Genomic DNA, 115343 nt, shown 5'->3' with positions numbered 1-115343 from the left:
CGCGACCACGATGGCGAAGTCGGCGTCGTTGCCGTTGGTGATGAAGGTCTTCTCGCCGTCGAGGATCCAGTCGTCGCCGTCGCGCCGGGCGGCCAGCCGGATGTTCGCCGCGTCCGACCCGGCGCCCGGCTCGGTGATGGCGAAGCAGGAGATCCGCTCGCCCTCGATGGTGGGCAGCAGGAACTCGCGCTTCTGCTCCTCGGTGGCGTGGAAGAGGATGTTGTCGGCCTCGCCGCCGAACCGGAACGGCACGAAGGTGCGCCCCAGCTCCGTCCAGATCAGCGACTGCATGACCGCGGGCAGGTCCATCCCGCCGTACTCCTCGGGGGTGGCCAGCCCCCAGAAGCCGAACTTCTTCGCCTTCTGCTGGAGCTCGCGCAACTCGTCGCGGGTCACGCCGGGCTGGTGCGCGCGCTCGCGGCGCAGCACCTCCTGTTCCAGCGGCATCACCTCGCGGGTGATGAACGACCGGACGGTGTCGCGGACCGCCCGCTCCTCGTCGGTCAGTGAGAAGTCCATGCTGATCCCTTCCGCCGTCGTGGCTGCGTCCCGCTTAAACTAGCGGTGTAAGTTTTCTGTCGTCCAGACCCCCGAGGAGTCGACGTGCCCCGACCCCCGCAGCCGGTGCTCACCCGGGACCGGATCGTCGCCGCGGCCCTGGCCCTGATCGACGCCGACGGGCTGGCCGCCTTCTCCACCCGGCGGCTCGCCGCCGCGCTCGGCGTGCGGGGTCCCTCGCTCTACAACCACTTCGCCAACCGGGAGGCCATCCTCGACGCGGTCGCCGAAAGCGTCACCGTCGCCGTGGACATCGGCTTCTTCGGCCGCCACGACTGGCGCGAGGCGCTGCGCCGCTGGGCCTGGTCGTACCGGGCGGCGCTGACCGCGCACCCGAACGTCGTGCCCTACCTGGCCCAGGGTCCGGGGCGGCGCCCGGCCGCCCTGGCCATGGCCGACGCCGTCTACGGGGCACTGGTCAAGGCCGGCTGGCCGCCCGCCCGGGCCACCCACGTCGGCGCGGCGATGCGGTACTTCGTCGCCGGGTCGGCGCTCGGCTCGTTCGCCCGCGGCTTCGTCGAGGACCCGGAGCTGTACGCCGCGCACTACCCGCACCTGGGCCAGGCGCACCGGCTCGCCGAGCACCAGCGCAGCGTCGACGAGGGCGCCTTCGCCCTCGGCCTGGACGCGCTGCTGCACGGCCTCGCCGCCGAACACCGGCGCGTACTCGCGGTGGAACCACCCGGGGCGAACGGGTAGCGTCAAAACTCCCAGCGCTAGTTTCCTCACCCCCGAAGGACGACATGGATCTCGCCGCCGCGCCCCCCGCGCTCCTGGTCCGCCGTCACCTCTACCTCGGCGGCGCCTGGGCCGACCCGTCCGGGAACGAGCCGATCGACGTGGAGAACCCGGCCACCGGGGAGACCGTCGGGCAGGTGCCGGCCGGCACCCCGGCCGACGTCGACCGGGCCGTCGCCGCCGCCCGGGCCGCCTTTCCCAGCTGGGCGGCCACCTCGCCCGCCGAGCGCGCCGCCCACCTCGACCGACTGCTCGCCGCGCTGACCGCCCGGGCCGAGGACATCGCCCGGACCGTCGCGCTCGAACTCGGCACCCCGCTCAAGCTGGCCGCCCGGGTGCAGACCGGCCTGCCGCTGACCGTGCTGCGCGACTGCGTCGAGCTGGCCGCCCGGCCGCCCGCCGAGGAGACGATCGGCAACTCGCTCGTCGTCCGTGAACCGGTCGGCGTGGTCGGCGCGATCACCCCGTGGAACTACCCGCTGCACCAGGTCGTCGCCAAGCTGGCGCCCGCCCTGGCCGCCGGCTGCACCGTGGTGCTCAAGCCCAGCGAGCTGACCCCGCTGACGGCGTACCTGCTCTTCGACGCGGTCGCCGAGGCCGGGCTGCCCGCCGGTGTGGTCAACCTGGTGCCCGGCACCGGGCCGGTGGTCGGCGAGGCCCTGGCCGCCCACCCCGACGTGGACATGGTCTCGTTCACCGGGTCCACCGCCACCGGCCGCCGGATCGCCCACCTCGCCGCCGACCGGATCGCCCGGGTGGCCCTGGAACTGGGCGGCAAGTCGGCCAACCTGATCCTCGCCGACGCCGACCTGCCCACCGCCGTCAAGGTCGGGGTGGGCAACGCGCTGCTCAACTCGGGGCAGACCTGCACCGCGTGGACCCGGATGCTGGTCCACCGCGACCGGTACGACGAGGCACTCGACCTGGTCGCCCGGGCCGCCGCGGCGTACCGGCCGGGGGATCCGTTCGACCCGGACACCCGGCTCGGCCCGCTGGTCTCCGCCGCCCAGGCCGAGCGGGTGCGCGGCCACGTCGACCGCGCCCTCGCCGACGGGGCGCGCCTCGTCTGCGGTGGCCCGGACGCCCCGCTGCCGCCCCGGGGGCACTTCGTCGCCCCGACCGTGCTGGCCGACGTGCACCCCGACAGCGCGCTGGCCCAGGAGGAGGTCTTCGGCCCGGTGCTCGCCGTCATTCCGTTCGGCGACGACGACGAGGCCGTCGCCGTCGCCAACAACTCCCGCTACGGACTGGCCGGCGCGGTGTGGTCCGCCGACGCCGACCGCGCGCTGGCGGTGGCCCGGCGGCTGCGTACCGGCCAGGTGGACGTCAACGGCGGCGGGTTCAACCCGCGGGCGCCGTTCGGCGGCTACAAGCAGTCCGGCCTGGGCCGGGAGCTGGGCCCGTACGGCATCGACGAGTTCCGCGAGATCAAGGCGATCCAGCGGTGAGGGCTCTGGTCGCCCGCGCGCCCGGCGCGCCGCTGCGCGTCGAGGAGATCCGCCTGCCCGCGCCCGGCCCCGGCGAGCTGCGGGTCCGCGTCCGCGCCGCCGGCATCTGCCACTCCGACCTGTCCATGGTCAACGGCACCCTCGCGCCCGCGTACCCGCTGGTGCTGGGGCACGAGGCGGCCGGCGTGGTGGTCGAGGCCGGCGCCGGCGCCGCCGTGCCGGTCGGCACGCAGGTGGTGCTCAACTGGGCGCCCGCCTGCCGGCGGTGCTGGTACTGCCGGCACGGCGAGCCGTGGCTCTGCGCCGCCAACACCGCCCCGGCGGTGCCGCGCGGCGAGACCGCCGACGGCGAGGCGTTGCACGTCACGCTCGGGCTCGGCGCGTTCGCCGAGGAGGTGGTGGTGCCCGAGGCCGCCGTGGTGGCGGTCCCCGACGACCTGCCGCCGGAGCGGGCCGCCCTGCTCGGCTGCGCCGTGCTCACCGGCACCGGCGCGGTCCGCAACACCGCCCGGGTCGCCGGCGGTGAGTCGGTCGCGGTGATCGGCCTCGGCGGGGTCGGCCTGTCGGTGCTCACCGCCGCCCGGGCCGCCGGCGCCGGCCCGATCGTCGCGGTCGACGTGGCCGAGGCGAAGCGGGGCCTGGCCCTCGCCGCCGGGGCGACGCACTTCCTCGTGCCCGACGACCGGCTGTCGAAGGAGATCCGGGCGCTCACCGAGGGGCGCGGCGTCGACCACGCCTTCGAGTGCGTGGGACGGGCCGCCACCATCCGGACCGCCTGGCGGCTCACCCGGCGCGGGGGAGCGGTCACCGTGGTGGGCATGGGCGGCAAGGACGACCTGGTGAGCCTCTCGGCGCTGGACATCTTCCACTCCGCCCGGACGCTGCGCTCCTCGGTGTACGGCTCGTCCGATCCCGACCGGGAGGTGCCGGGCCTGGCCCGCGAGGTCGGCGACGGCACGCTCGACCTGACTCCGCTGATCAGCGGGCTGGTCACCCTCGACGAGGCGCCGGAGGCGTTCGACCGGCTCGCCCGGGGCGAGGGCGCCCGCTGGGTGGTCACCTTCCCCGACTGACGCGCCCGGCCGCCGTCGGTCGGGGCGCGCTCACCCCGGCCGGCGCGCGGCGTCCTCGATCAGGGTTGCGTAGCTGTCCAGCAGCCGGCGCAGGCCGAACTCGAAGATGCCGTCCAGGGTGAGGTCGACGTCGCCCTCGGCGCTCAGCGCGGCCAGGGTCGGGTAGCGCCCGGGCGCCAGCCGGTCGAAGACCGGCTCCTGCGACTCGATCCACTCCTCGTCGGTCAGGCCGGTGTCCTGCTCCGCCTGCGCCTGCATCTCCAGGTTGGTGGCGACGCCCCGCACCTGGGCGATCAGCGTGAGCGCGGCGTACCAACGGGTCTCCCGGTCCAGGCCGACGCCGCCCGTGGCGCGCAGCGCCCACTCGGTGTGCGCCATGCCGCGCGGCAGCAGCTGCGGCCGGCTCATCGAGATGACGTGGGGCAGCCAGCGGTGTCGCCGGTAGACCCGCCACTGCTCCCGGGCCAGCAGTTCCAGCTGGGCCCGCCAGCCGGCCGGCCGGGCGGTGGGCAGGGCGTCGGCCAGGGCGCTGTCGGCCATCAACCGGACCAGCTCGTCCCGACCCCGCACGTGGCGGTGCAGCGCCATCGTCGCCACGCCGAGGTCGGCGGCGAGCCGGCGCAGGGAGACCGCCGCGAGGCCGTCGGAGTCGGCGAGCGCCATCGCCGTGCGGACCAGGTGGTCGCGGCTCAGCTCCGGGTCCGACCGGCCGGCCCGGGGCGGGGCGTCCGGGCGCGCGGCGACCACCGTGCCGGCGCCGGGACGGGCCAGCACCAGCCCCTCCTCGCGGAGCAGGGCCAGCACCTTGGTCGCGGTGGCGATGGCGACGCCGTGCTCGCGGGTGATCTGCCGGGCCGACGGCACCGGATCGCCGGGTCGCAGCTCGCCGAGCTCGATCCGGAGCCGGATCTGCGCGGCGATCCGCCGGTACGGCGGTTGCGGGCGGGATGCCGTGGGGGCCAGGACGTCACCTCCGGCGTACTAGTACGAAAGGCCCTGGACGGCCTCGCGGAGGGCAGCGTACTAGTACGACGCGAGCGTGGGCGGCGCCGCGCGACCTACCGTCACCGGCGCGGAGGCACGGAACTCCGCCCGCCCCCTGGCGGTGGCCGGGCCGGCGGTGAAAGCGGGACAACGCGAGGAGCGCAGCGGTGACCGACAGGAAAGTGCTCATCTCCGGGGCCGGCATCGCCGGTCCCGCCCTGGCCTTCTGGCTGCGCCGGCACGGCTTCCACCCCACGGTGGTCGAGCGGGCCCGGGGGCCACGCCCCGGTGGCCAGGCGGTCGACGTCCGCGGCGCCGCCCGCGGGGTCATCGAGCGGATGGGGTTGACGGCGCGGGTACGCGCGGAGTGCGTCGACGAGCGCGGCATGGCGTACGTGGCGGCCGACGGCACGGTGCGGGCGCGGATGTCGGTGCACGCCTTCGGCGGGGAGGGCATCGTCGCCGACCTCGAGATCCAGCGCGGCGACCTGGCCCGGCTGCTGTACGAGGAGACCCGGTCCGACGTGGAGTACCTCTTCGACGACTCGATCGCGACGCTGACCGAGGTGCCCGGCGGAGTGCGGGTCGACTTCGAGCGGGCCGCCCCGCGCACCTTCGACCTGGTGGTCGGCGCCGACGGCGTGCACTCCCGGACCCGGGAGGCGGCCTTCGGACCGGAGTCGGCGTACCTCCGGCCGATGAGGGCGTACCTGGCCTACTTCACCACCCCGTACCCGGACGACGAGGGCTGGTTCCTGCTGCACAATGCCCCCGGCGGCCGGGTGGTCGGCACCCGGCCGGACCGCCGTGGCCGGATCGCCGCCCTGTTCAGCTTCGTCTCGCCGCCGCTGGACGTCGACCGGCGCGACGCCGCCGCGCAGCGGCGGATCCTCGCCGAGCGGTTCGCCGACGTCGGCTGGCGCACCCCGGAGCTGCTGGCCGCCATGGCCGACGCGCCGGACTTCTACTTCGACCTGTACGGGCAGGTGCGGATGGACCGGTGGAGCGCCGGCCGGGTGGCCCTGCTCGGCGACGCGGCGTGGTGCCCGTCCCCGCTGACCGGCCAGGGCACCAGCCTCTCCCTGGTCGGGGCGTACGTGCTGGCCGGGGAGCTGGCCGCCGCCGGCGGCGACCACCGGACCGCCTTCGCCCGCTACGAGCAGGTGCTGCGCCCGCACGTGCTGCGCTGCCAGCAGTTGCCCGCCGGCGCGTTGTCCGGGTTCCTGCCGGCCAGCCGGGCGGCGATCTGGATGCGTGACCGGTCGATGCGGGCGATGACCAGCCGGCCGCTGCGCCGGCTGGCCACCCGGGCGTTCTTCGACAAGGCCGACGGCCTGACCCTGCCGGAGTACGTCCCGGCCCGGTGACCCCGCGGTGGCGTGGCCGGCCCCGCCCCGCGCCCCGCGTGGCCGGCCCCGCCCCGCGCCCCGCGTGGCCGGCCCCGCCCCGCGCCCCGCGCGGGTGGGTGGCCGGTCCCGCCAGCCACGCCCCCGCCGGTCAGGTGGCCGGGCCACATGGGAGCGATCTCGCGGGGTGCCTGTTCACCGCTGTCGATCTCCTCCGGCCCGCTTCCGGCCGAGCCTCATGTCGCTCGACCCCGCGCCGACCGGCCGGAAAGTGTGGTGGATCGACATGGCTGCACTCCGGCCGTTCCCCGTAGGTTTCCTCCACGCGACGGCCCTGTGACCCCGGTCACCGACCCGGCCGTCGCCAGTGACCTGCGGAGGATGAGGCGATGGCCGGGCAAGCGCTCCTGTCGGCGCGCGGGCTGACCCGTGACTTCCGGGGCTTCCGCGCGGTCGACCACGTCGACCTCGACATCGCCCCGGAGAGCGTGCACGCGCTCGTCGGCCCCAACGGTGCCGGCAAGACCACCCTGTTCAACCTGCTCACCGGCTTCCTGCCGCCGACCGAGGGCCGGATCGAGCTGGACGGCCGGGACGTCACCGGCCTGCCGCCGGAGCAGGTGGCCCGGCTCGGGGTGGCCCGCTCGTTTCAGATCACCAGTCTCTTCCCGCAGCTGTCCGCCCGCGAGCACGTCGAGCTGGCATTGCAGAGCCCCAGCGGGCTCGGCTGGCGCTTCTGGCGGTCGGCCAAGCTGATGGGCCGCTACCGGGAGCGGGCCGACGAACTGCTGGACATGGTCGGGCTCGGCGCGCTGGCCGAGGCCCCGGCCGAGGCGCTGGCGTACGGGCGCAAGCGCGCCCTGGAGCTGGCCATCGCCCTCGCCCTGGACCCGAAGGTGCTGCTGCTCGACGAGCCGACCGCCGGGATGGGGCTGGAGGACGTCGACCGCACGGTCGAGCTGATCGCCCGGGTCCGGGCCGGCCGGACCGTGGTGATGGTCGAGCACAACATGAGCGTCGTCGGCCGCCTCGCCGACACCGTCACCGTGCTGCAGGCCGGCACGGTGCTGGTCGAGGGCCCGTACGAGCAGGTCCGCGCCGACGAGCGGGTCATCACCGCCTACCTGGGAGCCGCTGATGCTGCGCATTGACACCCTCTCCGCCTTCTACGGCGAGGCGCAGGTGCTGCGGGAGGTGAGCCTGGAGGTCGCCGCCGGCGAGGTGGTCACCCTGGTCGGGCGCAACGGCGCCGGCAAGTCCACCCTGCTGCGCTGCGTGATGGGGCTGCACCCCGGCCAGCGCGGCACCGTGGAGCTGGACGGGCGGGACATCAGCCGGCTGCCGGCGTACAAGCGGGCGCGGCTCGGCCTCGGCTGGGTGCCCGACGACCGGGGCGCGTACGCCACCCTCAGCGTCACCGAGAACCTGACGCTGCCGCCGCGGGTCGGCCCCGACCCGTGGCCGCTGGAGCGGGTGTACGAGGCGTTCCCCGCCCTGTACTCCCGGCGCGACTCGGCGGCGACCATGCTCTCCGGCGGCGAGCAGCAGATGCTCGCCCTGGCCCGGGTGCTGCGGATGGGCGCCCGGCTGCTGCTCTGCGACGAGCCCACCGAGGGCCTGTCGCCGCTGCTCGTGCAGCAGGTCGGCGACCTGCTGCGGGAGGCCAAGCAGCACGGGGTGACCGTGCTGCTGGTCGAGCAGAACCTGCACTTCGCCACCGGCGTCGCCGACCGGCACTACCTGCTGGCCGAGGGACGCGTCGTGGAGGCGATGGCGAACTCCGAGGTGCGCTCGCGGGAGCGCGAGCTGCTGGCGTACCTCGGTATCTGAATCATTTTGACGGCTGACCCGCGCGGTGTCCGCGCGGTATGAAAGGGATGAACATGCGTAGGAGCGTGGGTGTGGCCGCCGCGTCGGCGGCGGTGGTGCTGGCGGCCGGTTGCGGCGGCGGTGGCCCGGCATCGGGCGGCGACCAGAAGCTGACCGGCGACAAGATCGTGCTGGGCGTCCTCAACGACCAGTCCGGGGCCTACTCGGAGCTGTCCGGGAAGAACTCCGTCAAGGCCGTGGAGATGGCCATCGCCGACTTCAAGGCCAAGCACGGGGACAAGGCGGTGACCACGGACATCACCGTCGAGACCGCCGACCACCAGAACAAGCCGGACATCGCCAACAGCAAGGCCGCCGAGATGTACGACCGCAAGGGTGTCGACATCATCCTCGACGTGCCGACCTCGTCGGCCGCCCTCAAGGTCGCCGACGTGGCCAAGGAGAAGAAGAAGCTCTACTTCAACATCGGCGCGGCGACCACCGACCTGACCGGCAAGAGCTGCAACAAGTACACGTTCCACTACGCGTACGACACGTACATGCTGGCCCACGGCACCGGCACGACCACCACCGAGCAGGTCGGCAAGAACTGGTACATCCTCTACCCGAACTACGCCTTCGGCCAGGACATGGAGAAGAACTTCTCCGCGGCGATCGAGAAGGCCGGCGGCAAGGTGGTCGGCAAGGACGGCGCGCCGTTCCCGAACACCAGCGGCGACTACTCGTCGTTCCTGCTCAAGGCGTCCAGGATGAACCCGAAGCCGGAGGTGCTGGGCACCATGCAGGCCGGTGCCGAGCTGGTCAACGTGGTCAAGCAGTACAACGAGTTCAAGCTCCGGGACAAGGGCATCGGGCTCGCCGTGGGCCTGATGTTCATCACCGACATCCACTCGCTCACCCCGGCCGCCCTCGCCGGCACCACCTACACCGACGCCTGGTACTGGAACTTCGACCAGCAGAACCGCGAGTTCGCCGACCGGTTCCAGAAGGAGACCGGCACCCGGCCGTCCTTCGCCCACGCGGCCAACTACTCCGCCGCGATGCAGTACCTGGAGGCGGTGCAGGCCGCCGGCACCGATGACGCGGACACCGTGGTCAAGGGGCTGGAGGGCAAGGAGGTCAACGACGTCTTCCTGCGCAACGGCAAGATCCGCGCCGAGGACCACCGGGTCATCCACGACGCGTACCTGGCCCAGGTGAAGCCGCAGGCCGAGGTGAGCGAGCCCTGGGACTACGTGAAGGTCCTCAAGACCATCCCGGCCGCGGAGGCGTTCCGGGCCCCGTCCCCGGACTGCAAGCTGTGACCGGGTTCCTTCAGAACACGTTCAACGGGTTGGTGGGCGGGGCGTTCTACGCCCTGCTCGCCCTCGGGCTCGCGGTCATCTTCGGCATGCTGCGGGTGGTGAACTTCGCCCACGGCGCGTTCTACATGCTCGGCGCGTTCGGGGCGTACGTGCTGCTCACCGAGGCGGGCGTGCCGTTCTGGGCGGCGCTGGTGATCATGCCGGTGGGCCTGGCCGTACTGGGCATGGTCCTGGAACGGGCGGTCATCCACCGGCTGACCCGGCTCGACCCGCTCTACAACTTCCTGCTCACCTTCGGCCTGACGCTGATCCTGCAGGACCTCGTGAAGACCCGCTACGGCGTGCAGTCCAGCCCGTACGCCACCCCGGCCGAGCTCAGCGGCTCGGTCGACTTCGGACTCTTCGACTTCCCGACGTACCGGGTCTTCATCCTCGGCTTCGCGGTGCTGCTCTGCGTCGCGGTGTGGTGGGTGCTCACCCGTACCCGGATCGGCATGGTGGTCCGGGCGTCGACCGAGCGGCCGGAGCTGACCCGGGCGTTCGGCATCGACGTCGGGCGGTGGGTGACCCCGGTCTTCGGCTTCGGCATCGGCCTGGCCGGGCTCGCCGGCGTGCTCGCCGCCCCGATGCGGGCGGTGAACCCGCTGATGGGCGCCGATCTGATCATCGTGGTCTTCGCGGTGGTGGTGATCGGCGGTCTCGGCTCGATCTTCGGCTCGGTCGCCGCCGGTTTCGGCATCGGCCTGGTGCAGGCGTGGGGCGAGGCGTACCTGTCCGAGTTCCCCATCGTGTCCCAGACGATCGTCTTCGTCGTGATGGCCGCCGTGCTGCTCTGGCGGCCGGCCGGGCTGTTCGGCCGTGAGGAGGCACCGGCATGACCAGCACCGTCGACACCCCGGCCGAGGCGAGCCGACCGGCCCCGCCGTCCGGGCTGCTCGCCGTCGCCCGCGCGCCCGGCTGGGTCCGGTACGCGCTGCTCGCCGCCGGGCTGGCCGCCGCGCTCTGGCTGCCCAACGGGCTCTACCCGGCGGTGGCGGTGGACATCCTCTGTTGGGCGCTGTTCGCCGTGTCGGTGGACCTGCTGCTCGGCTTCACCGGGCTGATGTCCTTCGGGCACGCGGCGTTCTGGGGCACCTCGGCGTACCTCACCGGCCTGGTCGCCATCCACGCCGGCCTGCCGTTCCCGGTCGCCGTGCTGGCCGGGGCGCTCGGTGCGGCGGTGCTCGCGCTGCCCATCGGCTACCTCGCGGTGAAGCGGACCGGCATCTACTTCGCCATGGTCACGCTGGCCTTCGCGCAGATGGTCTACTACGTGGCCAACGAGTGGCGCTCGGTCACCAAGGGCGAGAACGGCCTGCAGGGCGTGCCCCGGTCGCTGTTCGGCCTCGACCTGACCGACGACTTCTACTTCTACTACGCGATCCTGCCGATCGTGCTGCTCGGCCTGGCCGCCGCCTGGCGGATCACCCACTCGCCGTTCGGCCGGGTGCTGGTCGGCATCCGCGACAACCCGGCCCGGGCGCGGGCGCTCGGCTACCCGGTGCACCGCTACAAGCTGACCGCGTTCGTGCTCTCCGGCTTCATCGCCGGTCTCGGCGGCGGGCTCTTCGCCGTCGGGCACCGGTTCGTCTCCCTCGACGTGCTGCACTGGACCACCTCCGGCAAGGCGGTCATCGTCGTCGTGCTCGGCGGCATCGGCACACTGTGGGGCGGGGTGCTCGGCGCGGCCCTGGTGGTCCGGTTGGAGGACTGGCTGTCGTTCTCCGGATTCGAGGCGATCGGCCTGGTGACCGGCGGCATCTTCGTCCTGGTCGTGCTGCTGTTCCGCCGTGGGTTGTGGGGCACCGTCGCCGCCCTGGCGCTGCGCTGGATGGCCGCCCGCCGCAGATGAAGTCCCGCGACGGCGCATCCGAACCGCGCCGTCCCAGCGAACCCCCTGGTAGTGATCGCACACCCGGGGGTACGTCTGGTGCTGACCGAACCGATGCCGGCCGACGTCGTCGAGGCCGCCCGCAAGCGGCTCGCGTGGCCGCCGAGGACCTCGACGCCAACGGGATCGCCGCGCTGGTGCGGGACCTCGCCGCCGACGCCGGCGTGGCGCCGGTCTGGGAGCGGGTCTGCCGACCGCTGCTCGGCGGACTGCGCGGGCACAGCGGCACCGAGATCGCGATCGAACACGCGCTCTCCGAGGGCGTCCGGATCGGCCTGGACGGGTACCGCCGGGACCGGGGTCGCGCCCTGCCGCCGGACGGGGTGCTGCTCGCCGGGGCCGGACAGGAGGCGCACTGCCTCGGGCTGCACGCGCTCGCCGCCGCGCTGCGGGAGCGGGGCCGCGGGTGCCTGCTGCTGGGGCCCGCGCTGCCGTGGGCCGCGCTGGCCGCCGCCGTGGTGCGAGCCCGCCCGCACACCGTCCTGGTCTGGTCGCAGACCCCGCTCACCGGCCGCGCGTACCGCCTGGTCCGCTTCGGGCGCGACTTTCCCCGGGTACGCCTCTTCGGCGCGGGGCCGGGCTGGATCGAGCCGTTCCCGTCGCCGTCGGTACGCCTCACCACCTTCGCCGCCGCCGCCTGCGGGGCGGGCGGGTCGCCCTGGACATGCCGCTGGCCGGCACCCCGGGTTCGGGGTGCCGGCCGGCGTGAATGTTCAGGTGGGTCAGTTCCAGTGCTTGGCGACCAGGTCGGCGGCCTGCCGCTCCCACTGCGCGTAGGCGTCGGGGTAGGCCGAGACCTGCACGGTCTGGGCGGCCTCGGTCAGCGGCATGTCCTGCCAGCCGTCGACCTGCTTGAGGCCCTTGAGGAACGCCTTGGTGGCGTACTCGGCGTCGGTGATCTGCTTCGGGCTGCCCCAACCGCTGGACGGGCGCTGCTGGAACAGGCCCAGCGAGTCGTGGTCGTTGCGGTCACCGAGGTGGCCCAGGTTCTCCAGCTTCGACTCCTGCAGGGCGGTGGCGATGGAGATGACCGCGGCCCGCTCGTCCATGCCCGACTTTTTCGTCGCCGCGATGATCGCCTTGACGTTCTTCGTCTGCTCGGCGTCCAGGGTGATGCGGGACTGCTTGCCCTGCACGCCGTGCGGGATCAGCTTGCCCTTGTCGACCTTGTCGGCCTGCACCACGGCGACGGCCTTGGCGTCCATGGCCGGGGCGGCGTGGGCCTCGGTGGCCGGGCCGGCGAAGACGCCACCGGCGAAGGCCAGACCAGCGATACCGAGCACGCTCTTCCGCAGAATGGTGGTGTTCATCAGGATGGCTCCATTCGGGGGTTGGCGTCGTGTCCGAGGGGGGTCGGACACGCGCAAGCACCACGACGGCGCTCAAAAGATCAAAGGGGAAAGTCTTCGCCCCGGCAGGCTTCGCGAGCGGGGGGCTCACGGCGCCGGGTCCATGTGTAACGACCGGCGGCCCACCATCATTCCGGGGGCCCGCATCCCGGGCCGGCCACGCGTTCGGGCCTGGCCAGCGGGGTGCTGCTGCGATCGTCCAGGTGATGTAACGACCCCGGCCCGGCCACCATTCCACCGCCAGGGTGCCGCAGGTCACGGGACGACCCGCAACCGTCCGGCCAGACCCGGACATCGGACGGCACGCAGCTCGCCCGGAAATCGGACAGTCGACCCCTGCGCGCCTGGCCGGCCAGCCAGGGTCGGGCGGGGCCGTACTGGATCCGGCAATCCGGGCAGGGGCCCCGCAAGGCGCGGGCCGCCTGTCGTCCCTCCCGGCCTTCGCCGGGCTCCGCGATGAGGGCCGCTGTCATCGGCTGCTCGGTTTGCGGGAGCGTGACGCCGGACACATACGAAACGATCCGGTTCCGTATCGAAACCCGGGGCCGTACGCTCAGGCTCGTTACGAGTCTGACTCGTATCGTAATTCACGGTACGAGCACGCCGGGGGGAGAACCGGACACATGGAACCGCACGAGAACACCGGACATCCGAGGCGGTGGGGGATCCTCGCGGTGCTGGTGATCAGCCTGCTCGTCGTCGTCCTCGACAACACCATCCTCAACGTCGCACTGCGCACCCTCGCCGACCCGGTGCACGGCCTCGGCGCCAGCCAGGGCGAGCTGGAGTGGTCGATCAACTCCTACACGCTCGTCTTCGCCGGGCTGCTGTTCACCTTCGGCGTGCTCGGTGACCGTTTCGGTCGCCGCCGCTTCCTGCTGATCGGGCTGGTGCTGTTCGGCCTGGCCTCGCTGCTGTCCGCGTACGCGCAGGATCCCGGCCAGCTGATCGCGGCCCGCGCCCTGATGGGCGTCGGCGGCGCGGCGATCATGCCGGTGACCCTGTCGATCATCTCCAACGTCTTCGACCCCCGCGAGCGGGGCCGGGCGATCGGCGTCTGGGCCGGCGCGGTCGGCCTCGCCGTGGCGATCGGCCCGATCCTGGGCGGCGCCCTGCTGGAGCACTACTGGTGGGGCTCGGTCTTCCTGATCAACGTGCCGGTGGTGGTGGCCGGCGTGGTCCTGGTGGCGCTGCTGGTGCCGGAGTCCCGCGACCCCCGACCGGGCCGGGTGGACCTGCTCGGCGTGCTGCTGTCGGTGGTGGGTCTGGTCGCGCTGACGTACGGCATCATCGACGGCGGCGAGCACGGCTTCGACCGGCCGGTGGTCTGGGCGGCCATCCTCGGCGGCCTGGCGGTGCTGGCCTGGTTCGTCTCCCACGAGCGGCGCAGTGAGCACCCGTCGCTGGACGTCCGGCTGTTCCGGGTGCCGCGCTTCGCCGCGCCGGTGGCGATCGTCGGCCTGATCTTCTTCGCCGCGATGGGCGTCATGTTCTTCAGCTCGTTCTACCTCCAACTGGTCCGTGGCTACAGCCCGCTGGAGACCGGCCTGCTCTTCCTGCCCTTCGCCGGCGCGCAGCTGATCTTCGCGCCGCGCAGCGCCGCCATGGTCCGCCGGTACGGCGGCAAGGCGGTCGCGGTGGTCGGGCTGGTGCTGACCGTGCTGGCGCTCGGCGCGTTCGCCTTCGTCGACGCGAGCACGCCGATCTGGGTGGTGCTGGTGTTCTTCTTCCTCCAGGGCGCCGGGATGGCCAACATCATGCCGCCGGCCACCGAGTCGATCATGTCGGCGCTGCCCCGGGAGAAGGCGGGCGTGGGCTCGGCGGTCAGCAACACGGTGCGGCAGGTCGCCGGCGCGCTGGGCGTGGCCGTGCTCGGCTCGGTGCTCTCCGCGGTCTACCGGGAGGACATCGCCTCGGCGGTCGACGGGCTGCCCGCCCCGGCCCGCGAGGCGGCCAACGAGTCCATCTCCGGCGCGTACGCGGCGGCGGGACAGCTCGGGCCGGCGGCGCCGAAGCTGATCGCGGCGGCCAACGACTCGTTCGTCTCGGCCATGCACTGGGCGGCGGCGCTGTCCGCGGTGGTGGCCGCCCTCGGCATCCTCATCGTGCTGCGGTGGATGCCGGGCCGGGTTGCGGAAGCGCCCGCCGCCGCGCCGGTGGTGGGCGAACCGGAGTTGGCCGGAACGGCATAGGTTCGGCGATAATGTCGGACATGACTTCCACCGCAGATGCTCCGCGGTCGCCCGGGCGACCGCGGAGCGTCCGCGCGGACGAGGCCATCATCGAGGCCACCCTCGATCTGCTCGCCGAGGGCAGCACCATCGAGGCGCTGTCGATCGAGGCGATCGCCAGCCGCGCCGGCGTCGGCAAGGCCACCATCTACCGGCGTTGGCCGGGCAAGGACGCGCTGCTGCTCGACGCGCTGCGCCGGCTCAAGGGGATCCTGCCGCAGCCGGCCGGGCACTCCGTCCGCGACGACCTGGTGCTGCTGGTCGGCGCGGTCGGGCACAACATCGACCCGCGCGCCGCGAAGATCATGCCCTGTCTGGTGCCCGAGGTGAACCGCAGCCCGGACAACTTCCAGCTCTACCAGAACATCATCGAGCCGCGCCGGCAGATGATGCGCGAGGTGCTGCGGCGCGGGATCCGCACCGGCGAGCTCCGCGCCGACCTCGACGTCGAGGTGACGATGGCCCTGCTCACCGGGCCGATGCTGATTCAGCGGATGCTGCGCTGGCATCCCGAGCTGGACGACCTGATCCTGCCCGAGAAGGTCGTCGACGCGGTGCTGGAGGGCGTCCGGGCCCGCTGACCGCTCAGCCGCCGGCGAGCAGCGGGACCAGCCCGCCCAGCGCCTCGGCCCGGTGCGCCCCCCGGCCCCGCCAGGCCCCGCAACGGCTCAGCCCGCCGGCGTGCGCAGCCGGTGCAGGCGCAGCGCCAACTGCACCTCCAGCGCCCGCTCCGGCTTCTGCCAGTCCGCACCCAGCAGCTGCCCGACCCGCTCCAGGCGCTGGGTCACCGTGTTGACGTGCACGTGCAGCTGCTCGGCCGCGCGGGCCAGGCTGCCGCCCACCCCGAAGTACGCCTCCAGCGTCCGCACCAGCGCGGTGCCGCGCCGCGCGTCGTAGTCCAGCACCGGCCCCACCGTGGCGGTCAGGAACCGGGCGACGTCCCGCTCGCCCTGGTCGCCGACCGTGCCGAGGAGCAGCCCGACGAAGCCCAGTTCGGCGGTGCTCGCCCCCTCGCCGGCCCGGCCCAGCGCGCCCAGCGCGGTGAGACAGCGGTCCGCCTCGGTGAACGTGGCGGCCAGCGCCGTCGGCCCGCCCGCCGGGCCGCTCGCCCCGGCGGTCACCGGGCGGCCGGTCACCCGGGACAGGTCGCGGGCCACCGCCCGGGCGCTGCCACCGGCGTCCCGGCCGGGCAGCATCAGCACCACCCGCCCGTCGCGGGCCGCGGCCAGGCCACCGCGGGTCGAGGCGTACGTGGTGGCCCAGGAGAGCACCCGCAGCCGGGCCGAGCCGGTCGCGCCGATCGCGTCGTCGCCGACCGCCACCAGCACGTGCGGGGCGTCCAGGTCGATCCCGAGCCGGCGGGCCCGGCTGCGCAGCGCGTCGGTGTCCCGCAGCGGCCGGGCGATCAGGTCGTCGAGCAGCTCGCCCCGCACCCGTCCCTCGGCCTCGGCGACCGTACGCCGGAACAGCAGCAGCAGCGCGGTCACCAGCGCGGCCCGCTCCAGGATGCGCTGGTCGGCGTCGACCAGGTCGTCGTCCGGGCGCAGCACCAGCGCACCCAGGTTCTCCGCGCCGGCGACCACGGCGGCGTACCAGAGCGGGCCCCGGCGCACGCTGCGCCCCTCGGTACGCGACGCGGCCACCGCCTCGACCATGTCCGCCCGGTCCGGCTCCTCGATCTCGCCGACCCGGGCCAGCAGCCGTCCCTCGGCGTCGAGCGCCAGCAGCGCGCCGCCGAGCACCTCGGTGACCGCCGCCGCGACGTCCTCCACCCCGCCGCCGCGGAGCACCAGCGCGGTCATCCGGTCGTGGGCGGCGGCGGCCCGCTCCACCGAGCTGCTGTGCGCCCGGATGGTGGTGTTGGCCGCGGACAGCTCCTCCAGCGCCGAGCGGGTCTCGGCGAGCAGCCGCGCGGTGTCGATCGCCACCGCGGCGTGCGCGGCCAGCGACACCAGCAGGGCCACCTCCTCGCGGACGAACGGGCGGGCCGAGCGGTTCGCGGCGTAGAGCACGCCGATCGAGGTCGAGCCGAGCCGCAGCGGCACCCCGAGGATGGCCACCAGACCCTCCTCGCCCACCCCGGCGTCGATCTCGCCGGTGTGGTGGAAGCGGTCGTCCTCGGGATAGTTCGCGGTCACGTAGGGGGCGCCGGACTGGGCCACCAGGCCGCCGAGGCCGGCGCCCATCGGGAGCCGTAGCCGCTGGAACCGGGCCGAGACCGAGCCGTCGGTGACCCGCATGTAGGTGTCGCCGCGCTCGTCGTCGTTGAGGGTCATGTAGGCGACGTCGGCCCCGAGCAGGTGCCGGGCCCGGTGCACGATGGCCCGCAGCACGTCGTCCAGGTCGCGCAGGCCGGCCAGGTCGCTGACGGTGTCGTAGAGGCCGGAGAGTTCGGTCTCCCGGCGGCGGCGGCGTTCCAGCAGCGCGCGGACGCGCAGCGCCACCGTCTTGGCCTGTTCGAGTTCGGCCAGCCGGTCGGCGGGTAGCCCGGCGGCCCGGGCGGCGACCAGCGGGCCCTCGAACTCGACCGCAGCCGCCTCCCGGGCGAGCAGCTCCAGGAACTCGACCGGCGACGACATGACGCTCATTGTGCGCGGTGCCACTAGTTCGCCGTCCAGCCCCCGTCGAGGGCGATGGAGGCGCCGGTGATGAAGGCCGCCGGCGGCGAGCAGAGGTACGCCATCAGCTCCGCCACCTCCTCGGGCTCGATCAGCCGCTTGATCGCGGCCCGGGCCAGCATGATCTTCTCGATCACCTCGTCCTCGCCGATGCCGTGGCTGGCCGCCTGGTCGGCGATCTGGCTCTCCACCAGCGCGGTGCGGACGTACGCCGGGTTGATGCAGTTGGCGGTGACCCCGTGCGCGGCGCCCTCCAGGGCGACGACCTTGGACAGCCCCTCCAGGCCGTGCTTGGCCGACACGTACGCCGCCTTGTACGGCGAGGCGCGCAGCCCGTGCACCGAGGAGATGTTGACGATCCGGCCCCAGCCCCGGGCGTACATGTGTGGCAGCGCGCGCCGGATGATCTGGAACGGCGCCTCCACCATCACCCGGTGGATGTACTCGAAGCGCTCCGTGGGGAACTCCTGGATTGGCGCGACGTGCTGGAGACCCGCGTTGTTGACCACGATGTCGACGTCGGCGTCGAGCCGGTCCACCGCCGCCAGGTCGGACAGGTCCACCCCCTCGGCGCGGCCACCGGCCTCGGCGGCCACCGCCTTGGCCGCCTCCACGTTGCGGTCCACCACCAGCACCTTCGCGCCGGCCGCCGCCAGGCGCAGGGCACAGGCCCGGCCGATGCCGCTGCCACCACCGGTCACCAGGGCACTACGACCGGAGAGGTCGACGTGTACGACGTGGGGGACCGCCACGGGTTCTGCCGTCATGGCGCAAGAAGTTACGAGCTGTGTGGCCGGCGGCACATGGGGCGGCGACACATACTCCACCGTCGGTCTGTGTGGGCGCGCCGGCACCGGCCCGGGAACGGCGACCCCGGCCCCGTCGCGTACCGCAACTGTCGGCGGTGGGTGGCACTCTCGGCTCCGGATGACAGCACCGCGCCGGCCACCGCTCGGGCGGCTCGGCGGGCGGGAGGTGGAGATGGCGAGGCAGGTGCGGCCGGGCGGCCCCGGCGAGGTCCCGACCGGCGGGCCGGTCTTCCGGGCGACGCTGGTCCGCTGGCCGGGCGCGGGCGGGTGGGTCTTCGCGCCGGTGCCCGAAGCCCACGCGCCGGGTGCCGCCGGTCCGTTCGGCCGGGTGCCGGTGACCGCCACCGTGGACGGCCGCACCTGGTCGACCAGTGTCTGGCGGGACCGGGCGGCGGGCTGGCTGCTGGCGGTGCCGGCGCGGATCCGCGCCGGCAAGGACGACGGGGACGTCGTCACCGTCGCCCTCGAGGTCGACCACGCCCGCATGTAGCGGCGTGGTCCGGGCCACCGCGACGCGCCGGTACGGCCGGCGTGTCCCCCGGGATGCCGGGCCGCGCCGACCAGTAGGGTGTCGAACACACGTACTGCTGGCGGCTGGGGGAGGAGGCGGCGTGCGCGTGCTCGGCGTCGACCCGGGGCTGACCCGGTGTGGAGTCGGCGTGGTCGAGGGCGTGCCGGGGCGGCCCTGCACCCTGATCGCCTACTACGTCGTCTACACCGACCCGGCCGACGACCTGGCGCTGCGCCTGCTGCACCTGGACCGGTCACTGACCGAGCTGGTCGCCGAGCACCGGCCGGACGCCGTCGCCGTCGAACGCGTCTTCAGCCAGCACAACGTCCGCACCGTGATGGGCACCGCCCAGGCCAGCGGGATCGCCGTGCTCGCCGGGGCGCGCGCCGGACTGCCGGTGCAGACGTACACCCCGAGCGAGGTGAAGGCGGCCGTGACCGGTTCCGGTCAGGCCGACAAGCGGCAGATGACCACGATGGTGACCCGGCTGCTACGGCTGCCCGAGCCGCCGAAGCCGGCCGACGCGGCCGACGCCCTGGCCCTGGCCATCTGTCACGTGTGGCGCGGCGGCACCCGGTCCAAGCTCGCCGCCGCCGCCGATCGGGCACGACGAGGAGGAACGCGATGATCGCCAGCGTGCGCGGCACGGTGACCGCGACCGGTCCGGACCACGCGGTGGTGGAGGTGGGCGGGATCGGCCTGGCGGTGCAGTGCGCCCCGGGCACCCTCGCCGACCTGCGGGTCGGCCAGCCGGCCCGGCTCGCTACCAGCCTGGTCGTCCGGGAGGACTCGCTCACCCTCTACGGCTTTCCCGACGACGACGCCAAGCAGCTGTTCGAGCTGCTCCAGACGGCCAGCGGGGTGGGTCCCCGGCTGGCCCAGGCGGTGCTCGCCGTGCACACCCCGGACGCGATCCGCAAGGCCATCGCCAATGCCGACACCGCCGCGCTGACCCGGGTTCCGGGCATCGGCAAGAAGGGCGCCGAACGCCTGGTCCTGGAGCTGCGCGACCGGATCGGCCCGGTGCCGATCGGTGCCGACGGCGCGGCCGGGGTGACCGGCGGGGCCTGGCCCGAGCAGGTCCGCCAGGCGCTGGTCGGGCTGGGCTGGACGGCGGGGCAGGCCGACCAGGCGGTGGCGGCGGTCGCGGAGACCGTCGACGGCGAGACCCCGCCGGTGCCGGTCCTGCTGAAGCAGGCGATCCGACTGCTGGGCCGCACCCGATGAGCGCGCCCACCGCACCGGCCCGGCGGGCGGAGGTGGCCCGGTGACCGGCGACGGCCTGGTCTCGGCGTACGTCAACGACGCCGAACTGGACGCGGAGGCCAGCGTCCGGCCGAAGCGGCTCGCGGAGTTCATCGCCCAGCACCGGGTCCGCGACCAGCTCGACCTGCTGCTGCAGGGCGCGATGCGGCGCGGCTCCCCGCCGGACCACATCCTGTTGTCAGGGCCGCCTGGCCTTGGGAAAACGACGCTCGCCAATATCGTCGCCGCCGAGCTGGGCGCCGGCATCCGGGTGACCAGCGGCCCGGCCATCGAGCGCTCCGGCGACCTGGCGGCCATCCTGACCAGCCTCGCCGAGGGCGACGTGCTCTTCATCGACGAGATCCACCGGATCGCCAAGCCGGCGGAGGAGCTGCTCTACAGCGCGATGGAGGACTTCCGGGTCGACGTGGTGGTGGGCAAGGGGCCCGGCGCCACCGCGATCCCGCTGGACGTCGAGCCGTTCACCCTGGTCGGCGCGACCACCCGCTCGGGTCTGCTGACCGGGCCGATGCGGGACCGGTTCGGCTTCGTCGCGCACCTGGACTTCTACGCCCCGGCCGACCTGGAGGCGCTGCTGCACCGTTCGGCGCGGATCCTCGGCGTGCCGATCACCGACGACGGGGCGACCGAGATCGCCGGACGATCCCGGGGCACCCCCCGGATCGCCAACCGGCTGCTGCGCCGGGTGCGGGACTTCGCCGAGGTCCGGGCCGAGGGCGTGGTCAACCTGGAGACCGCCCGGGCCGCGCTGACCGTGTACGACGTGGACGCCCTCGGCCTGGACCGGCTGGACCGCGCGGTGCTGACCGCCCTGGTGGACTCGTTCCGGGGCGGCCCGGTCGGGCTCTCCACCCTCGCGGTGGCGGTGGGGGAGCAGCCGGACACCGTCGAGGAGGTCTGCGAGCCGTTCCTGGTCCGGGCCGGTCTGCTCGCCCGCACGCCCCGCGGGCGGGTGGCCACCGAGGCCGCCTGGCACCATCTAGGCCGTACGCCGCCAAATGGTACATTTGGTGCCGAGGCCCCGTCCGTGCCCGATCTGTTCTCCGCCGCACCGGATCAGCCGTGATGTGAACGTGATCTGTACCGCATTCGGCGTTCTCAGGTGCAGGGATTAGACTCGCCGCGGTCTGTACAGGACGTGAGAATCCGCCTCCGCTCCGGCACCCCTCGTGCCGGTCCGGAGGCCAATGGGAAGGTCACACACCGTGGTTTACGCAGCAGCGGGCGGCGGAGGAGTCGGCGGTCTCACGCCGATCCTCATGATCGCCCTGCTCTTCGGCGTCATGTACTTCATGATGATCCGCCCGCAGCAGAAGCGGCGGCGCGAAGCCGAGGCCATGCAGTCCGCGCTGGCCCCGGGTGACGAGGTCGTCACCATCGGCGGGCTCTACGGCACGGTCACCGGCGTTTCCGACGACACCGTGCTGCTCGAGGTCGCCCCCGGCGTCCAGACCCGCTACGCCCGGCCGGCCATCGCCCGGGTGGTCAACCAGGCCGAGCGCACCGAGTCGACCGAGCCGGTCACCGAGGAAGCGGCGGACGCCGTCAAGGAGTGAAACGCCCCGCCCGCCCTCCTGACGGAGCGGCGGGCGGATCGCGACAACTGAACAGGCGGGTCGACGCCCGACGCCGGCACGCGCCCCCGACCGACGCCCCCGCGTCGGTGGCGGTACGCCGTGCCGACCGCCGGATGCCGACCCCGCAGAGCACGTCGGCCCGGACCCCCGGCCCGACATTCGCCGCCCCCACCGGCGGCGCGACCGTTACAGGGAGACAGGACAGCCGTGGCACCACCTCAGGGACAGATGCGCCCCGGGCGGCAGCTCGCCGTACTCGGGCTCATCTTCGTCGTCCTCTATCTTTTGGTGTTCTTCTCGGGCGGCGCCAGCGGCGGCTGGAAGGACCGGCTGGAGCCCCGGCTCGGCCTGGACCTGATCGGCGGCACCCGGCTGACGCTCGAGGCCACCAACAGCATCGACGGCAAGCCGCCGACCTCGGAGAACCTCGAAGAGGCGCGGCAGATCATCGAGAGCCGGGTCAACGCCTACGGCGTGGCCGAGGCCGAGGTGGTCACCGAGGGCGACCGGAACATCGTCATCTCCCTGCCCGGCCAGAACCGCGAGCTGACCGATGTCGGCAGCGCGGCGGAGCTGCGCTTCCGCAAGGTGCTCAAGGCCGCGGACGGCAGCGGCGCGGCCACCGCCCCGACGGCGGCCCCGACCCCCGCCCCCTCCGGCAGCGCCTCGCCCGCCCCCTCGGGCAGCGCGTCGCCGAAGCCGTCGGGCAGTGCGTCGCCGAAGGTCACCTCCTCGCCGAGCGCCGGTGGCCAGGGCGGCGGCGCCCCCGCGCCGAGCGCCAGCGCCACCCCCTCGGCCCCGGCCTCGCCGAGCGCCCCGGCCTCGCCGAGCGCCCCGGCCGCCTCGCCGAGCGCCAGCGCCGCCCCGGTGCCGCAGAGCATCCAGGAGCAGCGCAACGCCGTCGAGAAGAAGGTGGGACCGGCGGCCTGGGCCGCCGCGAGCGCCCTGCAGGCCCCGGCCGACCTCACCGCGGACCCGTCGTTGGCGGAGAAGCTCAAGCCGTTCGGCGCGCTCTCCCCGCAGGAGATCGCGGTGCTGACGCCGCAGATGCAGTTCAACGTCCCGACCATCACCTGCGCCCAGCTGGACAAGCGGCCGGCCGCGTCGATCACGGACGAGAAGCAGCAGGCGGTCGCCTGTGAGGACGGTGCGGCCAAGTATCTGCTCGACGTGGCGAAGGTGGTCGGCACCGACGTCGACGACGCCAACGCCGTGCTCGACCAGGCCAGCGCCTGGGTGGTCAGCCTGAACTTCACCGGCGACGGCCAGGACAAGTGGACCGAGCTGACCCGCGAGGCGTTCAACAACACCGGTGGCGCCTGCGACCAGACCGCGCTCGGCCAGGACGGCAAGTGCCGGGTGGCGGTCGTGCTCGACAACGAGATCGTCTCCTCGCCCGAGATCCAGGGCGTGCTCACCGGTGACTCGCAGATCACCGGCAACTTCACCAGCACCGACGCCAACAAGCTGGCCAGCCAGCTGCGGTACGGCGCGCTGCCGGTGACCTTCGAGCCGCAGGAGCAGCAGAACGTCACCGCCACCCTGGGCGACAGCCACCTGCGTGCGGGGCTGCTCGCCGCCGGCATCGGCATGCTGCTGGTCATCATCTACTCGTTCTTCTACTACCGGCTGCTCGGTTCGGTGATCTTCCTGAGCCTGGTGCTGTCGGCGCTGCTGGTCTTCGGCGCGCTGGTGGTGCTCGGCCGGCAGATCGGCTTCACCCTCACCCTCGCCGGCATCGCCGGCATGATCGTCTCGCTCGGTGTGGCGGCGGACTCCTTCGTCATCTACTTCGAGCGGCTCAAGGACGAGATCCGGGAGGGGCGCAGCCCGCGCAGCGCGGTGCCGCGCGCCTGGATCCGGGCCCGCCGGACGATCATCTCGGCGAACGCGATCACGCTGATGTCCGCCGTGGTGCTCTACGTCGTCTCGGTCGGCACGGTGAAGGGCTTCGCCTTCGCCCTTGGCCTGGCGACGGTGCTGGACCTGGTCGTGGTCTTCCTCTTCCGGCACCCGATCATGACGATGTTCGCCCGTACCCGGGCGTTCCTGTCCCCGCGGGTCAGCGGCCTCGGCCGGGCCCTGCCGGCCCGGTCGGCCGAGCAGGACTCGCCCCGCACCCCGCGCGTCAAGGAGGCCTGAGATGGCTAAGAGTGGTCTCGCGAGCCGGCTCTACCGCGGTGAGGCCGGGCTCGACATCGTCGGCCGGCGCAAGCTGTGGTTCGCCGTGGCCGGTACGTTGGTGCTGATCGCGGTGCTCAGCTTCGCGGTGCGCGGGTTCAGCCTCGGCATCGAGTTCGCCGGCGGCAACTCGTTCCAGGTGCCGGCCAGCGTCGGCACCCTGGAGCAGGCCGAGGAGAAGGTCGACGCCGTGCTCGCGGCCAAGGGCGGCGACGCCGAGGTGGTGACCGCGCAGAAGGTCGGCAGCACCAGCGGCGAGTACTACGAGCTGCGTACCTCGCAGCTCAGCCCGGAGCAGGCCACCCAGGTCAAGGCCGAGATGGCCCGGGAGTTCGGGATCAACGCCGACCAGATCAGCGGCAACCGGGTCAGCGAGGCGTGGGGCGAGCAGGTCACCTCACGCGCCCTGCTCGGTCTGATCATCTTCGTCGCGGTGGTGGCGATCTACCTGATTCTGCGCTTCGAGTGGCGGATGGCGGTCGCCGCGATCGTCTCGCTGTTCATGAACCTCTTCCTCACCGCGGGCATCTACTCGCTGGTCGGCTTCGAGGTCACCCCGTCGACCATCATCGGCTTCCTCACGATCCTGGGCTTCGCGCTCTACGACGTGGTGGTGGTCTTCGACAAGGTGCAGGAGAACACCCGCGGCATCACCGCCAACAACAACCAGACGTACGGCGAGGCGGCCAACCTGGCGCTCAACCAGAGCCTGATGCGGTCGCTGAACACCTCGGTGGTCGCCCTGCTCCCCGTCGGTGGCCTGCTCTTCATCGGTGCCGGCCTGCTCGGCGCGGGCCAGCTCAAGGACCTCGGCCTGGTGCTCTTCGTCGGTATGGCGGTGGCGTTCCTGACCTCGATCCTGCTGGCCACTCCGCTGCTGGTGCTGCTGAAGAACTACGACCCGCGGATCCAGGCGCACAACAAGCGGGTGCTGGCCCGGCGGGGTGCGATCGCCCGGGGCGAGCTGGCCCCGAAGGGCGCGCCCCGCGCGGCCGAGGGCGGCGACGAGTCGATCGACTCCGACGCGGCGGCCCTGGCCGGCGTGGCGCCGAAGGTGGGCGCCCGTCCCGTCGGCAAGCGCCCGACCGGCGCCCGGGGCGGCCGTCCCAGCGGGGGCGGCGGCAACCGGCCGGGTGGCGCCAAGCGGCGCTGACCCGGGCGGGGACACCCGGTAGGAATCGACCCGACGGCGTCCTTCATGCTGTGCGAGCGGCATGGAGGACGCCGTCGTCGTTGGAGGGAGCACCGTGACGGAGACCCACAGCACCGGGGCACGGGGGGACAGCGGCCCGCAGGTCGCCCGGCTGGTGGCCAGCCGGGTGCTGGACGTGCCGGACTTCCCCAAGCCCGGCGTCATGTTCAAGGACCTGATGCCGCTCTTCGCCGACGGTGCGGTGTTCCGCGAGGTGATCGACGGGATCGTCGAGTACCACGGGCGTGACTCGTTCGACATCGTGGTCGGCATCGAGGCCCGCGGCTTCGTGATCGCCGCCGCCATCGCGTACGCCACCGGGGTGGGCGTGGTGCCGGTACGCAAGGCCGGCAAGCTGCCCCGCGCCGCGTACTCCGCCTCGTACGCGCTGGAGTACGGCGAGGCGACGCTGGAGGTGCACCAGGACGCCTTCACCGCCGGGCACCGGGTGCTGGTGGTCGATGACGTGCTCGCCACCGGCGGCACCGCCGAGGCCACCCTCGACCTGGTCGAGCGGGCCGGCGGCACGGTGGCCGGTTTCACCGTTCTGCTGGAGCTGGGCTTTTTGGAGGGCCGCAAGAAGCTCGCCGGACGCCCGGTCCATGCCCTGCTGACCGTTTGACGCCCCTGCCGCCGGACGGACCCGGTGCGGACCGTCCGGCGGAGCGGCAGCGCACCCACCGTGCGGGTAGCATTGCCCTTTGCTGACCGGGCGGTTCCCCGTCCGGCGGCGAAGGACCAGACCGGCCGGAGCCACGGCCGGTGTTTTCCGGCGAGCGGTGAGGAGGCCGGTGTCCCACGATGTCGTCCCCCCGGTGGAGGGCACGGTGCACCCGACAGGCGACGCTGACGGCTCGGTGACCGACCGGAAGAGCAACCCGCCGGCCCGTGTGACGGGTGCCGTCGACGGCGCCGTTGCCGAGGCCGTCGACGCCGGCGCGCCCCTGGCGCCGCTGCCGACCGACGGCGAGCCCTCGCCGAGCGGAGGTTTCGCCCTCTCCAACGCGCCGACCGGCCGTCGGGTGCGGGCCCGGTTGGCCCGGTTCAACGCGCCGTGGCAGAGTTCGCAGGTCAGCGAGGTGCTGGAGCCGCTGATCTCCACCCACCGGGACGCCCACCCCAAGGCCGACGCGCGGCTGCTGCAGCGCGCCTTCGACACCGCCGCCCGCTGGCACTCCGGTCAGTACCGCAAGTCCGGCGACCCGTACATCACCCACCCGCTGGCCGTGGCCACCATCCTGGGCAACCTGGGCATGGACACCACCACCCTGGTCGCCGCGCTGCTGCACGACACCATCGAGGACACCGAGTACACCCTCGACCAGATGCGCGCGGACTTCGGCCCGGAGGTCACCCTCCTGGTCGACGGGGTGACCAAGCTCGACAAGGTCAAGCTCGGCGACGCGGCCAAGGCGGAGACCATCCGCAAGATGGTCGTGGCGATGGCCAAGGACCCGCGGGTCCTGGTGATCAAGCTGGCCGACCGGCTGCACAACATGCGCACCCTGACCTTCCTGCCCCGCCCCAAGCAGGAGCAGAAGGCCAAGGAGACGCTGGAGATCCTCGCCCCGCTGGCGCACCGCCTCGGTATGAACACGATCAAGTGGGAGCTGGAGGATCTCGCCTTCGGCACCCTCTTCCCGAAGCGGTTCGAGGAGATCAACCGCCTGATCGGGGAGCACCAGCCGCAGCGTGAGGCGCTGCTGCGCCAGGTGACCCAGAAGGTGCAGACCGACCTCAAGTCCGCCAAGATCAAGGCGGAGACCACCGGCCGGCCGAAGCACCTCTACTCGATCTACCAGAAGATGATCGTGCGGGGTCGCGACTTCAACGACATCTACGACCTGGTGGGTGTGCGGATCCTGGTCGACACGGTGCGGGACTGCTACGCGGCGCTGGGGGTCATCCACGCCAACTGGCAGCCGGTGCCGGGCCGGTTCAAGGACTACATCGCCATGCCCAAGTTCAACATGTACCAGTCGCTGCACACGACGGTCATCGGGCCCACCGGCAAGCCGGTGGAGATGCAGATCCGCACCTACGCGATGCACCGCACCGCCGAGTTCGGCATCGCCGCGCACTGGAAGTACAAGGAGCACAAGGGCACCCAGATCGTCGGCCCGCCGGCGCACATCGACGAGATGACCTGGCTGCGCCAGCTGCTGGACTGGCAGCGCGAGGCGGCGGACCCGAGCGAGTTCCTCGACGCACTGCGCTTCGACCTGTCCAGCCAGGAGGTGTACGTCTTCACCCCGAAGGGTGACGTCATCCCGCTGCCGACCGGCTCGACGCCGGTGGACTTCGCGTACGCGGTGCACACCGAGGTCGGGCACAAGTGCATCGGCGCGCGGGTCAACGGCAAGCTGGTGCCGCTGGAGTCGACGCTGTCCAACGGCGACGTGATCGAGATCTTCACGTCGAAGTCCGACACGGCCGGCCCGACGCAGGACTGGCTGGGCTTCGTCAAGAGCCCCCGGGCCCGCACCAAGATCCGCCAGTACTTCAACAAGGAGCGGCGCGAGGAGGCGATCGAGGCCGGCAAGGACGCGATCGTCAAGGCGATGCGCAAGCAGGGCATGCCGTTGCAGCGGATGCTCACCTCGGACGCGCTGATGGCGATCGCCCGGGACCTGCACCTGGCCGACGTCGCCTCGCTCTACGCGGCGGTCGGCGACAGCCAGGTCTCGGCCCAGTCGGTGGTGCAGAAGCTGATGGCCACCTACGGGGGCGAGGAGGGCGCGGCGGAGGACATCGCCGAGACCGCCGTCGCCACCCGGCCGCCGCGCAGCCGGCAGAGCAGCGCGGATCCGGGCGTCGTGGTCCGGGGCGTCAGCGACGTCTGGATCAAGCTGGCCCGCTGCTGCACCCCGGTGCCGCCGGACGCGGTCTTCGGCTTCGTCACCCGCTCGGGCGGGGTGAGCGTGCACCGCGACGACTGCGCCAACGCCGAGGACCTGCGGGCGCAGAGCGAGCGGGTGGTCGAGGTCAGCTGGAAGCTCACCTCCGCCTCGACGTTCCTGGTCGCCATCCAGGTCGAGGCGCTGGACCGGCACAAGCTGCTCGCCGACGTCACCCGGGTGCTCTCCGACGAGCGGGTCAACATCCTCTCCGCCACCGTCACCACCACCCGCGACCGGGTGGCGGTGAGCCGGTTCAGCTTCGAGATGGCCGACCCGAAGCACCTGGGCCACCTGCTGGCCGCGGTGCGCAAGGTCGACGGGGTCTTCGACGCGTACCGGGTCACCTCGGGGGCCTGAGGCAGCAACGAGAAGCGCCCGCCGGCTGGCCGGCGGGCGCTTCGTCGTACGGGTGGGTCAGCCCTGGATGTCGCTCATCGCCAGCTTGGTGATGACGACCTCCTTCTTGGGGTGGCCGCCGCCGGCCTGCTGGGCGAAGGCCTTGTCGTCGCCGGCCGCCGCGACCTGCTTGACCAGGTCCATGCCGCCGGTGACGGTGCCCAGCACGGTGTAGTTCGGGTCGAGCTGCGAGTCGCCGTAGACGATGAAGAACTGGCTGCCGGTGCTGCCCGGCTGGCCCGAGTTGGCCATCGCGATGACGCCGTCGGGGTACGCGGGGCGCTTGTCGGTCGGCAGGTTCTCCTCGGCCAGGTTGTACGCCGGGCCGCCGGTGCCGTCGGTCTCCCGCCAGCCCTTGCCGGTCGCGCTCGGGTCGCCGCACTGGAGCACCTTGATGCCCTCGGTGACCAGGCGGTGGCACTTGCTGTTGTCGAAGAAGCCCTTGCTGGCCAGGTGGGTGAAGCTGCCCGCGGTGCAGGGCACCGCCGCGCGGTCGATCTTGGCGGTGATCGGGCCCAGGTTGGTCTCGATCGTCATCGTCTGGGTGCCGGTGTTCTTCTGCTGGGCCGGCGGCACTCCGACGTCCTTGATCTGCGGGGTCCGACCCTCCTTCGGCGCCTCGGTGTACGCGCACTGCGCGAAGCCCGGGGCGCCCGCGGTGTCCTGCTTCGTGTCGTCGTCACCGCCGAGGGCCGTCGCCAGCCAGACGCTGCCGGCGACCACGAGCAGCAGGACCGCAGCGGCCCCGACGATCGCCTGCGTCTGCCGGCGCTTGCGGGCCCTGGCCGCGCGCTCGGCCATCTCCCGCTCGAGCCGGGCCCGCGCCGCCGCGCGCTGCCGCTCTCTCGTGGACGTCACGGTCACTCCTCCTGGACTATGTGGCGCGGTCGCCGCCGCGTACGGGTGGTATGGTCCGGCTCAGCCGGCGCTGGGGCTGGCCGACGGGGCGCCGGAAGCCGGGCTCGTCGGGGCCGGGGCCGCGGCCGTGCTCGGCTCGCCGACGGTGAGCTTCTGGAGCAGCACGTCGGTCTTCGGCTTGACCTTGGCCCCGGTCCCATTGTCCACGGTCGGCAGGGCACCGATCTTCTCGATCACGTCGAGCCCGCCGGTGACCCGGCCGATGACGGGGTAGGTCGGCTTGGCCGGGTTGAAGTCCTTGAAGAAGACGAGGAACTGGCTGCCGTTGTTGCCCGGCGGGTTCCCGATCATGGCGATCGTGCCCTTCGGGTACGCCGGCGGCTCGCCGGGGGCCGGGCTGGCCGAGGGGCTCGCCTCGGGCACGGTGGGGACGTTCTCGTCGTAGAACGAGTACGTCGGGCCGCCCAGGCCGGTGCCGCTGGGGTCGCCGCAGCGCAGCGCCCCCTCGGTGGTGATCTCGTGGCACGTGGTGTTGTCGTAGAACGACCGGCTCGCCAGGTGGGCGATGCTCGCCGCGGCGCACGGCGCGCCGGCGAGGTCGAGCTCGGCCGTGATCGGCCCGCCCTGGTTGGTGTTGATCGTCATCGGCCGGGTGCCCGAGGTGGGCAGGCCGCTGGTGGCCGGGGTGCCGACGTCCTTGAGGTTGGTGTTCGCGGCGGCGTCCTGCGGCGTCCAGAGGCAGACGTCCTGGGCGGCCTGCTGCTTCGGGTCGCGGTCGAAGGCGCCGAGCGCCCAGGCGGATCCGACCACGATCAGCGCCAGGACGACCGCGACGCCCACGCCGGCCTGGAGCTGCCGGCGCCGCCGGGTCGCGGCGGCCCGCCGGGCCAGCTGCCGGTCGAGCTTCTCCCGTGCCAGCTTGCGCTGCCGGTCCCTGCTGGAAGCCACTCGTGCTCCCCTTCCTCTGCCCTGGTTGTCACCGGCGGTCGGGCCGCTCGCATCCCCGTGAAGCAGGTGCGCCACGCCACACGCCCGCCAGAGTGTACGGGTAGCCGCTGGGAAAGTGGTGTACGAGGTCGGGGCTGGGTTTATCGGAGTGCGTCACTGTGCCGGACGGGGTGTGCGGGACGGGTGGGTCACGGAAATCCGTTCCCCGCGACGGCTAGGCTGCGGAGGGAACGACGTACCGACGGAAGGGGAGCGGACGTGCTCGTGGCCGGCTTTCCCGCGGACGCCTTCGGCACCAACTGCTACGTGGTGGCGACCGCTCCGGGGGAGCAGTGCGTGGTGGTCGACCCCGGCATCGGGGTGCTCGACCGGCTCGACGCCGTGCTCGCCGAACACCGCCTGCACCCGGCCGCCGTGCTGCTCACCCACGGCCACCTCGACCACACCTTCTCGGTGGCGCCGGTCTGCGGCGCGCGTGGCATCCCCGCATACGTCCACCCGGACGACCGGGAACTGCTCGCCGACCCGGCCAAGGGGCTTTCCGCGGACCTCGCCCAACTCTTCGGCGGCCGGCTGCCGTACACCGAGCCGGACGACGTGGCCGAGCTGACCGACGGCGCGACGCTGGCCCTGGCCGGGTTGGAGATCACCGTCGACCACGCCCCCGGCCATACCGGCGGGTCGGTGCTGTTCCGGTTGCCCGGCGCCGGCTCGCCCTGGGAGGCCGAGCAGATCTGCCTCTCCGGTGACGTGCTCTTCGCCGGCTCGATCGGCCGCACCGACCTGCCGGGCGGCAGCATGCCCCGGATGCTGACCAGCCTGCGGGAGAAGGTCCTTCCGCTGGCGGACGACACGGTCGTCCTGCCCGGCCACGGCCCCGCGACCACCATCGGCCGCGAGCGCGCGACCAACCCGTACCTCGCCGAGGTGGCGGGGGACGGCGCCGCGCGCCCGGCCGCGCCCACCCGCGGCCTGTAGCCGCGCCCACGACCTCTCCGCGCCACGGCGCGCGGGACGCAAGGAGTACGCCATGAGCAAGCCCACGCCCATCTCCGGTTTCCCGGAGTGGACGCCCGGCCAGCGGATGATCGAGCAGTTCGTGCTCGACCGGATCCGGGCCACCTTCGAGCTGTACGGCTTCGCGCCGCTGGAGACCCGTTCGGTCGAGCCGCTGGACCAGCTGCTGCGCAAGGGGGAGACCTCGAAGGAGGTCTACGTGCTGCGCCGGTTGCAGGCCGACACCGATGGTCCGGCCGGCGACGACGCGCTCGGCCTGCACTTCGACCTGACCGTGCCGTTCGCCCGGTACGTGCTGGAGAACGCCGGCAAGCTGCAGTTCCCGTTCCGCCGCTACCAGATCCAGAAGGTGTGGCGGGGCGAGCGCCCGCAGGAGGGGCGCTACCGCGAGTTCCTCCAGGCCGACATCGACATCGTCGACCGGGACACCCTGGCCCCGCACTACGAGGCGGAGATGCCGCTGGTGATCGGCGACGCGCTGCGCTCGCTGCCGATCCCGCCGGTGCGCATCCAGGTCAACAACCGCAAGATCTGCGAGGGCTTCTACCGGGGTGTCGGGCTGACCGACCCGGAGGCGGCGCTGCGCGCGGTCGACAAGCTCGACAAGATCGGTCCGGCCCGGGTCGCCGAGCTGCTGGCCGAGACGGCCGGGGCGAGCGAGGCGCAGGCCAAGGCGTGCCTGGCGCTGGCCGAGATCTCCGCGCCGGACGCCTCGTTCGCCGACGCGGTGCGCGCCCTCGGGGTGAGCGACCCGCTGCTCGACGAGGGGATCGAGGAACTGGTCGCCGTGGTGGAGACCGCCGCCGCGCACTCGCCGGGGCTCTGCGTGGCCGACCTGCGCATCGCCCGCGGGCTGGACTACTACACCGGCACCGTCTACGAGACGCAGATGATCGGCTACGAGCGGTTCGGCTCGATCTGCTCCGGCGGTCGCTACGACAACCTGGCCAGCTCGGGGAACGTCAGCTTCCCGGGGGTGGGCATCTCGATCGGGGTGACCCGGTTGCTCGGGCTGCTCTTCGGCGCCGACGCGCTCTCGGTCTCCCGGACCGTGCCGACCTGCGTGCTGGTCGCGGTCACCAGCGAGGACGCGCGTCCGGCCAGCAACCGGGTCGCCGAGGCGCTGCGCTCCCGCGGGGTGCCGACCGAGGTGTCGCCGAGCGCGGCGAAGTTCGGCAAGCAGATCCGGTACGCCGAGCGGCGCGGCATCCCGTACGTCTGGTTCCCGGGCGCGGAGGGGGCGGCGGACGAGGTGAAGGACATCCGGTCCGGCGAGCAGATCGCCGCCGCGGCGGGGGAGTGGACCCCACCCCGGGAGGACCTCAAACCGCTGGTCAGGTGAGGTACTACTCGCGCGTAGGCTCGCGGGGCCCTACGGTAGCGTAAGTTACGCCACCGTAGGGAGATCCGCATGAGCACCGCCCCGCTGAGTCAGACCGCCCTGCTCCTCGAACTCGAAGCCGTGGTGGAGAAGAACCTCGACCGCCACCTGTCGATCGCCAAGGAGTGGTTCCCGCACGAGTACGTCCCGTGGAGCGAGGGACGTACGTTCGACGGGCCGCTCGGCGGCGAGCCGTGGTCGGAGTCGGACTCGACGATTCCCGACGTGGCCCGCACCGCACTGATCGTCAACCTGCTGACCGAGGACAACCTGCCCTCGTACCACCACGAGATCGCCAGCCTCTTCGGCCGGGACGGGGCGTGGGGCACCTGGGTGCACCGGTGGACCGCCGAGGAGGGTCGGCACGGCACCGCGATCCGGGACTACCTGACGGTGACCCGGGCGGTGGACCCGGTCGCCCTGGAACGGGCCCGGATGACCCACATGTCGGCCGGCTACGAGAACGTGCACGGCGACGAGGTGCTGCACTCGCTGGCGTACGTGTCGTTCCAGGAGCTGGCCACCCGCATCTCGCACCGCAACACCGGCCGGGTCACCGGCGACCCGGCCTGCGAGGCGTTGCTGGCCCGGGTGGCCGCCGACGAGAACCTGCACATGGTCTTCTACCGCAACCTGCTCGGTGCGGCCTTCGAGCTGGCCCCGAGCCAGGCGATGCGGGCGGTCGCCGACGTGGTGGCCGACTTCCAGATGCCCGGCGTCGGCATCGAGGGCTTCGCCCGCAAGTCGGTGGCGATCGCCCTGGCCGGCATCTACGACCTGCGCCAGCACCGCGACGACGTGGTGCAGCCGGTGCTGCGCCAGTGGGACGTCTTCAACGTCACCGGCCTGGACGCCGACGGCGAGGCCGCCCGCGACCAGATCGCCGGCCACCTCGACGACCTGGAGCGGGCCGCGTCCCGCTTCGAGGAGAAGCGCGCCGCCCGCGAGGCCCGCCTCGCCACCCGCGCCTGACACCCCCCCGCCCCCCGCCCCCCGACCTCACCCGCCTTGCCGTGGCCGCTCTTTCAGAGAAAGCGTGGCCATGGCGGGCGGAATGGCCACGCTTTCTCTGAAAGTGCGGCTCGGCGTGGGCGGCTCGGTGTGGGCGGCTCGGCGTGGGCGGCTCGGTGTGGGCCGCTCCGGTGGGCGGGGCTGGGTGGGCGGGGGCGTCGGGGTGGGTGGGTCAGGCGGGGGTGTCCAGGGGGAAGAGCAGGCAGCTCGAGGTGGCGTGGGCGATGAGGCGGCCCTGGGCGTCGGTCAGGCGCGCCTCGGCCAGGGCGGTGCGCCGGCCGCGTTGCAGGACGGTGCCCTCGCACCGCAGCATGCCGCTGGCGACGGTCACCGGGCGCAGGAACTTCACGTTCAGGTCCAGCGAGGTGTAGCCGACGCCGGCGGGCAGCGTGGTGTGCACGGCGCACGCGGCGGCGGTGTCCAGCAGGGTGGAGATCACCCCGCCGTGCACGGTGCCGAGCGGGTTGTAGTGGAACTCCTGCGGGACCAGCTCGACCGCGACCCGGCCCTCGTCGGCCTCCATCCGGGCCATGTCGATCAGGTGCATGATCGGCGGCGCGGCGAGCTCGCCGGCGATCATCGCGCGGAGCAGCTCCAGGCCGCTGCGGCGGCCCACGTGCGCGGCGCCGGCCACCGGGTCCGACCAGGAGAAGGTACGGCTGCGCGCCGGGTCCTGCGTCTGAGTCATGGACTCAGCCTGGCAGCACGTTGCTGAGTCTGTCAATCAGACCTAGCCTGGTGGGCATGAGACCCGCGGCACTGGACTGGTCGGTGGAGAACTGCACCATCGCCCGGGCGATGGCGATCCTCGGTGAACGGTGGACCCTGGTGGTGCTCCGCGAGGTCTTCAACGGCGTCCGCCGCTTCGACGACATGCGGGTCCGTACCGGCATCCCCCGACAGGTGCTGACCACCCGGCTGGCCACCCTGGTCGAGCAGGGCGTGCTGCGCCGCGAGCCGTACCGGGAGCCGGGCAGCCGGCTGCGCCACGAGTACCGGCTGACCGAGAAGGGCCTCGACCTGTGGCCGGTGCTGGTGGCGGTGCTCGGCTGGGGGGACCGTTACCTGGCCGACCCCGAGGGCGCCCCGCTCAGCGTCGGGCACCGCGACTGCGGGGCGGAGCTCCGGGTCGAACTGCGCTGCGCCGAGGGGCACGAGGTGGCCGACCCGCGCGACGTGCTGCCCCGGCCGGGTCCGGGCGCCCGCCGCCGCGTCGACTGACCCGCCGCCGGGTGGCGTTCCGTCGAGTCCGCGTCGGATCCGCGGCGGGCGCGCCCCGGCGCGCGGACGGCCGCGCCGCCCGCGCGTCGGGACACCGGTGCTACCAGCCGAAGCCGTTGGCGTACGAGACGCTGGCCAGCACCGCCTGGCCGCTGGTGTTGGGGTGGAAGTAGTCCCAGGTGGAGACCTGGCTCAGCGCGAACGGGTAGTTGAACACCGCGTTGTCGTCGAAGTCGCAGTTCGAGCCGTACGCGGCGCAGGCCTGGGCGAGCTGGGTGTTGAAGTCGACCACCCGCTGCCGGACCCGGGCCCGGCGGTCGACGTCGGCCTGTGCGGTGGAGGTCGGGTTGGCCAGCATCGACTGGCAGATGCCGAAGGTCGACCAGGCGGTACGGGCGCTGCCACTGCCCTTGCCGACGTACCAGAGCCGGTAGATGTCCGGCACGCTGACCAGGAGGACCCTGGCGTTGGGCAGGCCGGCCCTGAGCCGGGCGAGCGCGCTGTCGATGTTCGCCCGGTAGGTGGCCACCGGGGTCATCGTCGACTCCGAGCTGGTGCAGGCGTCGTTGGCGCCGATCAGCATCGTGACGTACCCGACGCCCTGGCCGACCGCGGTGCCGGCCTGGCCGTACATGTCGGCGGACTTGGCGCCGCTGCGGGCGTCGTTGAGGTTGCGGCCCTGGATGGTCGGGTTGACCGCGCGGATGCGCAGGTAGTGGCTGTTCACCGTGGAGTAGTCGCCGGTGCTGAACGACCGTGAGGTGCAGTCCACGTACCAGCCGCAGGCGTTGAAGCCGCGGGTGATGGAGTCGCCGAGGCTGGCCATCGAGTTCGGCGGCGGGCCGGGGTCGGCGACGGCGGGGGTCGCGGCGAGCAGGACGAGGGCGGTGGCGCCGGCGAGAGCCGCCAGCGCGCGTCGGACGAGGGTCATGGTGGCCTCCGGATCACACGGGTGCCGGCGTGCTGCGGTGGCCAGATCGTATAGACCACTTTCTGTGTCCACAATGTTGCTTCAGGGTTACATGGGGCGGCGGGGTGAATTCGGGCAAAGTCATGTCTTGCTTAGGATCTTAAATATGTGAATACTTCAGTCACTCGGCCGGTTTCCCCAGGTCGGCCGGGTTGTCCCCGGGCGCGTTGACGTGACGCGACCCGTCACCCCCTTCCGGAGGTTGTTACATGCGACCCACGAGGTCATCGCTCCGCCGCATCGCCGCCGTCGCCATGGCCGGCACCCTGGCCACCGGCGCGCTGCTCGGCGCCCCCGCCCAGGCCGCCCCCGCCTCGCCCGCCTCCCCCGACGCCGCGGCCAGCCTGGCCGACCGCCTCGGCGACCGTGCCGCCGGCGCGTACGCCGACGCCAGCGGCGCCATGGTTGTCGCCGTCACCGACGCCGCCGCCGCCCGCCAGGTCCGCGCGGCCGGCGCCACCCCGAAGCTCGTCACCCGGGGCGCCGCCACGCTGAAGGCCGCCACCGCCGAGCTGGAGCGGTCCGCGAAGATCCCCGGCACCGCCTGGTGGACCGACCCCGCCACCAACCAGGTGGTGGTCTCCGTCGACAGCACCGTCACCGGCGCCAAGCTGGATCAGGTCAAGGCCGCCGCCGCCCGCACCGGTGGCGCGGTCCGGATCGAGGCCGAGGCCGGCGTGCTCAGCACCCGCATCAACGGTGGCCAGGCGATCTACGCCGGCGGCGGCGGTCGCTGCTCGCTCGGCTTCAACGTGCGCAACAGCGCCGGCACGTACTACTTCCTGACCGCCGGTCACTGCACCAACATCTCGTCGAGCTGGTACACCAACTCCAGCCAGACCACCTACATCGGTCCGCGTGCGGGCACCAGCTTCCCGGGCAACGACTACGGCATCGTCCGGTACAGCAACACCAGCCTGTCGCACCCCGGCAGCGTCTACCTCTACAACGGAACCTCGCAGGACATCACCGGCGCGGGTGACGCGTACGTCGGCCAGTCGGTGCGCCGCAGCGGCAGCACCACCGGGGTGCGCGGCGGCTCTGTGCAGGCGCTCAACGCCACGGTGAACTACGCCGAGGGGTCGGTCTATGGTCTGATCCGGACCAGCGTCTGCGCCGAGCCCGGCGACAGCGGCGGCTCCCTCTTCGCCGGCAGCACCGCCCTGGGCCTCACCTCCGGCGGCAGCGGCAACTGCACCACCGGCGGCACCACCTACTTCCAGCCGGTCAAGGAGGCGCTGAGCGTCTACGGCGTCAGCGTCTACTGATCCACCGCTCGCCGTGCGGGCCGCCGGGCGACCGGCGGCCCGCTCCGCGCGTACCGGCCACCGGCTGCGTCGACCGGCGGACTGACCGCCCCCGACCGGGGTACGTTCCGCCCGGTGAACGCCGCCGCGACACCCGCCGAGGCGCCCGCGTCCGCCTGGGTGCCGCTGCCGACCAGGCCGTGGAGGAGCGGGCCCGGGGGCTCACCGAGGGGCCGGTGCGGGTGCACCACCTGCTGCTCGCCGACTCCGACTGAGGGCCAGCACCACCAGCAGCGGGCAGAGCGCCTCCGCGCCGGCGGCCACCCGCTCGGCCAGCCCGATCCGGGCGCCGCCGCTGCTCAACTCCACCACGAACCAGCCGACCAGAGCCAGCAGCAGCGCCCCGGCGGCCGTACCCCGACGGGCCGACAGGCCGGCGGCGCCGGCGGGTACCCGGCGCCGGTGAGCGGACAGGGCCGGCCAGAGCGCGAGCGCGCCGAACGCGACCGCGGCGCTGAGGCCGTGCGCGGTGGAGGATCCCCGCTGCACCGGCAGCGGGAAGGCCGACACGGCGAGGGTGGCGACCCCGCCGAGCGCGAGCAGCAGCCGGCCGGCGGGACGGAGCGGGCGCAGCCCCGCCGCGGTCAGGCAGTGACACAGCCCCAGGCCGAGCAGGCCGACGGTCATGATCCAGCGGTCCGCGGCGTCGAGGGCCGCCAGCGCGCTGATCGTGCCGCCGACCTGGTCGAAGCCGCCCGGTTGGCGGCTCGCCGCGAGGGTCCAGCCGCCGATCAGGAAGACCGGGGCGGCGGCGGACGAGAGCAGGGCCCAACGGGGTACGGCGCGCACCCGCCACACCGTACGCGGGCGGACCGCGACCGGGGCGTGCCGCCGGCGGTGGCAACCGCGCCCGGTGGCATCGGGTGACCGGGCCGCCTGACAGAATGCGGAGGGCAGAGGTGTACCGCAGATGAGGAGACGCAAGTCGTGATCCGTACCCATGACGCCGGCAGCCTGCGCGCGACGGACGCCGGCACCACGGTGACGCTCGCCGGGTGGGTGGCCCGCCGGCGCGACCACGGCGGTGTCATCTTCGTCGACCTGCGCGACGGCTCCGGCGTCGTCCAGGTGGTCTTCCGCGAGGAGGACGCGCACGCGCTGCGCAACGAGTTCTGCGTCCGGGTCACCGGCGAGGTGACCCGCCGGCCCGAGGGCAACGAGAACCCGGAGCTGCCCACCGGCGAGATCGAGGTGACCGCCACCGAGCTGGAGGTGCTCTCCGAGGCGGCCCCGCTGCCGCTGCCGGTCGACGACCAGGTCGAGGCCGGCGACGACATCCGGCTCAAGTACCGCTACCTGGACCTGCGGCGCAGCGGCCCGGCCAACGCGATGCGGCTGCGCTCGCGCGCCAACCAGCTCGCCCGGGGGGTGCTGCACGAGCGGGACTTCCTGGAGATCGAGACCCCCACGCTGACCCGGTCCACCCCCGAGGGCGCCCGCGACTTCCTGGTGCCGGTCCGGCTCCAGCCCGGCAGCTGGTACGCGCTGCCGCAGTCGCCGCAGCTGTTCAAGCAGCTGCTGATGGTCGGCGGCATGGAGCGGTACTACCAGATCGCCCGCTGCTACCGCGACGAGGACTTCCGCGCCGACCGGCAGCCGGAGTTCACCCAGCTCGACATCGAGATGTCCTTCGTCACCGAGGACGACGTGATCGACCTCGGCGAGGCGATCGTGTCGGCGCTCTGGAAGGACCTGGCCGGGCACGAGATCTCCCGGCCGATCCCGCGGATCACCTGGCACGACGCGATGGCCCGGTACGGCTCCGACAAGCCGGACCTGCGCTACGGCGTCGAGCTGACCGAGCTGACCGACTACCTGCGCGGCACCGAGTTCCGGGTCTTCGCCGGCGCGATCGACGCCGGCGGGTACGTCGGCGCGGTGGTCATGCCGGGCGGTGCCGCGCAGAGCCGCAAGGAGCTGGACGGCTGGCAGGACTGGGCCAAGGCGCGCGGCGCGCGGGGCCTGGCGTACGTGGTGCTCGACGCCGAGACCGGCGAGGCGCGCGGCCCGGTGGCGAAGAACCTCTCCGCCGAGCACCTGGGCGGGCTCGCCGACGCCGTCGGCGCCAAGCCGGGCGACGCGGTCTTCTTCGCCGCCAGCACCAACACCCGCGAGGCGCAGGAGCTGCTCGGCGCGGCCCGGATCGAGATCGCCAAGCGGGCCGGCCTGATCGACGAGAGCGCCTGGGCGTTCTGCTGGGTGGTCGACGCGCCGATGTTCGAGCGCACCGACGAGGGCGGCTGGACGGCCGTGCACCACCCGTTCACCTCCCCGAACGCCGAGTGGGTGGATCGCTTCGAGGAGGCGCCGGACCGGGCGCTGGCCTACGCGTACGACATCGTCTGCAACGGCAACGAGATCGGTGGCGGCTCGATCCGTATCCACCGGGGCGACGTGCAGAAGCGGGTCTTCGACCTGCTCGGCATCACCCCGGAGGAGGGGCAGGACAAGTTCGGCTTCCTGCTGGAGGCCTTCAAGTACGGCGCCCCGCCGCACGGCGGCATCGCGTTCGGCTGGGACCGGGTCTGCATGCTGCTCGCCGGCGCGGACTCCATCCGCGAGGTCATCGCCTTCCCGAAGACCCGGGGCGGCTTCGACCCGCTGACCGGCGCGCCGACGCCGATCACCGCCCAGCAGCGCACCGAGGCCGGCATCGACGCCAAGCCCAAGGCGCCGACGGGCGTGCACGCCGGCACCGCCGGCCCGGCCGCCCCGGTGGCCGACCCGGTCTGACCCGACCCCCGTCACCGAGAGGTCTGCGCCATGATGGCGTGGACCTCTCGGTCGTTTCGTCGCCTGGGGCGGGCGACGGTCGGCGGGGCCGGGGAGACGGGGGACGCGATGACGCTGCTCGTGGTGGGAGCCGGTGGCTTCCTGGGCGGGGAGATCTGCCGGCGCGCGGTCGCGGCGGGCCGGCCGGTGGTGGGCACCTGGCACGCCAACCCGGTCGAGCTGCCCGGCCTGGCGACCCGGCAGCTCGACGTGACCGACCGGGAGGCGGTGCGCCGGCTGGTCGCGGCGGTCCGGCCGACCGCCGTGGTGGGCACCCCGTACCGCTACGACGACTGGGCGGTCACCGCCGACGGCGCGGCGCACGTCGCGTACGCGGCGGCCGAGGCGGGGGTGCGGCTGGTGCACCTGTCCAGCGACGCGCTGCACGCCGGGCGCCCGACGCCCTATCTGGACGACGAACCGCCCACCCCGATCTACCCGTACGGGGCGGCGAAGGCGGCGGCGGAGACCGCCGTGCGGGCGATCGACCCGAGCGCCGTGCTGGTGCGGACCTCGCTGATCGTGGGGGAGGGGAGCAAGCAGATCCAGCTCTGCCGGGACGCGATCGCCGGCCGGGCCACCCTCTTCACCGACGAGCTGCGCTGCCCGGTCGACGTCACCGACCTGGCCGACGCCGTCCTCGAACTGGTCGACGGCGACTACGCCGGCCCGCTCAACGTCGCCGGTCCGGAGGCGGTCAGCCGGACCGGGCTCGGGCTGCTGGTGGCCGACCGGTTCGGGCTGGACCCGGCCGGCATGAAGACCACCACGGGTACGGCCGCCGGGGTGGTCCGCCCCACCGACGTACGGCTGGACTCCTCGCGCGCCGCCGCGCTGCTGCGGACCCGGCTGCGCGGCGTCACCGAACTCCTCGCGGCCTGACCCCGACCCGCTCCCGCCACGCTGACGCACACTTTCTCTGCACAGCTATTGTGCAGAGAAAGTGTGCACAGATATTGTGCAGTCATGGGGAACGACGAGAACGCCGCCGCACCACGTGAGGTCCGGCTCAACCACCGGCAGGTCCGGGTGCTGGCGCACCCGCTGCGGATGCGACTGCTCGGCGCGCTGCGCACGACCGGGCCGGCCACCGCCACGACGCTGGCCGAGCTGCTCGACACCAACACCGGCGCGACCAGCTACCACCTGCGCCAGCTCGCCGAGGTCGGGCTGGTCGCCGAGGACCCCGACCGGGGCAGCGGGCGGCAGCGCTGGTGGCAGGCCGCGCACGACGTCACCAGCTGGGAGCCAACCGACTTCGACGACGACCCGGACGCCCGGGCGGCGATCCAGTGGATCCACGGCGACCAGGTACGCCTGCTGGTCGAGCGGGCCGAGCAGTGGCTGGCCGTCGAGCGCGAGTGGTCGCCGGCCTGGCGGGACGCCTTCGGCATGGGCGACATCTTCATGGTCATCCCGCCGGACCGGATGGAGGCGCTGAAGGCCGAGGTGTGGCAGGTCATGCAGCGGTACCACGACGAGGCGGACCCGGCCGCGCCCGGCGCCGAGCCGGTGCACCTCTTCCTCGCCGGCTACCCGATGCTGGAGGGCCGGCGATGAGCGCGCTGTCCGTACGCCAGGTCCGGTTCCGCTACCTCACCCTCTACGGCCTGCGCTGGCTGCCCACCGGTCTGACGATCCCGGTGATGATCCTGCTGATGCAGGAACGCGGCCTGTCGCTGTCCGAGATCGGCCTGGTCTCCATCGCGCAGGGGCTGGTGGTGCTCGCGCTGGAGCTGCCCACCGGCGGCCTGGCCGACGCCCTCGGCCGTAAGCCCGTGCTGGTCGCCGCCTGGACGCTGAGCCTGGTCTCGCTCGGGCTCTTCGCGGTAGCCGACTCCTTCGCGCTGTTCTTCCTGGTCTGGGCGTTGCAGGGCGTTTACCGGGCGCTCGACAGCGGCCCCCTGGAGTCCTGGTACGTCGACGCCACCCTCGCCGCCGACCCCAAGGCCGAGTACGAGGCCGGCCTCGGCTTCGCCGGCACCGTCTCCGGCGTGACCATCGCGGCCGGGGCGCTGCTCAGCGGTGGCCTGATCGCCCTCGGCCCGGTCGGGCCGGTCAGCGCCCTCACCGTGCCGGTCCTGGTCGCCATCGCCCTGCAGGCGGTGGCCCTGGCGGCCCTGCTGCTCCTGCTGGTCGAGACCGGCCCGGCCAAGGGCGCCGGCGCGCTGCGCGCCTCCGTCGTCGAGGCGCCCCGGATGGTGGGCCAGGCCTTCGGCCTGCTGCGCCGCTCCCGGGTGCTGCTCGCCCTGGTCGCCGTCGAGCTGTTCTGGGGCTTCGGCATGGTGACGTTCGAGTCGCTGCTGCCGGTCCGCCTCGCCGAGGTGGTCGGCAATCCCGAGCGGGCGGCGGCGCTGCTCGGGCCGGCCAGCTCGGCGGCGTGGCTCACCGCGGCGGCGGGCGCGGCGCTGACCCCGCTGCTGCTGCGCTGGCTGGGCGCCGCGCCCGCCGCCGCGCTGCTGCGGATCGTCCAGGGCGTGACGGTGGTCGGCATGGGGCTGTTCGCCGGCCCGGTCGGCGTGCTGGTCGCCTACCTGGCCTGCTACACCGTGCACGGCGCCTCGAACCCGCTGCACACCGGTCTGCTGCACCGGCAGGTCGACGGGCCGTACCGGACCCAGCGTGATCTCGCTGAACTCGATGGTCGGGCAGCCCGGCTTCGCGATCGGCGCGGTGCTGCTCACCGCCCTCGCCGACACCCACAGCGTCACCACGGCCATGCTGGTGGGCGGCGTGGTGCTGGCCGTGGCCGCCCCGCTCTACCTGCCGGCCTGGCGCGCCGGGCGCGCGGCCGGCGCGGCGACGGACCCCGACCCGGCCGGGCCGGACGTCGTCGGGCCGACGGCCGCATCGAGCGCGGCCGGGTCCACCGCCGAGCCCGGTGTGGTCGGGCCGACCGGCGACTTCGGCCCGGTGGCCGACGGTCAGGCGGCGGTCCCGGCGGCCGGACCCGGGGGCGGGGAGGCGGCGCCCGTCCGCTGACCGATCGTCGCGCCATCTGCGGTCGCGGCGGACCTCCATCCGAGCCTGATACCTCAGAGGCATCTTGATACCTCTGAGGTATCAGGCCGACCGGGCCGACCGCCTCCGGCGCCGACCGGGCCGACCGCCTCCGGCGCCGACCGGGCCGACCGCCTCCGGCGCCGACCGGGCCGACCGCCTCCGGCGCCGACCGGGCCGGCCGTCTCCACTGCCGACCGGAGCGGCGGGCCGCCGGCGTCCCGGTTCAGGCCAGGTGCACCGAACTGCGGGCGAGGGTGCCGGTGAAGCCGAGCCGCCGGTAGAGCCGGATCGCCCCCACGTTGTCGGTGTAGACGCCGAGCGCCACGTGGTCGTAGCGGGCGGCCAGCGCCCGGGCCATCCCGGCGGTCAGGGCCGCGCCGAGGCCCCGGCCCCGCCGGTCCGGCGCCACGGTCAGCCCGGCCAGGAAGCCGACGTCGCCCCGGCTGCGGTCCGCGCCGCAGGCGACGAGCCGGTCGCCGTCACGGATGCCGTACCAGTCGACGATGCGCGGGTCGCCGGGGCGCGAGGTGGTGCTGGGGAAGGACGACTCGATCAGCGCGCCCAGCGCCGGATGGTCGGCCTCGCCAGGCGTACCACCCGGTCCTCATCCGGTTGGCGTGGTGGGGCGGTGGTGGTCCAGAGAAAGTCCCACTCGTCGTGCCGGGCCACGGTCAGCCGGCCGCCGAGGGCTTCCGGGCTGGTCCGGGGCAGGTGCAGCCACTGCCCGGCGCCGACCGCGCCGGCGGCGGCGAGGTCGGTGAAGACGTCCATCGCCGGCCCCGGCGCCCCGATCGCGCCGCCCGCCGGGCCCGGCCCGGACGACAGCAACCAGGCCACCGCGCCGTCGCGCCGCCAGCCGCGGGGCTCCGCGCCCCGCCACAGCGCGTGCCGCGCGTACGGATGGTGGTCGGTGGCGGCGAGGAGGGCCGCGCGGCCCGTCAACTCCTGGTCGGCCATGATCACCCGCCCAGCCTAGAACGCGGCCCGGGCGCAGCCCATTCCACGGTGGAGATTGACGAGCCGACCGATTGGGTACATCCCGCGCTGACCTACTGGGAACCCCCACCGGAGGACAACGATGCTCGCCATTCTCGCCGCGATCGTATTCGGCTTCGCGTTGCTGATCGATCTGCTGGACACCAACTTCGGCGCCCCCGACCTCTTCAACGTGCACACCCTGCTGATGCTGGGCCTGCTGCTGCTCTCCCTCTACCTCGCCGGGGTCGGCCGAGGCCCGGGCGGTGGCGGCGGCGGTCGCTGGTACCGCGGTCGGCGGCCGGGTCGCGGCTGACCGCAACGGATCAGGACGGGCTCGGCCCGCGGCGCGATTCCGGCGCAGCGGGCCGAGCCCGGTACTGTCTTCGTGATGGACTCCGACGCCCTCTTCTCCCTCGGTGAACCCGCCGCGGCGCCCAGCGCCCCCGCGGGTCCGAGCGGTGTCGACGGCTTCACGGCGGTCGGGGAGGATTCGCCCCTGCCCGTCCGGATGCGCCCCGCCAGCATCGACGAGCTGGTCGGGCAGGACCACCTGCTCGCGCCCGGTGCGCCGCTGCGCCAGCTGGTCGGCGGCGGGGCCCCGATGTCGGTCATCCTGTGGGGGCCGCCGGGCAGCGGCAAGACCACCATCGCGCACCTGGTGGCCCGGGCCACCGACCGCCGGTTCGTCGCCATGTCGGCGCTCTCCGCCGGGGTCAAGGACGTCCGGGCGGTCATCGACACCGCCCGCCGGCAGCGCCGCGCCGGCGGACCGCAGACCGTGCTCTTCATCGACGAGGTGCACCGGTTCAGCAAGACCCAGCAGGACTCCCTGCTCGCGGCGGTGGAGGACCGGACGGTCACCCTGCTCGCGGCGACCACGGAGAACCCGTACTTCTCGGTAATCTCCCCGCTGCTGTCGCGCTGCGTGCTGCTCACCCTCCAGCCGCTGGACGACGCGGCCGTGCGCGGCCTGCTGCGCCGCGCGGTCGCCGACCAGCGCGGCCTGGGCGGCGCGCTCACCCTCGACACCGAGGCCGAGGACCACCTGGTACGCCTCGCCGGCGGCGACGTCCGCAAGGCGCTGACCGCGCTGGAAGCCGCGGCGGCCTCGGCGGTGGCCACCGGTACCGGCCGGATCGACCTGGCCACCACCGAGCAGGCGGTCGACGTGGCGGCGGTCCGCTACGACCGGGACGGCGACGCCCACTACGACGTGACCAGCGCCTTCATCAAGAGCATGCGCGGCTCGGACGTGGACGCGGCGCTGCACTGGCTGGCCCGGATGCTGGTCGCCGGCGAGGACGCCCGGTTCATCGCCCGCCGATTGGTGATCTTCGCGAGCGAGGACGTCGGGATGGCCGATCCGACCGCGCTGGGCGTGGCCACCGCCGCCGCCCACGCCGTGGAGTACGTCGGCCTGCCCGAGGCCCAGCTCAACCTGGCCCAGGCGGTGATCCACCTGGCCACCGCCGCGAAGTCGAACTCGGCCACCACCGCCATCGGCGCGGCCATCGCCGACGTGCGGGCCGGCCGGGGCGGCCCGGTGCCGCGCGGGCTGCGCGACGCCCACTACGCCGGCGCGCGGGGACTCGGGCACGGCACGGGATACCGCTACCCGCACGACGACCAGCGCGCAGTGGTCACTCAGCAGTACGCTCCCGACGATCTCGTCGGGACCGACTACTACCGGCCCAGCGGGCACGGTGCGGAGCGGTCGGTAGCCGCCCGGCTGCCGCTGCTGCGCCGGATCGTCCGGGGGCTGTCCGCCCCGGCGCCGCGCCCCGACGAATCGACGCCGGTGGCGGTCAACGGCCGCCACCCGTCGGGTGCGGGGCACGCCGGTGGGGCGGATGAAGACGGCGACGCCGTCGTCGGGGAGGGTCAGCAGTGACATCGCGAGGTGGGGAGCGACCGCAGGACGGTCCCGACGAGCGGCGTGACTCTCGCGCCAAGGGACGCCGCTGGGGCCGGGGCCGGGCCGAGGAGCCGTCGCCGGAGCCGGCCGGCGAGGAGTTCGGCTGGATCGACGACCTGCGTAGCGCCAAGCAGCAGCGGGGCGAACTCGGCCCGGACGGTGAGCCGGCCCGCCCGACGCCGCCCGCACCCGCCGGCGGCCGTGGCCCGGCCACGCCGCCCGCCGGTCCCCGGCCGGCACCGGGCGCACCCAGCCCGGACGGCCCGCCGCCCGCCCGCGGGCCGCGGCCCGACGCGCCGCCACCCGGCCGTGCCGCCGCCCCGCGCGCCGGCGGGCCGCCACCCGGCCGTGCCGCCGCTCCGCGCCCCGACGGGCCGCCGCCTGGCCGTGCCGCCGCGCCGCGCGCCGACGCGCAGCAACCCGGCCGTGCCGCCGCCCCGCGCGCCGACGCGCCGGCCGCACCCGCCGCCCCGCGTCCCGGGTCCGCCGGGCCGCGCCCGGACGGCGGGCCGGCCCGCGTTGGCCCGGTCGTCGGTCCGGGCCCGGACGGCCCCCGCCCGGCGCGCGCCGACGGGCCGCCCGCGGCGCGCGCGGGCGTTCCGCAGGCCACCCCGCCGGTACGTGGCGGCTGGCCCGCCGCCCCCGAACAGCGTCCTCGCCCCGGCGAGGGTGCCTGGCCCGGCCCGGCGGCCACGGCGCGCCCCGGTCAGCGGGGGCCCGAACGACCCCAGCCGGACGCCACCGGCGCCCCCGTCTCCGGTGCCGGTGGCGGCACGGCAGCCCGCGCCCAGGCGCCCCGGGCCGCCGGCGCCGGACAGTCGCCGTCCGGCTGGCCCGCCCCCGACCCCGAGGCGTCGGCACCCGACCCCCGAGCCGCCGGCCCCGCCTCCGGACGCCGCACCGTGCCCCGCGAGGGCGCCCGCCGCTCGGCCGACACCACCGACCCGGCTCGTCGCGGAGCGGCCTTCCCGCCGGACCCGGCCTACCCGAACCCGGTCAGCGGCGGCCCACGCCCCGACCAGACGCCGGTGAGCGGCGGGCCCCGTCCCCCGACGCCGGTCAGCGGCGCACCCCGCCCGGATCCGGCGGCCCCCGAGCCGCGTGTCGGCCGGGGTCGCCGCGCCGCGGCGGAGCCGACCGGCGGCGAGGGCCCGGGTGCCGCCGCGCGCCGAGGCGGCCGGGGCGCGGCCCCGGAGCGGCCCACCGGTCGCCGCCGCGCCGCCGAGCCGGACCCGTCCGTGCCGACGACCGGCAACGCCGCACCCGTCCCGCCGACCGCCCCCGTCTCGGGCGCCGGCGCCACCCCGTCCGGCTCCGTGCCCACCGGACGGGACTCCGAAGGCCGACGCCGGCCGCGCGCCGACGAACCCGGCACCGGACGTCGGGCCACCCCGCCCGGCGGTACGCCCCGCGGTGACCGGCCGGAACGGCCGGCGGACTGGCTGCGCCAGGCGGGCCGGACCTCGCACACCGATCCGGCGCTGCCGACCCTCGACGGCTCGACCTCGTCCGGTCGTAGCGCGGTGCCTCCGGGAACGCCGGCTCCCGGCCGTCGTGGTGGTCCCGCCCCGGCGGGCCGGGCCCGCCCCGGTGCCGAGCCCCCCGCCCCACCCCGCGAGGGCGTACCCGGTCAGCCGGGTCCGGCGCGGGGAGCGGCCCGGCCCGGCGCGGTCCCGCCCGTGTCCGGCCCGGTCTCCGCCCGGCCGGACGGAGTGCACCCCGACCCCGACGCCCCCACCTCCGCCCGGCGCCCGCGTGGCGACGGTCCGCACCCGTCGGCGGGTCCGCGGGCCGACGCTCCGCACTCCACCGGGGGTGCCCGGGCTGAGGGGGCCGCACCCGTCCGGGGTCCCCGTGGCGATGGCCCGCACCCGAGCCGGGGGGCCCGTCCCGCCGGCCCGGAGGCCGCTGCCCGGGGGGTCGCCCCCACCCAGGGCGGGCGCCCCGGCGCGTCCCCGGCCGGCACCGGCGCGGTGTCCGGCCCCCGTCCCGCCGTCCCCGAGCAGCAGCCCGGAACGCGCCCCGGCGGGTCGGCCCGCGCGGCGGTGCGCCCGGACGGCGCCGGTCCGGGCGTCGCCCGACCGTCGGGCGACGACCCGCGTCGGGGCGGTCCGCAGTCCGAGGCCGGGCCGCGTGCCGGGGCCCCGGGCCAGCCGGCGGTGGCCCGCGCGGCCGCCCCCGGCCTGCGCCCCGACGAGCACCCCGACCGGTCCACCGGGCCGCAGCGGCAGCCCGCTCGGCCGGAGCCCGGCGGCACCGGGTCCGCCCCGCCGCGCCCGGGCGAGCCGGTGGGTGTCGTCCGCGCGGCGGCGGTGGTGCCGCCGGCCGGTCCGCGACCGGCCACCGAGGCGGGCGGCGGTGTGGGCCGACCCGACGAGGAGGAGCGCGCCGGCGGGCTGCAGGGCGCCCGCTCCGAGCTGCGCCGGCAGATGCGCGAGCGGCGCCGGCTCCGCCTGGGCATCCTGGTGCTGGTCAGCGTGGTGCTGCTCGGCGCGATCCCGCTCTACTTCGGCATCCGGACGCTCAGCCGCGATCCGGTCTTCAACACCCTCGACGAGCTGGACGTGCCCGGCTGGGCGGCGGCGCAGACGGTTGACAACGTCAGCGGCAGCCGCTGGTGCCTGCAGGACTGCCGGCTGCGGGAACGCACCGTGGAGTCGGAGCGCGCGCCGGAGGAGACCGCCGGGGTGTACGAGGCCGCGCTGCGCAAGGACGGCTGGGAGCCCTGGCAGGTCAGCCGCTGCCCGGAGCAGAAGGAGAAGGGCCGGTACACCTGCTGGCGCCGGGACGAGCTCACCCTCGACCTGTGGGTACGCGAACCGACCTGCGCGGCGCCGCCGGCCGCCGGGGAGTCGACGGTCCCGCCGTCCACCGAGGCGTCGCCCGCTGCGGGGACGTGTGCCGGCTCGTTGGTGTCGGTGAAGGTCCGCAACGCGATCGACGACGAACGGACCCGGCCGCAGCCGAGCACGGACCCGTCGCTGACCGGTGAGGATCCCTTCCCGACGTTCACCGAGGATCCGCTCGAGGAACTGACACGCTCACCGTCCTGAGCCGGTTTTCATCACGGACGGTAGGGTCTGGGGCTGGCGTGCCCGCCCGCTCCCGCCGGCCCCTCCTGGGGCGCGGAGCGACGGCGGGCCCGGAGACGGTCGCGCGTTCCGGACGTTCGTTCCGGAACTCTGCTTGAGGAGGACATGCGTGGATGGTGGACAGATCGCTGCGCTGATCGCGGCCGGCGCGTTCCTGATGCTGGTGCTCGTGCTGGCGGTGCCGATCCTGCGCCTGCGGCACACCGTGGACGCCACGACCCGGATGATCAACGACATCAACGAGCAGACCACCCCGCTGCTGGGGGACGTGAACACCACGGTGAAGAACGCCAACACCGCCCTGGAGCAGGTGCAGACCTCGCTGGACGGGGTGAACCTCCAGCTCGCCAAGGTCGACACCATGACCAGCCACGCCCAGAACGTCACCGCCAACGTGGCGAACCTGGCGACCGTCGTCTCCGCCGCCGCGGCCAACCCGCTGGTCAAGGTGGCCGCCTTCGGGTACGGCGTGCGCCGGGCCGCCTCGGCCCGCCGGCACGCCGAGACCGAGCGTGAGGTGCGCGACACCATCAAGCAGCAGCGCCGTGCCGCGCGGCGCGGCAACCGCTGAGCCGGTCGGCGACGAGCCGGAGGGATGAGAGCATGAGGCGACTGTTCTGGCTGGGCGTCGGCCTGGCCGTGGGCGTGGTGGTGGTCCGCAAGGCGACCCGCACCGCGCAGGCGTACACCCCGGCCGGAATCGCGAGCGGACTGTCCGAATCCGCTGGCAGCCTGGTCGAGTCGCTGCGTAGCTTCGTGGAGGACGTACGGGTCGGGATGGCCGAGCGCGAGCAGGAGATCCACGAGGCGTTCGCCCGGGGCGAGGCGTTCGACGACCAGTTCGCCGAGCTGCGGGAGGACCCGCGCATCGGCGACCGAGAAATCTTTCCGGAGGAACACCAGCGATGAAGACGGCGGAGATCAAGCGGCGGTACCTCGCCCATTTCGAGGCGAACGGCCACACCGTGGTGCCGTCCGCTCCGCTGCCCGCCATCAGCGACCCGAACCTGCTGTTCGTCAACGCCGGCATGGTGCAGTTCGTCCCCTACTTCCTCGGGCAGCAGACCCCGCCGTACCGGCGGGCGGTCAGCGTGCAGAAGTGCATCCGCACCCCGGACATCGACGAGGTCGGCAAGACCAGCCGGCACGGCACGTTCTTCCAGATGAACGGCAACTTCTCCTTCGGTGACTACTTCAAGGACGGGGCGATCCCGTTCGCCTGGGAGCTGGTCACCAAGCCGGTCGCCGAGGGCGGCTACGGGCTGGACCCGGAGCGGATCTGGCCGACGGTCTACCTCGACGACGACGAGGCGTTCCAGATCTGGCGGTCGGTGGGCGTGCCGGCCGAGCGGATCGTCCGGCGGGGCAAGGCCGACAACTTCTGGTCGATGGGCATTCCCGGCCCGTGCGGCCCCTGCTCGGAGCTGTTCTACGACCGCGGTCCGGAGTACGGCCGCGAGGGCGGCCCGGCGGTCGACGAGGACCGCTACATGGAGTTCTGGAACCTCGTCTTCATGCAGTACGAGCGGGGCCCGGGCACCGGCAAGGAGAGCTTCCCGATCCTGGGCGACCTGCCGGCGAAGAACATCGACACCGGCATGGGCCTGGAGCGGATGGCCTCCATCCTCCAGGGCGTCGACAACCTCTACGAGATCGACGAGGTGCGGCCGATCCTCGACCGGGCGGCCGAGTTGACCGGCAAGCGGTACGGCGCCCGGTCCGGGCACGTGGCCAGCGAGTCGCACCCCGACGACGTACGCCTGCGGGTGGTCGCCGACCACGTGCGGACCGCGCTGATGCTGATCGGCGACGGGGTGACCCCGACCAACGAGGGTCGTGGGTACGTGCTGCGGCGGATCATGCGCCGGGCGATCCGGGCGGTACGCCTGCTGGGCTACCAGGACCGGGCGCTGCCCGAGCTGCTGCCGGTGGCCCGGGACTGCATGTCCCCGTCGTACCCGGAGCTGGCGGAGGAGTTCGACCGGATCTCCCAGTACGCGTACGCCGAGGAGGACGCTTTCCTGGCCACGCTGCGCGCCGGCACCACGATCCTGGACACCGCCATCGCCGAGACGAAGTCGGCCGGCAAGCCGGCCCTCTCCGGCGACAAGGCGTTCCAGCTGCACGACACCTACGGCTTCCCGATCGACCTGACCCTGGAGATCGCCGCCGAGCAGGGCCTGCAGGTGGACGCCGACGGCTTCCGCCGGCTGATGGCCGACCAGCGCAACCGGGCCAAGGCCGACGCGCAGGCCCGCAAGACCGGGCACGCCGACGTGTCGGCGTACCGGTCGGTGCTGGACGCGGGCGGGGCGGTCGAGTTCACCGGCTACACCGAGCTGAACCGGGAGTCCCGGGTCCGCGCGGTGCTCGCCGACGGTGCCCAGGTGGGCGCGGCGGTCGAGGGCGACACCATCGAGCTGGTGCTGGACACCACCCCGTTCTACGCGGAGGGCGGTGGCCAGCAGCCGGACCAGGGCCTGATCACCGTCGGTGGCGGCCAGGTCGAGGTCTTCGACGTGCAGCAGCCGGTGCCGGGGCTGATCGTGCACCGGGCCAGGGTGCTGCGCGGCGAGGTGCGCGCCGGGGAGACCGGGTACGCGGAGATCGACGTGAGCCGGCGGCGGGCGATCTCCCGCTCGCACACCGCGACGCACCTGGTGCACCAGACGATGCGCAACTTCCTCGGCGAGTCGGCGACCCAGGCGGGTTCGCTGAACGCGCCGGGCCGGCTGCGGTTCGACTTCAACACTCCGACCGGCGTGGCGCCGAGCGTGCTGCACGACGTGGAGCAGCAGGTCAACGAGGTGCTCCTGGCGGACCTGGAGGTGCACGCCTTCATCACCACGCAGGAGGAGGCGCGCCGGATCGGCGCGATGGCGCTCTTCGGCGAGAAGTACGGCGAGCGGGTCCGGGTCGTCGAGGTCGGCGACTACGCCCGGGAGCTGTGCGGCGGCACCCACGTGGCCCGCTCGGCGCAGCTCGGCCTCGTCAAGATCCTCTCCGAGGCGTCGGTGGGCTCGGGCGTGCGCCGGATCGAGGCGCTGGTCGGCATGGACGCGTTCGGCTTCCTGGCCCGCGAGCACCTGCTGGTCTCCCGGCTGGCGGAGTTGTTCCGGGTGCCCGGCGACCAGGTGGCCGACCGGGTCGAGCAGACCGTGACGCAGCTGCGCGACGCCGAGAAGGAGCTGGAGAAGCTCCGGGCCCAGCTGGTGCTGGGCGGCGCCGCGGCGCTCGCCGGGCAGGCGAAGGACGTCCGAGGCGTGGCGTACGTCGGCACCGAGGCGCCGGAGGGCGCGGCCGGCAACGACGTGCGGACCCTGGCCCAGGAGATCCGCGGCAGGATCGACCCGGCCCGGCCGGCGGTGGTGGCCGTGGCAGCCCGCGCCAGCGGAAAGGCGTCCCTGGTGGTGGCCGTGAACGCGGCGGCCCGGGGTCGTGGGCTCGCGGCCAACGACCTGGTCAAGGCGGCGTTCTCCGGCCGCGGCGGGGGCAGCCCGGACGTCGCCCAGGGTGGCGGCCTGCCGGCGGCGGAAGCGCCGAACCTGCTGCTCACGGTCGAGAAGGCGATCGCCGAGGCGTGATCATGCACCATGGAACGACCCAGGGCGGACCGACCCGGTCCGCCCTGGCCCGTTCCGCCGGGGAAGTGGTCCGCCGTGGGTGAGTTGACCCGGGGCGTCCGGCTCGGCGTGGACGTGGGGCAGGTCCGGGTCGGGGTGGCCCGGTCGGACCCGCACGGCATCCTGGCCACCCCGCTGGTCACCCTCGCCCGGGACCTGACGGCGGCGCCCGACGCGGTGCCCAGCGACATGACGCAACTGGCGCAGCTGGTCGCCGAGCACGAGGCGGTGGAGGTCGTCCTCGGCCTTCCGGTCAACCTCGCCGGTAAGCTCGGTCCGGCGGCGCACCACGTGACGGCGTACGCGGACCGTTTGGCCGATGTAATAGCGCCGGTTCCGGTGACGCTCACGGACGAGAGGATGTCGACCGTCGTCGCGTCTCGTAGGCTGGCGGAGCGAGGCGTCCGGGGAAAGCGCCAACGCGCGGTGGTGGACCAGGCCGCCGCGGTCGAGATCCTGCAGAGCTGGCTGGAAGCGCAGCGGAGGCGGACGGAATGATCGACGATCTGGACCTCGGGTTCGACGAGCCGGAGAGGGGTGAGAAGGGCCGGCACCGACGCGGCTTCGTCGAGCGACGCAAGGGCAGGTCCGGTGGCCGGGGGAAGACCATCTTCGCCCTGTTGATGGCGCTCGTCCTGTTGGGTGGCATCGGCGGTGGCGCCTTCTACGGCTTCGACCGGGTCCAGAACTACTTCGTCACCCCCGACTACGACGGCTCCGGCACCGGGCAGGCGATGGTCGAGGTGAAGCAGGGCGCGCTGATCGCCGAGATCGGCGACACCCTCGTCGCCGCCGACGTGGTGAAGAGCACCAAGGCCTTCATCGAGGCGGCCGAGGCGAACGCGCTCAGCAAGAACATCCAGCCCGGCCTGTACAAGGTGCGCAAGCAGATGAGCGCCGAGAAGGCGCTGGCCATGCTGCTCGACCGGAAGAACAAGGTCACCAACCAGGTGACCATCCCCGAGGGCCGCACCGCCAAGGACACCTACAAGCTGCTCTCCGACAAGACCAAGATCCCGGTCAAGGAGTTCGAGGCCGCCGCCAAGGACCCGGAGGCGCTCGGCGTGCCGGACTTCTGGTTCGTCCGCAGGGACGGCAAGAAGGTCACCAAGTCGATCGAGGGCTTCCTCTACCCGGACACCTACGAGATCGCGCCGAACGCGACCGCCGAGGGCATCCTCAAGGACATGGTCGACAACTTCCTCAGCGTCACCGAGGCGATGAAGTTCGCCGAGCAGGTGCAGGAGAAGCGGGGCGGGATCAGCCCGTACGAGGCGTTGATCGTCGCCTCCATGGCCCAGGCGGAGGCCGGCAACGCCGACGACCTAGGCAAGATCGCCCGGGTCGCGTACAACCGCGCCTACACGGGCAAGTTCCCGTGCAGCTGCCTGGAGTTCGACGTGTCGGTGAACTACTACTGGCAGCTCACCGGCCGGAAGACCAAGGCGTCGAAGGACATGACCACCGCGGAGATCCGCGACCCGAAGAACCCGTACAGCACGCACGCCCACCCCGGCCTGACCCCGACCCCGATCAACAATCCGGGCAAGCAGGCGTTGCAGGGGGCGATGGACCCGCCGGAGGGCGGCTGGCTCTTCTTCGTCGCGATCGACAAGCAGGGGCACTCGGCCTTCGCCTCGACCAACGCCGAGCACGAGCGCAACATCGAGAAGGCGAAGCAGAACGGGGTGCTCTGAGTCGCTACCAAGATGCCGGCCAGTGCTCCGCCCTTCAGGGTGAAGGCCCGCACGGGAGGGGCCGCCAGGCCCCGAGCGTGCCATTGACCGTGGTAGAGTCTCGGCGGGCTCCAGCGATAACCAAGCTGGAGCCCGCCGCACCAGACGTCGCCGCAGGGCATGCGGAGACGGAAAACGCCTGTGGAGCGGACGTAAGACCGGAGCACGCTCCGGCTGATCGCGGTGAAGCAGGAACTCACCTGGGCGTTGCGTGTTCCGCGCGCAGCGCGGAGGGAATCCCCGCCATTCGCGGCGGTGGAGGAAGTCAAGCTGCCCTGGTCCGATCGTGGTCCGCGAAGGGGGAGTGCGGTGACGGTGCACAGAGCCGCCGTGCTCGGCAAGCCGATCGCGCACTCGCTCTCCCCGGTGATCCACAACGCCGGCTACGCCGCCGCCGGGCTCACCGGGTGGTCGTACACCCGGGTGGAGTGCGCGGCCGCGGAGCTGCCGGCCCTGGTCGCCGGCCTCGGCCCCGAGTGGGCCGGGTTGTCGGTGACCATGCCCGGCAAGGAGGCGGCGCTCGCGGTGGCCGACGCGGTCTCGCCGGTCGCCGCCGCCGTCGGTGCCGCCAACACCCTGGTACGCCGTCCCGACGGCTCCTGGTACGCCGACAACACCGACGTCAGCGGCATGGTCGAGGTGCTGACCTCGGCCGGGGTGGCCCCGGGCGGCACGGTCACCGTGCTCGGCGCCGGCGGCACCGCCCGCGCGGCGCTGGCCGCGGCGGCCCGGCTCGGCGCGGCCTCGGTGACCGTGGTGGCCCGCCGGGCGGCGGCGGTCGACGAGCTGCGACCGGTCGCCGGCGCGGTGGGGGTGGCCCTGACCGGCGCCGGCTGGGCGGACGCCGCCGCGCACGCCGGGGCCGACGTGGTCGTCTCCACCGTGCCGAAGGGGGTCGCCGACCCGCTGGCCGGCGAGATCCGCTGGCGGCCCTCGACGGTGCTGTTCGACGCCCTCTACGATCCCTGGCCGACCCCGCTGGCCGCGTCGGCGCTGGCCGCCGGTGCCCGGGTGGTCTCCGGGCTGGACCTGCTGCTCGCCCAGGCGGTCGGCCAGTTCGAGCAGTTCACCGGCGTGCCCGCCCCCCGGGCGGCGATGGCCCGGGCGCTGGCCGCGCACCGGACCGGGCTTTCTTAGCTGCCGGTTAATTCGGCACGGCAACCGGACGTCCGACGGACGACGAGCGTCAGGCGTCGATACGCTGCTGCCGGTAATCGTCGCCCACACGGGGAGTGTCCCTTGAGCCGGCACGGACTCCACCGCGCTGCATCCCGCCTCGGCGCGCGCCGCAAGGCCGCGGTCCTGGGTGTCCTGAGCGCCGGCATGGTGGCCGGCGTGGTGGCCACGATGATGCCGCTGGTGGCGGCGGAGGTGCCCCCGCTCGCCGTGGCCGCGGCGGCGGACACCACCGCCACCCAGGTCCCGCAGGACGGGGACAACGGCGTCAAGACCACCCTGGCCAGCTGCCCCCGGCTCTGCGACGGCAACCGCACCGGCGAGCGGGACGCGCTGGTCGAGTTCGCGGTGCGCGACCTGCCGGCCGACGCGGTCGACGTCCGCGCCACCCTGCGGGTGTACGCCTGGCAGCCGTTCTCCTCCCGGGTGCACGCCCACCGGGCCTTCGGCTCCGCCGCCGGCACCGGCGCCTGGTCGCTGCGGCCGGAACTCGGGCCGGCGCTGTCCGGCGTCGAGCGGGTCGGCCAGGGCTTCAACGAGTGGGACGTGTCGGCCTCGGTCACCGGCAACGGCCGGTTCGTCTTCGCCCTGACCCAGGAGACCTGGAACACCCGGATCTACTGGGCGTCCCGGGAGAACGTCAAGGTGGCCATCCGGCCGCAGCTGGTGCTGCGCTACGGACGCGGCGGCCGGCCCGCGCCGACCCGGACGACCGCGGCGCCGAGCCCGATCGCGACGACCACCACCGCCGCCCCCGCGCCGTCGCCGAGCCGAACCGCGTCGCCCACCGCGAGCCGGACCGCCCCGATCCCGCCGCCGAGCACCACCGCGCCCGCCCCGTCGCCGACCACCCGTCCTGGCGACCAGGTGCCCGGCTGGCGGCTGGTCTGGTCCGACGAGTTCGACGGCGCCATCGTCGACCGGTCGAAGTGGAACCTGCGCGACGACGAGGGACGCGACATCGACCGGGGCTGCAACGTGGACGATCCGGACAACACCTTCGTCGCCGGCGGCGTGCTGACCCTGCGCGCCCAGCGGGAGACCGCGGTGTGCAGCTCGCAGACCCGCGAGTACACGCAGAGCTACCTGGACACCATCGGCCTGGCGTCGTTCCGGTACGGCCGGTTCGAAGTGCGCGCCCAGTCGCCCAACGGGCCCACCGACTCCAACGGCCTGTGGCCGGCGTTCTGGCTGCGCCCGGACGACGGCGGCCACGGCGAGATCGACGTGGTGGAGCTGCCCGGCGGCGACGGGTTCTACCAGGCCGCCACCCTGGGCATCTTCTACGACTACACCCCGGTCAAGCAGGACCAGCGGTACCCGTTCCCGATCGGCTACCCGGGTGACGGCTTCCACACGTACACCACCGAGTGGGAGCCGGACGCGATCCGCTGGTACGTCGACGGCCGGCTGGTCTGGCAGCGCGACCGGGCCACCACGCCCTGGTTCGACGAGGTCTTCCACAAGCCGTACAACCTGCGGTTGAACTTCCAGGTGGGCGGCTGGTTGGGCGACCCGGACGCGGCGACCCGCTTCCCGGCCGACTTCCGGGTCGACCACGTCCGCGTCTGGCAGCGCTGAGCGCGGCCACCGGCACCACGCCGCCCGGCGGGCCCGCAGCCCGTCGGGCGGTTCCTTGCCCCCGGGCCCTATCGTGTCCGCCAGCGCGGACCGGCGGCCGGCCCGGGCGGACGGGAGACGGCATGGCGGCGCACCGGGCGGACGATCCCCGCGAACGCTCCGACGGCATCGGCTGGGTGAGCCGGGCGATCTTCGGCGACCCCCGGTTGTGGCTGGACGTCTCCGCCGCCCCGCCGCCACCCGGGCACCGCGTCGCCGCCCGCTACGCGGTGGTGCCGTCGGTGGCGCGGGCGAAGTTCCTGCTGCCGCTGGCCTCCCGGCGGGTCGGGGCCGCCTCGACGCTGGCGTACAACGCGCTGCGGCCACCCCGGGTACGGGCCAACCGGCTCGCCGTCGGCGTGCTCGCCGGGGTCGGCGCCACCGGGCTGGCCCGGATGCCGGTGCTGACGGTCGCCGTGCCGGACGGGGTCGAGGAGACCGAGCTGCTGCTGGCCGCGCACCTGGGCCGGCTGGCCGGCCGCCGGCTGCACGCGGCGATCGGCATCCGGCCGCCGGACCCGCACCACAAGCCGACCCTGCAACTCTTCGACGACCGGGGCGCGGCCCGCGGGTACGCGAAGATCGGCTGGAACGACGCGACCCGGGCGATGGTGGCGGTGGAGGCCGTCGCGCTGCGCGCGCTGCCCCGCGACGGCGGCGACTTCCCGGACGTGCCCCGGTTGCTGCGCGAGCTGCGCTGGGGCGACCTGGCGGTGACCCTGGTCGAGCCGATGCCCGCCCGGGTCCGCAGGCTGCCGCACCCGGAGCGCCCCGAGGTGGCCGCGATGCTGGCGGTGGCCCGCCGGGGTGGCCCGGCGACCCCGCCCCGGCCGCTGCGCGGTTCGGCGTTCCTGGCCGACCTCGGCGCGCGCGCCGAACGCGCCGGCGGTCCGGTCGTCGACGCGGTCGCCGCGCTCGTCGCCCGCGACGGCGACACCACGCTGGAGTTCGGTCACTGGCACGGCGACTGGGTGCCCTGGAACCTCGGCCGCCACGGCGGCCGGTTGGTCGCCTGGGACTGGGAGAACAGCGGCGCGCACCGCCCGGTCGGGTTCGACCTGGCCCACCAGGGGTTCCAGAGCGCGCTGTCGCTGGGCGGCCGGCCGGTGCCGGCGGCCGCCGCCGAGATGGTCGCGGTGCTGCAGCGGCACGGTGCGGCGTTCGGGCTGGACGCGACCCGCCGCCGGCTCGTCGCCGACGCGTACCTCGTCGAGCTGTGGCTGCGCACGGCCGAGCTGGCCGCCGGGGGCGGCGGCTGGAGCGACCGGCTGCATCCCGCGCTGCTGCACGTCCTCGCCGAGCGGCTGTCCGGCGGGACCGGCTGATCGGGGCGCGCGACTGTCGGGGAGGCGACCGGCAAACCCGGTAAAAAGCCGCGTGAGCGTTCTGCTCACTACCACTCATCGGAGCCGGTCCACTAGGGTCACCACTCGATCACCACCTGCCGGCGACGGCGTGGTCGATCCTGCCCGGCGTGGGGGCGCCGCCGGGCTCCGGTGTGGGGCGGCCGGCGGTGGGCCGGCGTGGCAGGGGGACGGATGGCAACGGCGGGTGACGTCGGGCGCGGGGCCGCCCGACGGACGGTGCTCGGCCGGTCGACCGGCCGGCGGAACGGCGGCGACCGAGGATGACGCTCATCTACGCGCTGGGGCTGCTGGCGGTGCTGGTGCCCGCGGTGCTGACGCCGGTGGCGGCGAACCGCTGGGCCCCGGTGGTCCGCGACGGTCGGGCGGCGCACCGGCTGCGGGTGGCGCTGGCCGGGCTGACCGACGCGTTCGGCCGGACCGGGGCCGCGCTGGTCGTGCTGCTCGCCGGCGGCGCCGCGGTGGTGGCGATCTGCTGGCCGCTGGGGGAGGTGCTGTCCCGCCTCGAACCGCACGTCGACCATCCGGTCTTCGACTACGTGCACGCCCGACGGGTCGACACCTGGGCGGAGTTGAACTCCTTCTACACCGCGCTCGGTGACCGCTACCCGCTCAAGTGGGTCACCGGCGTGGCGACGCTGGTCTTCGTCGTCCTGTGGCGGCGCCGCCGGTGGTGGGTTCCGCTGGTCGTGCTGCCCCTGCAGTTCGTCGTCGAGCAGTACGTCCAGGCCATTCTGGCGACCATGGTCGATCGGGGCCACCCTCCGACCGACCTGGGAACCTACCCGTCGGGCGGGTGCGCGCGGATCATGCTGACCTTCGGCACCATCGCGGTGCTGGCAATGGTGACCTGGCGCCTGCCGCGCGGCGTCCGGGTGGCCCTGGTGACCCTGGTGGTGACGCTGGTCAGCGTTGAGGGCTACACGCGGATCTACGCCGAGAAGCACTGGCTGACCGACGTGCTCGGCGGCTGGATCTTCGCCGCCCTGCTGTTCGCGGTGATGGCGCTGGCGGTGCTCGTCGCCGACGGCCGGCTCCGCCCGCCGGCACCGTCCGGTGTGAGCACCCCGGCGACCCGCGACCGCGTCACGACCGCCACCTGAGCATGAGCCCGGACGCCGCACCCGTACCGCGGCGGCCGGAACGCCCGATCCACCACCCCTCACCACGGAAGCTGGCACCGACGTGACCACCCTTCTCGTCGCCTCCACCGGTGGACACCTCGCCGAGCTGCACGACCTGGCCCCCCGGCTCGGCGTGCAGGACGACTGCGTCTGGGCCACCTTCGACTCGCCGCAGAGCCGGTCGCTGCTCGACGGCCAGGAGGTCATCCACGTCCCACCGGCCACCACCCGGGACGCGGTGGGCGCGCTGCGTGACCTGCTGGCGGCCCGCCGGGTGCTCGGCGGCGGGCGGTTCCGGCAGGTGATCAGCACCGGCGCCAGCGTGGCCATGTCGTTCTTCCTGCCCGCCGTCCGTCACGGCCTGGCCTGCCACTACATCGAGAGCGCCACCCGCACCGAGGGGCCCTCGCTCACCGGACGGCTGGTCGCCCGGGTGCCCCGCACCCGGCTCTACACCCAGTACCCGGGCTGGGCGGCCGGCCGGTGGGCCTACGGCGGCTCCATCTTCGACACCTACCTCGCCACCCGGCGGGTGACGTCCCGGCCGGTGTCGCGGATCGTGGTCGCCCTCGGCACCCACGACCGCTTCGGGTTCCCCCGGTTGCTGCGTCGCCTGGTCGACGTCCTCCCATCGGAGGCGGAGGTCCTCTGGCAGGTCGGCTCGACGGTCGTCCCGGGGATGCCCGCCGGCGCCCGCCGCGAGGTGCCGTACGCCGAGATGCAGCAGGCCATGCGGGAGGCGGACGTCGTCGTCACGCATGCCGGGGTCGGCTCGGCGCTGGCCGCGATGCGCGCCGGGCACCGTGCCGTCTACGTGCCCCGCCGCCGCCGGTACGGCGAGCACGTCGACGACCACCAGGTCGCGATGGCCCGGGAACTGGACCGCCGGGGGCTGGTGCTGGCCCGGGAGGCCGACGAGATCACCGTCGACGACCTGGCCGAGGCGGCATCGTGGACGGTCGGCGCGAGCGGCGCGCCGGCACCGTTCCGGTGGACGACGTGACGCCCGGCCCGGCCGGCACGTCCACCGGTCGAGGCGCGACCGGTGTCCACCGTGGCCCGTGGCGCCGCGACCCGGACGACGGGACCGGACCGAGCCGCCGTCGGAGCGGACCGGTCGGTTGATGGTGCGACAAATCGGAACGCAGCAAGCTACGCAGGATCTCACTTCATCATTGGGGGCGCCCGTGCTTCTCAGAACGTCGTCTCGATCGCGCCGGGTGCCGGCGCTGCGGCGGTGGCTCGCCGCGCTCGCCGCGCCGGTGCTGGCCGTCGGCCTGCTGGCGGCGCCCGCCCGGGCGGACGGCCTGCCGCCGGTGCCCATGACGCTCACCTCGGCGAACCCGGCCGACAACATCCCGCACGCGCAGAACGGCGACGTGAAGGCCTTCGCCGAGATCGGCAGCACCGTCTACGTCGGTGGCTCGTTCACCTCGATCAAGGCGGCCGGCGACGCGAGCTGGACGGCCCGCAACTACCTGTTCGCGTACGACCGGGTGAGCGGGGCGCTGAAGGCGGGCTTCGCGCCGGCGCTGGACGGCGCGGTGCACGCGCTGGCGGCCAGCCCGGACGGCAAGCTCATCGTCGGTGGCGCGTTCGGCACGGTCAACGGCGTGGCCCGCAAGAACCTGGTCGAGCTGGATCCGACCACCGGCGCCACCGTCGCCTCCTGGGTCGGCCGCAGCGACGGCGGGCTCGTCCGGCGCACCGTCGTGCTGGGCAACAAGCTCTACCTCGCCGGGGCGTTCCACTGGGTCAACGGCACCCAGCACTCGCTGCTGGCCCGGCTGGACGCCACCACCGGCGCCATCGACCCGACCTTCCAGGTCGACGCCAGCGTCGCCCGGTCCAGCTCCGAGCTGGTGTGGGGCCTCGCCGTCGCGCCGAACGGCGGGACCCTGGTCGCGGTCGGCAACTTCACCCAGGTCAACGGCCAGGCGCGCAACCAGGTGGTGGTCGTCGAGAACCTGACCGGTACCCCGGCCGTCGCCGCCTGGAGCACCCAGCGGTACGTGGCGCAGTGCGGCGCCGGCTTCCCGTTCTATGCCCGCGACGTCGACTTCTCCGACGACGGCAGCTATTTCGTGATCGCCGCGGACGGTGGCCGGGCCACCGGGGCGTACTGCGACACGATCGCCCGGTTCGAGACCGCCACCCGGGGCGCGGCCATCGACGGCACCTGGGTGGACGACACCGGCCACGACTCGGTGACCTCGATCGAGGCGGCCGACAACGTGGTGTACGTCGGCGGTCACTTCCGGTGGCTGAGCAACGCCAACGGTGACGACTCCGCGGGCGCGGGCGCCATCAACCGGTACGGCCTGGGCGCGCTCGACCCGATCAACGGCATGCCGCTGGTGTGGAACCCGACCCGCTCGGGCGCGCCGGCCGGCACGACCGAGTGGGGTCCGATCCTGTGGGAGCTGTGGCGCGGCAGCAACGGCCTGCTCGCCGGCTTCGACAACGACGGGCTCGGCAACGAGTACCACGGCCGGATGGGGCTGTTCCCGCTGGCCGGTGGCCGGACGATCCCGGCGGTCAACGCGCCGTCGGCCGCCTCGGGCTACCTCTACGTGGGCACCGCCAACGGCCAGGCCACCAAGGTGCCGTTCGACGGCACCACGCTGGGCACCCCGGTGGCCAGCAGCCAGCCGAACCTCACCGCGGCGGGCGCGGCGTTCTCCGTCGGCAACAAGCTCTACTGGTCCAAGACCGACGCGACCGCGCCGAACGGCAGCTACCTGGACGTGTCGATCTTCTCGGGCGGCTCGGTGGGCGCGCCCTGGATCAGCAGCGGCTACAACAACTGGTTCAAGCCCGCCACCATGAGCGGGGCGTTCTACCTCGACGGCCGGATGTACTACACGAAGGCCGGTACCAACAACCTGTTCTACCGCTACCTGGAGCCGGACGGCTACATCGTCGGCTGCACCGAGTTCACGCTGCCCAGCCTGAACCTCGCCTGGGGCAACGTCCGGGGCATGGCCTGGGTGAACGGCAAGATCGTGTACGGCAACGCCGACGGTTCGCTGCGGGCCGTCCCGTTCGACGAGACGGCCGTCGACGGCACCGCCTCGGTCCAGCTCGCGCCCGCCTCGGCCGGCGTGAACTGGTCCAGCCGGACGCTGTTCTTCGCCACCTCCTGACCCGATCCGGGTTCCGGGCGGTTCGCCGGTGTCCCCGCGACACCGGCGGACCGCCCGTACCGCAGGGGGCCGGTCGGCTGTCGACCGCGGGTGAACGGTCGGCGACAATGAGACGACCCACCCGCCCCGGCGCGGTCGTCACCCGGCCGGTGCCGGCCGCCCCTTCCTCATCGCGCAAGGACCTGACCTGATGGACGTGACCGACGTCGCTTCCGCCCGGCAACGCCCGGTCGGCCTCGTCGAGCTGGCCCGCATCCCGCTGCGGCGGTGGCGGATCGTGCTCGCCTCCGCGGCGCTGGTGCTGGCGGCCGTGCTGGCCTACCTGTTCGTGCTGCCGGCCACGTACACCGCGACCACGGCCGTGGTGGTCCGGCCGGTGGTGACCGACCCGTTCTCGGTGCCGTCCGGTGGCGCCGACCGCGCGGTGAACATGACGGCCGAGAGCGGGATCGCCACCAGCAACGACGTCATCGACAAGGTCGCCCGCATCACCGGGCGGGACACCAAGGAGGTGGCCGACGCCCTGGAGGTGGAGACCCCGGTCGGTGGGCAGGTGATGCGCTTCAGCTACGCCGGGCACAGCGAGCGCGAGGCGGTGAACGGCGCGAACGGCGCCGCCGAGTCGTACCTGGAACTGCGCAAGGGCATGTACGAGAACCAGCGCGCCGGGGTGCTCAAGTCGTACGACGACACGATCGACCTGGTCACCGCCCAGCGCACGACGACGCAACGGTCGCTGCCGGCCAACCAGAGCTCCAGCAACCCGTCCCCGCGCACCAGCGCCCTGCTGGACCAGCTGCGGGCGCTCAACGACCAGCTCGCCACCCTCGCCGAGCAGCGGTCCAAGGTGGCCTCCGCCGACCTGAGCCCCGGCTCGGTGACCAGCGCCGCCCGTACCCCGGTGCCCTCCAGCCGGGACACGGCGCCGCTGCTCCTGGTCGCCGGCCTGCTCGGCGGGCTGCTCCTCGGTGGGCTGGTGGCCTTCGTCCGGGAGTCCCTGGACCGCCGGGTGCGCACCGCCGCCGAGGCCGCCGCGACGATCAACGCGCCGCTGCTCGGCACGGTGCGGTGCCGCCGGGGCGGGCAGCCGGACGAGTCGGACCTGCGCTACCTCGTGCTGGCTCTGGGCCGCTGGGTCGACGGGCCGCAGCGGACCCCGCTGGTGGTGCTCTCCTCGGCGACCGACGAGGGCCGCGAGCAGGTCACCGCGGGGCTGGCCGCGGTGCTGGCCGCCGCCGGCCACGACGTACGCCTCGGTGTCACGCCGGAGAGCCTGGACCGGATCCGACCGCTGATGCTGGACGCGCAGCGCCGCAACCCGCCGGTGGAGCCGGCCCGCTCCCGTCCGCTGCCCCGTCCCCGCCCGGTGCCCGCCACCACACCGGCGACGACGGCCGCCGGGCCCGAGGACACCGCCGTGATCCCGGCGGTCCGCAAGCCCCGACCGTTCCCCACCTCCGCCGAGGCGAAGAACGGCGCGGTGTACCGCTCCACCACCACTGGAGAGGACAAGACGGAGGTCATCCCGACCGCCCGGCCGGCTGCCGACGGCGCGGCGACCGACGGGCAGGAGTTGCGCATCGGCACCGGCAAGGTCCGCCTCGTCGACCTGGACGGCGCCGCCTCGGAGGGGCTCACCGTGCTGGACGCGCCGCCCGCGCTGCACGACGAGCGCGGGGTCCGGGCCGCCCGGGAGGGCCGGGCGCTGCTGGTCGCGGCCCGGGACCGGACCCGGACGGGTCAGCTGACCCAGCTGGTGGACCGGCTGCGCTCCGTCGGGGTGGAGCCGGTCGGATTCGTGCTGACGGGAGACGGCCGTGACTGACCGCGACCAGCCGGGCGCCGCGACGGCGTACCCCCCGGTGACCGTGGTGGTGGCCACCCGGGACCGGCCGGGGCTGCTGGAGCGGGCCGTGCGGGCGGTGCTCGACCAGGACTACCCGGGGCCGGTCGAGTGCCTGGTGGTGTACGACCACACCGAGATCCGCCCGCTCGACCTGGCCGTGCCGGCCGGGCGCACCCTGCGGTACGTCACCAACACGCACCGGCGCGGGCTGCCCGGCGGCCGCAACACCGGCGCGGACGAGGCGACCAGCGACCTCATCGCGTTCTGCGACGACGACGACTTCTGGCTGCCGACCAAGCTCACCCGGCAGGTGGAGCTGCTGGCGGCCCGCCCCGACGCCGCCGCCGCGAGCTGCGGCATCCGGCTGGAGGGCCCGGGCATCGCCAAGGAGCGGCGCCTGGACCGGGCCGAGGTCGGCCTGTCCGACTTCGTCGAGGACCGGGTGATGGAGGTGCACTCCAGCACCATCCTGGTCCGGCGGTCCACCTGGAACGCGGTCGGCCCGGTCGACGAGGAACTGCCGGGCGGCTACGGCGAGGACTACGAGTGGCTGCTGCGGGTGACCGCGCACGGTCCGGTGGTGATCGTGCCGGAGGTGCTGGTGGTGGTGGACTGGCACGGCGGCTCGTTCTTCTTCGGCCGCTGGGCGATGATCGTCGAGGCCACCCGCTACCTGCTCGCCAAGCACCCGGAGCTGGCCGGCAGCCGGACCGGGCTGGCCCGGTTGCACGGCCAGATCGCCTTCGCGCTCGCCTCCGGGCGGCGGCGCCGGGAGGCGCTGCGCGAGCTGGGCCGGGTGGTCCGGCTCAACCCCCGTGAGAAGCGGGTGCTGGTGACCGTGCCGGTGGTGCTCGGCCTGCTCTCCGGGGAGCGGGTGCTCCGGCTGGCCCAGCGCCGGGGCCGGGGTGTCTGACCGGCGGCCCGGGGCGACCGCGCCGCCACTGCCCGTCTGGCCGCTGACGGCCATGTTCGCCCTGGTGCCGCTCTGGTGGGCGCTGGGCGCGTTCTACCTCGGCTGGTCGGTCTTCGGGGTCGTGCTGCTCGCCCTGCTGGTCACCCGCGGCCGGGTCGCGCTGCCCCCCGGCAGCGCCGCCTGGCTGGTCTTCCTCATCCTGGTGCTGCTCAGCGCCACCCGGCTGGACCGGGCCACCGCCTACCTCACCTTCGGGCTGCGCTTCGGCTTCCTGGCGACCGCGCTGGTGGTCTGCGTGTACGTGCACACCCTGGTCCGCGAGGGCGCCCGGTGGGACCGGGTGCTGCGCCCGCTGGGCTGGTACTGGCTGGGCGTGGTGGCGCTGGGCTGGCTGGCCGTGCTGATGCCGACCTTCGCCCTGACCACCCCGGTGGAGATGGCCCTGCCGCACGGCATCTCGGGGGAGCGGTTCATCCAGGCGCTGACCCACGTCCGGGCCAACGAGTTCAACCCGCAGTCGCGCACGCCGATCTACCGCACCGCGACGCCGTACCCGTACACCAACAACTGGGGGACCGCGTACGCGCTGCTGGTGCCCTGCGTGCTGGCGTACCTGACCTCGGTGCGTACCGGGCGGTTCCGGGTGGCGCTGTGGGTGTCGCTGCCGTTGTCGGTGGTGCCGGCGTTCATGACGCTCAACCGGGGCATGTTCCTCGGCCTCGGCGCCGGCCTGCTCTACCTGGGCCTGCGCGCCCTGGTCCGGGGCAACGCCCGGCTGATCGTCTCGATCGGCGGGCTGGTCGTGCTGGTCTGGGTGGTCAGCCTGGTCGTGCCGGTGCAGGAGATGATCGACGCCCGGGTCAGCAGCACCGACACCAACGTCGACCGGATGGACCTCTACGTGCGGACCTGGCAGGCGGTCGAGCGCTCGCCGCTGCTCGGGTACGGCGCGCCGAAGAGCGTGGACACCACCCTCGCCGAGGAGCCGCTGGGCACCCAGGGCCTGATCTGGCAGATCCTCTACAGCCACGGCATCCCGGCGCTGGTGGTCTTCCTCGGCTGGCTGGTGCTGGTGGCCCGGCGGCTGGCCGCCGCGGTCTCGCCGGCCGGGCACTGGCTGAGCACCGTCCCGGTGATCGCGCTGGTGGTCATCCCGGTCTACGCCTACATCGACCCGAACCTGTCGGTGATCTTCTTCGCCGTCGGGGCCGGGTTGGCGGCGGTGGGCGGGCCGGTCAACCGGGCGCCGACCGGCCCGTCCACCATGGCCCGACCGGCGCCGCTGGCGCCCTGGCGTACCCGGGGGATCGGCCGCGCCGCGGTGCCCGCGCCACCGGTGCCCCCGCCCGCGCCGCCGCCGGCGACCGGGGTGGCCGCGGTCCCGCTGCGCATGCCGGCCCCGCCGTCCGCGCCGTCCGCGTCGTCCCCGCCGTCCGCGTCGTCCCCGCCGTCCGCGCCGGTCCCGGCCGCGAGCGCCGCGCCGGTCGTGCCCGCGCCGCGATCCGCGACCGCCCCGCCTGCGTCGACCGCCCCGCCGTCGACGGCGGCGGAAGCGACGACTGTCGTCCCTGCGCCCCGGGCCGCCACCACCCCGCCCCCTGCCCCGGCAACGCCGACCACGCCGGCCGGGACCGCCGTGCCCGCGCCCCGGGCCGCGACCATCCCGCCTCCCGCGCCGGCCCCGGCCGTGCCGGCGGCGGCCGAGGCGGCCCGGCCGCCGGCGTCCGAGCCGGACCGGCCGGTAGCGGACGCGCCACGCCAGGGAGGGACGGCATGACCGATCCGGGTACGCGGCCGACCGGCGCGGCCGCCACGGCCGTCGCGGACGCCGGGGGGGCGGCCGGCGAGCGGGAGGTACGCCGCAGCACGCGCAGCGGGATGGTCGGGCTGGCCGGCGCGGCGGTCAACGGCCTGCTGGGCTTCGTGCTGACCGTGGTGATCGTCCGTGGTCTGGGCCCGGCCGGCTCCGGTGCGATGTTCACCGCGATCGGCGTGGTGGCGATCATGGGCGTGCTCTGCTGCGCCGGTGCCGACACCGCGCTGGTCTGGGCCCTGCCCCGGCGCCGGACGGGTCGCGACGGTGACGCCGCCCGGCTGCTGCCCGTCGCCCTGCTCCCCGCGCTGCTGTTCACCGCGGTCGTGGCGCTGACCGGCGTGGCCCTCTCCGGGGCGCTCGCGCCGGTGCTGTTCGACCCGGGCACGCGCGAGGGCGCCGGCCTGCTCCGGCTGGCCTTCGCCGGCCTGCCGTTCGTGGTGGCGACCACGGTGCTGCTGGCCGCCGTGCGGGCGGTGCGCCCGGTCGCCGCCCTGGTGGCGGTGCAGTACGTCTTCGTGCCGGCGGCTCGCCCGGCCCTGGTGTCGGCGGCGCTGCTGACCGGCGCGGGGGTGACGGTGGCCTTCGCCGGCTGGCTCGCCCCGATCGCCGTGGCCGTGCTGGTCTGCGTGGCGCTGCTGGCCCGGCCGCTGGGCCTGAGGGCCGGCGCCGCGCTGCGCCCGGTCGCCGAGGACTGGCGGACGCTGTGGGGCTTCGCGCTGCCCCGGGCCGCCTCGGCGACCATCGACGCCAGCAGCATGTGGCTGACGGTGCTGCTCACCGCTGCGCTCGCCGGCCAGGCCGAGGCCGGCATCATCGGCGCGGTCGGCCGCTACGCCCTCGCGGGCCTGCTCATCATGCAGGGCCTGCGGGTGGCCGTGGCACCCCAGCTGTCCCGGCTGCTCGGGCAGGGGCGCACCGGCGAGGCGGCCCTGGTCTACCGGCGGATCACCGCGGTGATCATCGCGCTCTCCTGGCCCGGCTACCTGCTGCTGGCGGTCTTCGCGCCCGGTTTCCTGCGCCTGTTCGGCGCGGAGTTCACCGCCGGCGCCGCCGCCATGGTCGTGCTCGCCGGGGCGATGATGGTCAACTCCGGGACCGGGATCGTACAGACGTTGCTGCTGATGAGCGGCAGCAGCGGACGGCACCTGCTGGCCGCCGCCACCGGCCTGCTGCTCAACGTGGCGCTGGCCGTGCTGCTGATCCCGCCGCACGGGGCGCTCGGCGCGGCGTGGGCCTGGACGGTCGGCATCGTGGCGGAGAACGTCATCGCGACGGTGACCGCCCGCCGGGTAATCGGCGAGCCGCTGATCACCCGCTCGGTGCTGCGCGCCGCGGCCGCCGCCGGCACCGCCACCGCCGTGCTGGCCGCGGCCGGCGCGGCCGTCGCCGGCCGGGGCGTGGCCGGCCTGTTCCTCACCCTCGGGGTCGCGGTGCTGCTCGGCGTCGCGCTGCTGCTGCATCCGGGGGTACGCCGACGGGCGCGGGCGACGGCGCCGACCCTGCTCGGCCGCGGGCCGAGCTGACGAGGAGGACGAGATGACGATGCGGGACAGGGTCAAGGCGCTGGTGCCCGCCCAGGTGCGGACCGGGGTGCGCACCTCGCTGGTCCGCTACGGGGAGCGCACCAGCGACCGGCGCCCGCTGCCGGACTTCCTCATCATCGGCACCAAGCGCGGCGGCACCACCTCGCTCTGGCGCTACCTGCTGAAGCATCCGCTGGTGCCCCGGCTCTTCCCGGCCTGGAACACCAAGACCTCGCACTACTTCGAGGACACCTTCGCCCGGGGCGAGACGTGGTACCGCTCGCACTTCCCGACCCGGCGGCAGCGGCGGGCGCTGGAACGCCGGTACGGCGGCCCGACCCGGGTGGGGGAGGCCGCGCCGCTCTACATGTTCCACCCGCTGGCGCCGGGGCGGGTGGCGGACCTGATCCCCGACGTGAAGCTGATCGTGCTGCTGCGCGACCCGGTGGAGCGGGCGTACTCGCACTGGAAGGAGCGGCGGACCGAGGGCGTGGAGCCGCTCGACTTCGCCGAGGCGCTGGCCCGGGAGGAGGAGCGGACGGCGGGGGAGCGGGAGAAGCTGATCGCCGACCCGACGTCCGTCAGCACCGCCTACGACTGGTACACGTACCGGGCCCGGGGCCGCTACCTGGAGCACCTGGAGCCGTGGCTGGACCGCTTCGACCGCGGGCAGTTGCTGATCCTGCCCAGCGAGACGCTGTACCGCGAGCCCGCCGCCACCTACGCCCGGGTGCTGGACTTCCTCGGCCTGCCGGCCCACCAGCTCGACCGGTACGAGGTCTTCAACGACCGGCGCAGCAGCGCGATGGACCCGGCGGTCCGCGACGAGCTGACCCGGTACTACGCGCCGTACAACGAGGCCCTGGCCAGCCGGCTGGGCATGACCTTCGACTGGGGGAGCTGACCGTGGCGAGCGGGACCCGGACCAACGACGACAACCCGGCGGCACGCCGCCGGAGTTCCCTGAACGCGCTGCGCTTCCGTCTGGTCGACTCCCCGGACTCGTACGGTGCGAAGCGCCGGGCGAAGCGGGCGCTCTGGCTGTCGGAGACGTTCCCCGACCTCGCCCAGATGTCCGTGCTGGACCTCGGCGGCCGGGTCGACAGCTGGTCAAAGGTGCCGGTACGCCCGAAGCACGTGCACGTGGTCAACCTGGAGCCGCTGCCGGCGGAGCTGCCCGACTGGGTGGAGGCCGACCACGTCGACGCCTGCGAGCTCCCCCCGGCCATCCTGAGCCGCCGCTACGACCTGGTGTTCAGCAACAGCGTGCTGGAGCACGTGGGCGGGCACGAGCGGCGCCGCCGGATGGCCGAGGCGATCCGGACGCTCGCTCCCCGGCACTGGGTGCAGACCCCGTACCGGTACTTCCCGGTGGAGCCGCACTGGGTGGCGCCCGGCATGCAGTTCCTGCCGGTGCCGGCCCGGGTGGCGGTGGCCCGCAGGTGGCCGCTGGCCTACACCCCGGGCAAGTCCTGGGAGCAGGCCATGAAGCAGGTGCTCACCACCGAGCTGATCGGTCGGGCCGAGATGCGCTACCTCTTTCCCGACTCGACCATCCGGGCCGAGCGGATGCTCGGCCTGACCAAGTCGATCATCGCGGTCCGGACGGCCTGACCGGCCGCCGGTGACCCGCCCGGCGGACGTCCGCGTCCGCAGGGCGGGACGCGCCGGGCGGCACGTCGGGGCGGCGACCGACCGTGACAGACTGAGCGCTGTGTTGCGCTGGCTGACTGCAGGTGAATCCCACGGACCCGCCCTCGTCGCGATGCTCGAGGGGGTGCCCGCCGGGATCGAGGTGACCACCCGGGAGATCTCCGACGAGCTGGCCCGGCGCCGGCTCGGCTACGGCCGGGGCGCCCGGATGTCGTTCGAGCGGGACGAGGTCGAGGTCATCGGTGGCCTGCGGCACGGCGTCACGCTGGGCAGCCCGGTCGCCATCCGGGTCGGCAACTCCGAGTGGCCGAAGTGGCAGACCGTGATGGCCGCCGACCCGGTGGACCCCGACGAGCTGGCCCGGCAGGCCCGCAACGCCCCGCTGACCCGCCCCCGGCCGGGCCACGCCGACCTGGCCGGCATGCAGAAGTACGGCCACACCGACGCGCGGCCGATCCTGGAGCGGGCCAGCGCGCGGGAGACCGCCGCCCGGGTGGCCGTCGGCACGGTGGCGAAGGCGCTGGTGAAGCAGGCCCTCGGCATCGAGATCGTCTCGCACGTGGTGGAGCTCGGCCCGGTCGCCGCCAAGCCGGGTCTGCGGCCCCGGCCGGAGGACGCCGAGCGGATCGACGCCGACCCGCTGCGCTGCCTCGACCCGGAGGCCAGCGCCCGGATGGTGGCCGAGGTCGACGCCGCGAAGAAGGCCGCCGACACGCTCGGCGGCGTGGTCGAGGTGCTGGCGTACGGGGTGCCGCCGGGCCTGGGCAGCCACGTGCAGTGGGACCGCAAGCTCGACGCCCGGCTGGCCACCGCGCTGATGTCCATCCAGGCGATCAAGGGCGTGGAGATCGGCGACGGCTGGCAGCAGGCCCGCTCCCGCGGCTCCGAGGCGCACGACGAGATCATGCCGACCGCGACCGGCGTCCGCCGGGTCACGGACCGGGCCGGCGGCCTGGAGGGCGGCATCACCACCGGTGAGCCGCTGCGGGTGAAGGCCGCGATGAAGCCGATCTCCTCGCTGAACCGGGCCCTCGCCACGGTCGACGTGACCACCGGCGAGCCGGCCACCGCCATCAACCAGCGCTCGGACGTCTGCGCCGTGCCGGCCGCCGCCGTGGTCGCCGAGGCGATGGTGGCGCTGGTGCTGGCCGAGGCGGCCACCGAGAAGTTCGGCGGCGACTCGGTGGCGGAGATCCGCCGCAACCTCGCCGGGTACCTCGACGCGCTGGTGATCCGGTGAGCGCGAGGAGTGCAGCGGAGCGGAGCCCCGCAGTCGCGAACGACAAGGAGATCCGGTGACGAAGCCGGTCTGCGTGCTGGTCGGGGCGCCCGGCTCCGGCAAGACCACCGTCGGCGTGGAGCTGGCGGCACTGCTCGGGGTCGAGTTCCGGGACACCGACGCCGACATCGAGCGTCTGGCCGGCAAGCCGATCCCGGAGATCTTCATCGACGAGGGGGAGGCGCACTTCCGTACCCTCGAACGGGCGGCGGTGGCGGCGGCGCTGGCCTCGCACGGCGGGGTGCTCGCCCTCGGCGGCGGCGCGGTCCTCGCCGAGGAGAACCGCGCCGCGCTGGTCGGGCACACCGTGGTGCACCTGTCGGTGGAGCTGCCCGACGCGGTGAAGCGGGTCGGGCTCGGCGCCGGCCGGCCGCTGCTCGCGATCAACCCGCGGGCCACCCTCAAGCACCTGATGGACCAGCGCCGCCCGCTCTACGCCGAGGTGGCGACCGCGACCGTGGTCACCGACGGGCGCACCCCGCCGGAGCTGGCCGCCGAGATCGTCGCCCTGCTCAAGCCCTGACCCGGCCGGCGGTCAGCCCCGGGCGATGGTCTCGAGCAGGTCGGCCAGGGCCTTCGGCTCGCTCAGCATCGGCCAGTGACCGGTCGGCAGCCCGTGCAGCTCGGCGCCGGCGAGACCGGCGAAGAACGGGTGACCCTCGGCGATCATCGCGGTGACCACCTCCACCGGGAAGGTGCACGCCACCAGCGCGGTCGGCACCGGCCGGCCACCGGTACGCCGCACCGGGTCGGTCGCCGCCCCCAGCGGGTGCCCGGTGGACCGGCGCCGCAGCAGGGCCAGCGCGCCGTCGTCCAGACCGGCCAGGTTCTGCGGGTCCTCGGCCGGCTCCCAGGCCGGCGGCGGCAGCAGGTGCCCGTCGCCGATCCGCGCGCGCAGCCGCTCCTGCTCCTCCGGCGGGTTGGCGTCGAACTGGGACACCCCGTCGGGCAGCGGCCCGCTCTCCACGTAGACCACCCGGGCGATCCGGTCCGGCATCCGGTCGGCCGCCTGGGTCACCGGCATCCCGCCGCCGGAGTGCCCGACCAGCACCACGTCGCGCAGTTCCTCCGCCTCGATCAGCGCGGTGAGGTCGCTGGTGTGCGTCTCCGGGCCCACCTCCGGCCCGGCCAGGTGGGCCCGGTCGGCCACCCCGGTCAGCGTCACCGCGTACACGTCGTGGCCGCGCCGGCGCAGGTCGGCGGTCACCTCCCGCCACGCCCAGCCGCCCAGCCAGAACCCCGGCACCAGCACGAACGTCGCCATCTCGGATCTCCCTCGTCTCGATGTCCACGGACACCGTAGGCTGGAATCCGGACAGTTCACGCCCGGTATTGCGAGGTGGCCCGTGTCACATCCCGCCGGTCGGGTGCTCGCGATGCTCGAACTGCTCCAGAGCCACCACCGGCTCACCGGCGTCGACCTGGCCGACCGGCTGCGCGTCGACGAGCGCACCGTGCGCCGGTACGCCGCCACCCTGCTCGACCTCGGCATCCCGGTCACCGCCGAACGCGGCCGGTACGGCGGCTACCGGCTGCGCCCGGGCTACAAGCTGCCGCCGCTGATGCTCACCGACGACGAGGCGGTCGCGGTGCTGCTCGGCCTGGTCGCGGCGGAACGGTTGGGGCTGGGCACCGAGGCGCCGGCCACCGCCACCGCCCTGGCCAAGATCCGGCGGGTCCTACCGGCCCCCCTCGCGGAGCGGCTCGCCGCCGTCCAGGACCACCTCGGCTTCACGCTGCGCCGCGCCGACCCGGCGCTGCGCCCGGCCACCGGCACGCTGCTGACCCTCGGCTCAGCCACTCGGCAGCGGCGCCGGGTGACGCTGGACTACCGCTCCTGGCGGGGTGACCCGTCGCGGCGGCAGCTCGACCCGTACGGGCTGGTCTTCCACGCCGGCCGCTGGTATGTCACCGGATACGACCACCTCCGGCACGAGGTACGCACCTTCCGGCTGGACCGGATCGGCGCGGTCAGCACCGGCCCGGAGAGGTTCACCGCGCCGGACGACTTCGACCCGGTGGCCCAGGTGACCCGCTCGCTGGCCGGCGTGCCGTACGCGCACTCCGTCGAGGTGCTGCTGGAGACCGATCTGGTCGCCGCCCGACGCCGCATCCCGCCCAGCGTCGGCGATCTCGCCGAGGTCGCCGGCGGGGTGCTGCTCCGGACCCGCGCCGAGCACCTCGACGGGATGGCGCAGCTGCTCGCCGGGCTCGGCTGGCCGTTCACCGTGCTCCGCCCGGACGCGCTGCGCGACGCCGTCCGCGCCCATGCGACCCGGCTGGCCGGCTGGGCCGACCGGCCCGGCCCCGCCCCACCATCCGGCTGACGAACCAGGACCCGGCAAAGCCCGCGCCGACCGGGACCGGTGGCGCGGGCGGGAGTGGTGGCGCCGGCAGGACCGGCGGCCGGGGTCCCGGTTCAGGCCGGCGACGGCGTCGGCTCGGACGGGGCGCGCCGGGCCACCGGCCGCCAGGTGACCAGCAGGGCGAGGGCGAGCAGGATCTCGGCCAGGTCGCCGCCGTAGTACATCAGCGTCGCCGCCGTCCGCAGCTGCGCCACCGGCGCGGCGGTGTCGACCAGGCCGGCGTACATGAGCTGGGCCAGGGTGGCGTGCGCGGCCACCGACAGCCCCAGCACGACCAGCCGTAGCGGTACCCCGGGGCGGTGCGGCCCCGGGTCGGAGCCGGCGATCGCCCAGGTGAAGAGGTATCCGCTGGCCAGGAAGTGCAGCAGCACCAGGCCGTGCAGCCCCGGATGGGCCAGGGTGGCCCGGTAGAGCGGGGTCAGGTGCAGCAGGTAGAGCCCGCCGGCGGTGAGCAGCAGGCCGGTGATCGGGTGGGTGGCCAGCCGCGGGACCGGGTGGCGCAGCACCCGCAGCGCCGCCCGCCCGACGTCGCGGCGCACCGTGCGCAGCGCGAGGGTGCCGGGCGCGCCGAGCACCAGCCCGAGCGGCGCCAGCATCCCGACCAGCAGGTGCCGACACATGTGAACGACCAGGTCGTGGCCGGGCAGCACCGCGGCCACCGCGAGCAGCGCGGCGCCCGCACCGAAGCTCGCGGTACGCCAGTGGCTCCAGCCGCCGCGCCCCGGTTCGCGCTGACGCAGCGCCGCGGCCAGGTAGACCCAGAAGACCAGCAGCGGTACGAGCAGCAGCGGGCCGACTCCGTCGCCGTGCTGCCCGGTCATCGCCGGTCGGCGCAGGTGTCCACCGAGCCGGCGCGGCGCTGCACCGCCCAGCCCACCGCGATCAGCGCCGCGCCGAACAGCAGGAAGCCGACGTCCCAGGCCGTCTGGTGGGGGCCGCCGTGCACGTGGTGGATGCCCAGCAGGTGGTGGTCGACGAGCCCCTCGACCAGGTTGAACAGGCCCCAGCCCAGCAGCGCCCAGCCCCACAGCGCCGGGGAGCGCCAGAGTCGGCCGCGGGACCGGGTCACCCGGGCGTAGAGCAGGGCCAGCCCGGTGAGCACCGCCACCCAGGTGACCACGTGGAAGATGCCGTCCCAGAGAGTGTTCATCTCAAGGCCGGAGACGGTGTCCACCGGATACGCCCGGATCCCGACGTTGTCCGTGTCGGTGCTGCTGAGCAGGTGGTGCCACTGGAGCACCTGGTGCAGGACGATGCCGTCGGCGAAGCCGCCGAGCCCGACGCCGAGGATGGTGGCGGGCAGCCGGATGTCGGCGCCGTCGATGGTCGTGGTGGCCATGGGGAACCTCCGCCGTCGTGGGCCCGGTCCGCTTCGCCCTACGTCCGGCCCTTACGAGCTGAACGTACCCGGTCGCCGGCAATGTCGCTTGCCACCAGGTGGACGAGCGCCTTCGCGACGCTGCCGGCTGCACTAGGCTCCCCTGCGATGGACGAGGTGACCCGGATTCCGGTCGGCGGCGAGCGGCCGTACGACGTGCTCGTGGGACGAGACCTGCTCGATCCGCCGCCGCGGCTGCTGCCCGGCGCCGAGCGGGTCGCGCTGCTGTTCGCGCCGCCGCTCAAGGACCTGGCCGACACGCTGGCCGAGCGGCTGCGCGCGGTCGGCGTGACCCCGCTGCCGATCGAGGTGCCCGACGCCGAGGCGGGCAAGCGGATCGAGGTGGCCGCCGACTGCTGGGAGCGGCTCGGCGCGGCCGGGTTCACCCGGACCGACGCGGTCGTCGGGGTGGGCGGGGGCGCGGTGACCGACCTGGCCGGCTTCGTGGCCGCCTGCTGGCTGCGCGGAGTGCGCTGGGTGCCGGTGGCGACCTCGCTGCTCGGCATGGTCGACGCGGCGGTCGGTGGCAAGACCGGCGTGAACACCGCCGCCGGCAAGAACCTGGTCGGCGCGTTCCACCCACCGGCCGGCGTGCTCTGCGACCTGGCGACGCTGGACAGCCTGCCCCCGGCCGACCTGGCCGCCGGGATGGCCGAGGTGGTCAAGTGCGGCTTCATCGCCGACCCGGTGATCCTCGACCTGGTCGAGCGGGACCCGGCCGCCGCCGTCGACCCGACCGGCCCGGTGGCCCGCGAGCTGATCGAGCGGGCGATCCGGGTGAAGGCCGACGTGGTCTCCGGTGACCTGCGCGAGTCCGGGGTGCGCGAGGTGCTGAACTACGGCCACACCCTGGCGCACGCGATCGAGAAGGTGGAGGGCTACCGCTGGCGGCACGGGCACGCCGTCGCGGTGGGCACCGTCTTCGCCGGCGCCCTGGCCCGGCTGGCCGGCCGGCTCGACGCCGCCACCGCCGAACGGCACCGCACGGTCATGGCCGCGCTCGGCCTGCCCACCAGCTACCCGGCCGACGCCTGGCCCGACCTGCTGGCCGCGATGCGGGTCGACAAGAAGGCCCGGGGCAGTACCCTGCGCTTCGTGGTGCTCGACGGCCTGGCCCGGCCGGCGATCCTGGAGGGGCCGGACGACGAGCTGCTGCACGCCGCCTACCGGGAGATCAGCGGGTGAGTGGGGCGAACGAGGGTGGCACCGCGCGGGTGTACGTGCTGAACGGCCCGAACCTGGGCCGGCTCGGCACCCGGCAGGTCGACGTGTACGGCGTGACCAGCTACGCCGACCTGGTGACGCTCTGTGTCGACACCGGCCGCGAGTTGGGGCTGGACGTGGTCGTCCGGCAGACGGACGCCGAGCATGAGCTGCTGGGCTGGCTGCACGAGGCGGCCGACGAGCACGCGGCGGTGGTGCTCAACCCGGCCGCCTGGTCGCACTACTCGATCGCGGTCCGGGACGCCTGCGCGATGCTGCGCGGGCCGCTGGTGGAGGTGCACATCTCCAACATCCACGCCCGGGAGGAGTTCCGGCACCACTCCGTGGTCTCCGCCGTGGCGACCGGGGTGATCTGCGGCCTGGGCGTCGACGGCTACCGGCTCGCCCTGCGCCACCTGGCCACCCGCCTCGGCGCGACCGGCTGAGCGGTCCCCGCCGCAGGGCGCCCGCCCGGCCGTCCCCGGCAACCGGCGCCGCACCCCGCCACCGTCACGTTGCCGGGTCGCAGCGTGACCGGCGGCACGATCGCCGTCGACGGCCGGGCACGCCGCGCACGGCGTGCCCGGCCGTCGACGGTTACCGTGAGTGGTCGGCGAGCCAATCCACGCTCGGTGATGTGCGGCTCGCCGCCGCCGCCCTTCCCTGGCGCCTTTGTTCTGCTGCCTTCCCGGCAACACCGGGCGTGAGCTGCTCAGATGGATCGTCGCGGGGTCGACCCGGCCTCCGGGCGTGGACACGTTCGGTGACTGTTGCGTCCGGGGCAGCAGAGCAAAGGAGGGGGTGGGGGTCTCCGGGGGTGGCCCTGCCGGCGACGCACGGTGACCGGGAGGGCGGCGTCGGTCGGGCCGAGAAGGGGCCGGCCGGAGGCGGAGTCGCCGGTTGGACACAACTAGTAGACTTGCCAGGTCTGTCCGCCAATTGATGATCAAGGCAGGAAATGGCATCCACCAACGACCTCAAGAACGGCCTGGTACTCAACCTCGACGGGGAGCTCTGGGCCGTCGTCGAGTTCCAGCACGTCAAGCCCGGTAAGGGTGGGGCGTTCGTCCGCACGACGCTGAAGAACGTGCTGTCCGGCAAGGTCGTCGACAAGACCTTCAACGCGGGCACCAAGGTCGAGACCGCGACCGTCGACAAGCGCACCATGCAGTACCTGTACGCCGACGGCGAGGACTACGTCTTCATGGATCTGGAGACGTTCGACCAGATCACCGTCCCCGGCGGCACCGTCGGCGAGGCGGCCAACTACCTCCTCCCCGAGGCCGAGGCGACCGTCGCCACCCACGAGGGTGTCCCGCTCTACATCGAGCTGCCGACCTCGGTCGTGCTCGAGGTCACCTACACCGAGCCGGGCCTGCAGGGCGACCGGTCGACCGGCGGCAACAAGCCGGCCACCGTCGAGACCGGCGCGACCGTGCCGGTCCCGCTCTTCATCACCACCGGCGAGAAGATCAAGGTCGACACCCGCGACGGCCGTTACCTCGGCCGAGCCTGATGGCCGAGGGTCCCAAGCAGCAGATGCCGTCGCGCCGCAAGGCGCGCAAGCGGGCGCTGGACGTGCTCTACGAGGCCGACCTGCGTGACCGTCCCCCGGTCGAGGTGCTCGCCGGCTACGTCGAGCGGATCGAGAAGCCCCGGCCGGAGCACCTGGGTTACGCGGTCGGCCTGGTCGAGGGGGTCGCCGCCCACCTCGACCGGATCGACGAGGTGATCGCCAGCTACGCCGAGGGGTGGACGCTGGAGCGGATGCCGGTGGTCGACCGCAACCTCGCCCGCATCGCGGTCTACGAGCTGCTCTACGTCGACGAGATCGACGACGCGGTGGCGATCAGCGAGGCGGTGGAGCTGGCCCGGCAGATGTCGACCGACGACTCGCCGCGCTTCCTCAACGGCATCCTCGGCCGGATCGCCGAGTACGCCACCCGCTGATCCGGGTCGCCGGCGCTCCGCCGCCGACCGCACCCGATCACCCGTTCCACGCAGCAAGGGCCCGTGCCGGACGGCACGGGCCCTTGCTGCGAACAGTGGATCAGGACGCGAAGAACGCCCGCGGGTCGGCGACCAGCACCCCGTGCTCGGTGAGCCGCTCGATCAGGCCCGACGGCGAGGCGTCGTACACGATGGCGAGGGCGCGCAGGTCGTCGGCGCGGATGGAGAGCACCCGGCCGTTGTAGTCGCCACGCTGCTGCTGGATGGCGCGGGCGTACCGGGCGACGTAGGCGAGGTCCTCGGAGGCCTCGTCGTAGAGCCGCTCCAGGTCCAGGACGATCTTGCTGGTGGGCTCGTGCCGCACCCCGCTGCCGTCGGGCAGCAGCTCCGAGACGGGAACGCGGTAGAAGTCGGCCAGCTCCGCCAGGCGGGACACGGTGACGGCCCGGTCGCCGCGCTCGTACGAGCCGACCACCACGGCCTTCCACCGCCCGTTCGACTTCTCCTCCACACCTTGCAGGGACAGGCCCTGCTGCTGGCGGATGGAGCGCAGGCGGGCGCCCAGCGACTTGGCGTATTCAGAGGGCATTCGGACACTCCCAGTGCTGCTTTGGGGTTCTCCCAGCGATCGCTACGGAGCGTGACGGTACGGGGATTGCGACACGTGGTCAAGTGGTCGTGTCCTTACAGTTGGAGAGCGCGAGGGGACTTATCCCCATTTCGCCGCCCTGATCCGGGGATCAGTGGGTGCCGAGGGTCGTTCCGGTGACCGCTGGTAACGTGGCATGAAGCCCCGGTCCGGGCCGTTCGCGATCCGACCGAGGTCCCCAGACGTCCTTTAACGACCCGTCCCGTGAGGCGGGGAAGGAGGTCCGCCGTGGCCTGCCCACCGGCTGCCCAGTCGTCGCTGCCGCGACAACCCTCGGTGAAGGTGATCCTCGCCAGTGCCGACGTCCAGCGCGTCGTCGACCGGATCGCCCACCAGATCCTGGAGAAGACCCAGGGCGCCGCCGACACCGTCCTGCTCGGCATACCCACTCGCGGAGCTCCACTCGCAAGGCGCCTCGCCGCCCGGATCAGCACCTTCGAGGACGTCGACGTCCCGGTCGGGGTGCTCGACATCACTCTCTACCGCGACGACCTGCGCCGGCACGCCACCCGCGCGGTCGGCCCGACCCAGCTCCCGCCGGGCGGCATCGACGGCAAGCGGGTCATCCTCGTCGACGACGTGCTCTTCTCCGGCCGCACCGTCCGGGCCGCGCTCGACGCGCTCAACGACGTCGGCCGGCCGGCCATCGTGCAGCTCGCCGTCCTGGTCGACCGCGGCCACCGCGAGCTGCCGATCCGCGCCGACTACGTCGGCAAGAACATCCCGACCGCGCTCACCGAGAGCGTCAAGGTCGCCCTCGCCGAGACCGACGGTGCCGACGAGGTCAAGCTCTTCGGGGGTGCCCACCTGTGAGCGCGAGGAGTGCAGCGAAGCGGAGCCCCGCAGTCGCGAACGAAAGGCAGGCACAGTGATCCGGCACCTGCTATCCGGGGCCGACCTGGACGCGGCCACCGCCACCCAGATCCTCGACACCGCCGCCGAGATGGCCACCGTCGCCGGCCGGGAGGTCAAGAAGCTCCCCGCGCTGCGCGGCCGGACCGTGGTGAACCTCTTCTACGAGGACTCCACCCGGACCCGGATCTCCTTCGAGGCGGCCGCCAAGCGGCTCAGCGCCGACGTGATCAACTTCTCGGCCAAGGGCTCCAGCGTGGCCAAGGGGGAGAGCCTGAAGGACACCGCGCTCACCCTCCAGGCGATGGGGGCCGACGCGGTGGTCGTCCGGCACCCCGCCTCGGGCGCGCCGCACCGGCTGGCCAACTGGGTGGACGGGTCGGTGGTCAACGCCGGCGACGGCACCCACGAGCACCCCACCCAGGCGCTGCTCGACGCGTACACGATGCGCTCCCGGCTGGGCCGGCTCGCCGGCCTGCACGTCGCGGTGGTCGGGGACGTGCTGCACTCCCGGGTGGCCCGCTCCAACGTGCTGCTGCTCTCCACCCTCGGCGCCAAGGTCACCCTGGTCGGCCCGCCGACGCTGATCCCGGTGCACATCGGCCAGGCGCTCGCGCCCGGCACCGACGTCTCCTACGACCTGGACGCGGTGTTGCCGCAGTCGGACGTGGTGATGATGCTGCGGGTGCAGCGGGAGCGGATGAACGACTCCTACTTCCCCTCCGCCCGCGAGTACGCCCGCCGCTACGGCCTGGACGGCCCGCGCATGCGCCGGCTGCCCGAGCACGCGATCGTCATGCACCCGGGCCCGATGAACCGGGGCATGGAGATCACGCCCGAGGTCGCCGACTCGTCCCGCTCCACCATCGTCGAACAGGTCGCCAACGGGGTCTCCGTGCGGATGGCCGTCCTTTACCTGCTGCTCGGAGGGAACAACCTGTGAGCTCGTACCTGATCCGCAACGTGAGCGTCGTCGGCGCCGCGCCGACCGACCTGCTGATCCGCGACGGCGTCGTCGCCGAGACCGGCGCCGGGCTGACCGCGCCGGAGGCCACCGTCGTCGACGGCACCGGGCTGGTGGCCCTGCCCGGCCTGGTCGACCTGCACACCCACCTGCGCGAGCCGGGCCGGGAGGACGCCGAGACGGTCGAGTCCGGTTCCCGCGCGGCCGCGCTCGGCGGCTACACCGCCGTCTGCGCGATGGCCAACACCTCCCCGGTCGCCGACACCGCCGGCGTGGTCGAGCAGGTCTGGCGGCTGGGCCGCGAGGCCGGGCTGGTCGACGTGCAGCCGATCGGCGCGGTCACCGTCGGCCTGGCCGGCGAGCGGCTGGCCGAGCTGGGCGCGATGGCCGACTCCGCCGCCCGGGTCCGGATCTTCTCCGACGACGGGTTCTGCGTCGCCGACCCCAAGCTGATGCGCCGGGCCCTGGAGTACGTCAAGGCGTTCGACGGGGTCATCGCCCAGCACGCCGAGGAGCCCCGGCTCACCGAGGGCGCGCAGATGCACGAGGGTGAGGTCTCCACCCGGCTCGGGCTGACCGGCTGGCCGGCGGTCGCCGAGGAGGCGATCATCGCCCGGGACGTGCTGCTGGCCGAGCACGTCGGCAGCCGGCTGCACGTCTGCCACGTCTCCACCGCCGGCAGCGTCGAGGTGCTGCGCCAGGCCAAGGCGCGCGGGGTGCGGGTCACCGCCGAGGTGACCCCGCACCACCTGCTGCTCACCGACGCGCACGCCGAGACGTACGACCCGGTCTACAAGGTCAACCCGCCGCTGCGCACCGCCACCGACATCGCCGCGCTGCGGGCCGCGCTGGCCGAGGGCGTCATCGACGTCGTCGCCACCGACCACGCCCCGCACGCGGTGGAGGACAAGGAGTGCGAGTGGGCGTACGCCCGGCCGGGCATGCTCGGCCTGGAGACGGCGCTCTCGATCGCCCTGGAGGTGTTCGGGCCGCGGTGGGACCTGATCGCCGAGCGGATGTCGCGTACCCCGGCCCGGATCGCCGGGCTCGACGGGCACGGCATCGACCCGGCGCCCGGCGTGCCGGCCAACCTCACCCTGGTCGACCCGGCCGCCCGTCGGGTGATCGAGCCCGCGGAGCTGGCCAGCCGCAGTCGTAACACCCCGTACGCCCGCATGACGCTGCCGGGTCGCATCGTGGCGACCTTCCTGCGCGGCGAGCCGACGGTCCTGGACGGAAAGGCTGCCAACTAATGGCTAAGCGCAGGCCCGCGATCCTCGTACTCGAGGACGGGCGCACGTTCCACGGCGAGGCGTACGGCAGCGTCGGGGAGACCTTCGGCGAGGCGGTCTTCAACACCGGCATGACCGGCTACCAGGAGACCCTGACCGACCCCTCGTACCACCGCCAGGTGGTGGTGCAGACCGCGCCGCACATCGGCAACACCGGCGTCAACGCCGAGGACGACGAGTCGAGCCGGATCTGGGTCGCCGGGTACGTGGTGCGCGACCCGGCCCGGATCGGCTCGAACTGGCGCGCCACCGGCGGGCTGGAGGACCGGCTCGCCGCCGAGGGCGTGGTCGGCATCGCCGGCGTGGACACCCGGGCGCTGACCCGGCACCTGCGCGAGCGCGGCGCCATGCGGGTCGGCATCTCCAGCGTCGACGACGACCCGCGCGCCCTGCTGGCCCGGGTCCGCCAGTCGCCGCAGATGGTCGGCGCGGACCTCTCCGCCGAGGTGACCACCGCCGAGCCGTACGTCGTCGAGGCGGTCGGCCCGCACCGGTTCACCGTGGCCGCGCTCGACCTGGGCATCAAGCGCAACGTGCCGCGGCGGCTCGCCGCGCGCGGGGTCACCACCCACGTGCTGCCGGCCGGCTCCACCATCGACGACCTGCTGGCCACCGGCGCGGACGCGGTCTTCCTCTCGCCCGGTCCGGGCGACCCGGCCACCGCCGAGGGGCCGGTCGCGCTGGCCCGCGAGGTGCTGCGCCGCGAGGTGCCGCTGTTCGGCATCTGCTTCGGCAGCCAGATCCTCGGCCGGGCGCTGGGCTTCGGCACCTACAAGCTCGGCTACGGCCACCGCGGCATCAACCAGCCGGTGCTCGACCGGGCCACCGGCAAGGTCGAGGTGACCAGCCACAACCACGGCTTCGCCGTGCAGGTGCCCGGCGCCGGGCAGGGCGCGGTGGTCCCCGACCAGGTGATCGACACCGAGTTCGGGGGCGTCCAGGTGTCGCACGTCTGCCTCAATGACAACGTGGTCGAGGGGCTGCGGGCCAGGGACGTGCCCGCCTTCACCGTCCAGTACCACCCGGAGGCGGCGGCCGGCCCGCACGACGCGGACTACCTGTTCGACCGCTTCGCCGAGCTCATCGAAGGCGGGAAGAATGCCTAAGCGCACCGACCTCAAGCACATCCTGGTGATCGGCTCCGGGCCGATCGTCATCGGGCAGGCCTGCGAGTTCGACTACTCCGGCACCCAGGCGTGCCGGGTGCTGCGCAGCGAGGGCATCCGGGTCAGCCTGGTCAACTCCAACCCGGCGACGATCATGACGGACCCCGAGTTCGCCGACGCCACGTACGTCGAGCCGATCACCCCGGAGTTCGTCGAGCTGGTCATCGCCAAGGAGCGCCCGGACGCCCTGCTGCCCACCCTCGGCGGGCAGACCGCGCTGAACACCGCGGTCGCCCTGCACGAGGCCGGCGTGCTGGACAAGTACGGCGTGGAGCTGATCGGCGCCAACATCGACGCGATCAACCGGGGCGAGGACCGGCAGCTGTTCAAGGACATCGTCGCCAAGGCCGGCGCCCGGATCGGCGTCGAGGACCCGACCGGCCTGGTGCCGCGCTCCCGGGTCTGCCACTCGATGGCCGAGGTCGAGGCCACCGCCGCCGAGCTGGGCCTGCCGGTGGTGATCCGGCCGTCGTTCACCATGGGCGGCCTGGGCTCCGGCATGGCGCACAGCGACGAGGACCTGCACCGCATCGCCGGGGCCGGCCTGGCCGCCAGCCCGGTGCACGAGGTGCTCATCGAGGAGAGCGTGCTCGGCTGGAAGGAGTACGAGCTCGAACTGATGCGCGACCGCCACGACAACGTGGTGGTGGTCTGCTCGATCGAGAACGTCGACCCGATGGGCGTGCACACCGGCGACAGCGTCACCGTCGCCCCGGCCATGACGCTCACCGACCGGGAGTACCAGCGCCTGCGCGACCTGGGCATCGCGGTGCTGCGCGAGGTCGGGGTGGACACCGGCGGCTGCAACATCCAGTTCGCGGTCAACCCGGCCGACGGCCGGATCGCCGTGATCGAGATGAACCCCCGGGTGTCCCGCTCCTCGGCGCTGGCCTCCAAGGCCACCGGCTTCCCGATCGCCAAGATCGCCGCGAAGCTGGCCATCGGCTACACCCTGGACGAGATCCCCAACGACATCACCCTGAAGACCCCGGCGGCGTTCGAGCCGACGCTGGACTACGTGGTGGTGAAGATCCCCCGGTTCGCGTTCGAGAAGTTCCCCGGCGCCGACCCGGAGCTGACCACCACCATGAAGTCGGTCGGCGAGGCGATGAGCCTCGGCCGGAACTTCACCGAGGCGCTCAACAAGGCGATGCGCTCGATGGAAACTGCATCAGCCGGTTTCTGGAGTGTGCCGGATCCGCGGGGAGCGACGAGGGAGAACACCCTGGCCGCGCTGCGGATGCCGCACGACGGTCGGCTCTACACGGTGGAGCGGGCGCTGCGACTGGGCGCCACCATCGCGGAGGTGGCCGCGGCGTCCGGCGGGATGGACCCCTGGTTCCTGGACCAGATCGCCGGCCTGGTCGAGCTGCGCGCGGAGATCGTGGACGCCCCGGTGCTCGACGCCGAGCTGCTGCGCCGGGCCAAGCGGGCCGGCCTGTCCGACCGGCAGCTGGCCGCGCTGCGCCCGGAGCTGGCCGCCGAGGACGGCGTCCGCACCCTGCGGCACCGGCTCGACGTGCGGCCGGTCTACAAGACGGTGGACACCTGCGCGGCCGAGTTCGAGGCGACCACGCCGTACCACTACTCCACCTACGACCAGGAGACCGAGGTCGCGCCCTCGGACCGGCCCAAGGTGCTCATCCTGGGCTCCGGGCCGAACCGGATCGGCCAGGGCATCGAGTTCGACTACTCCTGCGTGCACGCGGTCCAGGCGCTGCGAAGCGCGCCGATCGGCGGAGTCGCTGCGACCGGTTCCGGCGCCGAAGGCGCCGGCTACGAGACCGTCATGGTCAACTGCAACCCGGAGACGGTCTCCACCGACTACGACACCGCCGACCGGCTCTACTTCGAGCCGCTGACCTTCGAGGACGTGCTGGAGGTCTGGCACGCGGAGGACTCCTCCGGCCGGGCGGCCGGCGGCCCGGGCGTGGTCGGCGTGATCGTGCAGCTCGGCGGGCAGACCCCGCTGGGGCTGGCGCAGCGGCTCAAGAACGCCGGCGTGCCGGTCGTCGGTACCTCCCCGGAGTCGATCCACCTGGCCGAGGAGCGCGGCGCGTTCGGCGCGGTGCTGGCCCGGGCCGGGCTGCGCGCTCCGGCGCACGGCATGGCCACCTCGTACGACGAGGCGAAGGCGATCGCCGACGAGATCGGCTACCCGGTGCTGGTCCGGCCGTCGTACGTGCTCGGCGGGCGGGGCATGGAGATCGTCTACGACGACCCCACGCTGCGCGCCTACATCGGCCGGGCCACCGACATCTCCCCGGACCACCCGGTGCTGGTGGACCGCTTCCTCGACGACGCCATCGAGATCGACGTGGACGCGCTCTGCGACGCCGACGGCGAGGTCTACCTCGGCGGCGTGATGGAGCACATCGAGGAGGCCGGCATCCACTCCGGCGACTCGTCCTGCGCGCTGCCGCCGATCACGCTGGCCGGCTCGCACCTGACCGAGGTGCGTCGCTACACCGAGGCGATCGCCCGGGGGGTGGGCGTCAAGGGCCTGCTCAACGTCCAGTACGCCCTCAAGGACGACATGCTCTACGTGCTGGAGGCCAACCCCCGGGCGTCCCGGACGGTCCCGTTCGTCTCCAAGGCCACGGCGGTGCCGCTGGCCAAGGCGGCGGCCCGGATCGCGCTCGGCGCCACCATCGCCGAGCTGCGCGCCGAGGGGCTGCTCCCGCCGACCGGGGACGGCGGCGTGATGCCGGCGGACGCCCCGATCGCGGTCAAGGAGGCGGTGCTGCCGTTCAAGCGGTTCCGCACCCCGTCGGGCAAGGGCATCGACTCGCTGCTCGGCCCGGAGATGAAGTCCACCGGCGAGGTGATGGGCATCGACACCAACTTCGGGCACGCCTTCGCCAAGAGCCAGTCGGCCGCGTACGGGTCGCTGCCCACCGGCGGCCGGATCTTCGTCTCGGTCGCCAACCGGGACAAGCGCGGCATGATCTTCCCGATCAAGCGGCTGGCGGACCTGGGCTTCGAGATCGTCGCCACCACCGGCACCGCCGAGGTGCTGCGCCGGCACGGCATCGCCTGCGAGCAGATCCGCAAGCACTACGAGTCGGGCGAGGGCGAGGACGCGGTGTCGATGATCCTCGGCGGCGACGTGGCGCTGGTGGTCAACACGCCGCAGGGCTCCGGCGCGAGCGCCCGCTCGGACGGCTACGAGATCCGCAGCGCCGCCGTGACCGCCGACATCCCCTGCATCACCACCGTCCCCGGCGCCGCCGCGGCGGTCATGGGCATCGAGGCCCGCATCCGCGGCGACATGCAGGTCCGCCCCCTCCAGGAGCTCCACGCCGCCCTGCGAGCCGCCCAGTGACCCCCTCCATCCCCGCGTCGATCATGAAGTTGTCGCCCCGACCCGCCGACGCGCGTGGCGACAACTTCATGATCACCGAGCCGGGGGGAGCCGGGGCGTGATCTTCGAGAAGGTGGTGCGGCCGCAGCTGTTCCGGGTAGGGGGCGGGGACGCCGAGGCGGCGCACGAGTGGACGTTGCGGCGGTTGGCGGCGCTCTCGGGGCGGCCGGCGGCGCTGGCGGCGGTGCGGGCGCGGTACCTGGTGCGGGCGCCGCGCACGGTGTTCGGGGTGGAGTTCCCCAACCCGGTGGGGCTGGCCGCCGGGATGGACAAGAACGGCGTGGCGCTGCCGGCCTGGCCGGCGCTGGGCTTCGGCTTCGTCGAGGTCGGCACGGTCACCGCGCACGCCCAGCCGGGCAACCCCCGGCCCCGGCTGTTCCGGCTGCGCGACAGCGAGGCCGTGGTCAACCGGATGGGCTTCAACAACGCCGGCGCCGAGGCCCTGGCGGCCCGGCTGGCGGCGCTGCCCCGCCCGATCGGGGCGCCGCTGGGCATCTCGCTCGGCAAGTCCAAGGTGACCCCGCTGGGCGACGCGGTCGAGGACTACCTGGCCTCGTACCGGGCGCTGCGGGCGCACGGCGACTACTTCGCGGTCAACGTCTCCTCGCCGAACACCCCCGGCCTGCGCTCGTTGCAGGACCGGTCCCACCTGGACGCGCTGCTGGCGGCGCTGGTGGGGGAGAAGCCGGTGCTGGTGAAGATCGCCCCGGACCTGACCGAGCCGGCCATCGCCGAACTGCTGGAGGTCTGCCTGGCCCGCGGCGCCGCCGGGGTGATCGCCACCAACACCACCCTCGCCCGCGACGGGCTCGCCCCGGCCGACGCGGACCGGGGCGCGGAGACCGGCGGGCTCTCCGGCCGCCCGCTGGCCACCCGGGCCCGCGAGGTGGTCGCGTTCGTGCACCGGGAGACCGGCGGCCGGCTGCCGGTGGTCGGCGTCGGCGGCATCCTCGACCCGGACGACGCCGCCCGGATGTTCGACGCCGGCGCCAGCCTGATCCAGCTCTACACCGGCTTCATCTACCGGGGTCCCGGCCTGGTCCGGGCCGCGGCCCGCGCGTCGGCGGGCGCCACCGCGCCGGTGCCGGCCGGGTGACACCTCCCGGCCGGGCAACCCTCGACGGTACGAAGGAGAGCGTGTGACCCCCGAGGAGATCCTGGCCGCCGACCGGGCCCACGTCTGGCACCCGTACGCGGCGCTGCCCCCGGCCCACCCGCCGTACGTGGTCCAGAGCGCCCAGGGCGTCCGGCTGCGGCTGGCCGACGGCCGGGAACTGGTCGACGGCATGTCGTCCTGGTGGGCGGCGATCCACGGCTACCGGCACCCGGTGCTCGACGCGGCGGTCACCGACCAGCTCGGCCGGATGAGCCACGTGATGTTCGGCGGGCTCACCCACGAGCCCGCCGTGCGGCTGGCGCGGACGCTGGTCGAACTGGCCCCGGCCGGGCTGGAACACGTGTTCCTGGCCGACTCCGGCTCGGTCAGCGTCGAGGTGGCGATCAAGATGTGCCTGCAGTACCAGCGGGCCACCGGCCGGCCGGAGCGCCGCCGGCTGGGTACCTGGCGGGGCGGCTACCACGGCGACACGTTCCACCCGATGAGCGTCTGCGACCCGGAGGGCGGCATGCACCACCTCTGGGGCGACGTGCTGCCCCGGCAGGTCTTCGCGCCGGTCCCGCCCGGTGGCTTCGACGACCCGCCCGACCCGGCGTACGTGGCGGCGCTGACCGACGCGGTGGAACGGCACGCCGACGAGCTGGCCGCGGTCATCGTCGAGCCGGTGGTGCAGGGCGCGGGCGGGATGCGCTTCCACCACCCGGAGTACCTGCGGGTGCTCCGCGAGGTGACCCGGGCGCACGGGGTGCTGCTGGTCTTCGACGAGATCGCCACCGGCTTCGGCCGTACCGGCGCCATGTTCGCCGCCGAGCACGCCGGGGTGAGCCCGGACGTGCTCTGCGTCGGCAAGGCGCTGACCGGCGGGTACCTCACCCTGGCCGCCGCGCTGTGCACCCCGCGGGTGGCCCGGGGCATCTCCGCCGACGGGGTGCTGGCGCACGGCCCCACCTTCATGGGCAACCCGCTGGCCTGCGCGGTCGCCAACGCGTCCCTGGAGCTGTTGCAAGCCGGTGACTGGGCCGCCGAGGTCGCCCGGGTGGGCGCGGGCCTGCGGGCCGGCCTGGAGCCGTTGCGCGGCGCGCCCGGGGTGGCCGACGTGCGGGTGCTGGGCGCGATCGGCGTGGTGCAGCTCGACCACGAGGTGGACGTCGCGGCGGCGACCGCCGCCGCCGTGGCGCAGGGCGTCTGGCTGCGCCCGTTCCGCGACCTGGTCTACACCATGCCGCCGTACGTGACCGACGACGCCGACCTGGCCCGGATCACGGCCGGGATCGCCGCGTCGGTGAAGGCCGGCTGAGCCGGCGGGCAGGACGGGGCCGGCGCGGGCCGGCCACCGAGCGCGAGCGTGAGGAGAGGAACGCCGATGGAGAGTTTCGGGACCCGGCTGCACCGCGCCGTCGCCGAGCGGGGGCCGCTCTGTGTGGGCATCGACCCGCATCCCGGGCTGCTGGCCCGCTGGGGGTTGCCGGACGACGTCGACGGGTTGGACCGGTTCGCGCGGACCGTCGTGGGAGCGCTTGCGGACCGAGTCGCGGTGGTCAAGCCCCAGTCGGCCTTTTTCGAGCGGTTCGGTGCCCGAGGTGTCGGAATTCTTGAGTCAACTATCCGACAGTTACGAGATTGTGGCGCGCTCGTTCTGCTGGACGTGAAGCGCGGGGACATCGGCTCGACCGTCGCCGCGTACGCCTCGGCCTACCTCGACCCGTCCGGCCCGCTGCACGTCGACGCGATCACCGCGAGCCCCTACCTGGGGGTCGGATCGCTGGCCCCGATGTTCGAGCTGGCGGCCACCCACGGCGGCGGCGTCTTCGTGCTGGCGCTCACCTCGAACCCGGAGGGAGCCGCGGTCCAGCGGGCCCGTACGGCCGACGGGCGCACCGTCGCGCAGACCGTCATCGACGAGATTTCCCAGCTCAACAGGGGTGCGGAGCCGATCGGCAGCTTCGGGCTGGTGGTCGGCGCGACGATCGGCGACACCGGGCACGACCTGTCCAAGGTGAACGGGCCGCTGCTCGCCCCGGGGCTCGGCGCCCAGGGCGCGACGGCCGCGGACCTGCGGACGGTCTTCGGCTCCAGCCTGTCGTCGGTGCTGCCGTCGTACTCCCGCGAGGTGCTGAACGCCGGGCCGGACGAGGCCGCTCTGCGGGCCGCCGTGGAACGCGTGCTGGCGGACTGTCGGGACGTTCTGGCTGACTGACGGCTCGGTCACTTTCGGCGATCTTGGGCGTGCCCACGTTGCCGAAACCGCCCGCGACCGCTAGTTTTCCCCGCGCTGGGAACCACGGACCCCTTTGGTTGCCAGCGACACCACGTTTCACGACAGCGGCGGTGCGCCCCGCCCGTCGCGATAGGGACCTGAGGAGAACTGGTGCCGCTCCCGTCACTGACCCCCGAGCAGCGCGCTGCCGCGCTGGAGAAGGCCGCGGAGATCCGCAAGGCCCGTGCTGAGCTGAAGGAGCAGCTCAAGCAGGGCAAGACCACCCTCGCCGCCGTCCTCGAGCGGGCCGAGTCCGACGACGTCGTCGGCAAGCTGAAGGTTTCGGCCGTCCTGCAGGCGATGCCGGGCATCGGCAAGATCCGGGCTACCCAGATCATGGAGAAGCTCAAGATCGCCGACAGCCGTCGCCTGCGCGGGCTGGGCGAGCAGCAGCGCAAGGCTCTGCTTGGAGAGTTCGCCGCCAACTGAACGCCGCAACGTGTAGAAACAAGCGGTGAGCACGGATGACGAGGCGCGCCCGGCGGCTCGGCTCACTGTCCTGGCGGGGCCCTCGGGCGCCGCGCGGGAGAGTGTCGTCGAGCTGGTCCGGGCGCGTTCTCCGTCCGTGTGGGTGCCGGTGCCGGTGACCACCCGGCCCCGTCGCCCCGACGAGGTCGACGGCGTCGACCGGCGCTTCGTGGACCCGGTCGGCTTCGACCGGATGGTCGCGGCGGGCGAGCTGCTGGAGTGGTCGCGGATCGGCGGGCACCGCCGGGGCACGCCCCGCGAGCCGCTGCGGTCCCGGCTGGCCGACGGCCGGCCGGTGCTGCTCCCGCTCGACCTGCCCGGCGCGCTCGCCGTCCGGGAGGCCCTGCCGGACGTCCGGCTGGTCCTGCTGACGCCCCCGGGCCACCGTCCGGACCCGGCGGTCCTCGCCGCCGTCGGACACACCGTGGTCCACGACCTCACCGAGCGGGTCGTGGCCGAACTGGTAGGCTTGCTCGGTTCTTCCTATCTGGCTCCCGCCCAGCCGCGACTGCGCGGTTGAGCGACCAGCCGCGCTCGCGCGGACACTTCAGACGCAGAGGGTATTTCGTGGGATCCATCGCCAACCCCGAGGGCATCACCAACCCGCCGATCGACGAGCTCCTCGAGAAGACCACCTCGAAGTACGCGCTGGTGATCTTCGCCGCCAAGCGTGCCCGCCAGGTCAACGCCTACTACAGCCAGCTCGGTGAGGGCCTGCTGGAGTACGTCGGCCCGCTCGTGGAGACCACCCCGCAGGAGAAGCCGCTCTCGATCGCGATGCGTGAGATCAACGCGGGCCTGCTCACCGCCGAGCCGACCGACCAGCCGTAACACCCGCTCCGCCGATGCCCGCCGAGATCGTCCTCGGGGTCGGCGGCGGCATCGCCGCCTACAAGGCGTGTGAGCTGCTGCGGCTCTTCACCGAGTCGGGCCACCGGGTCCGGGTCGTGCCGACCGCGTCGGCGCTCCGTTTCGTCGGGGCGCCGACCTGGGCGGCGCTCTCCGGCCAGCCGGTCGCCGACGACGTCTGGTCCGACGTGCACGAGGTGCCGCACGTCCGGCTCGGCCAGCGGGCCGACCTGGTGGTGGTCGTGCCGGCGACGGCCGATCTGCTCGCCAAGGCGGCCCACGGCCTCGCCGACGACCTGCTCACCAACACGCTGCTCACCGCGCGCTGCCCGGTGGTGCTCGCCCCGGCGATGCACACCGAGATGTGGGAGCACCCGGCCACCGTCGCCAACGTCGCGACGCTGCGCTCGCGCGGCGTGCGGGTGATCGAACCGGCGGTCGGCCGGCTCACCGGCGCCGACACCGGCAAGGGGCGGCTGCCCGACCCGGCCGAGATCTTCGCCGTCGCCCGCCGGGCCCTGGCCCGGGGCCTGGACGCCCCCGCCGACCTGGCCGGCCGGCACGTCGTGGTGACCGCCGGCGGCACCCGCGAACCGCTGGACCCGGTCCGCTTCCTCGGCAACCGCTCCTCGGGCAAGCAGGGGTACGCCTTCGCCCGCGCGGCCGTCGCCCGAGGCGCCCGCGTCACCCTGATCGCGGCGAACGTCGCCCTGCCCGACCCGGCCGGGGTCGACCTGGTCAGGGTCGGCACCACCGAGGAGCTGCGCAAGGCCACCCTGGAAGCCGCCGCCGACGCCGACGTGGTGGTGATGGCGGCCGCGCCCGCCGACTTCCGGCCGGCGACCTACGCCCCCGGCAAGATCAAGAAGTCGGAGGACGGCAGCGCGCCGACCATCGCGCTGGTCACCAACCCCGACATCGCCGCCGAGCTGGGGCGGCAGCGCCGCCCGGAGCAGCTGCTGGTGGTCTTCGCCGCCGAGACCGGCGACGCCGAGGCCAACGGCCGGGCCAAGCTCGCCCGCAAGCGGGCCGACCTGATCGTCATCAACGAGGTGGGCGTGGACAAGGTCTTCGGGGCCGAGACCAACGCGGCGACCGTGGTGGGCGCGGACGGCAGCGTGACCACGCTTCCCGAGCAGTCCAAGGAAGACCTGGCCGACGGGGTCTGGGACCTTGTGGTGACCCGGCTGGCCGCGTTGTCCTGAACGCTGGTCACTCTCGCGTTGGCTGCGGCACCCTGGAATCGGGTGACTAAACTGCCGCGGAGCGACCTTTTCCAGAGAGACTCAAGTGCTTAGGAGTGCCGTGACACGTCTTTTCACGTCCGAATCGGTCACGGAGGGCCACCCGGACAAGATCGCCGACCAGATCAGCGACGGCATCCTGGACGCCCTGCTGGCCAAGGACCCGCACAGCCGTGTCGCGGTGGAGACCCTGATCACCACCGGGCAGGTGCACGTCGCGGGCGAGGTGACGACCAAGGCGTACGCCGACATCCCGACGATCGTCCGGGAGACCATCCTCGGGATCGGGTACGACTCGTCGAAGAAGGGCTTCGACGGCGCCTCCTGCGGCGTCAGCGTCTCGATCGGCGGCCAGTCCGCCGACATCGCCCAGGGTGTCGACAACGCCTTCGAGTTGCGTACCGGTGAGTCGGAGAGCGCGCTGGACGCGCAGGGCGCCGGCGACCAGGGCATGATGTTCGGCTTCGCCTGCTCGGAGACCCCCGAGCTGATGCCGCTGCCGATCGCGCTGGCGCACCGGCTGGCCCGCCGGCTGGCCGCCGTGCGCAAGGACGGCACCATCCCCTACCTGCGGCCCGACGGCAAGACCCAGGTCACCATCGAGTACGAGGGCCTGCGTCCGGTCCGGCTCAACACCGTGGTCGTGTCCAGCCAGCACGCCGCGGACATCTCGCTGGACTCGCTGCTCACCCCGGACGTGCGCGACCACGTCATCGCCCCCGAGCTGGAGAGCCTCGGCCTGGACACCGAGGGCTACCGGCTGCTGGTCAACCCCACGGGCCGGTTCGAGATCGGTGGTCCGATGGGCGACGCCGGCCTGACCGGCCGCAAGATCATCGTTGACACCTACGGCGGGTACGCCCGGCACGGCGGCGGCGCGTTCTCCGGCAAGGACCCGTCGAAGGTGGACCGGTCGGCCGCGTACGCGATGCGCTGGGTGGCCAAGAACGTGGTGGCCGCCGGCCTCGCCGAGCGCTGCGAGGCGCAGGTCGCCTACGCGATCGGCAAGGCCCACCCGGTCAGCCTGTTCATCGAGACCTTCGGCACCGAGACCGTGCCGGTCGCCTCGATCGAGAAGGCTGTCACCGAGGTCTTCGACCTCCGCCCGGCCGCCATCATCCGGGACCTCAACCTGCTCCGCCCGATCTACCAGCAGACCGCCGCGTACGGCCACTTCGGCCGCGAGCTGCCGGACCTGACCTGGGAGAGCACGGACCGGGCCGCCGACCTCAAGTCGGTAGCGGGAGCCTGACCGGCACCAGGCGCAGCGACCGGCGACCCGCCGAGGGGTCGCCGGTCGCTCGTGTCTGCGTCGACGTGCCGCTGCCGCACCTCGACCGCCCGTTCGACTACCTGGTCCCCGCCGAGTTGGACGCCGACGCCGTGCCCGGGGTGCGGGTGAAGGTCCGCTTCGCCGGGCAACTGGTCGACGGCTGGCTGCTGGACCGCGCCGACGACTCCGGGCACACCGGCCGGCTGGCGTACCTGGAGAAGGTGGTCTCGCCGGAGCCGGTGCTGGCGCCGGAGATCGCCCGGCTGGCCCGGGCCGTCGCCGACCGGTATGCCGGCAGCCTCGCCGACGTGCTCCGGCTCGCCGTCCCGCCCCGCCACGCCCGGGTCGAGAAGGACCTGCGCGCGCAGCCGCCGACCGCCGACGCCGCCCCGACCGCCGCCGGGACCGCCACGACGCCCGACGAGGTCAGCACGGCCCCGACCACCGACACCGCGCCCCCGTCCGCCGGGGCCGCCGTCGCCTCGCCTCCGTCCGCCGGGGCCGCCGTCGCCTCGCCTCCGTCCGCCGGGGTCGCCGTCGCCGCGCCTCCGTCCGCCGGGGTCGCCGTCGCCTCGCCTCCGTCCGCCGGGGCCGCCGTCGCCTCGCCTCCGTCCGCCGGGGCCGCCGTCGCCTCGCCTCCGTCCGCCGGGGCCGCCGTCGCCTCGCCTCCGTCCGCCGGGGCCGCCGTCGCCTCGCCTCCGTCCGCCGGGGCCGCCGTCGCCGTGCCTCCATCTGCCGGGGTCGCCGTCGCCGCGTCCCCGTCCGCCGGGGCCGCCGCCGCGTCCCCGTCCGCCGGGGTCGCCGCCGCAGCGGACGCGACCGGGCCGGCCGGGGTCGCCGCCGCGCTGGAGCCGACTGAGCCGACCGGCGCACCGGTCCCGCCCGCCGTCGATCCGCGCGGCTGGCGGGACTATCCGGCCGGACCGGCGTTCCTGCGCGCGCTCGCCGACGGCCGCCCGCCCCGCGCCGTCTGGTCGGCGCTGGCCGGGGAGGACTGGGCCGCCCGGTACGCCGACGCCGTCGCCGCGACCGTGGCCGGGGGTCGGGGCGCCGTCGTCGTGGTCGCCGACGCCCGGGACCTGGACCGGCTGGACGCCGCGCTGACCGGCGCGCTCGGCGCGGGCCGGCACGTCTGCCTCTCCGCCGCCCTCGGCCCGGCCCGCCGCTACCGGGCCTTCCTCACCGCCCGGCGCGGCGTAGCGCCCGTGGTGATCGGCACCCGGGCGGCGATGTTCGCCCCGGTCGACCGGCTCGGCCTGGTGGCGATCTGGGATGACGGTGACGACCTGCACGCCGAGCCCCGGGCCCCATACCCGCACGCCCGGGACGTGCTGCTCACCCGGGCCCAGCTCGCCGGGGCCGCCGCGCTGGTCGGCGGGTACACCCGGACCGCCGAGGCGCAGCTGCTGGTGGAGACCGGCTGGGCCCGCGAGGTGGTCGCCGACCGGGCGACCGTGCGGGCGCGTACCCCGAGCATCGCGCCGACCGGCGACGACCCGCAGCTGGCCCGCGACCCCGGCGCGGCGACGGCCCGGCTGCCCAGCCTGGCCTGGACCACCGCCCGGGACACCCTGCGCGCGGACGCGCCGGTGCTGGTGCAGGTGCCGCGCCGGGGCTACCTGCCCTCGATCTCCTGCGCGGACTGCCGCCTCCCGGCCCGCTGCCCGCACTGCGCCGGCCCGCTGGCGCTGCCCTCCGCCGAGGGTGCCCCCGCCTGCCGCTGGTGCGGCCGGGTCGCCGCCGCGTACGCCTGCCCGGAGTGCGGCGGTCGGCGGCTGCGCGCGGCGGTCACCGGCGCCCGGCGCACCGCCGAGGAGCTGGGCCGCGCCTTTCCCGGCGTGCCGGTACGCACCTCTGGCCGGGAGGACGTGCTCGCCACCGTGCCCGGCGGCGCCGGCCTGGTGATCGCCACCCCGGGCGCGGAGCCGCTGGCCGAGGGGGGCTACGGCGCGGTGCTGCTGCTGGACTCCTGGGCCCTGCTCACCCGGGCCGACCTGCGCGCCGGCGAGGAGACGCTGCGCCGCTGGCTGAGCGCGGCCGCGCTGGCCCGGCCGGCGTCGGCGGGCGGGCGCGTGGTGGTGGTCGCCGACGGCGCGCTGGCGCCGGTGCAGGCGCTGCTGCGCTGGGACCCGGCCTGGTTCGCCGCCCGGGAGCTGGCCGAGCGGCGGGAGCTGGGCTTTCCGCCGGCGACGAAGATGGCCAGCGTGACCGGCCCGGCCGTCGCGGTGGCCGACCTGCTGGCCGAGGCCCGGCTGCCCGACGGGGCGGAGGTGCTCGGCCCGGTCCCGGCCGACGGCGACCGGGAGCGGATGCTGGTGCGGGTGCCCCGGGCCCGGGCCGCCGCCCTCGCCGAGGCGCTGCACATCGCCGCCGGGGTGCGCAGCGCCCGCAAGGCCGCCGACCCGGTACGGCTCCAGGTCGACCCGCTCAGCCTCTTCTGACCGGCCGTGATCCGCGGCACCGGCCGGGCGCGACCCGGCCCGGAGCGGGTACCGTCGCACACCTCGTCCGGCAAACCGCTGGCGGGGGAGTGATAACATCGCCCGTCATGCCCGGGCGCACGGATGGCGCGACGATGGCGGAGCGCGTCGATCCGACGCCATATCGATGATGTCAATCAGCCGGTGATCAGGGGTGGACCAGTCGTGACCGTTCGTCAATCGATCGTCTTCAACGGGGACCTCGGCAGCGGCAAGAGCACCGTCTCCGTCGAGATCGCCAAGCGGCTGGGGCTGCGCCGGGTCAGCGTCGGCGACCTCTACCGGCAGATGGCGCAGGAGCGGCAGATGACCGCCCTCCAGCTCAACCTGCACGCCGAGCTGGACCAGGCCGTCGACGGCTACGTCGACCAGCTCCAGCGGGACATCGCCGCCTCCGGCGAGTCGCTGGTCATGGACTCCCGGCTGGCCTGGCACTTCTTCACCGACGCGCTCAAGGTGCACATGATCACCGAGCCGCGCGAGGCGGCCCGCCGGGTGCTGCTGCGTCCCTCCGGCCCGGCCGAGAGCTACACCTCGCTGGAGGAGGCCAAGGCCAAGCTCCTCGAGCGCAGCGAGAGCGAGCGGAACCGGTTCATCCTCCGCTACGGCGTGGACAAGGCCCGGCTGCGCAACTACGACCTGGTCTGCGACACCACCCGGGCCTCGGCGCCCGAGGTGATCGAGCACATCGTCGACGCGTACGAGGGCCGGCTCGGCGCCGAGGTGCTGCGCGACGCCCCGCCGCTGCTGCTGCTCGACCCGGCCCGGGTCTACCCGACCGAGGACATCACCACCCTGCGCGGGCTCTGGGACTCGGAGTTCGTCGGCGACGTGGCCGGGGCCGGCGACGAGGCCCTGGAGCCGCTGCGGATCGGGTACACCGGCGAGTACTTCTTCGTCGTCGACGGGCACCGCCGGCTCAGCGCGGCCCTGCAGAACGGCTTCAACCTGGTCCCCGCCCAGCTGGTCGCCGAGGTGGACGAGCCGGTCGTCGGCGGGATGAGCGCGGTCGACTTCTTCGCCGCCCAGGTCCGGCCGAGCACCGTCTACGACTGGGAGGCCGCGCACGGCATCCAGCTCCCGCTGCCCGAGCACGCCCTGCTCGGTGGCGCCGCGGTGCTGGCGGGGGAGCCCGGCGCCGGCGCCTGAGCCTCGCCACGATCGCCGGCGGGCCGGCCCCGCCGCCCGCCGCCGCGACCGCCCGCCGTGGCGGTCGGTCGCGCGGGGTCGCCGGGCGAGGCCCGGACGCGCATGATGGAGCCTCCGACGCATCGACGCGGGAGGCCGGTCATGGACGCAGCCGAGGAACTCGCCCTGCTCATGTCGCCGCAGGGGCGCATCGACCCGTACCCCACGTACGAGCGGCTGCGCCGGTACGGGCCGGTGGTCCAGGCCGGGCCGGTGTTCTACGTGGTCACCGGGTACGCCGAGGCGGACGAGATCCTGCGCGACTCCCGGTTCGGGGTGATGGACGACGCGCTGCGCGACCAGTTCCTCCCCGGCTGGCGGGACAGCCCGGCCGTCGCGTCGATCTCCCGGTCGATGCTGCGCACCAACCCGCCCGACCACAGCCGGATGCGGCGGCTCGCGGCCGGCGCCTTCACCCCGCGCCGGATCGCCGCCATGCGCGACGTGGTCGAGGCGCAGGCCGACGAGCTGGCCGACGCGATGCTGGAGCGGGCCCGCGACGGTGAGCCCGTCGACTTCCTGGCCGAGTTCGCGTACCCGCTGCCGGTGGGGGTGATCTGCGCGCTGCTCGGCGTGCCGGCGGCCGACCGGCCGCTGTTCCGGCGCTGGGCCGCCGACCTGACCGGGGTGCTGGAGCCGGAGATCACCACCGAGGAGCTGGCCGTCGCCGACCGGGGCGCCACCGAACTCCGCGACTACTTCGCCGCGCTGGTCCGGGCCCGCCGCGCCGCGCCCGCCGACGACCTGACCACCGCCCTGGTCCAGGTGCACGACGCCGACGGCGACCGGCTCTCCGGCGAGGAGCTGCTGGCCAATCTGGTGGTGCTGCTGGTCGCCGGCTTCGAGACCACCACCAACCTGCTCGGCAACGGCCTCGTGGTGCTGTTGGAGCACCCGCGCGCGGCCGACGCGCTGCGGGAGCATCCCGACTTCGCCCCCGGGTACGTCGAGGAGCTGCTGCGCTACGACTCGCCGGTGCAGCTCACCACCCGGATCAACGAGGCCCCGGTGAGCTGCGGCGGGGTCGAGCTGCCGGCGGGCAGTTGGACGTTGCTGCTGCTCGGCGCGGCCAACCGGGACCCCCGGCGCTACCCCGAGCCACAGCGGTTCGACCCGTGGCGTCCGCCGGTCCACCCACTGTCGTTCGGGGCCGGGCCGCACTACTGCCTGGGCGCCGGGCTGGCCCGGCTGGAGGCGCAGGTCGCCTTCCCGCTGCTGCTGCGCCGGCTGCCCGGCCTCGCCCTGGCCGGCCGGCCCCGGCACCGGACCCGGCTCACCCTGCGCGGCTACGAGACCCTGCCGGTGATCATCGACACGGAGTCGGCGGCGGCGCATCGCGGTACGCCGGCCGGGGCGGCCCCCGGCACTCCGTAGACTGGTACGGCACTCGTCCGTACAGCCGAAGGAGCCACACCGCGTGACCGTCCAGCCCATCCGTCTGTTCGGGGACCCGGTGCTGCGCACGCCGGCCGATCCGGTCGTCGACTTCGACACCGAGCTCCGTAGGCTCATCGCCGACCTCACCGACACGATGCGGGAGCAGAGCGGCGCCGGCCTGGCCGCGCCCCAGCTCGGTGTGGGCCTGCGGGTGTTCACCTTCGACGTGGACGACGTGCTCGGGCACCTGGTGAACCCGGTGCTGGAGTTTCCCGACGAGGAGGAACAGGACGGCCCGGAGGGCTGCCTGTCCATCCCCGGGCTCTACTTCGACACCAAGCGCCGGCAGAACGTCATCGCCAAGGGCTTCAACGGCTACGGCGACCCGATGCAGATCGTCGGCACCGGGCTGATGGCCCGCTGCGTGCAGCACGAGACCGACCACCTCGACGGGGTGCTCTTCGTCGACCGGCTGGACCCGGCCGGGCGCAAGGAGGCCATGAAGGCCATCCGCCAGGCCGAGTGGTACGACCCGGCCGCCCCGCCCACGGTGAAGCTCAACCCGCACGCCGCCGGCAGCCCCTTCGGTCTGGGGCGGTGAGGCGGATGCGTCTGATCTTCGCCGGTACACCGGCCGTCGCCGTTCCCGCCCTGGACGCGGTCGCCGCCTCCGGGCACGAGCTGCTGGCCGTGGTCACCCGCCCCGACGCTCCGGCGGGGCGCGGTCGCGGCCTGGTCCGCTCGCCGGTCGGCGCCTGGGCCGACGAGCACGGGATCGAGGTGCTGACCCCGGCGAAGCCCCGCGAGCCGGAGTTCCTCGACCGGCTGCGCGAGCTGGCGCCGGACTGCGTGCCCGTGGTCGCGTACGGCGCGCTGGTGCCGCCGGCGGCTCTGGAGATCCCCCGGCACGGCTGGATCAACCTGCACTTCTCGCTGCTGCCCGCCTGGCGCGGCGCGGCCCCGGTGCAGCAGGCCGTGCTGCACGGCGACGAGCTGACCGGCGCCAGCGTCTTCCAGCTCGAACAGGGCCTGGACACCGGCCCGGTCTACGGCACGCTCACCGACGAGATCCGGCCGACCGACACCTCCGGCGACCTGCTGGAGCGTCTCGCGCACTCCGGCGCGGGCCTGCTGGTGGCCGTCCTCGACGCGATCGAGGCCGGGACGGCCCGGGCCGAGCCGCAGCCGGCCGACGGGGTGTCCCTGGCCCCGAAGCTGACCGTGGAGGACGCCCGGGTGCGCTGGACCGATCCCGCCTTCGCCGTCGACCGGCGGATCCGGGCCTGCACGCCGGCCCCCGGGCCGTGGACGACGTTCCGGGGTGACCGGGTCAAGCTCGGCCCGGTGACCCCGGTCGGCAACGGCCCCGAGTTGAAGCCGGGAGAGCTGCTGGTGGAGAAGTCCCGGGTGCTGGCCGGCACCGCGACCGTGCCGGTGCAGCTCGGTGAGGTGCGCGCGGCGGGCAAGAAGGCCATGCCGGCGACCGACTGGGCGCGCGGCGTCCGGGTCGGCGCCGGCGAGGTGCTCGCGTGAGCACCCCCGCGGACCGTCCCGACAGCTCCCGTTCCGACAGTCCCCGCGGCGACCGGTCCGCCGGTCGCGCCGACGGCTCCCGCGGTGACCGGTTCGACCGGTCCGCGCCCCGGCGCTCCGACGCGCCGCGCGGCGACCGTCCGACCGGCGGCGGTTACCGAGGTGACCGCCCGGCGAGCGGCGGTTACCGCGGCGACCGCCCGACCGGCGGCCGCCCCGGCTTCGACCGGCGCGGCGGCCGTCCCGCCCGCCCGGCCGTCGACCTGCCCCGGTACGCCGCCTACCAGGCCGTCGCGGCGGTGCACCGGGACGACGCGTACGCCAACCTGGTGCTCCCGTCGATCCTGCGCGAGGAGGGGCTGGTCGGCCGGGACGCCGCCTTCGCCACCGAGCTGACCTACGGCACGCTGCGGCACACCGGCACCCTGGACGCGATCATCGCCGACGCCGCCGGGCGGGAGGTCGAGCGGATCGACCCGCCGGCCCGCGACGCCCTGCGGCTCGGGGCGTACCAGCTGCTGCACACCCGGGTGCCGGCGCACGCGGCGGTCTCCTCGACCGTCGACCTGGTCCGCTCGGTCGCGCCGGGCGCCGCCGGCTTCGCCAACGCGGTGCTGCGGGAGATCGCCGGCCGGGACGCCGACGCCTGGGTGGCCAAGCTCGCCCCGCCGATGGAGACCGACCCGGTCGGCCACCTGGCGCTGGCGTACAGCCATCCGCAGTGGATCGTGCGGGCCTTCGCCGAGGCGCTGGGCGGGGACCTGGGGGAGACCGCCCGGCTGCTGATCGAGGACAACGAGCGACCCCCGGTGCACCTGTGCGCCCGGCCCGGCCTGGCCGACCCGGTGGAACTGGCCGACGAGGTGGGCGGCGCCCCAGGCGCCTTCTCGCCGTACGCGGTCTACCTCTCCGGCGGCGCGCCGGGTGACCTGCCCGCGCTGGCGCAGGGACGCGCGCACGTGCAGGACGAGGGCTCGCAGCTGGTGGCGAACGCGCTGGCCGTCGCGCCGCTGGACGGCCCGGACGAGCGCTGGCTCGACCTGTGCGCCGGCCCCGGCGGCAAGTCCGGCCTGCTCGGCGCGCTCGCCGCGCAGCGTGGCGCCCGGCTGACCGCCGTGGAGGTCTCCGAGCACCGCGCCCGGCTGGTCGAGCAGGCCACCCGGGGCCTGCCGGTGAGCGTGCTGCACACCGACGGTCGCACGGTCGGCGCGGACCCGGAGCTGCCCGAGGGGCACTTCGACCGGGTGCTGGTGGACGCTCCGTGCACCGGCCTGGGCTCGCTGCGCCGCCGGCCGGAGTCGCGCTGGCGGCGCCAGCCGTCGGACCTGCCGCCGCTGACCCGGTTGCAGCGCGAACTGCTCACCGCGGCCCTGCGCGCGGCCCGTCCCGGCGGCCTGGTCGCGTACGTCACCTGCTCCCCGCACGTGGTGGAGACGCACGTGACGGTGACCGAGGCGGCCCGGCGGGCCGAGGTGCCGGCGGACTTCGTCGACGCCCGTACGCTGCTGCCGCCCGGCATGCCGGGGCTCGGCGACGGCCCGACGGTGCAGCTCTGGCCGCACCGCCACGGCACGGACGCGATGTTCCTCGCGGTGCTGCGCCGCGGCTGAGCGGCGGACAGCGGAGCGGAACGGGGGCGGGGCGGAGCACGACAGGGCCGCCCCGCCGCCGGCTCAGCGGACCGGCAGACCCCGGGTGCCGATGCCCTTGAGCGAGCGGGTCAGGGTGCGGTCGCTGACCCATCCGAAGCACTGCACCCCGCGGTTGCCGTCGCGCCACTCCCGCTCCAGCGGATGGTAGAAGATCGAGCCGGCGCGGAACCGCAGGTTGCCGTCGTTCGGCACCCCGGTGTACTTCGCCAGCACGCCGAGGCATCCCTTGTGGACCCGCCCGTCGCCCTTGGTGACCTGGGCGTAGCTGAGGCCGGTGGCCGGCCAGACGCCGACGAACTCGGCATGGTGCCGGGCGGTGCAGGCGACCGGCTTCATCGCCTCGACGTCGTCGCCGTCGACCTTCGGTTCGAAGCAGCGCAGCCGCAGGTCGGTGTCGCGGGTCAGAGCGCCCCTCAGGCTGCCGGTACGGGGGGTGGCCCGCGCCTCGTCGACGCTCTCGACCTCGGTCAGGTCGCAGCGGAACCAGCGGGCCCCACCCGTCCAGGCCGCCGGTGAGGGGAAGACGACGGCGAGGCCGAGCCGGCCGGATCGCCAGTCGGCGCCGACCGCCCGCCGGACCTCCCGGTCACACTCGGTGCGGGCGGCGAGCATCGCGCCGGTGCCGCCGGCCGGGGGAGTGGCGCGCCGGGCGTCGGCGCCGGTGACGGTGCCCACGTGCATCGTCTCGGCCCGGTGCGACCGGCCGCAGTCGACCGGGTGGTAGCCGCTGAGGTAGCCGACGTCCTGCACCCCTTCGTGGCAGACCCCGGCGGCGGGGACGAAGCCCTGCGGCGCGGCGAGGGCCGGCCAGTCGTCGGCGAGGTCCGCGTCCACCCCGGCGGGGGCGCCGCACCCGGTCAGCGCCAGCAACGCCGCGCCGCCCACGGCGACCGCCGTCCACCACCGCCGCATCGCACCCGACCTCTCGCCGACCGTGACCGTGGCGCCCGTCGCGCGGGTGTCACGGTGCGGCAGCTTACGGCACCCGGCCTCAGATGGCGGGGAGTCCCTTCGGGCCGGCGCCGCGCATCGAGCGGGTCAGCTTCCGGTCGTCGCTCCACAGGAAGCAGCGGATGCCGCGGTCGCCCTCCTCCCACTCCCGCTGCGACGGCGGGTAGAAGATCGACCCGGCCCGGTACGGCAGGTCGGCGTTGTTCGGCACGGCGGCGAAGTTGGCGATCAGGGACATGCAGCGCCGGTGCACCTCCTGGTTGGCCCGGCCGAACTCGGCCCAGGTCATGTTCCGTTCGAGGTAGACCCCGACGAACTCGGCCCGGTGCGGCTCGGAGCAGAGCACCGGCGCCATGTAGTTGAGGTTGTCGCCGATCAGCTTGGGGTCGAAGCAGCGGTGGGTGAGCGGGTTGTCGCCGATCATCGCGCCGCGCAGGCTGCCGATGCGGTTGACCGGGCGGGTGTTGTCGATGCTGTCGGTCTCGCTCAGGTCGCAGCGGAACCAGCGGGCGCCGCCGTTCCACGCCGGCACGGAGGGCAGCGCGATGTTCATGGTGAGCCGGGCCGAGTGCCAGTCGCCCCCGAGCACCTCGCGGGCCCGCTGGTCGCACTCGGCGCGGGCGGGGCGCAGCGCCGGGGAGCCAGGCTCGGGGCGCGGCCCGGCCGCCGCGCCGCCGGTGAAGGTCCCGACGTGGATCGCCTCGGCCAGGTGGCTGCGGGCGCAGTCCACCGTGTCGTACGTGCCCGCCTGGACCACCGCCGTGATCCGGGGCAGGCAGGCGTCCGTGGCGGGCACGAACATCCGCGGTACGGGCAGGTCCGGCCAGTCGTCGGCCAGGTCGCCGTCGGGCCGGTGCTGCGGGACGCAGCCGCTCATCGCCATCGTCGCCGCGCCGGCCAGCGCCAGCGCCACGAGCCACCGTCGCATCGTCCGCCCTTTCCGGGAGATGACGGTCGGTCGTTGCGGCCCACGCGGAGTTGCGGTTCCGCGGGACGTGCAGCACGACTGACCGTCTCTGATGGAGTGTTGCCGCCTTTCCGTCGGTCGGCCAGTCGCGGCTGGCCGTCCGCCCGGTTTTGCGTTCCGTGGAGCCCAATCTTGCACCAGCGGTCACTCCTGGGTCACAGGGCGTTCCCGTGGGGCCGCGATGCCCGCGGCGGGTGGCCGCATTCGTACACTGACCCCGTGACCGTACCGCCGCCGATCGTCGCGCCCAGCATCCTCGCCGCCGATTTCGCCCGCCTCGCCGACGAGGTCCGTGCCGTGGAGAACGCCGCGGACTGGCTGCACGTCGACGTGATGGACAACCACTTCGTGCCCAACCTGACCATCGGCCTGCCCGTGGTGCAGAGCCTGCGGGCGGTGACCCGGATCCCGTTCGACGTGCACCTCATGATCGAGGACCCGCGTCGCTGGGCCCCCGGTTACGCCGACGCCGGGGCGTACAACGTCACCTTCCACGCCGAGGCCTGCGACGACCCGGTCGCGCTGGCCAAGGACCTCCGCTCGGCCGGCGCCAAGGCCGGGCTGGCCATCGACCGGGACACCCCGATCGAGCCGTACCTGGAGCTGCTGCCCAGCTTCGACACCCTGCTGATCATGACGATCAAGGCCGGCTTCGGTGGGCAGCGGTTCATCCCGCAGCTGCTGGAGAAGGTCCGCGCGGCCCGTCGGCACGTCGACGCCGGCCACCTGGAGCTGCGCATCGAGGTCGACGGCGGGATCGCCGCCGACACCATCGAGCAGGCCGCGGCGGCCGGTGCGGACGCCTTCGTCGCCGGCACCGCCGTCTACGGCGCGGCCGACCCGGCCGAGGCGGTGCGCCGCCTGCGGGGGCTCGCGGAGCGCGCGGCTCCCGGAGCCTGACGTGGACCCGGCCGGCGACCGACCCGACGTCATCCTGGTCGTCGACGACGACGAGGACATCGCCCGCTTCGTCGAGTTCAACCTGCGGCTGCACGGCTTCGAGGTGCTCCACGCCGGCGACGGCCAGGAGGCGCTCGAGATGATCGAGCGGCACCGGCCCGACCTGGCCGTGGTGGACCTGATGATGCCGCGGATCGACGGGCTGGAGCTGACCCGTCGGCTGCGCGCCGACCCGATGACCTCCGCCCTGCCGGTGATCATGTTGACGGCCAAGGGGATGACCGTGGACAAGGTGCACGGCCTCAGCGCCGGCGCCGACGACTACCTGGTCAAGCCCTTCGACACCGCCGAGCTGGTGGCCCGGGTCAGCTCCACGCTGCGCCGCAACAAGGAGTTCCGGGAGGTCTCCCCGCTGACCGGGCTGCCCGGCAACAGCCGGATCCGCCGGGAGATCAGCGACCGGGTACGCAGCGGCGTCGACTACGCCGTCGGCTACATCGACATCGACCGGTTCAAGAGCGTCAACGACCGGTACGGCTTCGTCCGCGGCGACGAGTTCATCTCCGCGCTGGCCCGCAGCCTGCACCGGGCGGTGGTCTCGATCGGCCTGCCGCCGGCCTTCCTGGGCCACGTCGGCGGCGACGACTTCGTCGTCGTCTGCACCCCGGAGCAGGTCCGGCCGTTGACCTTCCGGGCGGTGGAGGACTTCGAGAAGGCCGCCGACAAGCTCTACGACCCGGCCGACGCCGAGCGGGGCTACGTCGAGCTGAAGGACCGCCGGGGCAACGTGCGCAAGGCGCACCTGGTGACCCTCTCCATCGGGGTCTCCCTCTCCGACGCCCGGAAGCGCTTCACCGACCCGCTCGCCGCGATCGCGGTCGCCTCGGAGATGAAAACCGTCGCCAAGAGCCAGCCCGGTTCGTACGTGGCGGTGGACCGGCGGCGCGCCGACGGGGTGTGAGGTAGCCCGCGTGCAGTGGCGTACCGGCCGGGGGAACGTGTAAGACTTCCCATGTACCCACCACGCGCTGGCGGGGCTCGGTGAAATTCCGAACCGGCGGTGATCCACGGTCCGACCGTGGTAAGCCCGCGACCCGGACGGCTCAGGCCGCCCGGTGGACCTGGTGAGAATCCGGGGCCGACGGTTGGGAGCGGGGAACGTTCCGCACCCAGAAAGTCCGGATGGGAGACAGCGCGCGGGACGGGGCGGGCCTGCGTGGGTCGCTGCATCCAGCCATCGCGTGGGCTCCCCGGGGGCGGCCGTGCCGTTCCCGGATCCGCCGCCGCCTGCCCGCGGCTCCTCCCGTACCGCCCGCGCGCGGCCCGGCGAGTGAGAGGGCAGAGGACATGGCCGGCGTCTCCGTCGACGAGGCGATGCGTCGCGCCGTCACGCTGGCGGCCCGTGGCCTCGGCACCACCAGCCCCAACCCCGTCGTCGGCTGCGTCCTGCTCGATCCGGACGGCACGGTCGTCGGGGAGGGATTCCACGCGTACGCGGGCGGACCGCACGCCGAGATCGTCGCGCTCGCCCAGGCCGGTGAGCGCGCCCGCGGCGGCACGGCCGTGGTCACCCTCGAACCCTGCGACCACACCGGCCGCACCGGCCCCTGCAGCCTCGCGCTGGTCCAGGCCGGCGTGGCCCGGGTGGTGATCGCCGTACCCGACCCGAACCCGGTCGCCTCCGGCGGCGCCGCCACCCTGCGGGCCGCCGGCGTCCAGGTCGAGTTCGGGGTACGCGCGCAGGAGGCCGAGGTCGGCAACATCGCCTGGCTGAGCTCGATGCGCCGCGGCTGGCCGTACGTCATCTGGAAGTTCGCCGCGACGCTCGACGGCCGGTCGGCGGCGGCCGACGGGACCAGCATGTGGATCACCTCCGAGGCGGCCCGCATCGACGTGCACGCGCTGCGCGCCACGGTCGACGCGGTGCTCGCCGGGGTGGGCACCGTGCTCGCCGACGACCCCCGGCTCACCGCCCGCAACCTGCGCGACGGCACCCCGGCCATCCGGCAGCCGCTGCGGGTGGTGGTGGACAGCTCCGGGCGTACCCCCGCCGGAGCCCGGGTCCGCGACGGCGCCGCCCGGACGTGGATCGCCACCGCGGCGGAGGTCGGGGCCGGCCCGGACGGCCGGGTCGACCTGCCGGCGCTGCTGGCCGAGCTGCACCGCCGCGGCGTGCGGGCCGCGCTGCTGGAGGGCGGCCCCCGGCTGGCCGGCGCGTTCCTCGCCGCCGGCCTGGTCGACAAGGTCGTCGGCTACGTCGCGCCGAAGCTGCTCGGCGCGGGCCGGACCGCGCTGGTCGACGCCGGCGTGACGACCATCGCCGATGCCATCGACCTGGAGATCACCGACGTTACGCAGATCGGTCCCGACCTGCGGATCACCGCGCTGCCCAGGAATAGAGGTATTGGCTGATGTCATGCCGCGAGCACCGCACTGTCGTCGTCGAGGACCTCAACGTGGCCGGGATGCTGCGTAACCGGCGGTTGGCCCGGCACATCGCTGACGCCGGGTTCGCCGAACTGCGCCGACAACTGGGGTACAAGACGCAGTGGAGCGGCGGTCGGCTCCTTGTTGCCGACCGCTGGTACCCATCCTCGAAGACGTGTTCGGACTGCGGCGCGGTGAAAGCCAAGCTGGCCCTGTCCGAGCGCATATACACCTGCACCACATGTTCCCTGGTCCTCGACCGGGATGTGAATGCCGCACGGAACCTCGCCGCACTTGCAGCGAAGACAACTGCCGGGAGTGGCCCGGTAGCTGGACGTGGAGCCGACCATGGGACCCCGCTCGCGGGGCTGGTGGCCGTGAAGCGTCAACCCGGCACCGCCTCGGCGGGTCAGACCGGGACCGTCCCACCGCAAGGCGGGACTACCAGACATGCGCCCACCGCAGCGCACCCGAAGGTAACGGAGGCCTGACATGTTCACCGGCATCGTCGAGGAGTTGGGCGAGGTCGTCCGCGTCACGGACACCGGGGGTGACTCCGCGCTGGTCGCCGTCCGCGGCCCGCTGGTCACCTCCGACGCCCGGCACGGCGACTCCATCGCGGTCAACGGCGTCTGTCTCACGGTCGTCGACGTCTCCGACAGCGTCTTCACCGCCGACGTGATGGGGGAGACGCTGCGCCGCTCCGCGCTCGGCGCGCTGCGGGTGGGCGACCCGGTCAACCTGGAGCGGGCCGCCGCGCTGAACAGCCGGCTCGGCGGGCACATCGTGCAGGGCCACGTCGACGGGGTCGGCGAGATCGTCGCCCGGGAGCCCGCCGCGCAGTGGGAGACGGTCCGCTTCCGGCTCCCCGCCGACCTCGCCCGGTACGTGGTGGAGAAGGGTTCGATCACCATCGACGGCGTCTCGCTGACCGTGGCCGCGGTCGGCGACGACTGGTTCGCCGTCGGGCTGATCCCCACCACGCTGAAGCTCACCACGCTCGGCGGCAAGGGCGTCGGCGACCCGGTCAACCTGGAGGTCGACGTGCTGGCCAAGTACGTCGAGCGGCTGCTCGGCGACCGGCTCGCCGGCGGCGGCCTGCCCGGCGGGCCCGCGGGGGGTGGGCGCTGATGGGCCCGCTCGGTTGGCTGCTCGAGGCCCAGCTCGAGATCGCCGGCTCGCCGGTGCTGGTCCGGGAGATCGTCGGCAACGTCTTCGGGCTGGCCTCCGCGCTGCTCGGGCTGCGCCGGCTGGTCTGGGCCTGGCCGGTCGGAATGATCGGCAACGCGCTGCTGTTCACCGTCTTCCTCGGCGGCGTCTTCGCCACCCCGCAGGCGCACGACCTCTACGGCCAGGCCGGCCGGCAGGTCTTCTTCTTCTCGGTGAGCGTCTACGGCTGGTGGCGCTGGTCGCGCAACCGTCGCCAGGGCGACGACCAGCCGGCGGTCAGCCCTCGCTGGGCCACCGGCCGGGAGCGGCTCGGCCTGCTGCTGGCCGCCGCCGTCGGCACCGCCGCCGGGTACCCGGTGCTCGCCGCGCTCGGCTCCTGGGGCCCGCTGCCGGACGCCTGGATCCTGACCGGCAGCCTGCTCGCCACGTACGGCATGGCCCGCGGCTGGGTCGAGTTCTGGCTGATCTGGATCGCCGTCGACGCGGTCGGCGTGCCGCTGCTGCTGCGCGGGGGCTTTTACCCGTCGGCGGCCATGTACCTGTTCTACGGCGCGTTCTGCGTCTGGGGTCTCGCCGCCTGGTGGCGGACCTCGCGGGCCGACCGGTCGGCCGCCCCGCCGATCCCGTCCACCTACTCGGAGGCTGTCGCATGAGTGAGCGCAGCGAGCGAATCATCAGATACCGCCGATCGGACGCCGCCGCGCACCGTCCGATCCCCGGCGCCCGCCGGGTCGACGGTGCCGGACGCGCCAACGCGGCCGGGTCGCGGGCCGTTCGACGAAGCGGGGTGCCGGCATGAGCGCCTTCGCCAGCATCGAGCAGGCGGTGGCGGACATCGCCGCCGGCCGGCCGGTCGTCGTGGTCGACGACGAGTCCCGGGAGAACGAGGGCGACCTGATCTTCGCCGCCGAACTGGCCACGCCGGAGCTGGTGGCGTTCATGGTCCGCTGGACGTCCGGCTACATCTGCGTGTCGCTGACCGAGTCGGAGTGCGACCGGCTGGACCTGCCGCCGATGCACCACACCAACCAGGACCGGCGCGGCACCGCGTACACGGTGACCGTCGACGCCCGGGAGGGGATCGGCACCGGCATCTCGGCCGCCGACCGGTCGCACACCATCCGGCTGCTGGCCGACGCGGGCACCGACCCGACCGACCTGTCCCGCCCCGGGCACGTGGTGCCGCTGCGCGCCCGCGAGGGCGGGGTGCTGCGCCGCCCCGGGCATACCGAGGCGGCCGTCGACCTGACCCGGCTGGCCCGGCTGCGTCCCGCCGGCGTGCTCTGCGAGCTGGTCAACGAGGACGGCACCATGATGCGGGTGCCCGACCTGGAGAAGTTCTGCGCCGAGCACTCCCTGACCCTGGTGACCATCGCCGACCTGGTGGCGTACCGGCGGCGGCACGAGAAGCAGGTGGAGCAGGTCGCCGACGCGCGGATGCCCACCCCGTACGGGGTGTTCCGGGCGCTGGGCTACCGCGCCGAGCACGACCCGGCCGAGCACGTCGCCCTGGTCTACGGGGAGATCGGTGACGGGCAGGACGTGCTGGTGCGGGTGCACTCGGAGTGCCTGACCGGGGACGTCTTCGGCTCGCTGCGCTGCGACTGCGGCCCGCAGCTGCAGGCGGCCCTGGCCCGGGTCGCCCGGGAGGGGCGGGGCGTGGTGCTCTACGTGCGCGGGCACGAGGGGCGCGGCATCGGGCTGCTGCACAAGCTCCAGGCGTACCAGCTCCAGGACCTGGGCCGGGACACCGTGGACGCCAACCTCGACCTGGGGCTGCCCGCCGACGCCCGCGACTACGGCACCGGCGCGCAGATCCTCTACGACCTGGGTGTGCGCTCGATGCGGCTGCTGACCAACAACCCGGCCAAGCGGGCCGGGCTGGAGGGGTACGGCCTGACCATCACCGGCCGCGAGGGGCTGCCGATCCGGCCGCACCCGGAGAACGTGCGGTACCTGCGGACCAAGCGGGACCGGATGGGGCACCTGCTGGACGAACTGGACGAGGTGACCGAGGCCCCGATGGGCCGCCCGGTCCCCGGCGACGAGATCGGAGCGTAGACATGGCGGGATTCGGCGAGCCCGGGGTGACCACGGTGGACGCCGCCGGGCTGACCGTGGGCGTGGTGGCCGCGCGCTGGCACGCCGACCTGACCGACCACATGCTCGACCGGGCGGTGGCGGCGGCCGAGGCGTGCGGCGCCCGGTCGGTGGTCGCCCGGGTGGCCGGCTCGGTGGAGCTGCCGGTGGTGGCCCAGGCCCTGGCCCGGCGCTGCGACGTGGTGGTCGCCCTCGGCGTGGTGGTCCGGGGTGCCACCGCGCACTTCGACTACGTCTGCCGGTCGGTGACCGACGGCCTCACCCGCGTCGCGCTGGACGAGGGGAAGCCGGTGGCGCACGGGGTGCTCACCGTGGAGACGATCGAGCAGGCCCGCGACCGGGCCGGGCTGCCCGGTTCGGCGGAGGACAAGGGCTGGGCGGCCACCGTGGCGGCCCTCGACGCCGCGCTGGCCATCCGGGACGTGGCCGCGGCCAACGGCCACCGGGTCGGCTTCGGCCGCTGACCCCCGCCCGTCGTCGATCGGCTCCGTCCCGCGGCGTGTCGCGGTGTCCCCGACCGGGGAACACCGCGACACGCGCAGACGGGGGTGGAGCTCGACCGTCGGGGTGGGAAGGACGACGCGACCGGACCCGGTGCGCGAGGTGTCGCCCGGTGGCTGGAAGAATCGGATCCCGTGAAGACGTTCGAGGAGTTGTTCGCCGAGCTGCAGGCCAAGGCCGCCGCCGGCACCCCGGGCTCGGGCACGGTCGCCGCTCTGGAGAAGGGCGTGCACTTCATCGGCAAGAAGGTCGTCGAGGAGGCGGCCGAGTCGTGGATGGCCGCCGAGCACGAGGGGCCGGAGCGGACCGCCGAGGAGATCTCCCAACTGCTCTACCAGGTCCAGGTGCTGATGCTCGCCAGCGGTCTCGAGCTCAAGGACGTCTACCGACATCTCTGAGTGCGCCCCGTCGTTGATCACACCTGATCGAAGGAGCACTCCGTCATGCTGCGTGTCGCCGTACCCAACAAGGGCGCCCTGGCCGAGAAGGCCGCCGAGATGCTGCGCGAGGCGGGCTACCGCCAGCGCACCGACCCCAAGGACCTCGTCAGTCGGGACGAGCCCAACGACATCGAGTTCTTCTACCTGCGTCCCAAGGACATCGCCACCTACGTCGGCTCCGGTGACCTCGACGTCGGGATCACCGGCCGCGACCTGTTGATCGACTCCGGCGCGCCGGCCGAGGAGGTGATGGACCTGGCTTTCGCCCGGGCCACCTTCCGCTTCGCCGCCCGCCCGGAGGACGTCCACTCCGTGCAGGAGTTGGGCGGGCACCGGATCGCCACCGCGTACCCGGGGCTGGTCGATCGGTACCTCGGCGAGCTGGGGGTGAAGGCCGACGTGATCCGGCTGGACGGGGCGGTGGAGAACGCCATCCGGCTCGGCGTCGCCGACGTGGTCGCCGACGTGGTGGAGACCGGGGCCACCCTGCGCCAGGCCGGCCTGGTGGTCTTCGGCGACCCGCTGCTGCGCTCCTCGGCGGTGCTGGTCCGCCGCACCGGCGCCCCCACCCACCCGCAGGCCGAGCAGTTGCTGCGCCGCCTGCACGGGGTGCTGGTCGCCCGCCGCTACGTCATGCTCGCCTACGACGTGCCGGCCGGCCTGCTGGACCGGGCCAGCTCGCTGACCCCGGGCATCGAGTCGCCGACCGTGTCCCCGCTGCACCGGGAGGGCTGGGTCGCGGTGCAGGCGATGGTGCTCCGCGACGACGTGCACCGGATCATGGACGAGCTGTACGACCTCGGCGCCCGCGCCATCCTGGTCACCAACATCCACGCCTGTCGGCTGTGAGGTCGCTGCCGCCGACGGCCGCGCTGGCCCTGGTGGTGCTCGGCGGGGTGGCGTCGGCCGCCCAGGGGGCGGCGAATGCCGAACTGGGCGAACGGGTGGGCAGTCCCGTGCTCGGGGCGGTGGTCAACAACGCCGGTGGCACCCTGCTGGTCCTGGTCGGACTGCTGGTGCTGCCGTCGATGCGGACCGGGCTCGGCGTGCTGCGCCGGTCCCGGCTGCCCTGGTGGTGCTACCTGGGTGGGCTCGGCGGGGCGGCGATCATCGTGATCGGCACGTACGTCGTGCCGGTGCTCGGGGTGGCCGTCTTCACCATCGCCCAGGTCGCCGGGGGCAGTCTCGGCGGCCTGGCGGTGGACCGGGCCGGGCTCGCCCCGGTGGGCCGGCTCGCGCTCACCCCGCCCCGGGTGGCCGGCGCCCTGCTCGGCACGGCGGCGGTGGGGCTCGCCCAGCTGGGTCGGCCCCTGGGCGAGCTGGCCGTCGGCCTGGTCCTGCTCGCCGTGGTGGGCGGGCTGGCGGTCGCCCTGCAGTCCGCGCTGAACGGCCGGGTGGCCGCGGCCAGCACCGCCGCGGCCAGCACCGCGGTCAACTTCGCCGTCAGCACGCCGGCCGTGCTGGCCGTCGCGGCGCTCGCCGGCGCGTTCACCGTGGCCGGGCCCGACTGGCCACCCGCCTGGTACCTGTACTCCGGCGGACTGCTCGGGGTCGGCATCGTGACCAGCCTGCTGGTCGGCGTGCGGGCGCTGGGCGTGCTGCGGACCGGTCTGGCGTTGGTCGCCGGCCAGCTCGGCGGGGGACTGCTGCTGGACCTGCTGCTGCCCGGGGGGCCGGGGCTGCGCTGGCCCGTCCTGGCCGGCGCGGTGCTCACGCTGGTCGCCGCGGTGGTCGCCGGCCGGCAGGGGCGTCCGACCGCCCGGACGGCCCCGGCGTCCGCCGGCAGCTGGTCGGCGCCGGCGGTGCGGTCGACCCCGGAGGATCCGGCGGGATCGCAGCGGCGGGACTCCGCGTACGCCGACCGGCCCGCTCCGCCCGCCGGCTGACACCGCCCCGGAGTCGGGCGACGTGGGCGCCGGCCGTGTGGCGGCGGAACACCGCCGGGGACCAGGTGGCAGACTGGTGGGGTGAGCGATACCGAGCTGATCCACCTCAAGCCCCGTCGCATCCGGGTGGTCTGCTGGGCCTCGGCCGCCGCCCTCCTGGTGGTCTTCAGCCTGGTGGCGACCTCGCTCACCGGCTCCACCGGCGACGGCTACGGCAGCTTCCAGCGCGGCGACCAGCTCGCCATGGTCGGCCTGGGCGTCTTCGGCGCGCTGGCCATCCTGCTCTTCACCCGGCCCCGGGTCGAGGCGGACGCCCGGGGCGTGCGGGTGCGCAACGTGATCGGCTCGTACGAGCTGCCCTGGGATGTCGTCCGCGGGGTGCGGTTCGACCGGGGCGCCCCCTGGGCCAGCCTGGAGCTGCACGACGACGACCTGCTCCCGATGGTCGCCCTCCAGGCAGCCGACAAGGAGATCGCGGTCGAGGGCGTCCGCGCGCTGCGCCGGCTGCACCAGGCCCACCTGGCCGCGTTGGCCGCCGGCCAGACGAGTCGCTGAGCCCCCGGTCACACCCGCGCTGACCTGCGAGCCCGGTTTGGGGATGCCTGGGGCGAGGGTGTAGTGTTGCCGAGTCGACCAGACTGCCTCCGTTCCGACGTGCGGGCGGTCTTGAAGCGGAGCGCCTGCTCCCACCCGAGTCGCCCCTGACGGTGGCCGGGTCCGGTCCCCGGTTCCGGGCACGTCCCGGTCCCGGATGCGCGATCATGTGATCGTGCCGACCGGTCGAGCGGGCCCTGGCATGCGCCAGGGCCTTCTGCTTTCCGGCGGCCCCCACCCGGGGGCTCAAGGGGTCGCCACACGCAGGACACTCGACTCGAGGAGGCCCCATCAGCGTCGAACCACGCGTGAACGAGCAGATCCGGGCACGTGAGGTCCGACTGGTCGGCCCTGAGGGTGAGCAGGTGGGCATCGTCCCGCTGGAGCGCGCCCTGCAGCTGGCCGCGGACGTCGACCTGGACCTGGTCGAGGTTGCGCCGATGGCGCGCCCGCCGGTGTGCAAGCTCATGGACTTCGGCAAGTTCAAGTACGAGAGCGCACTCAAGGCGCGCGAAGCGCGGCGTAACCAGCAGCAGACCGTCATCAAGGAGATGAAGCTCCGGCCGAAGATCGACCCGCACGACTACGAGACCAAGAAGGGTCACGTGGTGCGGTTCCTCAAGGCCGGCGACAAGGTCAAGGTGACGATCATGTTCCGCGGTCGCGAGCAGAGCCGCCCGGAGCTGGGTTACCGGCTCCTGCGCCGGCTCGAGTCCGAGATCACGGACCTGGGATACGTCGAGGCCGCTCCGAAGCAGGACGGTCGAAACATGATCATGGTTCTCGCCCCGCACCGGGCCGTGAAGGCCTCCGCGGTCGCCGCCACGGCGTCCCGCGGTGGACCTCGCGAGCGGGCGGAGGAGGCCGGTGCTCCGGAGGCCGGCGAGACCCCGCAGGCCGGCGAGACCGCGGCAGCCGGCGAGACCGGCCCGACCGCTGACACCAGCGGCCAGTAACAGGGAGAAGACGTTCCACATGCCGAAGATGAAGAGCCACACGGGTATGGGCAAGCGGGTCAAGGTGACCGGCAAGGGCAAGATCGTTGCCCAGCAGGCCGGCCTCCGCCACAACCTGGAGAAGAAGCCCTCCACCCAGACCCGCCGGCTGACCGGCACGGTCGAGCTGGCCAAGGCTGACGTCAAGCGCATCAAGAAGCTGCTCGGCCGCTGACGCGCGCCACCTGAACCGAAGAAGGAGTTGAGATGGCACGCGTCAAGCGGGCTGTGAACGCCCAGAAGAAGCGTCGTACCCT

General features: G+C 74.0%; 107 protein-coding genes, 1 pseudogene and 1 riboswitch (2 of these 109 running past the window's edge). Of the genes and pseudogenes, 90 read left to right on the top strand and 18 right to left on the bottom strand.

From position 1 onward, the window contains the following. Nucleotides 1-519 carry the 5' end (the start) of an acyl-CoA dehydrogenase family protein gene (locus GA0074696_RS21645; RefSeq protein ID WP_088962793.1) on the bottom strand. It extends 654 nt beyond the left edge of the window, so the window shows 519 of its 1173 coding nt (coding positions 1-519); its start codon is at nt 517-519; the stop codon falls past the left edge of the window. Nucleotides 520-603: 84 nt separating this feature from the next. On the opposite strand from GA0074696_RS21645, the gene GA0074696_RS21640 reads away from it, so the two are divergent. The 3 genes from GA0074696_RS21640 to GA0074696_RS21630 are packed head-to-tail and all read left to right on the top strand — an operon-like array spanning nt 604 to nt 3817. After that, entirely contained in the window at nt 604-1257 is a 654-nt protein-coding gene (locus GA0074696_RS21640) for a TetR/AcrR family transcriptional regulator (RefSeq protein ID WP_088962792.1), read from the top strand. 44 nt (nt 1258-1301) lie between these two features. Continuing rightward, entirely contained in the window at nt 1302-2744 is a 1443-nt protein-coding gene (locus GA0074696_RS21635) for an aldehyde dehydrogenase family protein (protein WP_088962791.1), read from the top strand. Continuing rightward, nucleotides 2741-3817, top strand: a complete 1077-nt coding sequence (locus tag GA0074696_RS21630) for an alcohol dehydrogenase catalytic domain-containing protein (protein WP_088962790.1) — start codon at nt 2741-2743, stop codon at nt 3815-3817. Before GA0074696_RS21635 ends, GA0074696_RS21630 begins: the two co-directional genes overlap by 4 nt. A 30-nt stretch (nt 3818-3847) precedes the next feature. Here GA0074696_RS21630 and GA0074696_RS21625 read toward each other — a convergent pair whose 3' ends face one another. Next, nucleotides 3848-4738 carry a TetR/AcrR family transcriptional regulator C-terminal domain-containing protein gene (locus tag GA0074696_RS21625; protein ID WP_331716550.1) on the bottom strand — a complete coding sequence of 297 codons (891 nt, stop codon included), beginning with the start codon at nt 4736-4738 and terminating at the stop codon, nt 3848-3850. 230 nt (nt 4739-4968) lie between these two features. Between GA0074696_RS21625 and GA0074696_RS21620 the strand changes: the two genes are divergently transcribed. The 6 genes from GA0074696_RS21620 to GA0074696_RS21595 all read left to right on the top strand — a co-directional run bounded on the left by GA0074696_RS21620 (nt 4969) and on the right by GA0074696_RS21595 (nt 11172). Then, nucleotides 4969-6168: an FAD-dependent monooxygenase gene (locus GA0074696_RS21620; protein ID WP_088962788.1), complete on the top strand. Its 1200-nt coding sequence runs from the start codon at nt 4969-4971 to the stop codon at nt 6166-6168. 368 nt (nt 6169-6536) lie between these two features. After that, nucleotides 6537-7298, top strand: coding sequence for an ABC transporter ATP-binding protein (locus GA0074696_RS21615; RefSeq protein ID WP_088962787.1), 762 nt, complete (start codon nt 6537-6539; stop codon nt 7296-7298). Continuing rightward, nucleotides 7285-7977, top strand: a complete 693-nt coding sequence (locus GA0074696_RS21610; RefSeq protein ID WP_088962786.1) for an ABC transporter ATP-binding protein — start codon at nt 7285-7287, stop codon at nt 7975-7977. Before GA0074696_RS21615 ends, GA0074696_RS21610 begins: the two co-directional genes overlap by 14 nt. Before the next feature lie 47 nt (nt 7978-8024). Next, on the top strand, nt 8025-9281 hold the full coding sequence (locus tag GA0074696_RS21605; RefSeq protein ID WP_088962785.1) for an ABC transporter substrate-binding protein: 1257 nt from the start codon (nt 8025-8027) through the stop codon (nt 9279-9281). Next, nucleotides 9278-10159, top strand: a complete 882-nt coding sequence (locus tag GA0074696_RS21600) for a branched-chain amino acid ABC transporter permease (RefSeq protein ID WP_088962784.1) — start codon at nt 9278-9280, stop codon at nt 10157-10159. The genes GA0074696_RS21605 and GA0074696_RS21600 overlap by 4 nt, the downstream gene beginning before the upstream one ends. Continuing rightward, nucleotides 10156-11172 (top strand): branched-chain amino acid ABC transporter permease, encoded by a 1017-nt coding sequence (locus tag GA0074696_RS21595; protein ID WP_088962783.1) that lies wholly within the window; start codon nt 10156-10158, stop codon nt 11170-11172. Before GA0074696_RS21600 ends, GA0074696_RS21595 begins: the two co-directional genes overlap by 4 nt. Before the next feature lie 761 nt (nt 11173-11933). Here GA0074696_RS21595 and GA0074696_RS21585 read toward each other — a convergent pair. Next, entirely contained in the window at nt 11934-12521 is a 588-nt protein-coding gene (locus tag GA0074696_RS21585; protein WP_088962782.1) for a hypothetical protein, read from the bottom strand. A gap of 662 nt (nt 12522-13183) precedes the next feature. On the opposite strand from GA0074696_RS21585, the gene GA0074696_RS21580 reads away from it, so the two are divergent. After that, nucleotides 13184-14752 carry an MFS transporter gene (locus tag GA0074696_RS21580; protein ID WP_088962781.1) on the top strand — a complete coding sequence of 523 codons (1569 nt, stop codon included), beginning with the start codon at nt 13184-13186 and terminating at the stop codon, nt 14750-14752. An 11-nt stretch (nt 14753-14763) separates the two neighbouring features. Then, a complete protein-coding gene (locus GA0074696_RS21575) occupies nt 14764-15372 on the top strand; it encodes a TetR/AcrR family transcriptional regulator (protein WP_088962780.1) in 609 nt (202 codons plus the stop codon). 87 nt (nt 15373-15459) lie between these two features. Here the strand turns inward: GA0074696_RS21575 and GA0074696_RS21570 are convergent, their stop codons facing one another. Together GA0074696_RS21570 and GA0074696_RS21565 are read right to left on the bottom strand one after the other, a co-directional pair. After that, nucleotides 15460-17379 carry a helix-turn-helix domain-containing protein gene (locus GA0074696_RS21570; RefSeq protein WP_088962779.1) on the bottom strand — a complete coding sequence of 640 codons (1920 nt, stop codon included), beginning with the start codon at nt 17377-17379 and terminating at the stop codon, nt 15460-15462. Nucleotides 17380-17393: 14 nt separating this feature from the next. Beyond that, nucleotides 17394-18176: a 3-hydroxybutyrate dehydrogenase gene (locus tag GA0074696_RS21565; protein ID WP_088962778.1), complete on the bottom strand. Its 783-nt coding sequence runs from the start codon at nt 18174-18176 to the stop codon at nt 17394-17396. Nucleotides 18177-18336: 160 nt separating this feature from the next. Between GA0074696_RS21565 and GA0074696_RS30920 the strand changes: the two genes are divergently transcribed. The 9 genes from GA0074696_RS30920 (at nt 18337) to GA0074696_RS21520 (ending at nt 28202) form a co-directional block, all read left to right on the top strand. After that, a complete protein-coding gene (locus GA0074696_RS30920) occupies nt 18337-18708 on the top strand; it encodes a DUF1905 domain-containing protein (RefSeq protein ID WP_157746081.1) in 372 nt (123 codons plus the stop codon). A 121-nt stretch (nt 18709-18829) separates the two neighbouring features. Beyond that, nucleotides 18830-19357 (top strand): crossover junction endodeoxyribonuclease RuvC, encoded by a 528-nt coding sequence (ruvC, locus tag GA0074696_RS21555; protein WP_088962777.1) that lies wholly within the window; start codon nt 18830-18832, stop codon nt 19355-19357. Beyond that, nucleotides 19354-19956 carry a Holliday junction branch migration protein RuvA gene (ruvA, locus tag GA0074696_RS21550; RefSeq protein WP_088962776.1) on the top strand — a complete coding sequence of 201 codons (603 nt, stop codon included), beginning with the start codon at nt 19354-19356 and terminating at the stop codon, nt 19954-19956. The genes ruvC and ruvA overlap by 4 nt, the downstream gene beginning before the upstream one ends. Before the next feature lie 40 nt (nt 19957-19996). Next, nucleotides 19997-21061, top strand: a complete 1065-nt coding sequence (gene ruvB / locus GA0074696_RS21545; protein ID WP_088962775.1) for a Holliday junction branch migration DNA helicase RuvB — start codon at nt 19997-19999, stop codon at nt 21059-21061. Between the two features lie 193 nt (nt 21062-21254). Further along, on the top strand, nt 21255-21551 hold the full coding sequence (yajC, locus tag GA0074696_RS21540; RefSeq protein ID WP_407940616.1) for a preprotein translocase subunit YajC: 297 nt from the start codon (nt 21255-21257) through the stop codon (nt 21549-21551). Between the two features lie 228 nt (nt 21552-21779). Next, a complete protein-coding gene (secD, locus tag GA0074696_RS21535) occupies nt 21780-23714 on the top strand; it encodes a protein translocase subunit SecD (protein ID WP_172894369.1) in 1935 nt (644 codons plus the stop codon). Nucleotide 23715: 1 nt separating this feature from the next. Next, nucleotides 23716-24906, top strand: a complete 1191-nt coding sequence (secF, locus tag GA0074696_RS21530; RefSeq protein WP_088962772.1) for a protein translocase subunit SecF — start codon at nt 23716-23718, stop codon at nt 24904-24906. 94 nt (nt 24907-25000) lie between these two features. Next, on the top strand, nt 25001-25567 hold the full coding sequence (locus GA0074696_RS21525) for an adenine phosphoribosyltransferase (protein WP_088962771.1): 567 nt from the start codon (nt 25001-25003) through the stop codon (nt 25565-25567). Nucleotides 25568-25736: 169 nt separating this feature from the next. Then, nucleotides 25737-28202, top strand: coding sequence for a RelA/SpoT family protein (locus GA0074696_RS21520; protein ID WP_088962770.1), 2466 nt, complete (start codon nt 25737-25739; stop codon nt 28200-28202). 57 nt (nt 28203-28259) lie between these two features. On the opposite strand, the gene GA0074696_RS21515 is transcribed toward GA0074696_RS21520, so the two are convergent. Together GA0074696_RS21515 and GA0074696_RS21510 are read right to left on the bottom strand one after the other, a co-directional pair. Next, complete coding sequence (locus GA0074696_RS21515; RefSeq protein WP_088964705.1) at nt 28260-29099, bottom strand: peptidylprolyl isomerase; 840 nt, start codon at nt 29097-29099, stop codon at nt 28260-28262. A gap of 60 nt (nt 29100-29159) precedes the next feature. Then, nucleotides 29160-30047, bottom strand: a complete 888-nt coding sequence (locus GA0074696_RS21510; RefSeq protein WP_088962769.1) for a peptidylprolyl isomerase — start codon at nt 30045-30047, stop codon at nt 29160-29162. 258 nt (nt 30048-30305) lie between these two features. On the opposite strand from GA0074696_RS21510, the gene GA0074696_RS21505 reads away from it, so the two are divergent. The 3 genes from GA0074696_RS21505 (at nt 30306) to GA0074696_RS21495 (ending at nt 33417) form a co-directional block, all read left to right on the top strand. After that, the gene (locus GA0074696_RS21505) at nt 30306-31025 is read left to right on the top strand and encodes an MBL fold metallo-hydrolase (RefSeq protein ID WP_088962768.1); all 720 of its coding nucleotides are present in this window, start codon (nt 30306-30308) and stop codon (nt 31023-31025) included. 52 nt (nt 31026-31077) lie between these two features. Continuing rightward, nucleotides 31078-32406 (top strand): histidine--tRNA ligase, encoded by a 1329-nt coding sequence (gene hisS / locus GA0074696_RS21500; RefSeq protein ID WP_088962767.1) that lies wholly within the window; start codon nt 31078-31080, stop codon nt 32404-32406. A 69-nt stretch (nt 32407-32475) separates the two neighbouring features. Continuing rightward, nucleotides 32476-33417 (top strand): acyl-ACP desaturase, encoded by a 942-nt coding sequence (locus GA0074696_RS21495; RefSeq protein WP_088962766.1) that lies wholly within the window; start codon nt 32476-32478, stop codon nt 33415-33417. 211 nt (nt 33418-33628) lie between these two features. Here the strand turns inward: GA0074696_RS21495 and GA0074696_RS21490 are convergent, their stop codons facing one another. Then, a complete protein-coding gene (locus GA0074696_RS21490) occupies nt 33629-34144 on the bottom strand; it encodes a PaaI family thioesterase (protein ID WP_088962765.1) in 516 nt (171 codons plus the stop codon). Nucleotides 34145-34200: 56 nt separating this feature from the next. Between GA0074696_RS21490 and GA0074696_RS21485 the strand changes: the two genes are divergently transcribed. Further along, entirely contained in the window at nt 34201-34677 is a 477-nt protein-coding gene (locus GA0074696_RS21485; protein WP_088962764.1) for a winged helix-turn-helix transcriptional regulator, read from the top strand. 100 nt (nt 34678-34777) lie between these two features. On the opposite strand, the gene GA0074696_RS21480 is transcribed toward GA0074696_RS21485, so the two are convergent. Further along, nucleotides 34778-35608, bottom strand: a complete 831-nt coding sequence (locus GA0074696_RS21480; protein WP_088962763.1) for an SGNH/GDSL hydrolase family protein — start codon at nt 35606-35608, stop codon at nt 34778-34780. Nucleotides 35609-35856: 248 nt separating this feature from the next. Here GA0074696_RS21480 and GA0074696_RS21475 point away from each other — a divergent pair, with 248 nt between their 5' ends. Then, a complete protein-coding gene (locus GA0074696_RS21475) occupies nt 35857-36915 on the top strand; it encodes a S1 family peptidase (protein WP_088962762.1) in 1059 nt (352 codons plus the stop codon). A 201-nt stretch (nt 36916-37116) separates the two neighbouring features. Here GA0074696_RS21475 and GA0074696_RS21465 read toward each other — a convergent pair whose 3' ends face one another. Further along, complete coding sequence (locus tag GA0074696_RS21465; RefSeq protein WP_088962760.1) at nt 37117-37743, bottom strand: DUF998 domain-containing protein; 627 nt, start codon at nt 37741-37743, stop codon at nt 37117-37119. Between the two features lie 138 nt (nt 37744-37881). On the opposite strand from GA0074696_RS21465, the gene aspS reads away from it, so the two are divergent. From aspS to GA0074696_RS21445, 4 genes and pseudogenes are all read left to right on the top strand, one after another. Then, on the top strand, nt 37882-39687 hold the full coding sequence (gene aspS / locus GA0074696_RS21460; protein ID WP_088962759.1) for an aspartate--tRNA ligase: 1806 nt from the start codon (nt 37882-37884) through the stop codon (nt 39685-39687). A 108-nt stretch (nt 39688-39795) separates the two neighbouring features. Continuing rightward, nucleotides 39796-40608, top strand: a complete 813-nt coding sequence (locus GA0074696_RS21455; RefSeq protein WP_088962758.1) for a sugar nucleotide-binding protein — start codon at nt 39796-39798, stop codon at nt 40606-40608. Nucleotides 40609-40692: 84 nt separating this feature from the next. Further along, nucleotides 40693-41286 (top strand): winged helix-turn-helix domain-containing protein, encoded by a 594-nt coding sequence (locus GA0074696_RS21450; RefSeq protein ID WP_088962757.1) that lies wholly within the window; start codon nt 40693-40695, stop codon nt 41284-41286. After that, a pseudogene (locus GA0074696_RS21445) lies at nt 41283-42708 on the top strand (MFS transporter). The gene GA0074696_RS21450 and the pseudogene GA0074696_RS21445 overlap by 4 nt, the downstream one beginning before the upstream one ends. Nucleotides 42709-42952: 244 nt before the next feature. Here the strand turns inward: GA0074696_RS21445 and GA0074696_RS31985 are convergent. Then, on the bottom strand, nt 42953-43216 hold the full coding sequence (locus GA0074696_RS31985; RefSeq protein WP_231925469.1) for a GNAT family N-acetyltransferase: 264 nt from the start codon (nt 43214-43216) through the stop codon (nt 42953-42955). A 65-nt stretch (nt 43217-43281) separates the two neighbouring features. Next, complete coding sequence (locus GA0074696_RS31980) at nt 43282-43692, bottom strand: hypothetical protein (protein ID WP_231925106.1); 411 nt, start codon at nt 43690-43692, stop codon at nt 43282-43284. A gap of 115 nt (nt 43693-43807) precedes the next feature. Here GA0074696_RS31980 and GA0074696_RS21435 point away from each other — a divergent pair, with 115 nt between their 5' ends. From GA0074696_RS21435 to GA0074696_RS21325, 22 genes are all read left to right on the top strand, one after another. Continuing rightward, a complete protein-coding gene (locus GA0074696_RS21435; protein ID WP_088962756.1) occupies nt 43808-44020 on the top strand; it encodes a hypothetical protein in 213 nt (70 codons plus the stop codon). 75 nt (nt 44021-44095) lie between these two features. Continuing rightward, nucleotides 44096-45598, top strand: a complete 1503-nt coding sequence (locus GA0074696_RS21430; RefSeq protein WP_088962755.1) for a replication-associated recombination protein A — start codon at nt 44096-44098, stop codon at nt 45596-45598. Nucleotides 45599-48051: 2453 nt separating this feature from the next. Then, nucleotides 48052-48675 carry a hypothetical protein gene (locus tag GA0074696_RS21420; RefSeq protein ID WP_088964704.1) on the top strand — a complete coding sequence of 208 codons (624 nt, stop codon included), beginning with the start codon at nt 48052-48054 and terminating at the stop codon, nt 48673-48675. 148 nt (nt 48676-48823) lie between these two features. Then, complete coding sequence (locus tag GA0074696_RS21415) at nt 48824-49285, top strand: DUF948 domain-containing protein (RefSeq protein WP_088962754.1); 462 nt, start codon at nt 48824-48826, stop codon at nt 49283-49285. A gap of 32 nt (nt 49286-49317) precedes the next feature. Continuing rightward, nucleotides 49318-49623, top strand: coding sequence for a hypothetical protein (locus tag GA0074696_RS21410; protein ID WP_088962753.1), 306 nt, complete (start codon nt 49318-49320; stop codon nt 49621-49623). Then, nucleotides 49620-52298: an alanine--tRNA ligase gene (gene alaS, locus GA0074696_RS21405; protein WP_088962752.1), complete on the top strand. Its 2679-nt coding sequence runs from the start codon at nt 49620-49622 to the stop codon at nt 52296-52298. Before GA0074696_RS21410 ends, alaS begins: the two co-directional genes overlap by 4 nt. 75 nt (nt 52299-52373) lie before the next feature. After that, on the top strand, nt 52374-52835 hold the full coding sequence (gene ruvX, locus GA0074696_RS21400; protein WP_088962751.1) for a Holliday junction resolvase RuvX: 462 nt from the start codon (nt 52374-52376) through the stop codon (nt 52833-52835). After that, nucleotides 52832-54034 (top strand): endolytic transglycosylase MltG, encoded by a 1203-nt coding sequence (mltG, locus tag GA0074696_RS21395; protein WP_088962750.1) that lies wholly within the window; start codon nt 52832-52834, stop codon nt 54032-54034. The genes ruvX and mltG overlap by 4 nt, the downstream gene beginning before the upstream one ends. 348 nt (nt 54035-54382) lie before the next feature. Then, nucleotides 54383-55210, top strand: a complete 828-nt coding sequence (locus GA0074696_RS21390) for a shikimate dehydrogenase (RefSeq protein WP_088962749.1) — start codon at nt 54383-54385, stop codon at nt 55208-55210. A 102-nt stretch (nt 55211-55312) separates the two neighbouring features. Next, a complete protein-coding gene (locus tag GA0074696_RS21385; protein ID WP_157746080.1) occupies nt 55313-56830 on the top strand; it encodes a glycoside hydrolase family 16 protein in 1518 nt (505 codons plus the stop codon). Nucleotides 56831-56952: 122 nt separating this feature from the next. Then, nucleotides 56953-58194 (top strand): hypothetical protein, encoded by a 1242-nt coding sequence (locus GA0074696_RS21380; protein WP_088962747.1) that lies wholly within the window; start codon nt 56953-56955, stop codon nt 58192-58194. A gap of 302 nt (nt 58195-58496) precedes the next feature. Continuing rightward, entirely contained in the window at nt 58497-59336 is an 840-nt protein-coding gene (locus GA0074696_RS21375; RefSeq protein WP_088962746.1) for a phosphatase PAP2 family protein, read from the top strand. Nucleotides 59337-59418: 82 nt separating this feature from the next. Continuing rightward, on the top strand, nt 59419-60360 hold the full coding sequence (locus GA0074696_RS21370) for a glycosyltransferase (RefSeq protein ID WP_088962745.1): 942 nt from the start codon (nt 59419-59421) through the stop codon (nt 60358-60360). Nucleotides 60361-60577: 217 nt separating this feature from the next. Beyond that, nucleotides 60578-62503 (top strand): WD40 repeat domain-containing protein, encoded by a 1926-nt coding sequence (locus tag GA0074696_RS21365; RefSeq protein ID WP_407940502.1) that lies wholly within the window; start codon nt 60578-60580, stop codon nt 62501-62503. A 190-nt stretch (nt 62504-62693) separates the two neighbouring features. Beyond that, nucleotides 62694-64328 carry a Wzz/FepE/Etk N-terminal domain-containing protein gene (locus tag GA0074696_RS21360; RefSeq protein WP_088962743.1) on the top strand — a complete coding sequence of 545 codons (1635 nt, stop codon included), beginning with the start codon at nt 62694-62696 and terminating at the stop codon, nt 64326-64328. Then, nucleotides 64321-65262, top strand: a complete 942-nt coding sequence (locus GA0074696_RS21355) for a glycosyltransferase family 2 protein (RefSeq protein WP_088962742.1) — start codon at nt 64321-64323, stop codon at nt 65260-65262. The genes GA0074696_RS21360 and GA0074696_RS21355 overlap by 8 nt, the downstream gene beginning before the upstream one ends. Beyond that, on the top strand, nt 65255-67039 hold the full coding sequence (locus tag GA0074696_RS21350) for an O-antigen ligase family protein (RefSeq protein WP_231925105.1): 1785 nt from the start codon (nt 65255-65257) through the stop codon (nt 67037-67039). Before GA0074696_RS21355 ends, GA0074696_RS21350 begins: the two co-directional genes overlap by 8 nt. Then, nucleotides 67036-68601 carry a lipopolysaccharide biosynthesis protein gene (locus GA0074696_RS21345; RefSeq protein WP_088962741.1) on the top strand — a complete coding sequence of 522 codons (1566 nt, stop codon included), beginning with the start codon at nt 67036-67038 and terminating at the stop codon, nt 68599-68601. The genes GA0074696_RS21350 and GA0074696_RS21345 overlap by 4 nt, the downstream gene beginning before the upstream one ends. Nucleotides 68602-68620: 19 nt before the next feature. Next, the gene (locus GA0074696_RS21340) at nt 68621-69505 is read left to right on the top strand and encodes a sulfotransferase domain-containing protein (protein WP_088964703.1); all 885 of its coding nucleotides are present in this window, start codon (nt 68621-68623) and stop codon (nt 69503-69505) included. 167 nt (nt 69506-69672) lie between these two features. Then, nucleotides 69673-70215: a class I SAM-dependent methyltransferase gene (locus GA0074696_RS21335; RefSeq protein ID WP_331716549.1), complete on the top strand. Its 543-nt coding sequence runs from the start codon at nt 69673-69675 to the stop codon at nt 70213-70215. Between the two features lie 100 nt (nt 70216-70315). Beyond that, nucleotides 70316-71494, top strand: coding sequence for a chorismate synthase (aroC, locus tag GA0074696_RS21330; RefSeq protein WP_088962740.1), 1179 nt, complete (start codon nt 70316-70318; stop codon nt 71492-71494). 55 nt (nt 71495-71549) lie between these two features. Beyond that, nucleotides 71550-72056, top strand: a complete 507-nt coding sequence (locus GA0074696_RS21325; RefSeq protein WP_088962739.1) for a shikimate kinase — start codon at nt 71550-71552, stop codon at nt 72054-72056. A gap of 12 nt (nt 72057-72068) precedes the next feature. Here GA0074696_RS21325 and GA0074696_RS21320 read toward each other — a convergent pair whose 3' ends face one another. Further along, entirely contained in the window at nt 72069-72797 is a 729-nt protein-coding gene (locus GA0074696_RS21320) for an alpha/beta fold hydrolase (protein WP_088962738.1), read from the bottom strand. Nucleotides 72798-72879: 82 nt separating this feature from the next. Between GA0074696_RS21320 and GA0074696_RS21315 the strand changes: the two genes are divergently transcribed. Continuing rightward, entirely contained in the window at nt 72880-73860 is a 981-nt protein-coding gene (locus tag GA0074696_RS21315) for a helix-turn-helix transcriptional regulator (RefSeq protein WP_088962737.1), read from the top strand. Between the two features lie 92 nt (nt 73861-73952). On the opposite strand, the gene GA0074696_RS21310 is transcribed toward GA0074696_RS21315, so the two are convergent. Continuing rightward, nucleotides 73953-74720 (bottom strand): cytochrome c oxidase assembly protein, encoded by a 768-nt coding sequence (locus tag GA0074696_RS21310; RefSeq protein WP_088962736.1) that lies wholly within the window; start codon nt 74718-74720, stop codon nt 73953-73955. Next, nucleotides 74717-75238 (bottom strand): DUF2243 domain-containing protein, encoded by a 522-nt coding sequence (locus tag GA0074696_RS21305; RefSeq protein WP_088962735.1) that lies wholly within the window; start codon nt 75236-75238, stop codon nt 74717-74719. Before GA0074696_RS21305 ends, GA0074696_RS21310 begins: the two co-directional genes overlap by 4 nt. 147 nt (nt 75239-75385) lie before the next feature. Between GA0074696_RS21305 and aroB the strand changes: the two genes are divergently transcribed. From aroB to nusB, 4 genes are all read left to right on the top strand, one after another. After that, a complete protein-coding gene (aroB, locus tag GA0074696_RS21300; protein ID WP_088962734.1) occupies nt 75386-76462 on the top strand; it encodes a 3-dehydroquinate synthase in 1077 nt (358 codons plus the stop codon). Further along, nucleotides 76459-76926 (top strand): type II 3-dehydroquinate dehydratase, encoded by a 468-nt coding sequence (gene aroQ, locus GA0074696_RS21295; protein WP_088962733.1) that lies wholly within the window; start codon nt 76459-76461, stop codon nt 76924-76926. The genes aroB and aroQ overlap by 4 nt, the downstream gene beginning before the upstream one ends. Nucleotides 76927-77438: 512 nt before the next feature. Further along, nucleotides 77439-77996: an elongation factor P gene (gene efp / locus GA0074696_RS21290; protein WP_088962732.1), complete on the top strand. Its 558-nt coding sequence runs from the start codon at nt 77439-77441 to the stop codon at nt 77994-77996. Between the two features lie 23 nt (nt 77997-78019). Then, nucleotides 78020-78430, top strand: a complete 411-nt coding sequence (gene nusB / locus GA0074696_RS21285; protein WP_172894702.1) for a transcription antitermination factor NusB — start codon at nt 78020-78022, stop codon at nt 78428-78430. A gap of 100 nt (nt 78431-78530) precedes the next feature. Here nusB and bldD read toward each other — a convergent pair whose 3' ends face one another. Then, nucleotides 78531-79019 carry a transcriptional regulator BldD gene (gene bldD, locus GA0074696_RS21280; RefSeq protein WP_013285505.1) on the bottom strand — a complete coding sequence of 163 codons (489 nt, stop codon included), beginning with the start codon at nt 79017-79019 and terminating at the stop codon, nt 78531-78533. Between the two features lie 288 nt (nt 79020-79307). Here bldD and pyrR point away from each other — a divergent pair, with 288 nt between their 5' ends. The 19 genes from pyrR to GA0074696_RS21180 all read left to right on the top strand — a co-directional run bounded on the left by pyrR (nt 79308) and on the right by GA0074696_RS21180 (nt 102113). Beyond that, entirely contained in the window at nt 79308-79892 is a 585-nt protein-coding gene (gene pyrR / locus GA0074696_RS21275; RefSeq protein ID WP_088962730.1) for a bifunctional pyr operon transcriptional regulator/uracil phosphoribosyltransferase PyrR, read from the top strand. A gap of 55 nt (nt 79893-79947) precedes the next feature. Then, nucleotides 79948-80874, top strand: a complete 927-nt coding sequence (locus GA0074696_RS21270) for an aspartate carbamoyltransferase catalytic subunit (protein ID WP_088962729.1) — start codon at nt 79948-79950, stop codon at nt 80872-80874. Further along, nucleotides 80871-82148 carry a dihydroorotase gene (locus GA0074696_RS21265; protein WP_088962728.1) on the top strand — a complete coding sequence of 426 codons (1278 nt, stop codon included), beginning with the start codon at nt 80871-80873 and terminating at the stop codon, nt 82146-82148. Before GA0074696_RS21270 ends, GA0074696_RS21265 begins: the two co-directional genes overlap by 4 nt. Then, complete coding sequence (carA, locus tag GA0074696_RS21260) at nt 82148-83293, top strand: glutamine-hydrolyzing carbamoyl-phosphate synthase small subunit (RefSeq protein ID WP_088962727.1); 1146 nt, start codon at nt 82148-82150, stop codon at nt 83291-83293. The genes GA0074696_RS21265 and carA overlap by 1 nt, the downstream gene beginning before the upstream one ends. Continuing rightward, the gene (gene carB, locus GA0074696_RS21255; protein WP_088962726.1) at nt 83286-86678 is read left to right on the top strand and encodes a carbamoyl-phosphate synthase large subunit; all 3393 of its coding nucleotides are present in this window, start codon (nt 83286-83288) and stop codon (nt 86676-86678) included. The genes carA and carB overlap by 8 nt, the downstream gene beginning before the upstream one ends. A gap of 97 nt (nt 86679-86775) precedes the next feature. Next, entirely contained in the window at nt 86776-87813 is a 1038-nt protein-coding gene (locus GA0074696_RS21250; protein WP_088962725.1) for a quinone-dependent dihydroorotate dehydrogenase, read from the top strand. Nucleotides 87814-87856: 43 nt separating this feature from the next. Further along, nucleotides 87857-89131 carry an adenosylmethionine--8-amino-7-oxononanoate transaminase gene (locus tag GA0074696_RS21245; protein WP_088962724.1) on the top strand — a complete coding sequence of 425 codons (1275 nt, stop codon included), beginning with the start codon at nt 87857-87859 and terminating at the stop codon, nt 89129-89131. Between the two features lie 66 nt (nt 89132-89197). Then, nucleotides 89198-90031: an orotidine-5'-phosphate decarboxylase gene (gene pyrF / locus GA0074696_RS21240; RefSeq protein WP_088962723.1), complete on the top strand. Its 834-nt coding sequence runs from the start codon at nt 89198-89200 to the stop codon at nt 90029-90031. A 171-nt stretch (nt 90032-90202) separates the two neighbouring features. After that, the gene (mihF, locus tag GA0074696_RS21235; RefSeq protein ID WP_088962722.1) at nt 90203-90520 is read left to right on the top strand and encodes an integration host factor, actinobacterial type; all 318 of its coding nucleotides are present in this window, start codon (nt 90203-90205) and stop codon (nt 90518-90520) included. Between the two features lie 25 nt (nt 90521-90545). After that, nucleotides 90546-91079, top strand: coding sequence for a nucleoside/nucleotide kinase family protein (locus tag GA0074696_RS21230; protein WP_088962721.1), 534 nt, complete (start codon nt 90546-90548; stop codon nt 91077-91079). A 47-nt stretch (nt 91080-91126) separates the two neighbouring features. Continuing rightward, complete coding sequence (rpoZ, locus tag GA0074696_RS21225) at nt 91127-91390, top strand: DNA-directed RNA polymerase subunit omega (RefSeq protein ID WP_007075826.1); 264 nt, start codon at nt 91127-91129, stop codon at nt 91388-91390. A gap of 14 nt (nt 91391-91404) precedes the next feature. Further along, nucleotides 91405-92613, top strand: coding sequence for a bifunctional phosphopantothenoylcysteine decarboxylase/phosphopantothenate--cysteine ligase CoaBC (gene coaBC / locus GA0074696_RS21220; protein WP_088962720.1), 1209 nt, complete (start codon nt 91405-91407; stop codon nt 92611-92613). Between the two features lie 100 nt (nt 92614-92713). Further along, a complete protein-coding gene (gene metK, locus GA0074696_RS21215; RefSeq protein ID WP_088962719.1) occupies nt 92714-93904 on the top strand; it encodes a methionine adenosyltransferase in 1191 nt (396 codons plus the stop codon). 65 nt (nt 93905-93969) lie between these two features. Then, nucleotides 93970-96366 carry a primosomal protein N' gene (locus GA0074696_RS31975; protein ID WP_231925104.1) on the top strand — a complete coding sequence of 799 codons (2397 nt, stop codon included), beginning with the start codon at nt 93970-93972 and terminating at the stop codon, nt 96364-96366. Nucleotides 96367-96570: 204 nt separating this feature from the next. Then, nucleotides 96571-97554 (top strand): AAA family ATPase, encoded by a 984-nt coding sequence (locus GA0074696_RS21200; RefSeq protein WP_088962718.1) that lies wholly within the window; start codon nt 96571-96573, stop codon nt 97552-97554. Nucleotides 97555-97695: 141 nt separating this feature from the next. Next, nucleotides 97696-98967, top strand: coding sequence for a cytochrome P450 (locus GA0074696_RS21195; RefSeq protein WP_088962717.1), 1272 nt, complete (start codon nt 97696-97698; stop codon nt 98965-98967). 43 nt (nt 98968-99010) lie between these two features. Beyond that, entirely contained in the window at nt 99011-99571 is a 561-nt protein-coding gene (def, locus tag GA0074696_RS21190) for a peptide deformylase (RefSeq protein WP_088962716.1), read from the top strand. 5 nt (nt 99572-99576) lie between these two features. Beyond that, entirely contained in the window at nt 99577-100503 is a 927-nt protein-coding gene (fmt, locus tag GA0074696_RS21185) for a methionyl-tRNA formyltransferase (protein WP_088962715.1), read from the top strand. Then, the gene (locus tag GA0074696_RS21180) at nt 100500-102113 is read left to right on the top strand and encodes an RsmB/NOP family class I SAM-dependent RNA methyltransferase (protein WP_088962714.1); all 1614 of its coding nucleotides are present in this window, start codon (nt 100500-100502) and stop codon (nt 102111-102113) included. Before fmt ends, GA0074696_RS21180 begins: the two co-directional genes overlap by 4 nt. Nucleotides 102114-102176: 63 nt before the next feature. Here GA0074696_RS21180 and GA0074696_RS21175 read toward each other — a convergent pair whose 3' ends face one another. After that, nucleotides 102177-103067, bottom strand: a complete 891-nt coding sequence (locus tag GA0074696_RS21175) for a septum formation family protein (RefSeq protein WP_088962713.1) — start codon at nt 103065-103067, stop codon at nt 102177-102179. 79 nt (nt 103068-103146) lie between these two features. Continuing rightward, nucleotides 103147-104034 carry a septum formation family protein gene (locus tag GA0074696_RS21170; RefSeq protein WP_088962712.1) on the bottom strand — a complete coding sequence of 296 codons (888 nt, stop codon included), beginning with the start codon at nt 104032-104034 and terminating at the stop codon, nt 103147-103149. 258 nt (nt 104035-104292) lie between these two features. On the opposite strand from GA0074696_RS21170, the gene rpe reads away from it, so the two are divergent. The 15 genes from rpe to rplT form a co-directional block, all read left to right on the top strand. Then, nucleotides 104293-104973, top strand: a complete 681-nt coding sequence (gene rpe, locus GA0074696_RS21165) for a ribulose-phosphate 3-epimerase (protein ID WP_088962711.1) — start codon at nt 104293-104295, stop codon at nt 104971-104973. Between the two features lies 1 nt (nt 104974). After that, the gene (locus GA0074696_RS21160; RefSeq protein WP_088962710.1) at nt 104975-105934 is read left to right on the top strand and encodes a response regulator; all 960 of its coding nucleotides are present in this window, start codon (nt 104975-104977) and stop codon (nt 105932-105934) included. 62 nt (nt 105935-105996) lie between these two features. After that, a riboswitch (FMN riboswitch) is annotated at nt 105997-106171 on the top strand. 149 nt (nt 106172-106320) lie between these two features. Further along, nucleotides 106321-107385, top strand: a complete 1065-nt coding sequence (ribD, locus tag GA0074696_RS21155; RefSeq protein ID WP_088962709.1) for a bifunctional diaminohydroxyphosphoribosylaminopyrimidine deaminase/5-amino-6-(5-phosphoribosylamino)uracil reductase RibD — start codon at nt 106321-106323, stop codon at nt 107383-107385. Then, a complete protein-coding gene (locus GA0074696_RS21150) occupies nt 107385-107891 on the top strand; it encodes an RNA-guided endonuclease TnpB family protein (protein WP_088962708.1) in 507 nt (168 codons plus the stop codon). Before ribD ends, GA0074696_RS21150 begins: the two co-directional genes overlap by 1 nt. Nucleotide 107892: 1 nt before the next feature. Next, on the top strand, nt 107893-108531 hold the full coding sequence (locus tag GA0074696_RS21145; RefSeq protein ID WP_088962707.1) for a riboflavin synthase: 639 nt from the start codon (nt 107893-107895) through the stop codon (nt 108529-108531). Further along, a complete protein-coding gene (pnuC, locus tag GA0074696_RS21140; RefSeq protein WP_088962706.1) occupies nt 108531-109223 on the top strand; it encodes a nicotinamide riboside transporter PnuC in 693 nt (230 codons plus the stop codon). The genes GA0074696_RS21145 and pnuC overlap by 1 nt, the downstream gene beginning before the upstream one ends. Nucleotides 109224-109365: 142 nt before the next feature. After that, nucleotides 109366-110631, top strand: a complete 1266-nt coding sequence (locus GA0074696_RS21135) for a bifunctional 3,4-dihydroxy-2-butanone-4-phosphate synthase/GTP cyclohydrolase II (RefSeq protein WP_088962705.1) — start codon at nt 109366-109368, stop codon at nt 110629-110631. 2 nt (nt 110632-110633) lie between these two features. After that, nucleotides 110634-111134, top strand: coding sequence for a 6,7-dimethyl-8-ribityllumazine synthase (gene ribH, locus GA0074696_RS21130; protein WP_088962704.1), 501 nt, complete (start codon nt 110634-110636; stop codon nt 111132-111134). Nucleotides 111135-111305: 171 nt separating this feature from the next. Continuing rightward, the gene (locus tag GA0074696_RS21125) at nt 111306-111569 is read left to right on the top strand and encodes a phosphoribosyl-ATP diphosphatase (RefSeq protein ID WP_013732805.1); all 264 of its coding nucleotides are present in this window, start codon (nt 111306-111308) and stop codon (nt 111567-111569) included. Nucleotides 111570-111614: 45 nt separating this feature from the next. Further along, nucleotides 111615-112460: an ATP phosphoribosyltransferase gene (hisG, locus tag GA0074696_RS21120; protein WP_088962703.1), complete on the top strand. Its 846-nt coding sequence runs from the start codon at nt 111615-111617 to the stop codon at nt 112458-112460. Then, a complete protein-coding gene (locus GA0074696_RS21115) occupies nt 112457-113497 on the top strand; it encodes a DMT family transporter (RefSeq protein ID WP_088962702.1) in 1041 nt (346 codons plus the stop codon). Before hisG ends, GA0074696_RS21115 begins: the two co-directional genes overlap by 4 nt. 81 nt (nt 113498-113578) lie before the next feature. After that, nucleotides 113579-114052, top strand: a complete 474-nt coding sequence (locus tag GA0074696_RS21110) for a PH domain-containing protein (protein WP_172894367.1) — start codon at nt 113579-113581, stop codon at nt 114050-114052. Nucleotides 114053-114399: 347 nt separating this feature from the next. Next, nucleotides 114400-115047, top strand: a complete 648-nt coding sequence (gene infC / locus GA0074696_RS21105) for a translation initiation factor IF-3 (protein WP_088962701.1) — start codon at nt 114400-114402, stop codon at nt 115045-115047. 19 nt (nt 115048-115066) lie between these two features. Next, nucleotides 115067-115261: a 50S ribosomal protein L35 gene (gene rpmI / locus GA0074696_RS21100; RefSeq protein ID WP_026267805.1), complete on the top strand. Its 195-nt coding sequence runs from the start codon at nt 115067-115069 to the stop codon at nt 115259-115261. A 32-nt stretch (nt 115262-115293) separates the two neighbouring features. Then, on the top strand, nt 115294-115343 hold the 5' portion of the coding sequence (gene rplT / locus GA0074696_RS21095; RefSeq protein WP_030335718.1) for a 50S ribosomal protein L20. It continues 343 nt past the right edge of the window; the window shows 50 of its 393 coding nt (coding positions 1-50); the start codon lies at nt 115294-115296; its stop codon lies off the right edge, out of view.

Source organism: Micromonospora purpureochromogenes (genome assembly GCF_900091515.1).
Classification (GTDB): Bacteria; Actinomycetota; Actinomycetes; order Mycobacteriales; family Micromonosporaceae; genus Micromonospora; species Micromonospora purpureochromogenes.
The sequence above is the reverse complement of the archived record's forward strand: the minus strand, read 5'-3'. Positions and strand labels throughout refer to the sequence as shown.

Bases quoted from the DNA above. Each gene is read 5' to 3' on its own strand.
- GA0074696_RS21420 (WP_088964704.1), top strand. From the start codon at position 48,052: ATGCGCGAGCGGCGCCGGCTCCGCCTGGGCATCCTGGTGCTGGTCAGC.
- GA0074696_RS30920 (WP_157746081.1), top strand. From the start codon at position 18,337: ATGACAGCACCGCGCCGGCCACCGCTCGGGCGGCTCGGCGGGCGGGAG.
- aroB (WP_088962734.1), top strand. From the start codon at position 75,386: ATGGACGAGGTGACCCGGATTCCGGTCGGCGGCGAGCGGCCGTACGAC.
- efp (WP_088962732.1), top strand. From the start codon at position 77,439: ATGGCATCCACCAACGACCTCAAGAACGGCCTGGTACTCAACCTCGAC.
- fmt (WP_088962715.1), top strand. From the start codon at position 99,577: ATGCGTCTGATCTTCGCCGGTACACCGGCCGTCGCCGTTCCCGCCCTG.
- GA0074696_RS21310 (WP_088962736.1), bottom strand. From the start codon at position 74,720: ATGACCGGGCAGCACGGCGACGGAGTCGGCCCGCTGCTGCTCGTACCG.
- bldD (WP_013285505.1), bottom strand. From the start codon at position 79,019: ATGCCCTCTGAATACGCCAAGTCGCTGGGCGCCCGCCTGCGCTCCATC.
- GA0074696_RS21480 (WP_088962763.1), bottom strand. From the start codon at position 35,608: ATGACCCTCGTCCGACGCGCGCTGGCGGCTCTCGCCGGCGCCACCGCC.
- GA0074696_RS21455 (WP_088962758.1), top strand. From the start codon at position 39,796: ATGACGCTGCTCGTGGTGGGAGCCGGTGGCTTCCTGGGCGGGGAGATC.
- GA0074696_RS21170 (WP_088962712.1), bottom strand. From the start codon at position 104,034: ATGCGACGGTGGCTCGTGGCGCTGGCGCTGGCCGGCGCGGCGACGATG.
- secF (WP_088962772.1), top strand. From the start codon at position 23,716: ATGGCTAAGAGTGGTCTCGCGAGCCGGCTCTACCGCGGTGAGGCCGGG.
- GA0074696_RS21615 (WP_088962787.1), top strand. From the start codon at position 6,537: ATGGCCGGGCAAGCGCTCCTGTCGGCGCGCGGGCTGACCCGTGACTTC.
- GA0074696_RS21490 (WP_088962765.1), bottom strand. From the start codon at position 34,144: ATGACTCAGACGCAGGACCCGGCGCGCAGCCGTACCTTCTCCTGGTCG.
- GA0074696_RS21195 (WP_088962717.1), top strand. From the start codon at position 97,696: ATGGACGCAGCCGAGGAACTCGCCCTGCTCATGTCGCCGCAGGGGCGC.
- GA0074696_RS21360 (WP_088962743.1), top strand. From the start codon at position 62,694: ATGGACGTGACCGACGTCGCTTCCGCCCGGCAACGCCCGGTCGGCCTC.
- coaBC (WP_088962720.1), top strand. From the start codon at position 91,405: ATGCCCGCCGAGATCGTCCTCGGGGTCGGCGGCGGCATCGCCGCCTAC.
- rpmI (WP_026267805.1), top strand. From the start codon at position 115,067: ATGCCGAAGATGAAGAGCCACACGGGTATGGGCAAGCGGGTCAAGGTG.
- GA0074696_RS21145 (WP_088962707.1), top strand. From the start codon at position 107,893: ATGTTCACCGGCATCGTCGAGGAGTTGGGCGAGGTCGTCCGCGTCACG.
- GA0074696_RS21585 (WP_088962782.1), bottom strand. From the start codon at position 12,521: ATGAACACCACCATTCTGCGGAAGAGCGTGCTCGGTATCGCTGGTCTG.
- GA0074696_RS21150 (WP_088962708.1), top strand. From the start codon at position 107,385: ATGTCATGCCGCGAGCACCGCACTGTCGTCGTCGAGGACCTCAACGTG.
- GA0074696_RS21565 (WP_088962778.1), bottom strand. From the start codon at position 18,176: ATGACGGCAGAACCCGTGGCGGTCCCCCACGTCGTACACGTCGACCTC.
- carA (WP_088962727.1), top strand. From the start codon at position 82,148: ATGGCTAAGCGCAGGCCCGCGATCCTCGTACTCGAGGACGGGCGCACG.
- hisS (WP_088962767.1), top strand. From the start codon at position 31,078: ATGAGCAAGCCCACGCCCATCTCCGGTTTCCCGGAGTGGACGCCCGGC.
- GA0074696_RS21320 (WP_088962738.1), bottom strand. From the start codon at position 72,797: ATGGCGACGTTCGTGCTGGTGCCGGGGTTCTGGCTGGGCGGCTGGGCG.
- GA0074696_RS21605 (WP_088962785.1), top strand. From the start codon at position 8,025: ATGAACATGCGTAGGAGCGTGGGTGTGGCCGCCGCGTCGGCGGCGGTG.
- GA0074696_RS21635 (WP_088962791.1), top strand. From the start codon at position 1,302: ATGGATCTCGCCGCCGCGCCCCCCGCGCTCCTGGTCCGCCGTCACCTC.
- GA0074696_RS21475 (WP_088962762.1), top strand. From the start codon at position 35,857: ATGCGACCCACGAGGTCATCGCTCCGCCGCATCGCCGCCGTCGCCATG.
- GA0074696_RS21610 (WP_088962786.1), top strand. From the start codon at position 7,285: ATGCTGCGCATTGACACCCTCTCCGCCTTCTACGGCGAGGCGCAGGTG.
- nusB (WP_172894702.1), top strand. From the start codon at position 78,020: ATGCCGTCGCGCCGCAAGGCGCGCAAGCGGGCGCTGGACGTGCTCTAC.
- GA0074696_RS21340 (WP_088964703.1), top strand. From the start codon at position 68,621: ATGCGGGACAGGGTCAAGGCGCTGGTGCCCGCCCAGGTGCGGACCGGG.
- ribD (WP_088962709.1), top strand. From the start codon at position 106,321: ATGGCCGGCGTCTCCGTCGACGAGGCGATGCGTCGCGCCGTCACGCTG.
- GA0074696_RS21450 (WP_088962757.1), top strand. From the start codon at position 40,693: ATGGGGAACGACGAGAACGCCGCCGCACCACGTGAGGTCCGGCTCAAC.
- GA0074696_RS21410 (WP_088962753.1), top strand. From the start codon at position 49,318: ATGAGGCGACTGTTCTGGCTGGGCGTCGGCCTGGCCGTGGGCGTGGTG.
- mltG (WP_088962750.1), top strand. From the start codon at position 52,832: ATGATCGACGATCTGGACCTCGGGTTCGACGAGCCGGAGAGGGGTGAG.
- GA0074696_RS21595 (WP_088962783.1), top strand. From the start codon at position 10,156: ATGACCAGCACCGTCGACACCCCGGCCGAGGCGAGCCGACCGGCCCCG.
- GA0074696_RS21575 (WP_088962780.1), top strand. From the start codon at position 14,764: ATGTCGGACATGACTTCCACCGCAGATGCTCCGCGGTCGCCCGGGCGA.
- alaS (WP_088962752.1), top strand. From the start codon at position 49,620: ATGAAGACGGCGGAGATCAAGCGGCGGTACCTCGCCCATTTCGAGGCG.
- pnuC (WP_088962706.1), top strand. From the start codon at position 108,531: ATGGGCCCGCTCGGTTGGCTGCTCGAGGCCCAGCTCGAGATCGCCGGC.
- GA0074696_RS21335 (WP_331716549.1), top strand. From the start codon at position 69,673: ATGTCCGTGCTGGACCTCGGCGGCCGGGTCGACAGCTGGTCAAAGGTG.
- GA0074696_RS21430 (WP_088962755.1), top strand. From the start codon at position 44,096: ATGGACTCCGACGCCCTCTTCTCCCTCGGTGAACCCGCCGCGGCGCCC.
- hisG (WP_088962703.1), top strand. From the start codon at position 111,615: ATGCTGCGTGTCGCCGTACCCAACAAGGGCGCCCTGGCCGAGAAGGCC.
- GA0074696_RS21175 (WP_088962713.1), bottom strand. From the start codon at position 103,067: ATGCGGCGGTGGTGGACGGCGGTCGCCGTGGGCGGCGCGGCGTTGCTG.
- GA0074696_RS21345 (WP_088962741.1), top strand. From the start codon at position 67,036: ATGACCGATCCGGGTACGCGGCCGACCGGCGCGGCCGCCACGGCCGTC.
- GA0074696_RS21580 (WP_088962781.1), top strand. From the start codon at position 13,184: ATGGAACCGCACGAGAACACCGGACATCCGAGGCGGTGGGGGATCCTC.
- GA0074696_RS21485 (WP_088962764.1), top strand. From the start codon at position 34,201: ATGAGACCCGCGGCACTGGACTGGTCGGTGGAGAACTGCACCATCGCC.
- GA0074696_RS21435 (WP_088962756.1), top strand. From the start codon at position 43,808: ATGCTCGCCATTCTCGCCGCGATCGTATTCGGCTTCGCGTTGCTGATC.
- pyrF (WP_088962723.1), top strand. From the start codon at position 89,198: ATGGAGAGTTTCGGGACCCGGCTGCACCGCGCCGTCGCCGAGCGGGGG.
- yajC (WP_407940616.1), top strand. From the start codon at position 21,255: ATGATCGCCCTGCTCTTCGGCGTCATGTACTTCATGATGATCCGCCCG.
- GA0074696_RS21375 (WP_088962746.1), top strand. From the start codon at position 58,497: ATGACGCTCATCTACGCGCTGGGGCTGCTGGCGGTGCTGGTGCCCGCG.
- GA0074696_RS21570 (WP_088962779.1), bottom strand. From the start codon at position 17,379: ATGAGCGTCATGTCGTCGCCGGTCGAGTTCCTGGAGCTGCTCGCCCGG.
- GA0074696_RS21495 (WP_088962766.1), top strand. From the start codon at position 32,476: ATGAGCACCGCCCCGCTGAGTCAGACCGCCCTGCTCCTCGAACTCGAA.
- carB (WP_088962726.1), top strand. From the start codon at position 83,286: ATGCCTAAGCGCACCGACCTCAAGCACATCCTGGTGATCGGCTCCGGG.
- GA0074696_RS21305 (WP_088962735.1), bottom strand. From the start codon at position 75,238: ATGGCCACCACGACCATCGACGGCGCCGACATCCGGCTGCCCGCCACC.
- ruvA (WP_088962776.1), top strand. From the start codon at position 19,354: ATGATCGCCAGCGTGCGCGGCACGGTGACCGCGACCGGTCCGGACCAC.
- GA0074696_RS21380 (WP_088962747.1), top strand. From the start codon at position 56,953: ATGGCGGCGCACCGGGCGGACGATCCCCGCGAACGCTCCGACGGCATC.
- ribH (WP_088962704.1), top strand. From the start codon at position 110,634: ATGGCGGGATTCGGCGAGCCCGGGGTGACCACGGTGGACGCCGCCGGG.
- GA0074696_RS21135 (WP_088962705.1), top strand. From the start codon at position 109,366: ATGAGCGCCTTCGCCAGCATCGAGCAGGCGGTGGCGGACATCGCCGCC.